We start from the raw sequence: 115,343 nt of genomic DNA on the forward strand, positions 1-115,343 counted from the left end.
AATATCTTTTCAACCACTTCAATTACTGACTGGTTGAGGTAAATCTCGCTCCCCTTAGTAAAACCAAGAAGTGCAATGCGGGGAACCAGCGTCAGTGCATAACGGGTATCCTCACCGGACGTGGATATCCGGCGAAATGACTCCACCACCCCGAATACCGTCCTGACCGGCAGGGCCGGTGTTCCGTCAAACATCGGGGTCTGGAAAGTGAATGACGCCGGTTTCAGCAGTAACGTGTCGCAGGCGATATCCGCCGAGGAGCAGGTGACCGCCACGTCATAGCGCCAGGGCTGGCTGAGAGACTCCACCGCGCTGTAACGCAACACATCCAGAAATTCGGTGCACCCATGCACATCAACACGGTAGCGTGACTGGCCTAAAAGCTGTTGCACCACGCTTGTAGCCTTGTTGATCATGACGGCTCTCCTTCTGCCTGCCTGTCAAATGTCAGCACAATCCCCTCTTCCTCATCCCAGGTAAGCCGGACGGAAGACGGTTTTTGTTTTGCCGCCATATGGATTAACAACTGCTGGCTCAGCACCGGCAGGATCTGCTGGTTCAGCAGGCTGTCCACGTTACGGGCGCCGGTATCCGGCAGCAGGCAGGCAGCGGTCAGCGCGTCGTACAGGGATTCATCGAGAGTGGTTTTCATTCCGTAGTGACGGTTGAGACGTTTACTCACCTGATTTAGCTTCATTTCCACAATCGTGCGCATCGCCGTCTGTGTGAGCGGGCGATAAATCACCGTCTGGAAGCGCGCCAGCAACGCGGGCTGGAAGTGGTCGCGCAGCAGCGGGCGCAGCAGTTCATGCAGGTCAGACTCTGTGGCGTCCGGCTGTTCCTCCAGCAGTTGCATGATGGGGTCGCTGCCAAGATTTGAGGTCATCAGAATCACGGTATTACGGAAATCAATCTCACGCCCTTCCCCGTCCCGCATAAAGCCACGGTCAAACACCTGGTAGAACAGGTTCATCACGTCCCGGTGCGCCTTCTCCACTTCGTCGAGCAGCACCACGCTGTACGGGCGCTTTCTGACGGCTTCAGTGAGGATGCCGCCCTGGCCGTAGCCGACGTAGCCCGGCGGGGAGCCTTTGAGCTGGGAAACGGTGTGCGGCTCCTGGTACTCGGAGAGGTTGATGGTGATAAGCGATTTTTCCCCGCCGAACAGCGCATCCGCCAGTGTGAGCGCGGTTTCGGTCTTGCCGGTGCCGCTCGGCCCCACCAGTAAAAACACGCCCTGCGGGCCGTTCTCCGGCGTCAGGCCGGTTTTGGAGGCCCGGAGGCGCTGTGCAATGGCGTTCAGCGCCGCGTCCTGACCAACAACGCGTTTTGACAGGTTGTGCTCAAGACTCAGTAATTCCGTCTGCTCATCCTTCATTAATGAGGAGAGCGGCACACCGGTCCAGTCGGCAATTACCGTGGCGACGGTGCGAGTGTCCACGTCCAGCCCCAGCAACGGGTTAGTCCGCTGCACGGCGGTAAGCTGGTTTTGCAAATCAGCAATTTCCGCCTGGCGGGAGATATCGCTGCGGCAGGCCAGCAGTTCTTCCGTCAGCTTCAGCTCCTGGCCGTACTGGGTTTCCAGCATGTCGAGTTCCAGGATGATGCGGATTTCGTCCTGTTCAATAACGGCCAGACGTTCGCCGTGCGTCTGACTGCCGACCGCGATATCTTCCAGCAGCGCCTGCTTTTCCATTTCAAGGGCCGTCATCTGCGCCTTCAGCCGGGTCAGCGGCTCCGGCACGGTGTCGAGGCTCATACGGACACGGGCGGAGGCGGTATCCAGCAGGTCCACGGCTTTATCCGGCAACTGGCGGCCGGTGAGATAGCGTCGTGAAAGCGTGACGGCGGCTTTCACCGCTTCATCGGTAATGTGCACCCCGTGGTGCTGTGCGTAGCGGGATTTGAGTCCGCGCAGCATCAGGCAGGCGGTGTCGTCGTCCGGCTCATCCACTTTGACCATCTGGAAGCGGCGCTCCAGCGCAGCGTCGCGCTCGAAGTACTGTTTGTACTCGCTCCAGGTGGTGGCGGCGATGGTTCTGAGTTCGCCACGCGCCAGCGCCGGTTTCAGCAGGTTTGCCGCATCCGCGCCGCCCGCCTGATTACCCGCGCCGATAATGGTATGCGCCTCATCGATAAACAGCAGCACCGGCAGTGGCGACTGCTGCACCGCGTCGATGATGTTTTTCAGCCGCTGCTCGAATTCGCCCTTCACGCCCGCGCCCGCCTGCAGCAGGCCAAGGTCAAGAGTGCGAACAGAGACCGATTTCAGCGCGTCCGGGACGTTGCCTTCGGCGATTCGCAGCGCCAGTCCCTCGACCAGCGCGGTTTTGCCGACCCCCGGCTCACCCACCAGTATCGGGTTGTTCTTGCGGCGTCTTGAGAGAATATCCACCATCTGGCGGATTTCGTTGTCGCGGCCAAACACCGGGTCGATGTTACCCTCCCGGGCGCGGGCGGTGACGTCAAGGGTGAATTTATCCAGCGCGTTCTGTAACGCCGGGTTCAGTTCGCCTTCTTTAACCTCCGCATTCACCGGACGGCCGACAAATTCCACCTCCCCGCCGTGCGTCAGTTCCTCGTCCTGCTGCACCTCCGGGCGCTCGTCCGACTGCGCATCAAGCAGCGGACGCAGACGCTCAAGCTGGCTCTGCGCCAGCGTTAACAGCGGCCACAGGCCGTCGCAGCGCACCAGCGTTGGTTTCTCCACCATAGCCATCAGCAGATGAATACTGCGGATATGCGCTTCGCCCGCCAGTGAGGCGCGCAGCCAGGCGTCCTGCATCAGGGTCTGAATGCTGTCCGATAACTGCGGGCGGCTGCGCACCGAGCGGGGCAGCGTGTCGAGAAATGCCAGCAAATCCTGCCAGATGGCGTCCATATCCCATTCGTAGCGCCGCGCCAGCACCGTCAGGTCGCCCTCGCCCTGCTCCAGCAGTTTCAGCAGCCAGTGCTCGGGCAGAATTTCCGCATGGGCCCGGGTCTGGCACAGGGAGGCGGCGCCTTCCATCGCGCGGGCGCAGTAAGGATTCAGACGGCGTAACAGGATGGCGGGATTTTCCATTTTTCTCTCTCTTGTTGGCTTCCGGGCACGCTACCGCCCGTCGCTTTTCCTGTGGTTCAGGAACCCAAAGCGCATCAGGTCAGGCAGGCAGATTGTTTTTTTGCTCAACGCCCGTTCTCAGGCGCTCAGCAAAAACGGCGGACAGCAGAACTGCCCGCACAGGATTTACGCGGTGGTACGTTCGTTCCAGGAGTCGGAATGAATGATGTTGCCGTCCTTGTAGGTCCAGGTGATTTTTTCGTAGCGCAGCTCAATCTGCTCAAGGTGGTTATGCTTCTCGAAAGCCGGGTCCTTGATGTCGTGCATCTTCGGATTGACCTTCACCAGCTTCACGTTTTCAAGCTTCGTGTTGAAGTACTCCACTTCCTGGCCGGCGTCGTTGATTTTGTACCACTTAAATTCAGCAGACTTCAGGGTCTGGCCGGTGGTCACCGCCTTGTACAGGTACGGGCTGGAAGAGTCGATTTCCTTGGTGAACAGGAACGGCGTGTGGATACGCGTGCCGGTCAGCTTGCCGGTGTTGTTGTCGGTCGGGATGTACAGGTTATGCTCCTGCGCAACAACTTCGATGCTTCCCTCGCGGTCCTTCACGTCCACGGAACCTTTAATGTCCGCGCCGCCATCGTCTTTCAGCCACAGATAAACTGGAATTGCCATGTTTACTTCTCCATTTCTTGAGTTAAAACGTCACGTTCATCCTGTGACGCGGGTTTTATGCCTGGCAGACGACAGGCATCAGCCTGCGGTACCAGACTGATCTCGACACGCCGGTTTTGCGCACGGCCATCAGGCGTATCGTTTGAAGCAATCGGTCGGCTGTCGCCGTAGCCCTGAACGGCAAAACAACTTTCCGGGACATCTCCGGTATCACGCATCCAGTTACGGACAGCCTCTGCCCTTTGCAGGGACAGGGTCTGATTGAGCTGCACACTGCCGGTATTGTCAGTGTGGCCGCTGACCACGATCAGCCAGCCCGGTCGGGCTTTAATCCCTACCAGAGCATTGACAAGCACTTTGGTTGAACCGTCTTTGAGCGCCGCCTGGCCGGAATTAAACAGCGACATGCTGTCAAGACGCACAATTTTCGGCACAGGCTTCGGTTTCGGAGCGGGTGGAGGAACCCAGGTATCAATGGCCTGTTGCAACGCCAGCCACAAACGTTGTCCCGGGTAATAGCCCAGGCTATAACGAACGGGTTCTCCTTGCCTCTGCCAGCGTTCCAGCAGGAGCGCATCCTGCTTCAGTGCAGCCAGCGCTTCTGCTTTCGGCGCGTAATTGTTCATTGGGATCGCGTTCCAGCGCTGTAAACTGGCGCTAACATGACGGATTAGATCCCGATTGTTGAGCGCAGACATGCCCAGTGCTGTCAGGGCACAGAGCCACATCAGCAGAACAAGACGGCGGGTACGCTGTCCACCCTGTACGGGGAAGGCAAAAGGTGCCAGCAGAGGCAGAATTGCATCCGGGAAGTGGCCGACAGGAGCCGACTGTTCGTTCCGTCGGGAGAACTGCAAACAGGTGCGGGAACTCAGCCAGTCTGCCCATACTGACTGCGCTTCAGGATTAACAGCACCCAGACGCAAAACCACGGCAAATACGCTTACAGGCGACGTTAACCGGTCTGTTTTTTCCAGCTCATCAAGCAGGATCGCGCGGATAAATGAAAATGCCTGGCTGAGTGCCGGTAGCGCCAGGATATTCTGACTTTCCTGCTGCCAGTCGATGCATGCCTGCGGTGAACCGTTTTCCGGACACACTATCGGTTTGTCACCCCGAACGATCACCCATGGCGTTTCAGGCCCGGAAAACTCTGCACTCACCACAACCGGCAACGCAAAACCCGCCAGCGAATTTAGCTGTTTACTCTGCTGCCGAAGCGTTTTTAGCGTTGCCCGCAGAACCGCTTCATCCTGATGACTGTCAGGCTGACAGATGTACATCACCGAGAGTTGACCAACCTGCCGTGGGAACTGAACCTGGATATTGCGAACAATATCCGTCAGACGACTGACGTCCCCCGTATTCAGCCACCATCCCTGCGCTGTTTTACGCAAAGACTGTCCCTGAAACAGCGCATCCAGACGATCACCGCACACGAGAACCACGGGACCTGTGTTGTCCAGTAAAGGCAATTCAACCGTAGCTGCCGTGATGTCGTGCTCAGTCTTTCCGCGTTGGTAGCTTCGTAACACAATCCAGCAGGCCAGAGTTGCAATAAGCAATGTGGCCAGACCCTTAAACACGTTTCCGGCCGGGATGAAATACCAGAGCAACCCTAACAGCGCGATAACACCCGCAAGAGCATGCAAGGCAACCGGGAAAATGACGGATTTACGCATTAGCCACGCAGCTCCGGAAGTTGCGCTGAAAGGAGCGACTGAAGCCACAGGTGGCCTCCCCACCAGACTACGCCCGTGATGATCACTGCCAGTACAATCCAGAACCAGACAGAACGCATCAGACTCCAGCGGCGTTTACCCAACCGGTGCACCACCAGAGACAGTCCGGCATCGGGAGGGGATACCCGCTCAGAAAGTGCTTTGGCAACCTCATCCCGCTGCGTCTGACTGACAGCGTTAAGGCTGTACAGTCCCTGGAACCCAAGGGCAATCACGCGGTGATAGCAGGTCATAACCGCCATATTCGGCGCAGGCTGACGCAAAACTTCCGCAATGCGATCCCAGAGCGCCTCACCGGCACGAAGTGATCCAAAAAAGCGGGCCTGTAGCGGTGCTTTGCGCCAGGCCACCTGCCCTTCATCAAGGGTAATCTCTCCACCGTCTTCGGGTTTTTCAGGTTTACGACTCATCACCGTCTCGTCCAGTAACGCACACTGGGCATATGAAATGTGCTCCACACTGGCGTCGTCGTAACCGGCTCGAACCAGCGCTTCACGCACTCGTTCGACCTGCTTCACGCATTTGTCGTAAAGTGCGCTGCCATTGTGAGCTACGGCCCCTTTCTTCAGCAGGGTGACGGTAAGCCATGTTTCCGCCATCAGTTGGTCGATATCGATTTCCTGTCTCATGAGCGCAGCACCGCAAACAGTTCAAGTTCCAGGGCGCCAAGTAACTCGGGCACATAGAACATACACACCCCCTGTTCCTGCATTTCACGCGCAGCAGCGCTTTCCATATCAAGTGCGAAATACTGGTTTTCCATACGTACCGGCAATGCCGCAGGGACCCTGCTTACCGGGATCAACGGAATACCCCTGAGCGCCGCGCCATAAATGGTATTGACGTCATCAGGGGACCCAGCCTGACAGAGAGAAGGGAATTGCTCGGCGACCTGCCAGGCAGGGACACTTGAACGTACAGAGAGATAAAGGTCGGCCTCTTCACGCAGACGGGTATCGTGAAGGTTTGCCTTCCAGGTCTGCCCGTCTGGTCGGGACATCTCCAGCGCAATAACACGCGATGGCAGACTGGCTTCCAGCAGCTCTGTGACCAGGTCAAAGAGCGGAGGAAAAGCGTTGACCGGTTCCGCATGGTCATAGCCCGGGATAGCATCAAGGTCGTGCTCCAGTGAGAATGTCAGCATGCTACCTGCCAGACGGGCGAGTTCAGCCCATACCTGTTCAGGTGGCCGTGCCGGGAAGCGTTCGTATTCCGTCAGCACTCTGGCGTGTGAATTCAGCGCATTCAGCAACCAAAAAAGAGAAACATCGGCAACCGCAAAATCGGCAAGTCTTTCGTTACTTTCACGGCGCATTGTCATCAGGCGCTGGCGTCGGGAGCGTAACTGGCGATTAAGCAGCACCAGACGTTCCCGGAGGACTGGGCTTGCCGCAAATGACGCAACAGGAGGAATAAAAGACGGATCCAGACGCCACGCATTTTGTCCATCCCGTATCAGTCTCGCTACCGGGCAGACTTTCCAGGCGTCATTACTTTCATGGGCAAACCGGATGGTGTAATTGAAACGAGCCACGGCCATGGACTCTTCTTCAGCACCAAAAGAATCCTGTACGTTTACCCACTCTTCCCGGTAACGGAGCGGCCGGTCAGCTGCTACGCCTGCCTGCTCAACATTGATCACCCCCGGGTGCAAATGTGGAAGCGCGATAACGACCGTTACTGCATCCAGGCCAGCCAGAAGCCCCGCATCTAACTCACGAGGAGGGGGAGGCAAATCGCTTCTTTGAGCATCTATCAGCGAACCATCTTCCAGCCAGAGACGCAGTTGGGATACCTGGATCAGACCCGATGAAAGAAGGCTTTCATTGAACCCGATTTTTTCCACTCCCCATGGGAAAGGAGATGCCAGTGCCGAGACACCAGCACTACGAAAAGACTCCCACTCAGCCTGCTGCTGGAACTGCTGAGGGGACAGCAAAGCCCCCTCGTTCCACAGTGGACGATAAATTTTCATCCCTGCTCCCGCCTTACGCTTTCGCTTTCGGCATCTGCGAAACCAGAGACAGGTTCACGTCCATGCCTTCCACCTGGAAGTGCGGCACCGCATACAGCCTCACGCGGAAGAAGCCCGGGTTGTCCTCGATATCTTCCACCACCACCTTCGCATCGCGTAGCGGATGAGACGCCTGCAGTTCGTCGCCCGGATCGGTCATTTCAGTGACCAGGCCGCGAACCCAGGTGTTGAGTTCCAGCTCCAGCAGACGGCGGTCTTTCGTCGTACCGATGTTTTCACGCTGAATCAGCTTCAGGTAGTGGGCAATGCGCGACAGCAGGAAGATATACGGCAGGCGCGCGTTGATGCGGCTGTTGGCCGTCGCATCGGCGGTGTCATACAGCGCCGGTTTCTGCGCCGAGTTCGCAGAGAAGAAGCAGGCGTAGTCGCGGTTTTTGTAGTACGACAGCGGGATAAAGCCGAGATTCGCGAACTCAAACTCGCGGGTTTCCGGGATCATCACTTCCGACGGGATTTTCACCTGGTTGCCGGTGCCGAGGTCATACAGATGAATGGGCAGATCTTTCACCGCTCCGCCCGCCTGCGGACCGCGAATTTGCACGCACCAGCCGTTGTTAATGAAGCTCTTCACCATGTTGGAGGCGAAGGCAAATGACGCGCTGGTCCACAGGTATTTCTCGTGATCCGGGCCTTTAACCTGCTCCACGTAGTTGAAACTGCGTACCGGCACAGTGTCCGGGCCGTATGGCAGACGGCCCAGCACGCGCGGCATCACCAGGCCGATATAGCGCGAGTCGTCGGTGTCACGGAACGATTTCCACTTGATGTACTCGGCGCGGTCGAAGTAGTTGCCGATATCCTTAATGGCCGCCACCTCCTCCATCGTCTCTTTCAGGAAGAATGTCGGGCCGACGGCGCCGATAAACGGCATGTGCGCGGCGGCGGAGACTTTCGAGATATTGCGCAGCAGCGCCACGTCCTGCGGGCTGGCGTCAAATTCGTAAGCAGAAATGACCGAGCCAATCGGCTCACCGCCCGGGGTGTCGTATTCGGCAGTGTAAGTGTGCCAGTAGAGGCCGCTCTGAATAAGCTCCGGCGCGTCCTCAAAGTCCTGGCGCAGGTCGTCTTTGGAGACGTCCAGGATTTCGGTTTTCACGTTCTGGCGGTAGTCGGTGTTGTCCACCAGTTGCTTCAGACCGCGCCACAGGGATTCCACTTTCTGGAATTCCTGATGGTGCATTACCGCGTCCAGCTGGCGGCTGATTTGATAATCCAGCTCCGCGATATGGTGGTCGATTAAGGTCTTGTCGAGTTTCTCCACCTGCTGACCGGATTTGCGGATACAGTCCATAAACACCTGCATCGCCGCCGTCAGGCGCTCGCCCGCCGGCGCGTCGGAGAGCGCGGCATCGTCCATAAACGCGTTAATGTCACCCAGGCTGGAGGCCGGGGTCAGGTTGATTTTTTCAAACAGGGAGGCGTAAACGCCTTCTTTTTCCAGTACGGTGGTCTGCCCCTGGGCAGAGGCGGTTTCAGTATTTACAGACATCAGCATATTCCCGGTTAATCCATTAAAAGACGCACGCCGTTATTTCGGGGCCAGTGCACTCATTTCGTCGCGTAATTCCTGAGACAGCGCCGGGTCTTTGAGAATTTTCTCAAGTTCTTTTCTGAAAGTGGCGTTATCAAGAAGATTGGACTTGAGGTCGCGTAATAAATTACGCATTGCCAGCATGGCGCGAAGCTGGGGGATTTGGCGGGCAACCTGTTCCGGTTCGAAATCTTTAATATCGGAAAAGCTCAGCTTCACATTATCTTCAGAGCCATCGCCCGCCAGCGTATTCTCGACAGTGAGGTTTACTTCCGGGTTAAATTCTGAAAGTACGCTATTGAAGTTATTTTTATTGACGTTGATTTTTTCTCTTTCAGATAATGGGCGGGTTTCTTTGCCATTGCTGAAATCACCGACGGTGAGCAGTTTTAGCGGTAGTTCGACTTTCTTCTGCGCGCCACCTGTATGCAGCGCCAGCCTGAGATTTATACGTGCCTTCGGCACTTCATTCTGGAATGAATCAGCCATAGTAGTCCCTTTCCTTAAGGAATGATTGTTAATGAAACGGCATTTCTTTACAAAAGCATGTTAGTACAAAACACCATCCAAGATCAATTAATCAGATCTTAAGTCCATATTTAGACTATACTTAAGAATTTTCCTCCAAATCAAAACAACAGAGATCGCTACTCAACCACCTTCATTACAAAATTTTGACCGATAATTCACATGAAAGACAGGGGAAATCCCTGCCCACCAGCTAAATAGCAGAGATATGCTTGAATTTTTGTTATTTATTGACTTAGATCATTATTCACAGGGAGTCAGGATTTGCTTTTTCATAACAATATGAGTTTCAGCAAAAAAAAAGCAGCAGTGCTGCTTCGCAAATGAGAGACGACGGGAGGGATTATCTAAGATAATTCCTTATGCATAACTTTAATAATTCGAATAGCAAGCATTTATAAAACGAATAACCGAACAGAAAATAAGGCAAACCCACCTGTATTCGCCCCGACATCAGGTCAAAAATCTTTTTTTCAGTTCACCTGTTGTGAAATGAACTATAAATGCGCTGTCCGCACTGTCTTTTTCTGAAAATCATGCCCGGCCTGCGACAGGCAATGAAAATTCCTGGAGAATACGCTTAGCCTTCCGCAATAAAAAGATCTGCTCCGCGATAAACACAACGCGTGGAACCAACAGGCGGGATATAACTTTACGCTATCGGCAGAATTCCCGCAGGACTTCAGGGCGGGTCCCGCGCCATCATGTTTTCGACAAACCGCAGGCAGGATGCGTAACAGGCTCAGGACAAAACCCGCAGATGTACGCGAGGGGAGGTTAATGCGGTTTGTCAGCACACTTTTGCCGGTCAAAGGCATTTCAGACTCGGGCAGCGGTAGAAAATAATGTTACACTTCCGCCTTTGCATAACCGACTTCTTTGATAATGTGGCATTACTTTATTAAGTACACATCCGTAGGCGTGATCAACACCTTGATCCACTGGCTGGTTTTCACGGTCTGCGTTTACGCCTTTCATATCCACCAGGCGCTGGCCAATTTTCTTAGCTTCAGCCTCGCGGTGAGCTTCTCCTTTTATGCCAACGCCCGGTTTACCTTCCGGCAAACCACTACGCCACGGCGCTATTTCCTTTACGTCGGTTTTATGGGGTTGCTGAGTTTCCTGACCGGCTGGGCGGCCGAACGGTGCGGCCTGCCCCCTCTCGTTACGCTGGTCGCTTTCTCAGCAATTAGCCTCATCTGCGGGTTTATCTATTCCAGACTGATTGTGTTTAAGGACGTTCAATGAAAATCTCGCTGGTCGTTCCGGTTTTCAACGAAGAAGAGACCATCGGCATCTTTTACAAAACGGTGCGCGAATATGACGCGCTAAAAGCGTATGACGTCGAAATTGTCTTTATCAACGATGGCAGTACCGATGCAACGGAGTCGATCGTTACTGCGCTGGCGGTTGCCGACCCGCTGGTTGTCGCGTTGTCGTTAACAAGAAATTTCGGTAAGGAACCCGCCCTGTTCGCCGGACTTGATAACGCGACGGGCGATGCGGTGATCCCTATCGATGTCGATCTTCAGGATCCGGTAGAAGTGATACCGCACCTCATCCGTAAGTGGCAGGACGGTGCGGACATCGTGCTGGCAAAACGTTCAGACCGCTCGGTGGACGGTCGACTGAAGCGCAAAACCGCCGCATGGTTTTATGCGCTGCACAATAAAATCAGCACGCCGCACATCGAAGAAAACGTTGGCGATTTTCGGCTGATGAGTCGGGAAGTGGTGGAAAACATCAAGCAGATGCCGGAACGTAACCTGTTTATGAAAGGCATTTTATCCTGGGTAGGCGGCAAAACGGAGGTGGTGCTTTACGCCCGGGCGAATCGCTGTGCCGGAAAAAGCAAATTCAACGGCTGGAAGCTCTGGAACCTCGCGCTGGAGGGAATCACCTCATTCTCGACGTTCCCCCTGCGTATCTGGACCTATATTGGCCTCGCCGTTGCGCTTATCTCATTCACCTACGGCGCGGGAATGCTTATTGACACTCTCCTGTGGGGGAATCCGGTTCGCGGCTATGCCTCGCTGATTGTATCGATCCTGTTTTTAGGCGGCGTCCAGTTGATTGGCATTGGCGTACTGGGGGAATACATAGGGCGGATTTACATTGAGACCAAGCAACGTCCTCGTTACTTGCTCAAAAAACGACACACTGTGGAACAGAATTCAGGAAAGGATAGCTGATGGTTAAGTATGTGAATAAAAGCATCATTCTTATCGCTTTTTTTGCCGTTTTCATCCTTGAATGGTATACCCCAATTCATTCTGATGATTATCGCTACGCCTTAATTGGCCTCTCATTTGATGCCCATCTGCATCACTATTTAACCTGGAGCGGACGCCTGGTCGCTGACTACACCAGCGCGCTTTTGCTGGCCTCGGAATCACGTATTTTTATCTCGATGATGACAGGACTCGCCGTGGTCGCATTCTGCTATTTGATTGTCAAAACGCCCGACGGCACGCTGAAGTGGAAGAAATATGACGCGGTAACCTTCACCCTTATTTTTCTGACTTTCTGGGTCGCCAATCCCAATATAGGACAGACCGTATTCTGGGTTGTCGGCAGCGCCAATTATCTGTGGACCAATCTGTTTGTCGCCGCCTGGCTGTGGAACCTGTACCGCATCCAGATGCGGCGGGAAAAAAACACGCGTGTCGTTATGCTACTGCTGGGGGTGCTGGCAGGCTGCTCTAACGAGAGCGTTGCGCCGTTTGTGGTTGGCCTGGCGCTGCTGGCCATCATTTACGATCTCTGGCAGGACAAGCGTCTGTACGGCAACAAAGTCGCCTATTTTTTATCTGCCCTGGCGGGCGCGGCTATTCTGATCTTTTCACCGGGTAATTTTATTCGCGCACAGGGGGCGCATAAAGTCTGGTATGAGAAATCGATTATTGAGCGCCTCGTCATTCACCTGAGCGATCGTTTCTTCAGCCATTTAGCGCTGGTTTGGATCGCCTACGTCGTGCTGGTTCTGCTGGCGGCGATTCTGTATTTCGCCAGACGCAACGGCCCGCGCGTTAAAAGCGGCAATCTCGCCATGGTTGTGTTGATGCTGCTGGTCGGGCTGGGCACCTCTTTTATTATGGTGGCCTCCCCGTCTTATCCGGACCGGGTAATGATGTCGACATTCCTGTTTTTCCTGTTAGCGCTCTCTTTTCTGCTTAAAGAGTTGGTTATTTACACCAGTAAAGGCGTCAGGATTGGCGTTTACGCCATCACGGGACTCATGGCAGGCGTATTCGTCTGGTCGTTCTCGCTGATGTATGCGGCTTATACCCGCGTTTACCAGCAGGATCAGGTACGGGTGAATATCATCCACACACAGTTGAGCCGCCACCAGCGTGACTTTACTGTCCCGGACTTTCATTTCCTCAAAATGCAAAACAGCGGCGGCCATTTCGGTTTCTTCCACGATCCGCAAATCTATGGCCGCTATTTCGGCGCCGGAAGTGTCGAAAAGAAAAAAGTTCATTTCGATTACTCCGTACTGGCATCCGGCAAAATGATGTCGTTACCTGGAGGGGTGGTGGCGCACTACAATCGCGATGGCGACGTGATGCTGGTCAGCTCTCGTCCCGTAACCGGCACGCTGCATATCTCGGTGAACGCAAAAGAGAGAGACCTGCCGTTAAGCGGCTTTGCGTCTGCGCAGATCAATGACGAATATTGGTACTATACCGCCATTCCTGCAGGCGAGGTCACGACTCTCTCGCTGCACCCCTGAGCTTTCGCCTCCCGCATCTGTGGGAGGCAGACCTTATTTCCCCACGGTTTTACTACTTACCCATGCGTAAATTGGGGTAAAATTACCCTGCTTTTCGACGCGATGAATCTGGACGATTTATGCGCTAATAACAATAATGATGCTAAGAAAATCTCGGGAGATAACTATGCCTGAAGCAACGCCTTTTCAGGTGCTGGTTGTAGACGACCACCCCCTTATGCGGCGCGGTATTCGTCAATTACTGGAACTGGACCCCGCATTTGACGTGGTTGCCGAAGCGGGCGATGGCGCAACGGCGATTGATCTGGCGAACCGTCTCGACCTGGATTTGATCCTGCTCGATCTGAATATGAAAGGTCTGAGCGGTCTGGATACCCTTAACGCCCTGCGTCGGGACGGCGTAACGGCGCAAATTATTATTCTCACCGTGTCGGATTCCGCCAGCGATGTGTATGCACTGATCGATGCAGGCGCAGACGGCTATCTGCTGAAGGACAGCGATCCGGAAGTCTTACTGGAAGCCATTCGCAAGGGCGCTAACGGCGGTCAGGTCTTCAGTGAACGGGTAAGCGAATACCTGCGCGAACGGGAACTGTTCGGCGAGCAGGACGATCCCTTTAGCGTACTGACCGAGCGGGAACTGGACGTTCTGCACGAACTGGCGCAGGGGCTGTCGAATAAACAGATCGCCTCGGCGCTGAACATTTCCGAACAAACGGTAAAAGTGCATATCCGCAATCTGCTGCGTAAGCTCAACGTGCGTTCGCGCGTTGCGGCCACCATCCTTTTCCTGCAAACGCGCGGGATGCAATAAAGTCACACAGCTATCTGCTACCGGATAACAACGCAACGCGTCTTATCCGGACCACCGCTCACAGGCATTCAGGCCCGATAAGCGTAACGCCATCGGGCAGCCGTAAGGTTACTCCTTCGGCGGCGAAAGCTGCTGTAAGGTTACTCCTTCGGCGGCGAAAGCTGCTGTAACGCCTGCGCAATACTGCGTTCGATAACCGCGCGGCGGGTATCGTTGGCGGGCAACAGTTTCAGCATCATTTCCCAGGCCGCCACCGCTTCGCCAAAGCGCTGCTGCTCGAAGGCGTTAAAGGCATACATGCTCAGTACCCGAACATTGGCATGATCGCTGCGCACCAGCTGTCGAAGCAGTTCCCCGCCGCGCAGATTATCGTCAGGATCGGAAGAACGAGTCAGCGCCTCGGCGTAGCCAAGCGCGGCATCGCTGTTCTTCGGATCCAGCCGATACGCGTTGGCATAGGCCTCGGTCGCGGTGCTGGCGTTGCCTAACACCATGCCAATCCGCCCCAGCATGATCCAGCCTTCCACATTTGCCCCATCATCCTGCAGGCGGGTTCTCAGGCCCAGCGCCAGGCGGGTCATCTCCTCTTCATTCAGAGGCTGGGCGTTCGGATCCAGCGCACGTTCCAGCAGTGCCGGCGTTTGCGCCGTCGCCTGCTGCCAGATTTGTACCTGACGAAAGTTTCCGGTGTGATAATAGCTAACGCCGCCAACCGCCAGGGCAATCACTATGCCCGGCAGATACGCGCCAAACCCGGCGCGCTTACCCGCCAGTGCAGGCTGCTCGTCAGGAAAAGCGTCCTGTTTCACCCTTACCCGGCGACGCGAGCGCGCGTAAATTATCCAGCCTCCGGCGCCGATCGCCGCGACAGGAAGCACCCACAGCAGGATGGTCAGCGGCGTCAGCGGCGGATCGTAAGTCACAAAATTGCCGTAGCGCGCCACCATGTAGTCGACGATCTCTTTCTGGCTTTTTCCTTCCTGCATCAGCTCATATACCTTCTGGCGCAGATCGGTCGCGATCATCGAGTTGGAATCGGCAATGCTGTTATTCTGGCATTTTGGACAGCGAAGCTGCTCGGTGAGCTGGCGAAACTGTTGTTCCTGCGCCTCGTCCTTAAACTGCATGACATCAATAGTGGCCAGCGCGTTCGCTGAAAGCAGCAGCATCAACGCGCCTAACAGAGTCCTCATTGCGCGGCCTCCTTGCTGTACTTCTCCCACAGCGGCTTGATCTCACTTTCCCATACCCGGGCGTTCAAATCACCGGCGTGGCGATAGCGAATAATGCCGGTACCGTCGATGAGGAAGGTTTCCGGCGCGCCATACACGCCCAGATCCAGTCCCAGCATCCCGTCGCCGTCAAACAGGCTCAGGGCAAAAGGATTTCCTAATTCTTTCAGCCAGGCGATCGCTTTCTGCCGGTCGTCTTTATAGTTCATACCCACCACGCGAATACCCTGCGCTGACAACTGATTCAGATACTGATGCTCGGCGCGACAAGTCGGACACCATGTTGCCCAGACGTTAAGCAACACCGGTTTGCCCTGGGTCAGGACATCCGCTTCATAGTGCTTGCCGGGGTTCTCCAGCGACTCAAGGCGGAACGTGGGCACCGGTTTACCCACCAGCGCCGACTCAAGGTTGGTTGGCGTATCCCCTTCGGCGTTACGCGCCAGCTGCCACAGCAACGCCGCCGCAATCAGCAGAAAAATTATCAATGGGATCAAAAGTACGTTGCGCTTCATACTGCCTCCGGCGCCGTGTTTTGCGGTTGCTTGCGCTTGCGGTAGCGCGGATCGAACAGGCAGAACAGCCCGCCCAGCGCCATCAGCAGCCCGCCCGCCCAAATCCAGCGGATAAACGGTTTGTAATACAGGCGTACCGCCCATGCGCCGTTTTCCAGCTCTTCACCCAGCGCTGCGTAAAGATCGCGGGTGATCCCGCCGTCAATTGCCGCTTCCGTCATCATCGAACGGGTGCTGTTGTAAAAACGTTTTTCCGCATGCAGCGTCGCTTCCGCCTTCCCGTTCCGCGTAACGCCGATAATCGCTACGCCGCCCCGGTAGTTTGGTCCGGTGATCTCTTTCACTTCGCGGAAGGTAAAGCGATATTCATGAATATCAACGCTATCGCCCGCCTTCATGCGTACATCGCGCTCAACGCTGTAGTTCTGGCTAAACGCGATACCCACGATAGTCACCGCCAGGCCAACGTGCCCTAATACCATCCCCCAGTAGCCCGGCGTCATTTTCGTGCCGCGGGTAACGCGCTGCGCCACCTCGGCGATCGCCAGCACGAACACCCAGCAGGCCATCACCAGCCCGACCACCGTCATCGCGACGATGTTATCCTCAAACAGCCACGGCAGCAGGAAAGAGAGCGCCAACGTACTGACAAGGGCGACGACCAACAGGCGTTGCAGCTTACGCGGGCGATCCCGCCCCCAGCGCACCAGTGGTCCAATGCCCAGCAGCAGCGCAAACGGCGCCATCAGCCAGGTAAACATGGTATTAAAGAACGGCTCGCCGATGGAAATACTGCCCAGCCCCAGTTGCTTGTGCACCAGCGGCAGCAGCGTTCCTAACAGCACCACTAACATCGCGGCAATCAGCAGCACGTTGTTACCGAGCAGCAGCGACTCACGCGACCAGAGCGCATTGTTCACCCGTGAACGAACCTTGTGCCCCCGGGTAGCAAACAGCAGCAGCGATCCGCCAATCACCAGCACCATAAAGGCGAGGATAAACATACCGCGTGACGGATCGGAGGCAAAGGCGTGTACCGATACCAGCACCCCGGAGCGCACAAGGAAGGTGCCGAGCAAACAGAGCGAAAAGGCGCTGATGGAAAGCAGCAGCGTCCACGCTTTAAAGCTGGCGCGCTGTTCAGTCACCGCCAGCGAGTGCATCAGCGCCGTTCCCACCAGCCACGGCATAAACGACGCATTTTCTACCGGGTCCCAGAACCACCAGCCGCCCCAGCCAAGTTCGTAGTAAGCCCAGGCCGAACCGAGCACAATGCCGAGCGTCAGGAACACCCACGCCGCGAGCGTCCACGGGCGCGAGAAGCGGGCGAAAGTGCTGTCCAGACGGCCACTCAACAACGCGGCAATGGCAAAAGCAAAGGCCACCGAGAAGCCGACGTAGCCCATATACAACAGCGGCGGATGGAAAATAAGCCCCGGATCCTGCAGCAGCGGGTTCAGGTCGCGCCCTTCAATGGGGAAATCGGGCAGCGTGCGGGCAAACGGGTTGGAGGTGAAGAGTATAAACAACAGGAAGCCAACGCTGACCATCCCCATTACCGCCAGTACGCGGGCGACGATATCCAGCGGCATCCGTTGCGAAAACAGCGCCACGGCGAAGGTCCAGCCGCTCATCAGCAGCACCCACAGCAGCAGAGAGCCTTCGTGGGCGCCCCAGGTTGCGGCAACCCGGTACCACACCGGCAGTTGGGTATTCGAGTTGCTGGCAACGTAAATCACGGTGAAATCATTGACCACGAAAGCGTTGACCAGCACCAAAAATGCGCCCATTACCAGAATAAACAGCAGCCAGGCAAAGGGTCTCGCCGAGGCCATCATCCGCGCGTCGCCACGCGCCACGCCCCATAACGGATATATGGAAAGCAGGAGCGCGACACCCAGCGCCAGGCAGAGCAGCGCATTGCCGATTTCAGGCATCATGACGACGCATCCTTATACACGCTTTCCGGGCGGCGATGGTTTTCCTGCATCGCTTTCTCCACTTCCGGCGGCGTGTAGTTTTCGTCATGTTTCGCCAGCACCTCTTTCGCCTGGATATGGTTTTTCTCGCCGAGTTCCCCCTGCACCACAACGCCCTGCCCTTCACGGAACAGATCCGGAAGTATGCCTTCGTAGCTCACATCCACCACGCCTTCAGCGTCATAAATACTGAAATTAACCTTCAGGGTGTCCGGATCGCGCTTCACGCTGCCGGGCATCACCATGCCGCCGACGCGCAGGCGCTGACCAACTTCCGGCATCTCCTGGGTTTCTCGCTTGCCATAAAGGATCTCGCCGGGGGTATAAAACAGATCGATATTGGAACGCAGCGCATACAGCACCAGCGTAATGGTCAGCGCCAGCCCTGCCAGCACACCGCAGGCTATCCATAAGCGGTTTCGACGTCGAATATTCACGCGGCCTCCTGCTGAGTCTGGGCGGCGCGCATCCGCGCTTCGCGCGCCCGCTGTTGGGCAACCTCGCGCAAAATGGCTCGCTGCCGGGTAGCGGTATGCGCAACCAATACTGCCAGCGGAATCACGCTCATCGCCACGGCCAGCCAGACATAAAAGGCGTAGCCGCCCATGGCGAAAAATTCACTCCAGGATGCAAATGCAGTGGTCATTGGCGGCCCCTTTTTAAAATCAGTTCGCTCACCCACGGGCGGCGTTTTTCCATCATCAGAATCAGGTTACGCATGCGCATCAGCGTCAGCGTGATAAATAGCAGCAGATAGCCGACAATTGCCAGGCGCAGCGGCGTACGCATCGCCGGGTCAATGCTTTGCTGCATCCGGGTCGAGCCCTGGTGTAAGGTATTCCACCACTCCACGGAGTAATGGATGATGGGCAGGTTAACGACGCCGATCAGCACCAGGATCCCCGCCGCGCGCCCGGCCATCTTGCGATCGTCAAAAGCGTGCCAGAGCGCAATGGCGCCGACATAGAGAAACAGCAGCACCAGTTCAGAGGTCAGCCGCGCGTCCCACACCCACCAGGTGCCCCACATGGGTTTGCCCCACGCGGAGCCAGTCACCAAGGCGATAAAGGTGAACACCGCGCCAATCGGCGCCATCGCGGCCAGCGCCAGGTTTGCCATTTTCAACTGCCAGACCAGACCGATAAACGCCGCTACCGCCATGGCGGCGTATATCCCCATCGACCAGATCGCCGCCGGAACGTGCAGATAAATAATGCGGTAGCTCTGCCCCTGTTGATAATCCGCAGGGGCAAAGCCGAATCCCCAAATCCAGCCGGTCGCCAGGACGATGACGCTGGCGACGGCCAGCCACGGGACGAACCAGCCGCAGATCTGATACAGCCGTGGGGGCATAGCCAGTTGATGAAGTGTTTTCCACATATAAGTCACCAGACCTCTCTAAACCAATGAAATTCCGTGGCGCCGGGGGGCGGCTTCGCCTTCTCCGGCCTACAGCCTGTACCGGTCTACTGCACGCTGATACGTAACGCCGCCGCTGTCGCAAACGGACTCAACGTCGCGCTTCCCGCCAGTAGCGCGCCTAAAATCGCCATGTAACCGTCGACCGGTAAATGCATTGACGCCGCGTCCATAGCGGCGGTCGCAAAAATCAGTAGGGGAATGGTCAAGGGCAGCACCAGCACGCTCAGCAACACGCCGCCGCGCTTCAGCCCGACCGTGAGCCCCACCCCCGGCGCACCGAGAAAGCTCAGCGTCGGCGTTCCCAGCAAGAGCGTCAGCGCCATAATTTTCCAGCCGTAAATGTCCATGCCCAGCAGCAGCGCCACTAACGGAGAAAGGATCAACAGCGGTAAGCCCGTCACCACCCAGTGGGCCAGCACTTTCGCCAACACCACCACTGGCAGGGGGATCGGCAGCAACATCAGTTGTTCAAGGCTGCCGTCCTGCAGATCGTCGCGAAACAGTCGCTCCAGCGCCAGCAGTGAGGCCAGCAGTGCGGCGACCCAGATAATGCCAGGGGCAATACGCGCCAGCAGCTGTGGCTCGGGGCCGATGCTCAGGGGAAACAGCGTAATAACGATCAGGAAGAACCACAGCGGGTTGGCGATTTCCGCGCTATGGCGAAACGCGACGCGCAGCTCTTGCCGGAAAATACGCCACATCATGACGCTTCCCTCACAGCGTTAAGCGCGATGCGACGAATGCGATCTGCGGCGACGTTCAGCGGCTGGTGAGTGGTGAGGAGAACCATCCCCCCCTGGTCGGTATGTTGCGCCATGCGCTGCGTCAGGCGTTCAACGCCGTTCACATCGATCGCGGTAAAAGGTTCGTCGAGGATCCACAGCCGGGCGTGGGTCAACCACAAGCGCGCTAACGCCACCCGGCGCTGCTGACCGGCAGAAAGTTGATTAACGGGAAGATCTTCGTATCCGGCAAGACCAGCCTGCGCCAATGCCGCCAGGCACTGCGCGGTGTCGCCGTCCTGATGGAAAAAGCGCAGGTTCTCCAACGCCGTCAGCCGGGTTTTTATGCCCGGCTGATGTCCAATCCACAACAAATTTTGATGGTAGCTGTCCCGCACACGATGCAGCGGTTGCCCTTGCCAGCACACCTCCCCGGCGTCGGGGCGAGCAAGCCCCGTCAGCAACCGCAGCAGGGTTGTTTTCCCCGCGCCGTTGCGCCCGGTGATTTGTATCCACTCACCCGCGTTGACCCGGAATGACAAATCGCTGAATAAGATCCGCTCATCCCGTTCGCAGAGCAACTTTCTGGCTTCAAGCATACTACCCACTCATTACCATCCCGTCAGAAGCCCGGCTTAACGTCGCGCATATCGGGAAGCTTGTGGGCAATCCCTTTATGGCAGTCAATACAGGTTTGGCCGTCTTTCACCGCCTGGTCGTGCATTTTCGCCGCGACGCCTTTTTGGGCAGTTAAGTCCATGAATTCGAAGTTGTGACAATTGCGACACTCCTGCGAATTATTGTCTTTCATTCTTCGCCATTCGTTTTGCGCCATAGTGAGACGATGATCTTCGAATTTCTGCGGCGTATCGATCAGGCCGAGCGCTTTGGCATACAGTTCTTTGCTGGCCTTGATCTTGCGGATCATCTTCGGTCCCCATTCGTGCGGCACATGGCAGTCCGGACAGGTTGCGCGCACACCGCTGCGGTTGTTGTAGTGCACGGTTTCCATGTATTCCTGGTACACTGTGTTACGCATTTCGTGGCAGCTGATGCAGAACGCTTCGGTGTTGGCTTTTTCCATCCCGGTGTTGAATCCACCCCAGAAAATAATGCCGCCAACGAACCCGATTAACAGCAGCGTGCCCAGCGCCAGGCGACTGGGGCGACGCCACCATTGCCAGAGGCGCTTAATCCGGCCAGGTTTACGGTTAGCATTTTCCATAACGACCTCTTATTTTCCGTAACCTTTGGATGGCGTAAAGCTGTTGCCAACAATCGGCGCGGCATCGGCCTGCGGGACGTGACACTGCAAGCAGAAATAACGACGCGGCGCCACTTCCGCCAGCACTTTACCGTCGCTGTCCATAAAGTGCGTCGGGCTGATGCGCGGCGCGCCAGTGGTGCGATAGCTTTCTACGCCGTGGCATTGCAGACAGCGGTTAGTGTTAGTGGTCACCTGATAACCCTCGACGCTATGGGGAATCATCGGCGGCTGGTTGACATAATTCAGCGGCATACGCTCCTGCTCTTTCGGCATGCGAATCGCCCCTTCCTGCGTACCGGACACTTCCGGCGACTGGCTAAAATCCACTCCGTTTGCCGCCCAGACCGCGCCGCTGACTACCAGGGCAAGCAGGGCCGTCCATTGACACAGCGCTTTCTTCAGGTCATGGCTTTTCATGATTTCGCTCCCGAACTCCATCGTGTAGTTATTGTAAATACATCCTCAGAACAGACATCCACGCAGCGACCGCAGGTCATGCAATCGCGACTGGTGACCTGCACCGGGCTTTGCTCATCCAGCACCGGGGCACGTAGCACATGCGGTTCCGGGCAAACATGAAAACAGTCCATACAGCGGTTACATTTCTGTCGGTCAGTCGCCGCAACGGTTAATGCGCCTTTGCTACCCAGCACGCCATACAGCGCGCCTAAAGGACAGAGATGTCCGCACCAGCCGTGTTCAACGACCAGTAAATCAAACAAAAACAGAGCGATAATCAGCAGTGCGCCGCTACCAAAGCCCATCACCAGGCTACGCCCCATCAGGGAGACGGGGTTGATCCATTCCCACAGCAGCGTTCCGGTCAGGGCCGATCCGACCAGGACCACAACCAGCAGCACGTACCGTATATGACGCGGCAGCGTTGCGGACTGATTCAGGTCAAATCTTCTGCGCAGCCAGGCCGCAAAATCGGTCACGGGATTCAGCGGACAGACCCAACTGCAAAACAATCGCTTTCCTGCCAGGGCGTACAGCAGAGCAATAATCACCGCCCCGGTCAGCGCCAGCGCTGCGGGCAGATGACCGCTCGCCAGGCTTTGCAGGGTCATCAGCGGATCGGTCAGCGGGATGGTGTCCAGCAACAGGCTACCGGAGTAGTTGCCATGCAGGATCCACACCCCAAACCACGGTCCGCTAAGAAACATGCCCAGCACCGCAAACTGGCTGAGGCGGCGAAGCGCCAGCCAACGGTGACTGCGCCACCAGCCTTTTTTCGCCAGCGCTTCGCGCCCGGCGTCACGTTTACGATTTGCCATCGTTCCCCTCCAGCCAACCGAAGCGGTAATGGTGGCCTAACTCCCCTTTCGCCAACGACAGCGGCAGCACCTTGATGGCGGGCTGTTCCAGGACGCAGACTTTTTCGCACTTACCGCAGCCGGTACAGGCGTCGCTGTGAACGGTGGGAAGAAATCGCGCATGCTTGCCGGTACGCATATTGCGATCCAGCTCCAGCGTGATGGCCTCGTCGATTTTCGGGCACTCGCGATAACAGACGTCGCAACGCAGTCCCTGAAAGTTCAGGCAGTTTTCCTGATCCAACAGCACCGCCAGCCCCATGCGCGAGTCATCAATGGATTCGATGTCTTTATCCAGCGCTCCACTGGGGCAGACCCTGGCGCACGGAATGTCTTCGCACATTTCGCAGGGAATATCGCGGGCAACAAAATAGGGTGTTCCCGCCGACAAACCCGACGCCAGCGTCGCCAGCTTTAAGGTGTCGTACGGACACGCCTGTACGCACTGCCCGCAGCGCACGCAGGCGCTGGCGAACGCGTTTTCGCTCAGCGCGCCGGGCGGGCGCAGCCGCACGCCTGTGGCTTGCGCGGTCTGCTGTTGCAGCCCCAGCGCCACGCCTACAGCTGCCAGCCCGCCCGCTGTGCGAACCACGTCGCGCAGAAAGCGGCGGCGGCCATTTTGCGGTTTCGCTGACCGGGACATGATGGCTTACACCTTCGCCAGTTTCACGGCGCACTTCTTGAAATCCGTCTCTTTAGAGAGCGGATCCGTCGCATCCAGCGTCAGGTTGTTCACCAGCTGCGCGGCGTCGAAGAACGGCATGTACACCAGCCCCTGCGGCGGACGGTTACGTCCACGGGTTTCGACAATCGAAACAACCTCGCCACGACGGGAGATCACCTTCACTTTGTCGCCACGACGCAGATCGCGGGCTTTCGCATCCAACGGATGGATAAACAGCACCGCTTCCGGGAACGCGCGGTGCAATTCCGGCACGCGGCGGGTCATACTGCCGGTATGCCAGTGCTCCAGTACGCGGCCGGTTGAGAGCCACAGGTCATACTCTTTGTCAGGCGATTCGGCGGCTGGCTCAAACGGCAGCGCGAAGATCACCGCTTTGCCGTCTGGCTTGCCATAGAATTTGTAGCCCTCGCCCGCCTTCACGTACGGGTCATGACCTTCGCTGTAGCGCCACTGCGTCTCTTTGCCGTCCACTACCGGCCAGCGCAGCCCCCGCGCCTTGTGATAATCGTCGAACGGGGCCAGATCGTGACCGTGACCGCGTCCAAACCACGCGTATTCTTCGAACAGCCCTTTTTGCAGATAGAAGCCCAGCTCGCGGGACTCATCGTTAAGCTGATCCTCTTTCAGCTCCGCCACCGGGAACTTCGTGACCGCCGGGGTGGCAAACAGCACGTCGTACAGCGTTTTACCGCGCAGTTCCGGTTTCTTCGCCAGCAGTTCTTCCGGCCACACCTCCTCGGTTTTGAAACGGCGCGAGAACTGCACCAGTTGCCACAGGTCGGATTTAGCCTCACCCGGCGCTTTAATTTGCTGACGCCAGAACTGGGTGCGACGCTCGGCGTTGCCGTAAGCCCCCTCTTTTTCCACCCACATCGCAGTGGGCAGGATCAGGTCGGCGGCCAGCGCACTGACGGTCGGATACGGATCGGAGACAATGATAAAGTTGCGCGGATCGCGCCAGCCAGGCATACGCTCTTCATTGATGTTCGGACCGGCCTGCATATTGTTGGTACACATTGTCCAGTAGACGTTAAGCTTACCGTCTTTCAACGCCCGGTCCTGAGCGACAGCGTGAAGCCCCACCTTCGCCGGAATCGTCCCCGCCGGGATATTCCAGTGCTTCTCACAGATATCGCGGTGTTTTTCGTTGGTCACCACCATGTCCGCCGGCAGACGGTGAGAGAACGTCCCCACTTCACGCGCGGTGCCGCAGGCGGAAGGCTGACCGGTCAGCGAGAACGGTCCGCAACCCGGCTGGGCGATTTTGCCGGTCAACAGGTGAATGTTGTACACCAGGTTGTTGGCCCACACGCCGCGGGTATGCTGGTTGAAGCCCATCGTCCAGTAGGAGATCACTTTTTTATTCGGATCGGCGTACAGCTGCGCCAGTTTTTCCAGCTGATCTTTGGGCACGCCGGTCATTTCGGCGGTCTTGTCCAGTGTGTATTCCGCAACAAAGGCTTTGTAATCTTCAAAGCTCATCGGTTCGGAGGCGTCGGAGCCGGGGTTCTTCGCCGCTTTCTCCAGCGGATGGGTCGGACGCAGGCCGTAACCAATATCGGTCACCCCTTTGCGCACGTTGACGTGTTTACTGAAGAAATCCTGGTTAATCGCGTTGTTCTGAATGATGTAGTTCGCGATGTAGTTGAGGATCACCAGGTCAGTCTGCGGGGTGAAGATCATGCCGTTGTCCGCCAGCTCAAAGCTACGATGCTGGAAGGTGGACAGTACGGCGACGGTCACGTTCGGATCGGACAGACGACGGTTGGTGATGCGTGACCAGAGGATCGGGTGCATCTCCGCCATGTTGGCGCCCCACAGCACGAAAGCGTCGGTGTGCTCAATATCGTCATAGCAGCCCATCGGTTCATCCATCCCGAAGGTGCGCATAAAACCAACCACCGCCGACGCCATACAATGGCGGGCGTTTGGATCGATGTTGTTTGAACGAAAACCGGCTTTAAACAGTTTCGCCGCGGCGTAGCCTTCCCAGATGGTCCACTGACCGGAACCAAACATACCGATAGATTCCGGGCCTTTCTCTTTCAGTGAGGTTTTGAATTTCTCTTCCATCACGTCGAAAGCCTGATCCCAGCTGATCGGCGTAAATTCGCCGTCTTTGCTGTATTTTCCGTCTTTCATGCGCAGCAACGGCTGCGTTAAACGATCATCGCCGTACATGATTTTGGGCAGAAAGTAGCCCTTGATGCAGTTCAGACCACGGTTAACCGGCGCGTCCGGGTCGCCCTGACAGGCGACGATACGCCCCTGCTGGGTTCCCACCAGAACGCCACAGCCCGTACCGCAAAAACGGCAGGGCGCTTTATCCCATTTAATGGCTTCCTGCTGACCCACAACTGCGCGGGCGACGCCCGGCACGCTTAGCCCGGCAGCCGCCGCAGCGGCCGCAACGGCGTTAGCTTTCATAAAGCTACGACGACTGAGTTTCATGGTGTTTCCTCACCTTGCTCTTCCTGCTGGTGATAAACCAGCGACACCGCCAGCACGCCCGCAACGTTGCGTACCGACTCAATTGTTTGCATCAGCGTTTCACTGTGTTCTGCTTCGACGACCACAATCAGCTGACCGCTTTCGGTGTCACTGACCGCCACTTCGCAACCCGAAAAGGCGTTCACCCGCGCGCTGATATCCTGTAAATGTTCGCCTTTAGCCTGAACAATCAGGCTGCAGACCTGCCAGTTAGTGTGCATGGTTGTACTCCGCGGTAATGGCTGACACCGGACAGCTGGCGGCACACGCGCCGCATCCGTTACAGGCCAGATTGTCGAGCTGCGGTTGATATATGCCGGACAGCGTCGGGCGAAAGGTAATCGCCTGAGGCTCGCAGCTATCCTGACAGCGGCGGCATTCTACCGACTGGTACGCCAGACAGCCTTGCCCGAGAGTGAAAATCAGATCCCATGCCCTGGTGTGGCGCGGAAGAAAGAGAGATTCGGGGCAGGCCTGCGCGCACGCATAGCAGAAGCTGCATTCGTTTTGTTTGAAATTAACGCTCGGATAGCCGCCCGCGCCGCGTTGCAGGACGTCGTTTTCACACGCCTGGACACAGGCATCGCAGCGGGTGCAATGAGACAGAAAATGAGATTCTTCCCTGCTCCACGGCGGACGGATCCCGCTATTGGCGCTGCGCCAACTGCCTGTCAGTATGCCTCGACGGGATAGATCAACCATGGCATCGCCCTTCCATAAACGACGCTCCCCCAGGCGGGGTGAACGACAATAAAAACCGCATTACAACTACGTCATTATTATGTTGGCTAAGATATTAAAGGATGTGTCAGAGGTGCATACCCCAATCGGGGTAAAACAGGTGGTCGGATCAAAAGAGTGTTAAAGAAGCTTGTCAGAATGTGCTTCTGCGCACAAATCAAAGGGTTATATAATACTTTATACAGCAACAATTCATGTAAGCAATTTATCTTATACATATTAAATTATTCAGAATAAATCACCACTCTAAAACTCAACAAAGAGTTAATACACTTTAAAAATACGTAAAGCTGAAGTTATTGATTAAAGGAATGTGTTAGCCTGACCTTAAAACCGTTCATAAGACATAAAAGGAACACCTGTGAACTCAAAAATGAAGACAATTGTCCCTGCCGTTATGTTCGCTGCCTTCGCCAGTACCGCCACCTGGGCGGCCTCAACGGAGAGCAGCCCACAGCCACTGGAAAAAATCGCGCCGTATCCACAGGCGGAAAAAGGCATGAAGCGCCAGGTGATTCAGCTACCCCATCAGGAAGACGAATCTACCCTGAAAGTGGAACTGCTGATTGGCCAGACGCTGGAAGTCGACTGCAATCAGCACCGCCTGGGCGGCGAACTGGACAGCAAGACGCTGGAAGGCTGGGGCTATGACTATTATGTGTTTGATAAACTCACCTCGCCGGTTTCCACTATGATGGCCTGCCCGGACGGTAAGAAAGAGAAAAAATTTGTTACCGCTTATCTGGGCGACGACGGGATGCTGCGCTATAACAGCAAACTGCCGATCGTGGTCTATACCCCGGCGAACGTCGACGTGAAGTACCGTATCTGGAAAGCGGAAGAGAAAATTCAGGATGCGGTAGCGCGTTAAGGCACGGTTTATCGGCTGGCGGCACCGCCTCATCCGGCCTACGGATTTTCGTTGCAGGCCGGATGAGCGCAGCGCCAACCGCGACTCGGGATTAAAGCGCGATATCCGCCACTTCTTTACGCGCGGGCTGCGGTTGCGCCTGCGGTTTTAGCTGGGGTTTCGGCGCGGCGTCCGCGGCCTGCTGCGTATCGTATTTCAGACCAAGCACTTCGCTGGTGTACTGCAACTCCTGCTCCGTTGCCGCCACATTTCCGTTCAGTTTCGTGCCATAAGACGGAATAATCGTCTTCAGCTTCGCCTGCCATTCCGGAGTCGCCACCTTGTCTTTAAATACCGTTTCCATCAGGTGCAGCATGATCGGTGCTGCGGTGGAGGCGCCCGGCGATGCACCTAACAGCGCCGCAACGGTTCCTTCTTTATCGCTCACCACTTCTGTGCCCAGACGCAGCACGCCACCTTTGTCTTCATCACGCTTGATGATCTGCACGCGCTGGCCCGCCTGCCACAGACGCCAGTCTTCTTTTTTAGCCTGCGGATAATACGCTTTTAGTGCCTCAAAACGATCGTCGTCGCTCAGCATCACCTGGCTAATCAGGTATTTCACCAGATCGAAGTTATCCATTCCAACGTTCACCATCGGCATAAAGTTCGAGGTGGTGGTGGAGCTTAGCAGATCCCACAGCGAGCCGTTTTTCAGGAATTTTGTCGAGAAAGTGGCGAACGGCCCGAACAGCACCACGCGCTTACCGTCCAGCACGCGGGTATCGATATGCGGGACGGACATCGGCGGTGCGCCAACGGAAGCCTGACCGTATACTTTCGCCAGGTGGCGATTCACCACGTCCGGATTCTCCGCAACCAGGAACTGGCCGCCCACCGGGAAACCAGCATAGTCTTTAGCTTCAGGAATACCGGTTTCCTGCAGCAGCTTCAGCGCCGCACCGCCTGCGCCAATAAAGACAAACTTCGCTTTAATCTGATGTTCCGCTTCACCCTTTTTCAGATCCGCGACGGTAACCGTCCAGGTGTTGTCGCTGTTGCGTTTAAAGCCGCGCACTTCTGTATTCAGCTCCAGCGCAAAGTTAGGTTTTTTCTGCAGCGAGGCCACCAGCTGTCGCGTGATTTCACCATAGTTGACGTCCGTACCAATTTCGGTACGCGTGGCGGCCACTTTCTGGTTCGGGTCACGCCCTTCCATCACCAACGGCGCCCACTCTTTAATCTGCGCATGATCTTCGGAATAGCGCATTCCACGGAACAGCGTGCTCTGCTGTAGCGCGGCGTAGCGGGCACGCAGGAAGTTGACGTTCTCATCTCCCCAGACAAAGCTCATGTGCGGGACGGTGGTGATAAAGGAGCGCGGATCGTGCAGAACGTTGTTCTTCACCTGATGCGCCCAGAACTGACGGGAAATCTGGAAGGCTTCATTAATTTCGACTGCCTTTTCGGTACTGATGCTGCCGTCGGCTTTCTTAGGCGTATAGTTCAACTCCATCAGCGCCGAGTGCCCGGTGCCGGCGTTATTCCAGCCGTTCGAGCTTTCCTGCGCCACGCCGTCAAGGCGTTCCACCATGGTCATCGACCAGTCAGGTTCCAGTTCTTGCAGATAGGTTCCTAATGTGGCGCTCATGATGCCGCCGCCAATCAGCAGCACGTCCGTTTCCTGCTCTTCCGTCGCTTTCGCTTTTGCCGCCATAGAGACAGCATTCAGCCCCACGGCCATTGAGAAGAGCATGGCAGTCACTTTTTTCATATTGTAATGCCTTACTTTTAGTATCGTTTTTTTGCTTTTTGCAGGTGAAAATCGAGCGGCATCAACGTTAACATTTCAACAATAAGATTTAAATATTGTTTATAAATTATATTAAGATTTTAAAGATGTTATTAATACGTTGATTTTTTATAAGGATATTCACAAGATTTTCTGGAAACTCGCGCGCCAGGCAGGTACTATGCGACGCTTTGTTTCCATCGCACGGACGCCAGTCGGTCTGCTGTTATCAGGCCATTTCCGACCTGAGAGTATTTATGTCTGTAACCCCTTCTTCTGCCGTCGCGGCAGACAACACCGTCAGCGGTGTCATGCGCTCGCCACGCCTGCTGGCGCGCGAAACGCTGGCGGGCGTGATCACCGCGCTGGCGCTGATCCCCGAAGTGATTTCCTTTTCCGTTATCGCTGGCGTTGATCCGAAAGTCAGCCTGATCGCCTCGGTGGTGCTATGCCTGGCGATGTCGGTACTCGGCGGTCGTCCGGCGATGGTAACCGCCGCCGCAGGCTCCGTGGCGCTGGTAATTGGTCCGATGGTGCATCAGCACGGCGTAGGATACATCCTGCCAGCGGTCATTCTGGCCGGGTTGATTCAAATCCTGTTCGGCGTGACCGGTATGGCGCGTCTGATGCGCTTTATCCCCTCTGCGGTGATGACCGGCTTTGTCAACGCCCTCGGTATTTTAATTTTCTTCGCCCAGGTTCCCCATTTCTGGAGTAAAAGCCCGTTAATCTGGGGATTGTTTGCCCTGACGCTGTTGATCGTGCTGTGGGCGCCGCAGTTTATCAAAAGCGTTCCCGCGCCGCTGATCGCCATTGTGTTATTGACGGTGTTTACGGTGACCACCGGTCAGATCCTGCCGACGGTGGGCGATGAAGGCTCAATGAGCGGCGGACTCCCCGGACTGACGCAACTGCGGGTGCCGCTGAATCTGGATACGCTGATCATTATCTGGCCGTGCGCGCTGAGCATCGCGTTTGTCGGTCTAATGGAGTCGCTGCTGACCGCGAAGCTGGTCGACGACCTGACGGTCACGCCGTCAAACAAAAATCGCGAAAGCGCCGGTCTGGGCATCGCCAATATCTGCGCCGGTTTTTACGGTGGGATCGCAGGCTGCGCGATGATCGGCCAGACCATCGTCAACGTTGAGATGGGGAAAGGACGCAGCCGCGTATCGACTTTCGCCGCGGGTGTGGTGTTGCTTCTGCTGGTTACGGCTCTGAGCGAGGTGATGGCAAAAATCCCCATGTCGGTGCTGGCGGGGATCATGGTGATTGTGGCGGTAAAAACCTTTAGCTGGCACAGCATTCAGCCCAGCACGCTGTCAACTCTGCCCGTCACAGAAACGCTGGTGATGCTGGTCACCGTGGGCGCAACGGTTTCTACCGACAACCTGGCGATTGGCGTGGTTGCCGGTGTGCTGGCGATGGGCCTGTTTCCGCGCGTTATCAGAAGTAAAAAACGCGCTACAGAAGAAACAGCGTCGCCAGCCCAAGAAAAATAAAGAAGCCGCCGGTATCGGTAATCGCGGTAATCATGACGCTCGAGCCGACCGCCGGGTCGCGCCCGAGCCTGACCATCGTCATAGGGATGATGACCCCCATCAGCGCCGCCACCAGCAGGTTGAGCACCATCGCCAGGGTCATCACGCCGCCGAGCGCCATGTCGTCATACAACCACCAGGTGATGCCGCCCATAATCCCGCCCCAGACGAGACCATTCACCAGCGCGACGCCCATTTCACGCAGGATCAAAAAGCTCAGGTTACCGGGCTGAATGTTCTGCAACGCCAGCGCGCGGACGATCATGGTGATGGTCTGATTGCCGGTATTACCGCCTATCCCGGCAACGATAGGCATCAGCGAGGCCAGCGCCACCAGCTGCGAGATGGTATGTTCAAACCCATCGATGACCCGCGAGGCGATGAACGCCGTACAGAGGTTGACAGCCAACCACGCCCAGCGCGTTTTTACCGCTTTCGGCACTGGGGCAAAGACGTCTTCCTCGGCGCTCAGCCCCCCCATCCGCCGGAGATCGCTGTCGGTTTCTTCGTACACCACGTCGACGATCTCATCAATGGTTAAGCGCCCCATCAGCTTGCCAGCGGGATCCACCACCGCCGCGCTGACCAGGTTGTCACGTTCAAACGTGCGCGCCGCGTTTTCCGCGATATCTTCCGGCTCAAAGGTCAGGGGATCGTTATCCATGACCTCGCTGACCTGGCGCTGTACGTCGTTGAGTAAAATGCAGGTCAGGGACAACTCCCCAACCAGCGTTTTATCGCGACGGGTGACGAACAGTTTGTCGGTGTTCTCAGGCATCTTGCCCAGCCGGCGCAAATAACGCTGCACCGCCTGCAGAGTCACGTCGGGACGCACGGTAATGACCTCGAACTCCATGATCGCGCCGACGCGGTTCTTTTCGTAATGCATCACCTGGCGCACGCGGGCGCGCTCGTCCGCCGGTAATGACGCCAGCAGTCGTCCGGTCAGGTTTCTCGGCAGGTGCTGCACCAGATAGATCTGTTCGTCAATGTCCAGATATTGCAGGGCATCGAGCAGTTCCCTGTCGGTCATTTCGTCGATCAGGTCATCCCAGACGCTTTCCGACGCTTCGAGCAGCACGTAACCGCGCTTTGCCTTATCAACCAGGTGCCACAGCGCGTGGCGTTCCTCTGATGGCAGCGCTTCAAGGGTATCCGCCAAATCCGGCGGCGGCAGATGGGCGACCAGAGCGCCTACCTCAGCAATATCGTCGGCAAGCGTACCGACATCATATTGCTCAGCCAGGGTGAGTTTGCCCAGTAAGGTGGAAACGACCGCTTTGTCGGTCGTGAGAAGCCAGATCAGGCGCGCACGTTCTTCATCGCGCAGCCTTGCGCTGTTTTTGGTTTTTACAGACATTAATCATAAATCCATGATATGAGTTGCCATTAAGCATGGTGCGAGATGATGTAAATAACAATAAACGGCATTAGCGGACGGATAAAAAAACGGCAGGCGACAATCCGCTCACCCAACGTGCGCAGGGCCATCGGGCGAACGGTTGTCAGCTTCAGGCGGTACGCGCCACCGCATCACGCGACGCAGCGTCGCGCTCATCGCCCACCAGCTCGCTCAGTTGACCGTTACGCATTTCCAGCAGGCGGTCGGCGTGTACAAAGTAGTGATCGTCGTGGCTAATGGCGAAAATGGTTTTCCCCATCTCCTGCATCAGCGGCAGCAGCACCTGATAAAATTCGCGGCGAAAGTGCGGGTCCTGGTCAGCCGCCCATTCATCAAGCAGAATGATGTCCCGCTCTTCCGCCAGCGCCAGCAGCAGCGCCACGCGCTTTTTTTGCCCTTTTGACAGTTTAAGATTCAGGATCCGCCCGTCGCGCAGTTCCAGCTTGTGCGCCATTTTCAGGTGCGCGAGCCACTTCTCAACCAGCGCCGGATCTGCCGGTTTGCCTTCCGGACCAAGCAGTTGATCAAACAACCAGACGTCGGTAAATACCGCCGAAAACAGCTTACGGTAATCTTCCGGTTTCTCTGCGGATAGTGGCTTGCCGTCGAGCAGAATTTCGCCGGACTGCGGCTGGTACAGCCCCGTCAGCAACATCGCCAGCGTCGACTTGCCGCTGCCGTTACCGCCGATCAAAAACAGCAGTTCGCCGCGATGAAGGGTAAGGTTCACTGGCCCCACGGCAAAGGCGTTGTCCTGATAGTGAAAGGTGACGTCGCGCAGTTCAAGGGTTTTCCAGTCCGCGAACGCCTGCGGGCGGGGAAATTCCGCTCTGAACGGCGCCAGCGCGAATGTGTTCAGCTTGTTAAAGGCCACCTGAGCCGTCAGCAGCGTCGGCAATGCCCCTACCGCCGACAGCAGCGGCGTACGCAGGAACAGCAGCGTCAGCGAATACGTGGCCGCGACGTTGGTATCCGCCCAGCCAAGACTATTCGCCATCCAGAACACCAGGCCAATGGCGCCGAGCATCATAATATTCGACCAGTTCACTGCACTCAGATGGAACGTATCGGCGCGAATAATATGGTGGCGATACTCCCGCGCGTCCGGCACGTACAGATGATTAAAGATCTGTTCGGCCCGCTCGCGGTTGAGGGTCAGCTCCTTGCGCCCTTCCAGCACCGTCTGATAGTCGTTGTACAGCTTATCTTCCGTCTCACGCAGCGTCGCCATATGTCGGTAGACCCGCGCAACAAGCACGAACCCGCCCCAGATGGTGATCGCCATCCAGATTGCGGTCACCAGCAACATTTTGGTCGACAGCGTCGCCAGATATGCCGCGGACCCCACGGTGAGGATAATCCCCTGTACCAGCTCCGGCAGACGCACAAAAGCGATAGTAATGTTACGGATATCGCTGGTCAGTCCGGCCAGCAACGACGCGCTACCGAGCTGTTCGATGCGCTCGACGTGGGTATCCAGAATACGCTTGATGAACTCACTGCGCAGACGATAGACAAAGTGATGGCCGAGGGTGGTTAACGCCAGCTGCGAACCCAGCGTTACCGCCATCAGCAACAGTAATAAACCGAGGAATTCCGGTAACACCAGGAGCGACGTATCCGCCGTTTCGATCAGCCGCTGATTAATAAAGGCAATCAGCCCGATACCTAACGCGGCGCTGGCGAGGCTGAGCGCCATCACGCCGATAAATGGCCAGCGATACTGCCGCCAGACAAGAAGAAGGAGTTCCATTGAGACTACCCGGACAAGGAATAACTGCCCGCAGTTTAAACATCTCAACGCGATCGGCAATAATAATTCTTATTTTTATTCTTTTTTACCCGCCTGACGAAAGGTGAGATTGTAGCGGCAGTTTCCGGTTAACGGGTGAAGCCCGTTCTTCAGCGGTTGAATGCCATGATAAAACAGCCGCGATTCGCCCCCCCATACCACCACATCACCATGTTCCAGCATGAGGCGTTTCAGCGGATCGCTGCGCTTCAGGCCGCCGAACTGAAAAATGGCAGGCAGGCCCAGCGACACCGAGACAATCGGCGCGCGCAAATCCGGCTCGTCTTTATCCTGATGCAGCGACAGCTTCGCGCCAGGCGCGTAGCGGTTGATCAGGCAGGCGTCCGGCTGGAAATCCGTATAGCCCGCCGCCGTCGCCGCCCGCAGGCAAAGTTCGACAAACGATGCCGGAAAGGGCGGCCAGGCGTGACCAGTGAGTGGATCAATAGAGGAATAGACATAGCCGCGTCGATCGGTGGTCCAGCCCAGTTGTCCGCAGTTGGTCATCGCCACCGACATGGTGTAACCGCCGGGCGTGACCATCTGGCGAAACGGCGAACGGCTGGCCACCGCGTCGATATCCAGCATTAACCTCTGCGCCGCGCTGAAGGCAAAACGGCGCAGGATTGTCGCGCCGGGCGCCAGCGGCTCCTGCCAGGGTTGTGAATCGGCAAACAGATCGAGCATTATGACTCCTTATCTGATGACTCCCGCCGCAGCAGTTGCGCTTTGCGCGCTACCCCCCAGCGATAGCCCGAAAGCGCGCCATCGCCCCGCACCACCCGATGGCAAGGAATGACGATCGCCAGTTTGTTCGCCCCGCAGGCGCTGGCAACGGCGCGTACCGCTTTCGGTTTGCCGAGCGCGGCGGCCAGTTGCTGATAACTGACCGTTTCACCACAAGGAATGGCGCGCAGCGCCTGCCAGACCTGCTGCTGAAAAGCCGTGCCCTGAATATCCAGCGGCAGCGATAGCGGCACATCGCGCCCGTCAATACTGGCGATCACCTGACGCACACGCTGGTGAAACGCCTCATCAGCCGGTTCGCCGCGCGCCGACGGGAACAGCGCGCGCAGTTCGGCGATCAAACCTGCGTCGTCATCACCCAGCAAGATTGCACAGATCCCGCGTTCGCTTTCCGCCACCAGGCAGCGCCCCAGCGCGCAGTCTGCAAGCGTATAGCGAACCGTCAGCCGTTCACCGCCGCGGCGAAACTGCGTTGCCGTCATCCCCAGCGCCGTATCGGCGTGACGGTAATAGCTGCTACTGTCAGGGAAACCGGCGTCGAGAATCGCCTGCGTGACGCTCTCCCCTTTGCCCAGCGCGTCGCGTAACCGACGCGCGCGCCAGGCCTGCTGCCAGGCTTTCGGCGTCATGCCGGTGGCGGCCTTGAACAGGCGGTGAAAATGGTACGGGCTCATTGCCACTTGCTGTGCCAGCGCCGCCAGCGTGATGGGATTATCCTGCTCCAGCAACTGGCAGGCGCGGGTGATGTTATCCAGTCGGTGCTGCCGGGGATGGGCTTTATCCGGCTGACAGCGCTTACAGGGACGAAACCCTGCGGATAACGCGGCCTGCGCATCGGGAAAAAAGCGCACGTTTTTACGCAACGCGTGCTTAGCGCTGCAGGATGGCCGACAAAAAATGCCGGTGGTCTGTACCGCAAAGACAAACTGGCCGTCAGCGGCAGCGCTGCGTGCGAGCACAGCCTGCCAGCATTCATCAGGATTGTTCGACAGATTCGGTTTCATACGGGACTCCTTAAATAAGAGCCTAACCTAAGAGACGTCATTGTGGCAGAGTTTCAACACGGACAGCGCGGAAGAACCGGAGCGTACACGGCGTACGGGAGGATCCTGAGCACTGCCGGAGGCAAAATGCCAAATAACATCGTCTATTGGGCCAGGCTCCTGGCATAGTGCCTGCTTAACGACAGTATGTTCGAAACCCCTTTCGCAAAAACCCGCAATCTTGCTGTTTAATTTTGTTCACCGATCAGAAAGGCGGAAAACTGTGGCGACATCCAGGTTTTAAAGTCCTCGCCCTCTTTGGTGATCATGTACACCGCCAGCCCTTCGCGGCGCACGACTTCTTTCGCTTTCTCGGCGCCGAGCACCATCAACCCGGTGTCCCAGCCGTCCGCTTCCAGCGCCGTCGGGGCGATAACCGTGACCGAAACCAGATTATGTTCAATAGGGCGGCCGGTCTGCGGATCGATAACATGCGAAAGCCGCTTACCGTCCACTTCATAATAGTTGCGATAACTGCCGGAGGTGCTGATGCCATGACCATTAATGTCCACCACCGCCTGAACGGCGTTTTCGCGATCGGTCGGTTTCTGGATCGCCACCCGCCACGGACGCCCTTCGGCGTTCATACCGCGACTGTTTAACGCTCCGCCAACGGAAACCAGATAACGCGCGATGCCTTCCTGCTCCATGAGCCGCGCCAGATGATCCGCCGCATAGCCCTCCCCCACTGTGGACAAATCAACATACAGATCCGGCAGATCTTTTTGCAGGTACTGCTGATGCGCCTGATTAATCACCGTCAGGTGCTGAAGTCCGGTTTTCGCCTTCGCCGCATCGATCTGCGCCTGAGTGGGTACCTGCACCGGCTGTTTGTCCGGACCAAATCCCCAGAGATTCACCAGCGGACCGACGGTAATGTCCATCGCCCCCTGGGTTTTGTCGCCAATACGCAGCGAAGTGGTGATGATGTCCGCCATCGCCTCGCTAACTGGCCAGGGCGTGAGGCTTTTGGTGTGGTTAAAGCGCATCAACGCGGAATCATTTTTATACGTCGAGAGAAGCCGATCGTCAGCATCCAGCTGCGCCTGGATCCGGTTACGCAGTTTCTCTGCCCGCGCGGCGTCTATATCAACCACGCTCACGCGCCAGAACGTGCCCATGGTTTTACCTTCAAGCATCACCGGCGCCGATGCGGGAACCTGCGTCGCGTCAGGCGCGCTATCGCACCCGGTAAAAAAAAGCGTGGCGGCAAGGAGGGCCATCCGCGCAAAAGAAATTTCCATTGGTGATTGTCCTTCTGCGAAATTGCGCAAGGTTACACTAAAAACGCCCGACTGTACGCCGCGAAAAGTCCATAAAAAAAGGCCCCGCAGGGCCTTTTGTCGTCATGAAATGACCTTAGAACTGGTAAACCAGACCCAGTGCGACGATATCGTCAGTACCGATACCTGCAGCGCGGGTGAAGTCATTGTCGTCCAGCAGGTTGATTTTGTAATCAACATAGGTGGACATGTTTTTGTTGAAGTAGTAAGTCGCGCCCACATCAACGTATTTCAGCAGATCTTCGTCGTCGTAGTTACGGCCGTTAACAGTTCCCAGGTTTTTGCCTTTGGACTGCAGGTAAGCCACGGACGGACGCAGGCCGAAGTCGAACTGATACTGCGCAACCACTTCAAAGTTCTGCGCTTTGTTTGCCCAGCCAATGTCGCCCGCACGCGTTGCGTTGTAAGTCTGGGTGTACTGTGCCGCCAGGTAGATGTTGTTGGCGTCGTATTTCAGACCGCCGGTGTAGGTTTCAGCGCGATCGCCGTTACCAATGTAAATGCCGTTGTTCTGCTCATCCGTACGTTTGGAGCTGGTAACTGCCGCACCCAGACCGAAGCCTTCGCCCAGATCGTAAGTGACAGAACCGCCAACGCCGTCGCCGTTCTGGCGCAGGGCTTCACGACCATTGTTAGTAATGCCGGTCATACCTTCGCCGGACGGGCTGCCGTTTTTACCCTGGTACTGAACCGCAACGTTCAGGCCATCAACCAGACCGAAAAAGTCAGTGTTACGGTAGGTCGCGAAACCGTTACCACGTTGCTGCATGAAGTTGTCAGAACCGTAGGTGTCACCACCGAATTCCGGCAGTACGTCAGTCCAGGAGGTGACGTCATACGCCACGCCGTAGTTACGACCGTAGTCGAAAGAACCCGCATCGCCAAATTTAACCCCAGCGAACGCCACACGAGTCCAGGAGTTGTTTTCGCTTTCAGGCGCGTTACCCTGGATCTGATACTCCCACTGGCCGTAGCCGGTGATCTGATCGTTTACCTGCGTTTCGCCTTTGAAGCCGATACGCATGTAGGTCTGGTCGCCGTCAGCGCTGTTGTCATCGGAGAAATAGTGCAGACCGTCTACTTTACCAAACAGGTCTAATTTGTTGCCGTCTTTATTATAAATTTCAGCCGCATTTGCTGCGCCTGCTACCAGCAGAGCCGGTACCAGGAGGGACAGTACTTTAACTTTCATGTTATTAACCCTCTGTTATATGCCTTTATTTGCTTTTTTATGCCACTGCATACTGATTAACCCTCATTAACCAGTCGGCAAGTTCATTCTCCGCAAAAATGCAGAATAATCCAACACGAATATGATACTAAAACTTTTAAGATGTTTCAGATATCCACATAGATGTTTCAAAACATTAACAAGAAGGAACTTTTTATATCGCTCTGAAAGTCAAGAAATAAGCACAAATGTACAAGAAATAATAAAAACCCTTTAAATACAATAAAATACATACAAATAAAACATAGCACTGAATGACAAAACAAAATCGTCACTCACAACTAAAATAATCTCGCTATCATCATTAACTTTATTTATTACCGTCATTCATTTCTGAATGTCTGTTTACCCCTATTTCAACCGGATGCTTCGCATTCGGTTTTTTTTTACTTTTCTTTACACTCTCTTTCTGTTTATGTGCTACCGCATAAAAACAATCACCACAATCAATCATTCCGCTTCGTTTATTTCCTGAATGATATTCATAAACATTTTCTTGTTAATTAGTGCTATTTATCGCACAGCATCGGGTGATATTTGTACGACGCCTGTCGGGTTGTACACGTTTAACGCAAGCCGTTCGTTTCCCGTATATTCCGTGAATAGCGCTGTTCATCCGACGCGACGAGAGTGTGGAAATCTACGGCGTAGCCTTTATACTGCCCTATCACCTTTTGCGTTGCTTTACAGGTCATAACCACGAATGAGTCAGTCTGAAACCACGGCTACATCCCGCTTCTCCCTCCTGCCAGGAAGCATCACCCGCTTCTTTTTATTACTGATCATCGTACTGCTGGTGACGATGGGGGTAATGGTGCAGAGCGCGGTGAACGCATGGCTGAAAGATAAGAGCTATCAGATTGTCGACATTACCCATGCCATCCATAAAAGGGTGGATACCTGGCGGTACGTGACCTGGCAAATCTATGACAACATTGCCGCCTCCACCAGCCCTTCCACTGGCGAAGGATTGCAGGAAACACGGCTGAAGCAGGATGTTTACTATCTCGAGAAACCGCGCCGTAAAACGGAAGCGCTGATCTTTGGCTCGCACGACAGCGCCACGCTGGAAATGACCCAGCGCATTTCGACCTATCTCGACACCCTCTGGGGGGCGGAAACGGTGCCGTGGTCAATGTATTATCTCAATGGTCAGGATAACAGTCTGCTCCTCATCTCCACGCTGCCGCTGAAAGACCTCTCGTCCGGATTTAAAGAATCCACTATTGGCAATATCGTCGACTCCCGTCGGGCGGAGATGCTTCAGCAGGCCAACGCGCTGGACGAGCGGGAGAGCTTCTCCTCGCTGCGGCGTCTGGCATGGCAGAACGGGCACTATTTTACCCTGCGTACCACGTTCAACCAGCCGGGACATCTGGCGACCGTGGTCGCGTTTGACCTGCCGATCAACGATCTCATCCCGCCCGGTATGCCGCTGGACAGTTTCCGCCTTGAGCCGGATACCACGCCCGCGACCACGCGAAATAATGAGAAAGAGTCGCCGGACAGCGTCAGCATCAGTTTTAACAGTTCAAAAATTGAAATTTCATCTGCGCTGAATTCAACGGATATGCGCCTTGTCTGGCAGGTGCCGTTCGGTACATTGCTGCTCGACACCCTGCAAAATATTCTGTTGCCGCTGTTGCTGAATATCGGCCTGCTTGCACTGGCGCTGTTTGGCTATACCACTTTCCGTCATCAGCCGGGACGTTCAACAGAGGTTGCGCCCAACACGGCGGCGAATAATGAGTTGCGGATCCTGCGCGCCATCAATGAAGAGATCGTTTCCCTGCTGCCGCTGGGATTGCTGGTGCACGACCAGGAGGCCAACCGAACGGTGATCAGCAACAAAATTGCCGACCATCTGCTGCCGCATCTGAACCTGCAGAATATCACCAGCATGGCAGAGCAGCATCAGGGGGTGATCCAGGCGACGATCAATAACGAACTGTACGAAATCCGTCTGTTCCGCAGTCAGGTTGCGCCGCGTACCCAAATCTTCATCATCCGCGATCAGGATCGTGAAGTGCTGGTGAATAAAAAACTGAAACAGGCGCAGCGCTTGTATGAAAAAAATCAGCAGGGGCGCATCGCCTTCATGCAAAATATCAGCGATACGCTGAAAGAGCCGGTCAAAACCCTGGCCGACGAGATTGCTCAGGTCGCAGCGCCCGACTCGCAGAAGCTGGCCACTCAGGCTGACGTGCTGGTTCGCATGATTGATGAAATCCAGTTGGCGAACATGCTGGAAAACGATGCCTGGAAAAGTGAACCGACCCGATTCTCGGTGCAGACGCTGATTGATGAAGTGGTGCCGGAAGTCCTGCCGGCAATGAAGCGGAAAGGGCTGCAACTGCTGATCAACAACCGTCTGAACGCTAACGACGAGCGCCATGGCGACCGTAACGCGTTGCGCCGTATATTAATGCTGTTGATGCAGTATGCTGTCACCACCACCCAGATCGGCAAAATCACGCTTGAAGTTGATCAGGATGAATCCGTGGCGGAGCGCTTAACCTTCCGCATCCTGGACACCGGTGAAGGCGTGACGCTGAGCGAAATCGATAATCTGCATTTCCCGTTTATCAGCGAAACGCAGAAAGACCGGTATGGTAAAGCGAATCCCCTCACCTTCTGGTTGTGCGATCAACTGGCGCGCAAGCTGGGCGGACATTTGAATATCAAAGCGCGAGATACGCTGGGTACACGCTATACGGTCCATGTTAAAATGACGCCGTTGGATCAGCATGTAGAATACGAGGAGCGTCTGCTGGATGATGTCAGCGTAATGATTGACGTGACCTCTAACGAGATTCGCACCATCGTGCTTCGCCAGTTAGAAAACTGGGGAGCCACCTGCATCACGCCGGACGAAAGACTCATAAGTCAAGAATATGATCTCTTTTTAACGGATAATCCGTCTAATCTTACTGCTTCCGGCTTGCTTTTAAGCGATGATGAGTCAGGCGTGCGGAAAATAGGCCCCGGCCAGCTTCGCGTCAACTTTAATATGAGTAATGCTATGCAGGAAGCTGTACTACAACTAATAGAAGAACAGCTGGCGCAGGAAGATATTCCGGAATCCCCCTTGGGCGGCGATGAAAATGCCGAACTTCATGCCAGCGGTTATTACGCGCTATTTGTAGACACAGTACCGGATGATGTTAAGAGGTTGTATACTGAGGCGGCAACCAGCGATTTTGCTGCGCTAGCCCAAACGGCTCACCGCCTGAAAGGCGTGTTTGCCATGCTAAATCTGGTACCCGGCAAGCAGTTATGTGAAACGCTGGAACATCTTATTCGCGAGAAAGATGCTCCAGGAATAGAAAAATACATCAGCGACATTGACGCCTACGTCAAGAGCTTGCTGTAGCAAGGTAGCCTTATACATGAACAATATGAACGTAATTATTGCCGATGACCATCCGATTGTACTGTTCGGTATTCGCAAGTCACTTGAACAAATCGAGTGGGTGAATGTTGTCGGCGAATTTGAAGACTCCACAGCACTGATTAACAATCTGCCTAAACTGGATGCACACGTATTGATTACCGATCTCTCTATGCCGGGCGACAAGTACGGTGATGGGATCACGTTAATCAAATACATCAAGCGTCATTTCCCGAGCCTGTCGATTATTGTTCTTACCATGAACAACAACCCGGCGATTCTGAGCGCGGTACTGGATCTGGATATCGAAGGGATCGTCCTGAAACAGGGCGCGCCGACCGACCTGCCGAAAGCGCTCGCGGCGCTGCAGAAAGGGAAAAAATTTACGCCGGAAAGCGTTTCCCGTTTGCTGGAGAAAATCAGCGCGGGCGGTTATGGAGACAAGCGCCTCTCACCAAAAGAGAGTGAAGTGCTGCGTCTGTTTGCCGAAGGTTTCCTGGTGACCGAAATCGCCAAGAAGCTGAACCGCAGCATTAAAACCATCAGCAGCCAGAAGAAATCAGCGATGATGAAACTGGGCGTCGAGAACGATATCGCACTGCTGAACTACCTGTCTTCTGTGACCCTGAGTCCGGCTGACAAAGAGTAATTCCTTTCCTGTGCAAAATGCCGGATAGCGCTACGCTTATCCGGCATTTTTTATGTCCGCGTTTTGCGCACCCGTTCGGCATAGACCGCAAGGGTTTGTTTCAGCACGTCCAGCGTCACCGGCTTAGACAAACAGCTGTCCATGCCCGATTCCAGGCAGCGCTGCTTCTCTTCCGCCAGCGCGTTCGCCGTCACCCCAACCACCGGCAGCGTCAGGCCAAGCTGACGAATACGTTGGGTCAGACGGTAACCGTCCATATTCGGCATGTTGACGTCGCTCAGCACAATATCAATGTGGTTTTTGCTCAACACATTCAGCGCATCCACACCGTCATTGGCCGTTTTGCACTGATAGCCCAGCGATCCCAACTGATCGGCCAGCAGGCGACGGTTGATCGGATGATCGTCCACCACCAGGATCATCATATCGTCGTTGGCGATCGCCACCTTTTCTGGCGCCGGTAACGAGGCTGTCAGTTCTTCATTGTCCAGCTCGACGCTGTAGATACGGGCCAGCAGCGCGGGCAGTTCATGCGGGGAGGCCACGCTGTGCACCCATTCCCCCGGCGATCTTTCGAGCGGAATACCAATGTGACGACGGCAGAATATCACCGCCGCTCTTCCCTGCCACGGCTGCTCCAGCGCATCGTCGGTGATCAGCAGGTCGTCGGCGGCGGGCGTCTGACCTTCATAACGGATCACGTCCATCCCGCCGCGCGTCAGGCTGTTCTCAACAAAGTGGCACAGCGAGGCGTTCCGCACCGCCAGCCAGCAGCGCGTGTTGACCAACCCGTCGAGGCTCTTCTTCGCCGGATACTGCGCGCCGTAGAGCGGAATACGCACCGTAAACTGGCTCCCCATCCCCGGCTCTGAATCCACCGAGATATCGCCGTCCATCATGCTGATCAGCTTTTCACAAATCGCCAGCCCCAGCCCGGTTCCCTGGAAATTGCGCTGCACCCCGGTGCCAACCTGGAAGAACGGGTCGAACAGACGTACGACCTCTTTCGCCGGAATACCAACGCCGGTATCGCGCACCCGAATACTCAGATAGTCATGATCACGCTGCACGTGCAGCACAATGCAGCCGATATCGGTGAACTTAATCGCGTTGCTCAGAAGATTGGAGATAACCTGCTGCAACCGCATTGGATCGCCATTCATCGCTACCGGCACGTCCGGCTCGATAAAGCAATAAAGACCGAGTTGCTTGCGCACCACCAGCGGCAAATAGTTGGCGGTGATGTGGCTCATCACCTCACGCGGGGAGAACTCTCGCGGCTCGATTTTCAGCTGCTCGGACTCAATCTTCGAGAAGTCGAGAATATCACTGATAATCTTCAACAACAGGCTGGAAGAGTTATTCATCGCCGTCACCAGGCGATCAACCCCTTTCGGCAACGCCTTGGTTTGCAGGAGATCGAGGTTACCAATGATACCGTACAGCGGGGTGCGCAGTTCATGGCTGACGGTTGCGAGGAACATAGACTTCGACTGGCTTGCCTGCTCCGCCGCCTGCGCCATCTCCTGTAAGGACTCTTCCATTTTGACGCGTGCGGAGACGTCCACCAGCACGCATATCGCCACGTTCTCGTTACGATAGCGGGAATGAACGAAGCTGATTTGCAAATTGGTGTTATTGCTGGTCAACACATCGACAAAATTCACCTGCTGTCCGCAGATGATTTGCGTCAGCCGCTGCCGATCCTCATGGGTGAGCATGTTCAGATAGGTGTGCGCCAGCTCGTTACTGAGAATGTTGACGCCGTCGACGGTACGCAGGATACAGATCCCAACCGGTGCCGAAGCCACAATTTTGCGGTTGAACTGTTCGTGCTCCTCCAGCCGCTGGGCGTCGCTTTCCGCCGGGATAAAAATTCGCCGCTCATACATTCTGGCGAGGGTAAACAGCGCGGCGCCAACCAAAACGTTCAGCAGAATGGCATTCAGAATTAACATCCGAATCCCCTCCAGCACCAGATCGACCGGTACCGAATAGACGATGCTGAGCGAGGATGGCGGCAGGTTTTTCTTCAGCACCAGCTCACGAAAACCGGGCGTATAGCCAAACCAGGAGCGTTCCTGCATCCAGCGAGGTTCAGCTTTAATGGTGGTTTCCGGCCCCGTCAGTGAGATGAGCGCATGACCATTTTCATCAAGAATGGTCACGCCCATCGGCAGGCTGCCGGGGGTAAAGAAATTTTCCATCCGGATCGCCTGCTCAACGCCCAGCAGGGCCTGCAGCCGGTTAGCCAGATATACGGGCGTCAGCGCGTAAAAGTAGCCGATACCCGGACGCGGCCCCTGCCCCACCCAGTAAAGGTTATTCCCGGAATCATCCTTCGGCGCGCTGCGGTATTTCATGATCCGTTCATGCAGCGTTTTCAGCGCATTGTCGCGCTCAACCGGCATATCGCGCAGGCCAAAATTCGCCATGCACAGATTATCGCTGCCAATCAGGAACACGCGGTTAAGATCGTACGCCGCGGAGAAGTTATCCCGCCAGTAGCGCATAAACCAGGCCAGCGACTCCAGCGATCCGCGCCAGGCGTTGCCCATCGCCGCGCAGTCCGAGTCGGCAAACAAGGGCTCAAAGGTTGGCACGACGGTTTTATCATCGCGGGTGCGTGAAGAAAGTACCCCGTTCTCCGCCGTCAAACGATTCTCGGCAATGTACTTTAGCTCCTTCATCACGTCCGACGTACGCTGAATATAGCGCTGGGCCTGATCGGAACTGAGATTAAACTCCTGACGAATCTCGGACTCCCGCTGATGCAGCGCGTTGACAATGTAGAACACCGAAGCAAAGGCGATTAACAGCCATATCAACAGCGCCAGCGCTCTGAACAGGTAGCGCGAGATTTTCAGGGTTGTACGAAAGGAAGCCAGGTATTTCAAAGGGGCAAAGCTCCGCCTGAGGCGATAAATAGAGTGTGGTTAAGGTAGCGGTAAAAGTGCGATGTCGCAATCCTCACGCCCCTCTTTGCCGGAATATGATACACCGCTGAGAAACCTTTTGCGCAACTGCGGATAATTGGCGTTTACCTGAAAAGGGTAACAGGGATGCCAGAATGCGTTTTTTAAGGGGTTTCTATCCGCGACGCTTGCGCAATCAAATGATTCTGATGGCTATCCTGATGGTCATCGTGCCAACGGTGTCGATTGGTTATATCGTCGAAACCGAAGGACGTTCAGCGGTCTTAGCGGAAAAAGAGAAAAAATTGTCCGCCGTCGTTCATCTGCTCGACCAGGCGCTGGAAGAACGTTTTTTCCACTTCAGCACATTGCCGCGCGATGCACGCATCCAGGCGCTGAATGCGGAACTTGGCCCGATTACCGAGCGAATCACGCAAGCGTTTCCCGGCATCGGCGCGGGCTATTATCACAAAGCACTGGATGCGATCATTACTTATGCCCCTTCCGCGCTGTATCAGAACAATGTTGGCGTGACCATTGCTGCCGATCATCCCGGTCGTGACGTAATGCGTAGCAACACCCCTGTGGTCTTTTCCGGTCGCCAGGTTCGTGGGGATATTCTCAATTCAATGATCCCTATCCGACGAGACGGCGAAGTTCTGGGTTATATCTGGGCCAATGAGCTCACAGAAGATATCCGACGTCAGGCATGGAAGATGGACATGCGCATTATTGCGGTACTGGTGGCGGGGCTGCTTTGCAGTCTGCTGCTGATAGTCCTCTTCTCCCGACGTCTCGGCGCCAATATCGACATCATTACCGATGGTCTGTCGACGCTGGCGCATAAAACGCCCACCCAACTTCCCAATCTCCCCGGCGAACTGGGGCAAATTAGCCGCAGCGTTAACGCACTGGCGCAAACGTTACGCGAAACCAAAACGCTCAACGATCTGATTATTGAAAACGCCGCCGACGGAGTCATCGCCATTGATCGCCAGGGGGATGTCACCACAATGAACCCTGCGGCAGAAGCCATTACCGGTTATACACTCAGTGAACTTGTCGGTCGGCCCTATGCGACACTCTTCTCCGACCCGCACTTCGCCAGCCCGGTGCTTGATACTTTGGCGCACGGCACAGAACATCTGGCGCAGGAAGTGAGTTTCCCGGCGCGTGACCGTACCATTGAGCTCAGCGTCACCACCAGTCGCATTCATAATGCCAATGGTGAACTGATTGGCGCGTTAGTGATTTTTTCCGACCTGACCGCGCGCAAAGAGTCCCAGCGCCGCCTTGCACAAACCGAACGGCTGGCCACGCTGGGCGAGTTAATGGCCGGCGTGGCGCATGAGGTCCGTAACCCGCTTACCGCTATTCGTGGTTATGTACAGATTATTCGCCAGCAACTCACCCTCCCCATACACCAGGAATATTTGTCCGTTGTGCTAAAAGAGATTGATTCTATTAATAAAGTGATTCAGCAACTTCTCGATTTTTCCCGACCGAGACAAAGCCAGTGGCAGCGGGTTCAGCTCAACACGTTGATTGAAGAGACGTTAATTCTGGTCAAAACCTCCGGTGTACAGGCGCGGATTGCCTTTAATTGTGAACTTAACCGGGAACTGCCCGCCATCATTGCTGACCGTGAACTATTGAAACAGGTCATCCTCAATATTCTCATCAATGCCGTGCAGGCGATTAACGCGCGCGGTGAAATCCGGATTCGTACCTGGCAATACGCCCCTTCGCAGCAGGCAGTATCGATTGAAGATAACGGCTGCGGGATTGATATCGCGCTACAGAAAAAAATCTTTGATCCGTTCTTCACCACCAAAGCGTCAGGAACCGGTCTTGGACTTGCGCTTAGCCAGCGCATCATCAATGCCCACCAGGGAGACATTCGCATCAGCAGCATGCCGGGATGCGGCGCGACCTTTACCCTCATTTTACCGATTAATCCGCAGGGAAACTTGTTAGTATGAAAACCCGCTACCGAATCCTTATCGTGGATGATGAAGACAACGTTCGTCGTATGCTCACCACCGCGTTTTCCCTTCAGGGACATGAAACCCGCTGCGCCAGTAATGGCGAGGAAGCCTTGCAGCAATTTGCCGACGAGCCGCCGGACGTGGTGTTGATGGATATCCGCATGCCGGAAATGAACGGGCTCGACGCATTAAAGGCGATGCGCGCCCGCCAACCACGTATCCCCGTTATTTTGATGACGGCATATGCCGAAGTCGAAACCGCAGTCGAAGCGCTGCGCAGCGGCGCGTTTGACTATGTCATAAAGCCCTTCGATCTTGATGAACTGCATTTATTAATTCAGCGGGCGCTGCAGCTTCAGGCGATGAGGCAAGAGATTCGTCGTCTGCATCAGGCGCTGAGTACCAGCTGGCAATGGGGACATATTCTGACCAACAGTCCGCGAATGATGGATATCTGCAAAGACACCGCCAAAATTGCCATGTCCCAGGCCAATGTGTTGATTAGCGGAGAAAGCGGTACCGGAAAAGAATTGATAGCCCGCGCCATTCACTATAACTCGCGGCGCGCCAACGGTCCGTTTATCAAGATCAACTGTGCCGCGCTGCCAGAGTCACTGCTGGAAAGCGAGTTATTTGGTCATGAGAAAGGGGCCTTTACCGGCGCCCAGTCCCTGCGTCAGGGACTGTTTGAGCGTGCTCATACGGGAACATTGCTTCTGGACGAAATTGGCGAAATGCCGCTAGTGTTGCAGGCAAAATTGTTGCGGATTCTCCAGGAGAGAGAATTCGAACGGGTGGGCGGACATCAGACCATTCAGGTCGATATCCGTATTATTGCCGCCACCAACCGGGACCTTCCGGCAATGGTGAAGGAAGGCGCCTTCCGCGAAGATCTCTTTTACCGGCTAAACGTCATCCATTTGCAGTTGCCTCCGCTGCGCGAGCGGCGGGAGGACATTGCGCTGCTTGCCAACCATTTTCTGCAAAAATTCAGTACTGAAAATCAGCGCGACATCATTGAGATCGACCCCACGGCCATGTCGATGCTGACCGCCTGGCCGTGGCCTGGCAATATACGTGAACTCTCAAACGTTATTGAACGCGCAGTGGTGATGAATACTGGAGCGGTAATTTTTGCCGACGATCTGCCCGCCCCGCTACGCCAGCCGGTAAGCAGCATAGCGGAGGTCAAAACCGCGCAGCCCGGCGAACGAAATTTAAAAGAAGAGATTAAGCGCGAAGAGAAGCGGATCATTATGGAAGTCCTTGAACAACAAGACGGTAACCGCACCCGTGCAGCCCTGATGTTAGGCATTAGCCGCCGCGCCCTGATGTATAAACTTCAGGAGTACGGTATCGATCCGACGGATCTTTAGTCCCGGAATTTGCTATGCAGAATTTTGCACAGTGCGCAATTTTCTGCATAGCTCCGTGCCTCACAGCATACGGAGCTTTTGCTATTTTTCGTTTTTATTCAGTCAGTTAATTTCAAAACCCCTCTCCTCCCAACTCTGGCATCCTGTTTGCAATTCCCGCTTCGTACCCAAAATGGAGTATGCAAAAGGGAAACATAATGAAAACAAAACTGATTACCTTACAGGACGCCGCCGAATTCTTTCGTGACGGCATGACCATCATGGTTGGCGGTTTTATGGGGGTTGGCACGCCCCCTCGCCTTATCGACACCCTACTGGAATCCGGCGTCAGGGATTTGACCCTTATCGCCAACGATACCGCTTTTGTCGATACCGGTATCGGCCCTTTGATTATCAATGGTCGGGTGAAAAAAGTCATTGCCTCGCACATTGGCACTAACCCGGAAACCGGACGGCGAATGATTGCTAAAGAGATGGATGTTCAGTTGGTCCCGCAAGGCACCCTGATTGAACAAATTCGCTGCGGCGGTGCCGGTCTCGGCGGTTTCCTGACCCCTACCGGCGTCGGTACGGTTGTCGAAGAGGGCAAACAAACCCTGACGCTCGACGGTAAGACCTGGCTGCTTGAGCGCCCACTGCGCGCCGATTTAGCGCTGATACGCGCGCATCGGGCCGATCCCCTTGGCAACCTGACCTATCAACTCAGCGCCCGGAATTTTAACCCGCTGATCGCCCTTGCCGCTGACATCACGTTGGTGGAACCCGACGAACTGGTTGCGACAGGCGATCTGCTGCCGGACCACATCGTTACGCCCGGCGCCGTCATTGACTATATCGTCATGCCACAGGAGAGCAAATAATGGATGCGAAACAACGTATTGCGCGCCGTGTGGCGCACGAACTTCGTGATGGCGACATTGTGAACTTAGGTATAGGCCTGCCAACGATGGTCGCCAATTACTTGCCTGCAGATATTCATATCACCCTGCAATCGGAAAATGGATTTCTCGGACTCGGGCCGGTGACAACCGCGCATCCGGACCTGGTGAATGCCGGAGGCCAACCTTGCGGAATTTTACCCGGGGCGGCGATGTTCGACAGCGCAATGTCATTCGCGCTAATTCGCGGCGGGCATGTGGATGCCTGCGTACTAGGCGGCCTTCAGGTTGACGAGCAGGCCAACCTCGCGAACTGGGTGGTGCCGGGCAAAATGGTGCCCGGCATGGGAGGCGCGATGGACCTGGTCACTGGCGCGCGTAAAGTCATTATTGCAATGGAACATTGCGCGAAAGACGGATCGGCGAAAATTCTCCGCCACTGCACGATGCCGCTTACCGCACAACATGCGGTACATATGCTGGTCACCGAACTGGCGGTATTCCGTTTTACCGATGGCAAAATGTGGTTGTGTGAAATCGCTGAAGACTGCGACCTGCAAACGCTGAGATCGAAAACCGAAGCGCACTTTGACGTGGCCGCCGACTTGTTGATCCAGCGAGGTGATGCATGATTGGCCGTATCTCGCGTTTTATGACGCGCTTCGTCAGTCGCTGGCTTCCCGACCCGCTGATTTTTGCCATGCTGCTGACACTGTTAACGTTCGGCATCGCGCTGTGGCTTACGCCGCAAACGCCGGTCGCCATGGTGCGCTTTTGGGGTGACGGTTTCTGGAATCTGCTGGCGTTCGGCATGCAGATGGCGCTGATTATCGTCACAGGCCACGCGCTGGCCAGCTCGGGTCCGGTGAAAAAGCTGCTGAGGACCGCCGCGTCCGCGGCTAAAACGCCCGCTCAGGGCGTTATGCTGGTCACCTTTTTTGGCTCTGTCGCCTGCGTGATCAACTGGGGCTTCGGCCTGGTGGTAGGCGCCATGTTTGCCAGGGAAGTGGCCCGTCGCGTACCCGGCTCTGACTATCCGCTGCTGATCGCCTGCGCCTATATTGGGTTTCTGACCTGGGGAGGCGGTTTCTCCGGTTCGATGCCCCTGCTGGCGGCGACACCAGGCAATCCGGTCGAACATATTGCCGGGTTAATCCCGGTCAGCGACACCTTGTTCACCGGCTTCAACATCTTCATTACGCTTGGTCTCATTGTGGTCATGCCTTTTATTACTCGCATGATGACGCCGAAACCCTCTGATGTGGTCAGCGTTGACCCAAAACTGCTGATGGAAGAGCCTGATTTCCAGAAGACCCTGCCGGCAGATGCGCCACCGTCAGAAAAGCTGGAAGAGAGCCGGATTCTGGCGCTGATCATCGGTGCGCTGGGTATCGCCTATCTTGGGATCTACTTTGCCGAGAAAGGGTTCAACATCACCATTAACACCGTCAATCTCATGTTTATGATTGCCGGTCTGCTACTGCATAAAACACCGATGGCCTACATGCGCGCCATTAGCGCCGCAGCGCGCAGCACCGCCGGGATTCTGGTGCAGTTCCCGTTTTATGCGGGGATCCAGTTGATGATGGAACACTCCGGACTCGGTGGATTGATCACTGAGTTTTTCATCAACGTCGCCAACAAAGACACGTTCCCGATCATGACCTTTTTTAGCTCTGCACTGATCAACTTCGCGGTGCCGTCAGGGGGCGGTCACTGGGTGATCCAGGGGCCGTTTGTCATACCCGCCGCACAAGCACTGGGAGCCGACCTCGGTAAATCGGTCATGGCTATCGCCTATGGCGAGCAGTGGATGAACATGGCGCAACCGTTCTGGGCGCTGCCCGCTCTGGCTATCGCCGGGCTTGGGGTCCGCGACATCATGGGTTACTGCATCACCGCCCTGCTGTTCTCCGGAATCATTTTTGTTATTGGTTTGACGTTGTTCTGACGGCAACCCTCACGTTTAAGGAACAGAAGATGAAAAATTGTGTCATCGTCAGCGCAGCACGTACCGCTATCGGCAGCTTCAATGGCGCGCTGGCCACTACCAGCGCAATCGAACTGGGGGCGACAGTCATTAAAGCAGCCCTGGAACGCGCACAGCTTGATCCTACTCGCGTGGATGAAGTGATTATGGGGAACGTGTTGCAGGCTGGTCTCGGGCAAAACCCGGCCCGTCAGGCGCTGCTAAAAGCGGGGCTAAATGAAACGGTTTGCGGCTTTACCGTCAACAAGGTTTGCGGCTCAGGCCTAAAGAGCGTCGCGCTTGCTGCTCAGGCGATTCAGGCCGGGCAGGCTCAGGCGATTATCGCAGGGGGAATGGAAAACATGAGCCAGGCGCCGTATCTCCTGGATGCAAAGGCCCGCTGGGGTTATCGCCTCGGCGACGGCCAGCTTTCTGACGTGATCCTGCGCGATGGCTTACTTTGCGCCACGCACGGCTATCACATGGGAATTACGGCGGAAAACGTGGCCAGCGAATATGGCATCAGCCGCGAAATGCAGGACGAACTGGCGCTGTTCTCTCAGCAGAAGGCGGTTGCCGCGATTAACGCCGGCGCGTTCGAGGCTGAAATCGTCCCTGTTAGCGTCACGTCGCGTAAGAAAACGGCGGTGGTGGAACGCGACGAGTTTCCTAAAGCGGACTGTACGGCGGATGGTCTGGCCGCGCTGCGTCCCGCCTTTGACAAGGCGGGTACGGTAACGGCCGGTAATGCTTCTGGGATCAACGACGGCGCGGCGGCGCTTATCGTCATGGACGAATCGGCGGCGCTGGCGGCAGGGATTAAGCCGCTGGCGCGGATCAAAGCCTATGCCAGCGGCGGCGTCGCCCCCGCGTTAATGGGGATGGGCCCCGTTCCCGCCACCCAAAAAGCGTTACAGCAATGTGGACTAGCGCTGTCAGATATTGACTTGATTGAAGCGAATGAAGCCTTTGCCGCGCAATTTTTAGCGGTCGGTAAAACGCTGGGGTTTGATCCGCAAAAAGTCAACGTCAACGGCGGCGCGATTGCGCTGGGCCATCCTATCGGCGCCAGCGGCGCACGTATCCTGGTGACGTTACTGCACGCGCTTTCAGCGAGAGATAAAACGCTGGGACTGGCGACGCTGTGTATTGGCGGCGGGCAGGGAATTGCCATGATCGTGGAAAGGATGAACTAAATAAAAAGGGCCGGAGAATATCCGGCCCTTCGCACTCAGCGGTGAGTCAATTACTCGTCTGCGTCATCCGCCGCATCGTCGTCGGTTTCCGCTTCCGGAGCGATGTCATCATCCCCTTCCGCGACGCTGCCGTCGATAGAATCCAGCTCTTCGTCATCCACCGGTTCAGCAACACGCTGCAGGCCCACGACGTTTTCATCTTCCGCAGTACGGATGAGGATCACGCCCTGGGTGTTACGACCCACCACGCTGATTTCCGACACGCGGGTACGCACCAGCGTACCGGCATCGGTAATCATCATGATCTGGTCACAATCGTCTACCTGCACCGCGCCAACAACGGAACCGTTGCGCTCGGTCACTTTGATAGAGATAACACCCTGTGTCGCACGTGACTTGGTCGGATATTCGTCCGCCGCGGTACGCTTACCGTAACCGTTTTGCGTCACGGTCAGGATCGCGCCTTCGCCACGAGGAATAATCAGCGAAACCACCTTGTCTTCGCCCGCCAGCTTGATGCCGCGCACGCCGGTCGCGGTACGGCCCATCGCACGGACGGCGTCCTCTTTAAAGCGCACCACTTTACCGGCGGCAGAGAACAGCATGACTTCATCGGAGCCAGAGGTCAGATCGACGCCAATCAGCTCGTCGCCCTCGTTCAGGTTCACCGCAATGATACCGGCGGAACGCGGGCGGCTGAACTCGGTCAGCGCGGTTTTCTTCACCGTACCGCTGGCGGTCGCCATAAAGACGTTCACGCCCTCTTCGTACTCGCGTACCGGCAGGATAGCGGTGATACGTTCATCAGCTTCTAACGGCAGCAGGTTAACGATCGGACGACCACGCGCGCCGCGACTCGCTTCCGGCAACTGGTAAACTTTCATCCAGTACAGGCGTCCACGGCTGGAGAAGCAGAGGATGGTGTCGTGGGTGTTGGCCACCAGCAGGCGGTCGATAAAGTCTTCTTCTTTAATGCGTGCCGCTGATTTGCCTTTTCCGCCACGGCGCTGGGCTTCGTAGTCGGTCAACGGCTGATACTTCACGTAACCCTGGTGCGACAGAGTCACCACAACGTCTTCCTGGTTGATCAGGTCTTCGATGTTGATGTCCGCGCTGTTGGCGGTGATTTCGGTGCGACGCGCATCGCCGAACTGATCGCGGATCAGCTCCAGCTCCTCGCGGATCACTTCCATCAGACGATCGGCGCTGCCCAGAATATGCAGCAGTTCAGCGATCTGCTCCAGCAGCTCTTTGTACTCATCGAGCAGTTTTTCATGCTCAAGACCGGTCAGCTTCTGCAAGCGCAGATCCAGAATCGCCTGAGCCTGCTGTTCAGTCAGATAGTACTGACCATCACGCACACCGAATTCCGGTTCCAGCCATTCCGGACGCGCAGCGTCATCGCCCGCACGCTCCAGCATCGCCGCCACGTTGCCCAGATCCCACGGACGCGCGATCAGCGCGGCTTTCGCTTCTGCCGGGGTCGGCGCGCGGCGGATCAGTTCAATGATCGGATCGATGTTCGCCAGCGCAATCGCCAACGCTTCAAGGATATGCGCGCGATCGCGGGCTTTACGCAGTTCGAAAATGGTACGGCGAGTCACCACTTCACGGCGATGGCGCACGAACGCGGAAATGATATCTTTCAGGTTCATGATCTTCGGCTGGCCGTGGTGCAACGCCACCATGTTAATACCGAAGGAGACCTGCAGCTGCGTCTGGGAATAGAGGTTGTTCAGAACCACTTCCCCAACCGCATCGCGTTTCACTTCAATCACAATGCGCATACCGTCTTTATCGGACTCGTCACGCAGTGCGCTGATGCCTTCAACGCGCTTATCTTTTACCAGCTCAGCGATTTTCTCGATCAGGCGCGCTTTGTTCACCTGGTACGGGATTTCATGAACGATAATGGTTTCGCGACCGGTTTTCGCGTCCGCTTCCACTTCGGCGCGCGCGCGAATGTACACTTTGCCGCGACCGGTACGGTAGGCTTCTTCAATGCCGCGACGACCATTAATGATCGCCGCAGTCGGGAAGTCCGGACCCGGGATGTGTTCCATCAGCCCTTCAATGCTGATGTCTTCATCGTCGATATAGGCCAGGCAACCGTTGATCACTTCCGTCAGGTTGTGCGGCGGGATGTTGGTCGCCATACCTACCGCGATACCGGACGAACCGTTTACCAGCAGGTTCGGGATCTTCGTTGGCATAACGTCAGGGATTTTCTCCGTGCCGTCATAGTTATCAACGAAATCTACCGTCTCTTTTTCCAGATCGGCCATCAGTTCATGGGCAATCTTCGCCAGACGGATTTCCGTATAACGCATCGCCGCAGCAGAGTCGCCGTCGATAGAACCGAAGTTACCCTGGCCATCCACCAGCATATAGCGCAGCGAAAACGGCTGCGCCATACGAACAATGGTGTCATACACCGCGGAATCGCCGTGAGGATGGTATTTACCGATTACGTCACCAACGACACGGGCAGATTTTTTATAGGCTTTATTCCAGTCATTGCCCAATACGTTCATGGCGTAAAGTACGCGACGGTGTACCGGCTTCAGGCCATCTCGGACATCCGGCAGCGCACGGCCAACAATGACCGACATCGCGTAATCCAGATAAGAGCTTTTCAGCTCCTCCTCAATGTTGACCGGTGTAATTTCTCTCGCAAGGTCGCTCATCTAACCGCTATCCCTCTACTGTATCCCGGATTCAAAGGTCGCAAATTATAACACAACCGCGCTGATTGAGGTAAACCTATCCCCTAAATACTTAAGCTGGCCGCGACCTGCTGTATGACCGGGATCTGCGCTTTATTCAGCGTGAATGCCTGATATACTCATTCGTCATGCCAAACAAGGAGTAATAACCCCGATGAATGCCGAAAAACAGCCGGTAAACCAGAACGTTGACCACGAAGAAATTGCCAAATTTGAAGCAGTCGCGTCGCGCTGGTGGGATCTGGAAGGCGAATTTAAGCCGCTGCACCGCATTAACCCGCTGCGCCTCGGTTACATCGCGGAGCGTTCCGGGGGTCTGTTTGGGAAAAAGGTGCTCGACGTCGGCTGCGGCGGCGGCATTCTGGCTGAAAGTATGGCCCGCGAAGGCGCCAGCGTTACCGGGCTGGATATGGGCTTCGAGCCGCTGCAGGTGGCAAAACTGCATGCGCTGGAAAGCGGTATTCACGTCGATTACGTGCAGGAAACCGTGGAGGAACACGCGGCGAAGCATGCCGGACAGTATGATGTGGTGACCTGCATGGAGATGCTGGAGCATGTCCCGGATCCGCAGTCGGTGGTTCGCGCCTGCGCACAGTTAGTCAAACCCGGCGGCGAAGTCTTTTTCTCGACGATTAACCGTAACGGTAAATCCTGGCTGATGGCGGTCGTCGGCGCAGAATACATTCTGCGAATGGTGCCCAAGGGCACGCATGATGTGAAAAAATTTATCAAGCCCGCCGAGCTGTTAGGCTGGGTGGACGAGACGGCACTGAAAGAACGCCATATCACCGGCCTGCACTATAACCCGCTCACCAACAGCTTCAAGCTGGGCCCAGGCGTTGACGTCAACTACATGGTGCACACCACGGCTAAAGCTGAGTAATCCCGTCGCCGGATGAGACGCTACGGCGTCCTGTCCGGCCTGCGGAAAAAATAAAAATCTGAAAAAATTGTGCCAGGTCATAAGAACTTTCTTCACCTTCGTTGAAGAAATCAGCACTCGATCAAATTATCTATTTTTTTTATGAATTATTGACATCCCCGCCAGGCCTTATAAGACGCGCACTTAGCCTTTCTTACCCTTTTGCAACCTCAATTTAACCTTAAAATCAACTCTTGTACTGAAAAGATTCCCTACTAGAATACTCACCATATAGCGTTTACTTTAACACCCACCCCCTACATATAGTATTTATCCACAGAGTTAGTCACAAGGTGGCGCTGTGGATAATGCGGGGGATATTTTTTCTTTCACGGACAGGTAAAAACCACATGAATCAGAGTCTGCTGGTGACAAAGCGTGATGGTAGTACAGAGCGCATCAATCTCGACAAAATCCATCGGGTTCTGGATTGGGCGGCAGAAGGACTGAACAACGTCTCGATTTCTCAGGTCGAACTGCGCTCCCACATCCAGTTTTATGACGGTATCAAGACATCCGATATCCATGAAACGATCATCAAAGCCGCCGCCGATCTGATCTCCCGCGACGCGCCGGACTACCAGTACCTGGCCGCTCGCCTGGCGATTTTCCATCTGCGTAAAAAAGCCTACGGCGAGTTCGAGCCGCCCGCGCTGTACGACCATGTGGTAAAAATGGTTGAGATGGGCAAATACGACAATCATCTGCTGGAAGACTACACGGAAGAAGAGTTCAAGCAGATGGATTCGTTCATCGTGCACGATCGCGATATGACCTTCTCCTATGCTGCCGTGAAACAGTTGGAAGGCAAATACCTGGTGCAGAACCGCGTCACCGGCGAGATCTACGAGAGCGCCCAGTTCCTGTATATTCTGGTGGCCGCCTGCCTGTTCTCGAACTATCCGCGTGAAACCCGTCTCGATTACGTTAAGCGTTTTTACGATGCCGTTTCTACGTTCAAGATTTCCCTGCCGACGCCAATTATGTCCGGCGTGCGCACCCCGACGCGCCAGTTCAGCTCTTGCGTGCTGATCGAGTGCGGCGACAGCCTGGACTCGATTAACGCGACCTCCAGCGCCATTGTGAAATACGTCTCCCAGCGCGCCGGTATCGGCATCAACGCCGGTCGCATCCGCGCGCTGGGCAGCCCGATTCGCGGCGGCGAAGCGTTCCACACCGGCTGCATCCCGTTCTACAAACACTTCCAGACGGCGGTGAAATCCTGCTCGCAGGGCGGCGTGCGCGGCGGCGCAGCAACCTTGTTCTACCCGATGTGGCATCTGGAAGTCGAAAGCCTGCTGGTGCTGAAAAACAACCGCGGCGTGGAAGGCAACCGCGTGCGTCACATGGACTATGGCGTACAGATCAACAAACTGATGTACACCCGCCTGCTGAAAGGGGAAGACATCACCCTGTTCAGCCCGTCTGACGTCCCGGGCCTGTATGACGCGTTCTTCGCCGATCAGGATGAGTTCGAACGTCTGTATACCAAATACGAAAAAGACGACAGTATCCGTAAACAGCGCGTAAAAGCGGTAGATCTGTTCTCTCTGATGATGCAGGAACGTGCGTCCACGGGCCGTATCTACATTCAGAACGTTGACCATTGCAACACCCATAGCCCGTTCGACCCGCAGGTCGCGCCGGTACGTCAGTCCAACCTGTGCCTGGAAATCGCCCTGCCGACCAAGCCGCTGATGGACGTTAACGACGAAAACGGCGAAATCGCGCTGTGTACGCTGTCTGCGTTTAACCTCGGCGCGATCAACAGCCTTGACGAACTGGAAGAGCTGGCGGTGCTGGCGGTTCGCGCCCTCGACGCGCTGCTGGATTACCAGGACTACCCTATCCCGGCCGCGAAACGTGGCGCCATGGGTCGCCGTACGCTGGGTATCGGCGTCATTAACTTCGCCTACTATCTGGCGAAACACGGCGTTCGCTACTCCGACGGCAGCGCCAACAACCTGACGCACAAAACGTTTGAAGCGATCCAGTACTATCTGCTGAAAGCCTCTAACGAACTGGCGATCGAGCAAGGCGCCTGCCCGTGGTTTAACGAGACCACCTATGCGCAGGGCATTCTGCCGATCGATACTTATAAGAAAGATCTCGACGCGATTGCCAACGAGCCGCTGCATCACGACTGGGAAGCGTTGCGTGAATCCATCAAGACCCACGGCCTGCGTAACTCCACGCTCTCTGCGCTGATGCCGTCCGAGACCTCTTCGCAGATCTCGAACGCGACCAACGGTATTGAGCCGCCGCGCGGTTACGTCAGCATTAAAGCGTCGAAGGACGGCATTCTGCGTCAGGTGGTACCGGACTATGAGCATCTGGGCAAGGCCTACGAACTGCTGTGGGAAATGCCGGGTAACGATGGGTATCTGCAGTTAGTTGGCATCATGCAGAAATTTATCGATCAGTCGATTTCGGCTAACACCAACTATGACCCGACACGCTTCCCGTCAGGAAAAGTGCCGATGCAGCAGTTGCTGAAAGACCTGCTCACCGCCTATAAATTCGGCGTCAAGACGCTGTATTATCAGAACACCCGCGATGGTGCGGAAGATGCCCAGGACGATCTGGTGCCATCCATTCAGGACGATGGCTGCGAAAGCGGCGCATGTAAGATCTGATGAAAGATGCCGGGTGGCGCTACGCTTACCCGGCCTACGATTGCACGGTTTGTAGGCCGGATACGGTGCTTGCCCCTATCCGGCGCTCATCCCACAAAGGACTCACTTCAATGGCATACACCACTTTTTCACAGACGAAAAATGACCAGTTGCTGGAACCGATGTTTTTCGGCCAGCCGGTGAACGTTGCGCGTTACGATCAGCAAAAATATGACATCTTCGAAAAGCTGATTGAAAAACAGCTCTCCTTCTTCTGGCGTCCGGAAGAAGTGGACGTTTCCCGCGACCGCATCGACTACCAGGCGCTGCCGGAGCATGAAAAACACATTTTTATCAGCAATCTGAAGTATCAGACGCTACTGGACTCCATTCAGGGACGCAGCCCGAACGTGGCGCTGCTGCCGCTGATCTCCATTCCGGAGCTGGAGACCTGGGTCGAAACCTGGGCGTTTTCAGAAACAATTCACTCCCGCTCTTACACCCATATCATTCGTAATATCGTCAACGATCCGGCGGTGGTGTTTGATGATATCGTGACCAACGAGCAAATTCAGAAACGCGCTGAAGGCATCGCCAGCTATTATGACGAACTGATTGAGATGACCAGCTACTGGCATCTGCTGGGCGAAGGCACGCACACGGTAAATGGCAAAACCGTCACCGTGAACCTGCGTGAACTGAAGAAAAAGCTGTACCTGTGCCTGATGAGCGTTAACGCGCTGGAAGCCATTCGCTTCTACGTCAGCTTTGCCTGCTCGTTCGCCTTCGCCGAGCGCGAACTGATGGAAGGCAACGCCAAAATCATTCGCCTGATTGCCCGCGACGAAGCGCTGCACCTGACCGGCACTCAGCACATGCTGAACCTGCTGCGTTCCGGCAGCGACGATCCGGAAATGGCGGAGATTGCCGAAGAGTGCAAGCAAGAGTGCTATGACCTGTTTGTCCAGGCGGCGCAGCAGGAAAAAGAGTGGGCAGATTATCTGTTCCGCGACGGCTCAATGATCGGTCTGAACAAAGACATTCTTTGCCAGTACGTGGAATATATCACCAACATCCGCATGCAGGCGGTTGGCCTTGATCTCCCCTTCCAGACGCGCTCCAACCCGATCCCGTGGATCAACACCTGGCTGGTGTCGGACAACGTGCAGGTCGCGCCGCAGGAAGTGGAAGTCAGTTCTTACCTGGTCGGTCAGATCGACTCTGAAGTCGATACCGACGATCTGAGCAATTTCCAGCTCTGATGGGACGCGTTACGCTGCGCATCACTGGCACACAGTTGCTGTGCCAGGATGAGCACCCTTCCCTGCTCGCCGCGCTTGAATCGCATAACGTGGAAGTGGAATATCAGTGCCGCGAAGGCTACTGCGGCTCGTGTCGCATCCGTCTGGTCGCCGGTCAGGTTGACTGGCTCACCGAACCGCTGGCCTTTGTGCAGCCTGACGAAATTTTACCCTGCTGTTGCAGGGCAAAAGGCGATATTGAGATTGAGATGTAACGCGTATTACAGCGCGGCATAATACGCTTTAACCGCCTCCCAGTCCGCTTGCGGAATCGGATGCAGGTTTTTCTCTAACTGGGAAAAGTCGTGCTGCGCGGCTTTACGCCGACGAAAGCGGCGACGGCTTTTTTCCAGATCGAGAAATCCGGCTTCCACTTCACCTTCCGTTTTTACGTAGATGTGACGTACATAGCAACAACCGTGCTGACGGTTCACGGCATGCATCTTTTTGAAGGCCAGCGCCACGGCTTTGAGCATGTCCTGCCGCAGATCATCAGGATAGGGCGTTAGCGCGTGCTGGTGATACCAGTCGGCAATGCTGACAAAGCCGCTCATGTCCTCAGTAACAAGTAACGCGCGCCACTCGCCGTTAACTTTCATCGCGTCGCCATATACGATTTTCGGTACGATAACGCCAGCTCGCGCCAGTTCTTTGATCACTGCGATTTCACGCACAATCGTCGGGCGCCCCCACGGATAACGCAGCGAGTAAAATAGATGTTGCGTCATCCGCTTCACGTACAGCCGGGTTCCGTCCCGCTCAATACACTGTACTCCGCTCATGCCTTTGCGTCGGGAGTTAGGTTCTTCCACCCAATCCCCTTCCGTGGCCCACCAGTCATAAAAGGTTGACTGTAGAACGTCCTGCACCATCTTTCACCATCCGTTATAGTCACGTGGAAAACGATTTAGACAGGAAATATAGATCGCTTACATAAGAAATACTTGAGAAGGTGATGTTCGGTTGCGGACTTCACGCTCGGCTGCGCGGCCAGGAGGGTATAAATAAAAACTGCACCCGGGTGCGCGAAAAACCGCTTTTGGGTGCAGTAGTAAGGTTGATACGGCGCGGTTTACTCTTTACGCAGGAACACTACCGCTTTATCGGGGAAATCAGTAAACAGCCCGTCAACACCCGCCTGGTTGTAAAGAATGTCATAAAGCTGGTCGACATTCGCGGCGTAGTCCGGCAGTTGATCCGCGCGTACCGTATAAGGATGAACCGTCATCTTATTCTGGTGCGCGTCTTTCACCATGTCAGTCAGGATGATGTTGTCTTTTTTCGACGTCTCATCAATCAGCATATGATAGTCAGGGCCAATGCCATCGGCGTATTCGGCAATCTGCTTCATCGCCCCGGGCTTGAACATCCAGTCATAGCTGTAGTTCACCCATTTTCCGTCCGGCTGTTTTTCCTGAGTCTCATTCCAGTCGGTATACGCAATGAGCTGCACCAGGTTGAGATCCATCCCCATCTTTGGCTCCAGCTCGTTTTTGATGCGCTTGAGTTCCGCGACGTCAAAACTTTGCAGATAAACCTTATCCTGCTTGTCGCTGTAGCCGTACTTTTTCAGCACGTCCAGCGTGGTTGCCGCAATGTCCTTTCCTTCCTGATGGTGGAACCACGGCGCTTTAATTTCCGGATAGATGCCGATGTTCTTGCCGGTAGAGTGATTCAGCCCCTGCACAAACTCGATCTCTTCTTCAAAAGTATGCACGCGGAAATCCGATTTTCCCATCGGGAAACGGCCCGGATAGGTTTGCACCTTCTTGCCGTTTTCCAGGTCGAACCCTTCGGTAAACTTCAGGGATTTGATCTCCTCAAGGGTGAAGTCGATAGCGTAATAGCGTCCGTCTTTCCGGGCGCGATCCGGGAAGCGCTCAGCGACATCAGTGACGCGATCAAGATAGTGGTCATGGAGGACGACCAGCCGGTCGTCCTTCGTCATCACCAGATCCTGCTCCAGGTAATCCGCTCCCTGGGCGTAGGCCATCGCCTTCGCAGGCAGCGTATGCTCCGGCAGATAGCCGCTTGCGCCGCGGTGCGCAATCACCACTTTGTCGTTATCGCTGGCAGCCAGCGCGCTGCTTCCCAGCACCATCCCGCTCATCATCAGCGCCAGGCTCAGGTTCTTAAACGTCGTTTTCATTACATTAGCCTCCGTTGCGTTTCAGCATCATCTCCTGGTGATGGCGTTTCTCGCCGAACATGACGATAACCAGCAGGATCACCGCCAGAATGCTGCCGCCAATCATCACCATGAAGCCGCCGTCCCAGCCGAAGAAGTCAACGGTGTAACCCACTATCGCGCTCGCCGCCACAGAACCGCCGAGGTAGCCAAACAGACCGGTAAAGCCTGCCGCAGTCCCTGCCGCTTTTTTCGGCGCCAGTTCCAGCGCATGCAGACCAATCAACATAACCGGACCGTAAATCAGGAAGCCGATGACGATCATGCAAATCATGTCGACAGTCGGGTTGCCCGCCGGGTTCATCCAGTAGACGATGGTCGCAATGGTCACCAGGGTCATAAAGAATACGCCGGTGGCGCCACGGTTGCCGCGGAACACTTTATCCGACATCCAACCGCACAGCAGGGTGCCCGGAATGCCTGCATATTCATACAAGAAATAAGCCCAGGACGATTTATCCAGCGCAAAATGCTTCACTTCCTTCAGATAGGTCGGCGACCAGTCGAGGATGCCGTAGCGCAGCAGATAAACAAAGACGTTAGCGATAGCGATGTACCACAACAGTTTGTTCGGCAACACGTACTGCATGAAAATCTGCTTCGCGGTCAGCTCTTCTTCCGCTTTTTCGTTGTAGTCGTCCGGATAATCGTTTTTGTACTCTTCGATCGGCGGCAGGCCGCAGGACTGCGGCGTGTCGCGCATCATGGCGAAAGCAAAGAGCGCAACGATGATTGCGCCAAACGCAGGCATATACAGCGCGGCTTTCCAGTCGTTAAACCATGCCATACCAAGCAGGAACAGCAGTGGAGGGATCCCGCCGCCGACGTTATGCGCGCAGTTCCATACCGACACGATACCGCCGCGCTCTTTCTGCGACCACCAGTGCACCATAGTACGACCACACGGCGGCCACCCCATCCCCTGGAACCAGCCACACAGGAACAACAGGACAAACATAATGGCAATGCTCGATGTCGCCCACGGCACAAAACCCATGAACAGCATAACCGCCGCCGCGAGAATCAGACCGGCGGGAAGGAAAACGCGCGGATTCGAGCGGTCGGACACCGACCCCATGATGAATTTCGAAAATCCGTAAGCGATGGAAATCCCTGACAGCGCAAAACCGAGATCGCCGCGCGAAAACCCTTGCTCCACCAGATACGGCATGGCCAGCGCGAAGTTCTTGCGCACCAGGTAATACGCGGCATAGCCAAAGAATATCCCCAGGAAAATCTGCCAACGGAGCCGACGATAGGTCGGATCAATCTCCGCTTGCGGCAAGCGCGCTTTATGCGCGGCTGGTTTAAAAATACTCAACATAATGTAGCCTCCGTGGCCCGTCTCTTTATAAGTGGTCAACACCGCAGTTCGTACAAACAACCCCGCTGCTTCCAGTGTGGCCGCGATGTTAAGTAAAGATACATGCGGTTAATGTGAATTACAGCACATATTGTTACAGTTTTATGACAAATGTTCAGAAAGGCGCACGAAATCACGTTTCATTTTCGAATCATGAGCGAATATGCGCGAAATCAAACAAACCATGCGTTTTATGTGGCTAAATGATAAAAAACGAACTGTGAGGGAAAACAATGAAAACTCGCGACTCGCAAACTGCTGACGTGATTATCATTGGTGGAGGCGCCACGGGGGCCGGTATTGCCCGTGACTGCGCGCTACGCGGCCTGCGCGTTATGTTAGTTGAACGCCACGACATCGCCACCGGCGCGACCGGGCGCAACCACGGTCTGCTGCACAGCGGCGCGCGCTATGCGGTCACTGACGCAGAGTCCGCCCGCGAGTGCATCAGCGAAAACCAGATTTTAAAACGTATCGCCCGTCACTGCGTTGAACCGACGGACGGTCTGTTTATTACCCTGCCCGAAGACGACCTCGCATTCCAGGCCACGTTTATTCGCGCCTGCGAAGAGGCCGGGATCCGCGCAGAGGCGATCGATCCGCAGCAGGCGCGCATAATTGAACCCTCAGTCAATCCACGACTGACTGGCGCGGTAAAAGTCCCTGACGGCACGGTCGATCCGTTCCGCCTCACGGCGGCGAATATGCTTGATGCGAAGGAGCATGGCGCAGTGATTCTGACCGCTCATGAAGTGACCGGCCTGATCCGCGAAGGGGCAACGGTCAGCGGCGTGCATGTACGCAATGCGCTGACTGGCGAAACGCAAACGCTGCATGCGCCAGTGGTGGTCAATGCCGCCGGGATCTGGGGGCAACGAATCGCGGAATACGCCGACCTGAGCATCCGCATGTTCCCGGCGAAAGGATCGCTGCTGATTCTGGATCACCGTATTAATCAGCATGTGATAAACCGCTGCCGTAAGCCGTCCGATGCCGATATTCTGGTGCCGGGCGACACCATTTCACTCATTGGCACCACCTCAACCCACATTGATTACAACGATATCGACAGCAACCGCGTCACCGCCGAGGAAGTGGATATTCTGCTGCGTGAAGGGGAAAAACTGGCGCCCGTGATGGCGAAGACCCGTATCCTGCGCGCATACTCCGGAGTAAGGCCGCTGGTCGCCAGCGACGACGATCCGAGCGGACGCAACGTCAGCCGCGGTATTGTGCTGTTCGACCATGCGGAACGCGATGGTCTGGACGGATTTATCACCATTACCGGCGGCAAACTGATGACCTACCGCCTGATGGCGGAGTGGGCCACCGATGCGGTCTGTCGCAAACTGGGTAATACTCGCCCCTGCATGACCGCCGACACGCCGCTGCCTGGTTCGCACGAACCGACAGAAACCACCCTTAAGCGCGTGATCTCCCTGCCCGCGCCGCTGCGCGGCTCCGCCGTTTATCGCCACGGCGATCGCACGCCGGCGTGGTTAAGCCAGGGACGTCAGCATCGCAGCGTGGTTTGCGAATGTGAAGCCGTCACCGCTGGCGAAGTCCAGTACGCGGTGGAAAATTTAAACGTGAACAGCCTGCTTGACCTGCGCCGCCGTACCCGCGTAGGCATGGGCACCTGCCAGGGTGAACTGTGCGCCTGCCGTGCCGCCGGATTGCTGCAACGTTTTAATATCACTACCGCCACACAATCCATCAGCCAACTCTCTGATTTCTTAAATGAACGCTGGAAAGGCGTGCAGCCTATCGCCTGGGGCGACGCGCTGCGCGAAAGCGAATTCACCCGCTGGGTATACCAAGGCTTATGTGGTCTGGAAAAGGAGCCGCGCGATGAGATTTGATACAGTCATTATGGGCGGCGGTCTGGCCGGACTTCTCTGCGGTTTGCAGTTGCAAAAACATGGCCAGCGCTGTGCGATCGTCACCCGCGGGCAGAGCGCGCTGCACTTCTCCTCCGGTTCGCTGGATCTGCTCAGCGCATTACCGGATGGACAACCGGTAACGGATATCGCTGCCGGTCTGGACGCACTGCAAAAACAGGCGCCTGCCCACCCTTATTCACAACTGGGAACAGAACATGTGCTACAGCTTGCACAGCAAGCACAGGCAGTGCTGCAGGCATCCGGCGCGCAGATGCAGGGCGACGTAAGGCAATCGCATCAGCGCGTCACCCCGCTGGGCACGCTGCGGACGACCTGGCTTAGCGCGCCGGAAATTCCGGTCTGGCCGCTTACCGCAAAACACTTGTGCGTGGTCGGCATCACCGGTCTGCTCGATTTTCAGGCGCATCTTGCCGCCGCCTCTCTGCAGCAGGCCGGTTTGACGGTCGACACGGCGGAGATCGACCTGCCCGAACTGGACGTGCTACGCGACAACGCCACGGAGTTTCGCGCGGTGAACATTGCGCGTTTTCTTGACAACGAAGACAAATGGCCGCTGCTGTTCGACGCGCTGTTACCCGTGGCGAAAAGCTGCGAGATGGTGATGATGCCCGCCTGCTTTGGCCTCGCGGATGAGCGCCTCTGGCGCTGGCTCAACGCGCGCCTGCCGTGTCCGCTGACGCTGCTGCCGACCCTGCCGCCGTCTGTGCTGGGCATTCGTCTGCATAATCAGCTTCAGCACCAGTTTGTACGTCAGGGCGGGATCTGGATGCCAGGCGATGAAGTGAAGAAAGTGACCTGCAAAAACGGCGCGGTGAGCGAAATCTGGACCCGCAATCATGCTGATATTCCACTCCGTCCGCGCTTCGCGGTACTGGCCAGCGGCAGCTTCTTTAGCAGTGGGCTGGTGGCTGACCGTCAGGGCATTCGCGAACCGATTCTTGGACTGGATGTTCAGCAAACGGCCAACCGTGCCGGGTGGTACCGACAAGATTTCTTTGACGCCCAACCCTGGCAGCAGTTTGGCGTCACCACCGACGCAGCGTTACGTCCATCGCTGGCCGGGCAAACGGTAGAAAACCTGTTTGCCATTGGTTCGGTGCTCGGCGGATTCGACCCGATAACCCAGGGATGCGGCGGCGGCGTCTGCGCCGTCACCGCCTTACACGCCGCCCATGAGATCGCAAAACGTGCAGGAGGTGAGCAATGAGCGATACCCGTTTTGAAAGTTGCATCAAGTGCACAGTGTGCACCACCGCCTGTCCGGTCAGCCGCGTCAATCCCGGTTATCCCGGCCCCAAACAGGCCGGACCCGACGGCGAGCGTCTGCGTCTGAAAGACGGTGCGCTATACGATGAGGCGCTGAAATATTGCATTAACTGCAAGCGCTGCGAAGTGGCGTGTCCGTCTGATGTGAAGATTGGCGATATCATTCAGCGCGCGCGGGCAAAATATGACACTTCGCGCCCGTCGCTACGCAATTTCATCCTCAGCCATACGGATCTGATGGGAAGCGTCTCCACGCCGTTCGCCCCGGTGGTGAATACCGCAACATCGCTAAAACCGGTGCGCCAGTTGCTTGATTACGCGCTAAAAATCGACCATCGTCGCACCCTGCCCAAATACTCGTTTGGCACCTTCCGTCGCTGGTATCGCAGCGTGGCGCAGCAGCAGACGCAGTATAAGGATCAGGTCGCCTTCTTTCATGGTTGTTTTGTCAATTACAACCATCCGCAACTCGGAAAGGACTTAATTAAGGTGCTGAACGCCATGGGCACCGGCGTTCAGTTGTTGAGCAAAGAGAAGTGTTGCGGGGTACCGCTTATCGCCAACGGTTTCACCGACAAAGCGCGTAAGCAGGCGGTGACGAACGTCGAATCGCTGCGCGAAGCGATTGCGGTAAAAGGCATCCCCGTTATCGCCACCTCCTCCACCTGTACCTTCGCCCTGCGCGACGAGTATCCGGAAGTGCTGGATGTCGACAACCGCGGTCTGCGAGAGCACATCGAACTGGCGACCCGCTGGCTGTGGCGCAGGCTTGATGAAGGCAAAACGTTGCCGTTGAAAACGCTGCCGCTGAAAGTGGTTTATCACACGCCGTGCCACATGGAAAAAATGGGCTGGACGCTGTATACCCTTGAACTGCTGCGCCGGATACCGGGTCTGGAGCTAACGGTGCTGGACTCTCAGTGCTGCGGAATCGCCGGAACCTATGGCTTTAAGAAAGAGAACTACCCCACCTCGCAGTCCATTGGCGCGCCGCTGTTTAAGCAGATTGAAGAGAGCGGCGCCGATATCGTGGTCACCGACTGCGAAACCTGTAAATGGCAAATTGAGATGTCCACCAGCAAACGCTGCGAACATCCGATAACGCTGTTAGCGCAGGCGCTCGGCTAACGCACTTACCTGACGGCGCAAAACGCAGAGCCTGAACATCACATCCATGCCGGATTGCATCCGGCATTTTTGCGTGATTCTTTCCATAAAACTGTATACGTTGCAACCGCAAGCAACTTTCCCTCGTCCCGCCGCGCAAAGCCTGTATTCAACTAATGCAACCCGCGCCATCAGCCTGTAACGTCACGACAACACAATGTTAAGGTGACGGACTACCATGACGCATTCAACCACATCCACTCCGCACGATGCGGTGTTTAAAAAGCTGATTTCCAGTCCTGAAGTGGCACGGGACTTTCTCACTATCCACCTTCCCGCGCCATTGCGCGAAATGTGCGATTTAACAACGCTCAGGCTGGAAGCCACCACGTTTATCGAACAGGATCTCCGCGCATATTATTCTGACGTCGTGTGGTCGCTGAAAACAAAAGAAGGCGAAGGCTATATCTATTGCGTCATTGAACATCAGAGCACTGCCGTGCCGCATATGGCCTTTCGGCTCATGCGCTATGCCACCGCCGCCATGCAACATCATCTGGATGCCGGGCATAAAACGCTGCCGCTGGTGATCCCGATGCTGTTTTACCACGGCGTGCAAAGTCCGTATCCCTGGTCGCTAAACTGGTTGGACGAATTTGATAATCCGCAGCTGGCACGGCAGCTCTATACGGAGGCCTTTCCGCTGGTGGACATAACGGTGGTGCCTGACGATGAAATCATGCAACACCAGCGCGTTGCCCTGCTTGAGCTTATGCAAAAACATATCCGGGATCGCGATCTGATGGGTCTGGTTGACCGGCTGGTGACGCTGCTAGTTACCGGTATTGCTAATGACAGCCAGCTGCAAACGCTGTTTAATTATCTGGTGCAGTACGGCGATGCGACGCGCTTTAGCGAGTTTATCCGCGAGGTCGCCGAACGTTCCCCCCATCATAAGGAGAGACTGATGACAATTGCAGAACGACTGCGGCAGGAAGGCCACCGTCATGGATTGCAGGAGGGGCTGCAAAAAGGCCTGCAGCAAGGATTACACGAAGGTAAGCAAAAAGGCACCAGAGAAGAGGCGCTGCGCATTGCGCGAATGATGATCGAGAAAGGGATCGAACGTGATTTGGTGCTGACCATTACCGGTATCTCTGTTGATGAGGTCATAGCCAGCCACCACTGATGCCATAAGCAGGCCGGATAAGCGAAGCGTCGCCATCCGGCACGTTTACTCAGTAGCTACTTTTTACCGGGGTCGCTGAACCGACAGCTTTAAACATCGCCAGTCGGCGATCCAGCGCCTCGGTATAAAGCATGGTATCGACGCCCACGGCGACGAAGTTAGCCCCCCACTGCAGGCATTTTTTCGCCATGGCCGGGTCAACCGCGAGGAACCCTGCCGCTTTACCGGCGGCGCGTATGCGAGCAATGCTTTCCTGAATGATGCGCTGCACGTCCGGGTGTCCGGCGTTATCCGGATAACCCAGCGACGCAGAGAGATCCGCCGGGCCAATAAACACGCCGTCAATGCCGTCCACATCGAGAATAGCGTCGAGATTGTCGAGCGCCGTTTTGCTTTCGACCTGTACCAGCAGGCACAGTGATTCGTTGGCCTGCGCCATGTAGTTGTCGATACGTCCCCAGCGTGCCGCCCGCGCGACGCTGGCCCCGACGCCGCGCTCGCCAAGCGGTGGGTAACGGGTGGCGGCAACCACCTGACGCGCCTGTTCGGCGGTATCGACCATCGGGATTAGCAGCGTTTGCGCACCGATATCCAGCACCTGTTTAATCAGCGCTTTGCTTCCCTCAACCGGCCGGATCACCGGCTGGCTGGCATACGGCGCGATAGCCTGTAATTGATGATACAGATCCTGCACCGTATTCGGTGCGTGTTCACCGTCGATCAGCAGCCAGTCATAACCGGAGGTCGCGGCAATTTCCGCCATATAAGACGTGGTCGAACTCAGCCACAGCCCAATTTGCACTTCCCCTTTTTGTAAACCTTCCTTAAAAGGGTTTGCTAACAATGCGTTCATAATGATCCTTACAACGTGGATAAAATTATTGATGCGCAGCACCCGGTTGCGACGCGGCACGGTTCACGCTCAGAGTGAAGATGATTAACGCGCCAATGATGGCGACCCCGGCCAGAGTCAGCAGACCCGCCGCGTCGCTGGCGAACATCGTTTCCGCCTTCACGCGCAGGATCGGCGCGATAAATCCCCCTACCGCGCCAAACAGGTTAACAAAGCCGATCCCCGCCGCCAGCGCCGTACCCGAAAGCAGCTGCGTCGGCATGGTCCAGAACACCGGTTGTACCGCAATAAAGCCCACCGCCGCGACGCAAAGCGCCAGTATCGCCAGCACCGGAGAAACCAGCCCGGAAAGCCCAATACCAATGCCAGCCGCTAACAGCGTCAGCGCGGCGACATTTCGGCGATCGCCGGTGCGGTCGGAATAGCGCGGGATGAGCCAGGTGCCAAACAGCGCGGCGACCCACGGAATAGCGGTGACCACCGACGCGGTGAACCCCACTTTGGTGCCCAACAACGCCGCCACCTGCGTCGGCAGAAAGAAGATCAGCCCGTACACCGCTACCTGGATCGTCAGGTAAATGATCGCCAGTTGCCAGACGCGTCCGTTACGCAGGGCATCGGTGAGTTTTGACGTGACCTTCTTCTCTTCTTCGCTCGCCAGTTGGCTTATCAGCGCGGCCTTTTCTTCTGCGCTCAGGAAACGTGCCTGTTGCGGCGTGTCGTCCAGCCAGAAAAACGTGAACACGCCTGCGCCAACCGCCAGTAAACCTTCGATAACGAACATCCAGAACCATCCCGGATGCCCCATGAAGCCGTGCATTTCCAGCAGCGCGCCGGAAAGCGGCGACCCCAGCGTCAGCGCCAGCGGCGCGCCCATATAGAACAGCCCCATAATGCTTGCGCGGGTGCGCTGCGGGAACCACTGCGAGGTCAGATAGATCATGCCGGGGAAGAAACCGGCTTCCGCCGCCCCCAGCAGGGTACGAATAATCAGGAATTTCGCCTCTGTATCCGCCCACGCCATCGCCGCGGAGAGAAAGCCCCACAGCAGCGTGGTGGTGCCGATCCAGGTTCTCGCCCCCAGTTTGCGCATCAGCAGGTTGGCAGGCACCCCGAGAAAGGCGTAGACCACGAAGAAAATCCCCGCCCCCAGCGCATAGGCTTCATTGCTTAGCCCGGTATCAATTTGATAGGTCTCTTTGGCGAAGCCTATATTCGAACGATCCAGAAACGCCAGTACGTACAGCGTGAGCATGAACGGGATCAAACGCGCGCGGTTTTTCTTTACGACGCGGTCAAGCAAAGTGGTACTCATAGCAAGATCCTCAACAGGGAGGGCGTTGCCGGATAAACGGCAACGCACAGGTCATTAGTGGCTATAAGGGCGTTTCAGGTTGCAGTCGCGGTTAAGCTCGACGCCAAATCCAGGCTTATCCAGTACAGATTTATGAATGCGTCCGTTCACCGGCACCGGCTCATCGAGCAGGATCGGGTCAAACTGCGGGCGCATCGTTGAACAGTCCGGACTGGTCATCAGGAATTCGCTGAATGGCGTATTCGTGAAGGTAATGACCGCGTGATGCGAATAGACCGAGGAACCGTGTGGCACCACCAGCTGTCCGCGCGCTTTGGCGATAGCGGCGATCTCGACCAGCGTGGTCAGGCCGCCGCACCAGCCCACATCCGGCTGCATAATGTCGATGCCGGTTTCCGACAAGGTGCGGAAAGACTGGAGGGTGCCGTGATGCTCACCGCTGGTGACCATCATCCCCGCCGGCACATTGCGCTTCAGTTCGCGGTAGCCTTCGTACTGCTGCGGCGGCAGACACTCTTCAATCCATTTCAGATTGTAAGGCGCACAGGCGTGGGCCAGTTTGGTGGCATAGTTCACGTCCTGGCTCATCCAGCAGTCGAGCATCAGCCAGAAGTCCGGGCCGCATTTCTCGCGCATATCGGCGACTATTGCCGCGTCTTTACGGATCCCCGCATCGCCGTCATGCGGCCCCCAGTGGGTCGGCATTTTCCCGCCGATAAAGCCCATCCCTTTCGCCAGATCCGGACGGGCGCCAGTGGCATAGAACTGAATTTCGTCCCGCACTGCGCCGCCAAGCAGTTTGTAAACCGGCAGGCCAACGACTTTACCGAACAGATCCCACAACGCCAGATCGACGCAGGAAATCGTGTTCATGACCAGACCGCCGGAACCGGAATAGTACATGGTCGCGCCAAGCATTTGATCGTGTATCAGTTTGATGTCGCTGACACATTTCCCTTCGATAAACCGATTGAGATGCTTTTCAACGATAAAACAGCCCATCTCGCCCGCCGTGGAGACGGCAAAGCCTGTCTGGCCGTTATCGGCTTCGACTTCCACAATCAGCGTGCCCAGTACGTTGATCCCGAAAGACTGACGCGACTGTTCGTACTCGCGATATTTACTCATCGGCGTGGCGATGTGATCGTCAATCCAGTGATTGGCCCCCTGATCGTGATAGTCACCGCCGCCAGCGCCTTTTTCAGCCGTAGCGCCGCCGGTAAACCAGGCGCGAACATGTTTAATTTTAGGTAGGGTCATGATGTTCTCCATTTATGATGCGAGTGAATCGAAGGGACTTTTCCATCCCAGAAGGCGTGAAATATCCTTCGCGCAGGCAATCGCCTTCCCGGCCAGATAATCACGGTTCTCATCGTTGATTTGTAATCGGGTGCCGACCACCGAAATGGCGGCGGCGGGTTCATTGTTGGCATTAAAAACTGGCGCGGCGACGCAACGCACGTCCGGGTAATCTTCACCGTTGTCAAAGCTCCATCCACGCTGGCGGATGCGCTCCAGTTCGTCGCTAAGCTGTTGCGGATCGGTAATGGTCGTCGGCGTCGCCTTTTCCCATACCAGTTGCGCAATGATGGCTTTGCGCACCGGCGCCGGTTGCCAGGCCAGCAGACATTTGCCGATACCGGAACGATAAAGCGAAAGGCTTTTACCTTCGTGGGAGCGAACGCTGATGGTGGAGGAAGATTCCACTTTCAGGATGTAGTAAGCACTCTCGTGATCGATGATCCCCAAATGGCAGAGCATGCCGGTTTCATCCATCAACTGTGTCAGGCGCGGGCGTGCTAGTTCACGCAGATCCATTTTGCTAAGCGCATGTCCGGAAAGCTCCACCAGTTTGGTCCACAGGCAAAAATTCTCCTGATGGTCGACGCTGATAAACCGCTGGCGCTTCAGTTCGTTGAGCAGCAGATACGCGGTGCTCTTGGGAATGCCCAGCGTCTCAATGATCGTCGCCGCGCTGCACGGGCCAATCCTCGCGATCAGATTAAGGATGTCGATGGCGCGGGTAAGCGCCGGCACTTTACTTGATTCCAACATACTGGACTCCAGTCTGAGATACTGGAATCAGTGTGATCGGTACGCGGGGGGAAATTTGTGAAGCACATCAAATCGCGCCTCACTTCCAGCAGAATGGAAAAAAAATGAGGAAAAATGTGAATAAACGCACGGATTTTTTCGGCGGAAGTACAGCAGGTTGGACAAGCATGACGGCTTATTGCCGGATGGCGACTGACGCCACAGTGGGCATCTTAAAAAGCGCTATCGCCCAGGCCCGGTATGCCGTAACGCAACCGGGCAGTGTGCCGGATACTTTTTACAAGCGAGTCAGCGCGATCACAGCGTAAACGACTCGACCACCTCAATCCAGCCGTGCTCTGTCGCGACCTCCTGATGGTTAAGCCAGCGGCGCAGCATATTCAGCGCCATCATCGCGCAGACTTCCTGACGCACCTGCAGGCTATGTCGTGTGACGCTAAAATGAACCCGTAGCGCCCAGGTGCCGTCTGGCGTGGCCAGGGCAAAATTAAGATGCTCGTTTTCCAGGCCGGATACCGCCAGCGCCAGACCGGCATAATGGTTACCGCGACGCTCGTTCGTCCAGTGCGCGGTTTGCGCCAGCGTTTCTTCCTGAGAAGGCACCACTTCACTGGCCAGAAGCGGCGCGCCCGCCCTTGAAAGCTGCAACGCCACCAGCCCTGCGGTGTACTGCTCGCTGAGCGTCAGGCTAAGCTGCCTTTTCTGCAGTTCACGGGCAATTTGCGCAGGCAGGCCTTCCGTGCCTTCAAAGATCAGGCTTTGTCCGGCAACGCGCTTCACCTCCTGCCACAGGGTTTGCATCGCTTCACGCTGGGCGTATGGGCCAGTGAGCTTCAGCTCGATGATCGGCATTGACGAACGGTAACCCAGCGTCACACCTTCCGGCAGCGTCAGCGAGTCGAGGCTTTGGGCAAGATCGCTTTCCGAACGTCCAAAGGTCGTCAGACGCAGACACAGCGGTGCTTCGCTCAGCGCGAAGCGTTCACGCAGGCGCGGCAGGATCTCGTGCTCAATCATCACCTTAAATTCAGACGGCACGCCCGGCGTGAAAAACATCAGGCAGCGATTCAACTGAACCGCAAAGCCACAGGCGGTCCCGACCGGATTGTTGATAAACTCGGCGCTGGCTGGCAGCTCCGCCTGTTTGCGGTTGCTGGGCGCCATCACCCGACCGCGCTCGCGGAAAAAACGCGCCATTTCAGCAAGCCAGGGTTCATGTAACACCAGCCCCTCTCCCTTTGCCGTCGCCGCCGCCAGGGCGCTCAGATCATCGCTGGTGGGGCCCAGCCCGCCATTGACGATCAGAACATCTGCGTGCTGGCTGCGCTCGCGCAAAACGGCGACCAGGTCGTCAAGATTGTCGCCCACCGTGTTGCGACGCGTTAAGGGTAATCCCTGATTAAAGAAAAAATCGGCCAGCCAGGCGGCGTTAGTGTCGACAATTTGCCCATGCAACACTTCATCCCCGGTGGATAGCATCTCCACGTGTAACATCGTGTTCTCCTGCTTTTATGATGCAAACACTATAACGCATGAAGAAGGAGGAGGAGAAAAAAACAGGCGCGGCAGGACGCCGCGCCGAAGCGATTAGAAGCTGGCGTTAACCCCAACATACGGACCGTCAGCAATTGCGTTGTCGCGGTTGCCGTCTTTGCCCGCCAGATTCAGATAGCGATAGCCCGCTTCAATGCTCAGCGGACGCAGAAGGGTCCAGCGTGCGCCAGCGTTAGCTTCTTCATAGCTGTCAATACCGCTGGACAGCGAGTCCGGTGAGTAATAGTACTCGCCAAACAGACGGAAGCTGTCGCCAATCGGCCACTGCAGCCCGCCGCCGACCGCCGCCGCGTAACCTTCTTCACCATCCTTGGGATTGGTATAAATGCCTTTACCGCCGACCGTTGCCAGCATGGGTCCAAGAGGAATATTTAACCCCAGACCCAGACCTGCGGCGTCGCCGTCGTCATCGTTGTGCATCCAGTTACCGCTTAGCGCCAGGCCGCTGGACTCCGTACCAAATCCAACACCGAGATTGGTGTAATCTTCCCCCGCCTGGCCGCTGATACTCATCGCATTCACGGTCGCGGACACGAACAGCATTCCAGCCAGTCCAACTATTACGCTTTTTTTCATTTTTACCCTTTCCAGCAAGCAATTGCGTAAAACGTCCCAAAACCGCCGGATTGTACTGTCATTAACGCAGGAATCAAGGTGTTAAAAAATGGTTAGTTCAGGGTTTTGTAACTAAATAAGATCGGTCTGGTAAGGGGAAGCGGTAACGAAATTCGTATAGCCAATAGGGGCTTGCCCAGGATCAATTTTTTATTGTTCAATCTTCCTTACATTAATTCCCGGTTTTGTCTGGAAAAGAGACGTTTTTTACTCGTGTTGTCAGGCGATATGCTTTTCGCTGGCACATTTACCTCTGCTTTAAGGAACATTATCGTGCGTCAAAGGACTATTGTTTGCCCCTTAATACAGAATAATGGCAGTTACCTGTTGTGCCAGATGGCCGACGATCGCGGTGTTTTTCCGGGTCAATGGGCCTTATCAGGCGGTGGCGTGGAGCCGGGGGAGCTAATTGAAGACGCCCTGCGTCGTGAGATCCGCGAAGAGCTCGGAGATGAATTGATACTGAGTGATATTAACCCCTGGACGTTCAGCGATGATATCCGTACTAAAACCTATCCGGACGGTAGTCAGGAAGAGATCTACATGATTTACCTGATCTTTGACTGCATTGCCGCTAACCGTGAAGTGCATATTAACGAAGAGTTTCAGGCCTTCGCCTGGGTCAAACCGGAAGATTTACCGAAATATGATCTGAATATCGCCACGCGAAAAACGTTGGGGCTGAAAGGATTACTTTAACAGAACATGACAGCCTTTATGGCTGTCATTGAGACGCTGATGAGATAAGCTTTTATTATTGAATCATCAGTTGACCATCTAAATAAAGCTTACCGTGATCGGCATGCATCACTAAAGCGTCCAGATATCCCGGATCGTATTTAACGCCGCGCATATTTTCCGCCAGCCACGTCAGACAATGATTATGCGTAAAAATAACCGTATTTTTACCCTGTGACTGTTTGGCGAGGCGTAGAATAGCCCGTTGCGTTCCGCCTCCACATGTACGCATCGCGTTATCCACGGTGAGTTTCTTACCGCCGGAAAACCACGTCGCCGACTGAATAGTGCGTACGGCAGGACTGGCAAATAATGAATAATCGTTAATTTGTGCGGCGAACGTCTCTCCACGCGCCCTGGCCTGATGCGCGCCGTATGCGGTAATACCGGTTTTGTCTGACAGACAGGGATGTTCGGAACGATCGCAGCGCTCAGCATGGCGAAACAGAACGATGACGGGGTGCTGCTTTGCCAGCAAGGCGAGCGTCGGGGTATTGATGCGCGGCAAACCGTTACTGCTCCACGCCACCTTGCCGCTAACACCAATCAGAACAACCAGACTGACGATCAAAATAGCGGCATATTTTCGGGAATGAGAAAAATACTGGAAAAAAGCTGACACGTCACTTTCCACGCAATAAAAATAAATAAAATACGGTCTACCTTTCGGTATACCAGTCGAAAATTCGTGTCGTGAAAATGCCTTAAAACCTGAATAAAAGCAAAAGTTATTCAGGCGAATAATCCCTTTTTCGTCTTTATTTTATTTCTTAAGGTTAAATTAATATTCACCTGCTAATATTGCATTACCCGCTATTTAATAATTATTTCCCGAAGAGTTTAATGACGTTTTTCGGGGAAATTGCTCCCCCCGCGTATTCATTATCGATCTGCGTAAATCTGTCGCACCCAGTCGGTCAACGCCCGGCGTGAAATTTTGATGCCGCCGTTTTTAAGCGTATCCGGCAGGATCAACCACCCCACCGGCTGCTGGAAACGCGCCAGCTTGTCTTTCACCCATTCGCGAAGGTCCGGAACCGCTTCGCTGGCGTCATATTCCACGACCGCAACGGGGCGTTGGCCGAACTCGGCATCCGCCACGGGAACAATAAAGACCTGTTGCACCTGCGGATGGGCGGCAATCACCCGCTCAACCTCTTCCGGTTGGATCCCTTCGCCACCGCTAAAAAAGAGATTATCCAGCCGCCCGAGAAGGGTTAATTTATTATTAGACAGCACACCGCGATCGCGTGTAGCAAACCATCCTTCGTCGTTAACCAGCGGCGCCAGTCTGCCGTTTCGCCAGTAACCTGCCGCCATGCTCGCCGCACGCAGCCACACTTCGTCATTAACAACGTTGACTTCGCGTCCCGGTAACGGCTCCCCGACGTCCGCCTGCCCATTGGCCTCTTTGGCGCATACCGTCGAGGCAAATTCGGTCAGTCCGTAGCCGCACCAACAGCGAATGCCCTGCGCGCGCGCCTGCTCCGTTAACGCAACCGGGATCGCCGCGCCGCCGAGCAGCACCGCCTTCAGCGAAACGGGCGTCTGGTTCATCAGCAACCGCCACAGTTGCGTTGGCACCAGCGACGCATGGGTGCATCCGGCCAGCATCTGCTCCAGCGGCTGTTTTTCCCGTACGGTCATCCGCGCGCCGGCAAACAGCCAGCGCCATAAGATGCCCTGACCGGAGACGTGAAACAGCGGCAGGGAAAGCAGCCAGTCGTCGTCTTTGCCGAAGGGTATCAGCGAGAGGACGCCTTCGGCGCTGGCGAGATGCGCCTGGCAGGTATGCACGGCGGCCTTAGGCAAACCGGTAGAGCCGGACGTCAGCGTCATTGAACTCAGACGCTGTGGTTGCCAGGCCACGCCATGATCGCCCGCCTCTTCCCGCATCGTCAGCGTCGTCAAAAAAGCAAAGGGATTGTCGCCTTCGCGATCCAGCGCAAACTGTAACGTCAGATCCGGCAGCAGCGTGGACAGAAGCGACTGCGGAAGCTGCGGGTTGATCGGCAGAACACGCGCGCCGCACTGCAATAGCGCCAGCCACGCCAACAGCGTCTGAGGATGGTTCCAGGCGCGCAGCATTACCCCACTGCCTTCCACCACGCCCTGCGCGGCAAAACCGCTCGCCAGCGCGTTAATGCGCTGGCAGAGCGCTTGCCAGGTGAGTACCTCATCATTCAGGCGCAGAGCGGGCGCATCCCCTCTTACCTGCCGCCAGTGACGCCACGGCCAGTCAGAAAAGCTCATTGCACCCGTTCCAGCGCATCAAGTTCTGTACACGGTAGTGTGCTGCCCGGCCAGCGGCGAAGCTGCTGCGTCTGCATCAGGTTCAGGGTGTCGAGACCGGGAATGGTCTGCGGCGTCAGCCACGCGGCAATACGCGCCAACTGCGTTAAACCCAGGCTCGATTCAATGGACGAACTGATCACCGCCGTCAGCCCCAGCGCATGTGCGGACTCAACCTGTTGACGAACCTTGTCCAGCGAGCCGGTCAGCGTCGGCTTGATCACCACCGCGCGGACGCCCTCTTCCGCCTCGAAGGCGAAGTCGGCATCGCGCAGGCTTTCATCCCAGGCGATGGCAATACCGGTCTCACGGGCAAATGCCCGGGAATCGTCGCGGGTTTTACACGGTTCTTCCAGGAAAGCGATGCGATGGCGATAGTCCGGGTTGACGTACTTCGCAAATTGTTGCGCTTTCAGCGGTGTCCAGGCACGGTTGGCATCCAGACGCAGATGCAGCTCCGGTATCGCCTCCAGCAGCAGGTTAACCACCATGCCGTCGCGTACCGCTTCGTACAGGCCGACTTTTATCTTCGCCACTTTTTCACCAGGCATGTCGGCCAGTTGCAGCACCAGATCGTCCGGATCGCCGGTACACAGCGGCGCGGCGCGATAGTCCGCCGCCGTGGGCAGCATTCCCGTCAGTTCCGCCTGCGCGCAGCTGACGCCAAACGCCACCGACGGCATATCCGGCAGTAACTCGCCGCCCAGCAGCCAGTCGTTAACCCAGGCCAGCAGAGCCACCTGCGCATCTTCAACGGTTTCGAGGCTAAAGCCTGGCAGCGGGGAGATCTCTCCCCACCCTTCCCGTTCGCCGTCACGCAGACAGACATACAGCCCGTCGCGGGTTTTTAACCGCCTGTCACGCAGAACCACCCCCGCGTCCATGGGGATCTGCCAGCGGTATACCTGCGCGCTACGCATTACGGATTCCGTTTGAATTTGCTGAAATCAGGCTGACGTTTCTGGTTGAAGGCGTTACGGCCTTCCTGACCTTCTTCCGTCATATAGAACAGCATGGTGGCATTTCCCGCCAGTTCCTGCAGACCCGCCTGCCCGTCACAGTCGGCGTTCAGCGCGGCTTTCAGGCAGCGCAGCGCCATCGGGCTGTTTTGCAGCATTTCGCGACACCAACGCACGGTCTCTTTTTCCAGATCCGCCAGCGGAACTACGGTGTTAACCAGCCCCATATCCAGCGCCTGCTGCGCATCATACTGACGGCACAGGAACCAAATTTCACGCGCTTTCTTTTGTCCAACGATCCGCGCCATGTAAGATGCGCCCCAGCCGCCGTCAAACGAACCGACTTTCGGGCCGGTCTGACCGAAAATAGCATTTTCCGCTGCGATGGTCAGATCGCACATCATATGCAGCACGTGGCCGCCGCCGATGGAATAACCGGCCACCATCGCCACTACCGGCTTCGGACAGGTGCGGATCTGGCGCTGGAAATCCAGCACGTTCAGGTGATGTACGCCGGAGTCGTCCTGGTAACCGCCGTAGTCGCCGCGCACTTTCTGGTCGCCACCCGCGCAAAAGGCTTTGTCACCTTCGCCAGTGAGGATAATCACCCCCACGTTGTCGTCATAACGGGCATCCGCCAGCGCCTGGATCATCTCTTTAACGGTCAAAGGACGGAAAGCGTTGCGCACCTGTGGACGGTTAATGGTGATTTTTGCAATACCGTCGCTGGACTTCTCATAGCGAATATCGGTGTAGCCTTCAGAGCAGTCGTGCCATTCAACCGGTGCGTAAAGCATTGTTTCATCAGGATAGATCATAGTGTGTCCTTTAGTCAGAGACGCAGAATCTGCGCCAGACATGCCACCACGCCAGCGGGATTTTCCCGGTGCGCGTTGTGTCCGGCGTTACGAATCACATGGCTTTCCGCCGCTAATTCCGCCGCTAGCGCGCGAAATTTGCTGTCACGTTCACCACATAAATAATAAAACGGAAATGTCCGCGCGGTGAGCGCCGCGCGTAAATCGGGCTGCGCCGCAAGCGAGGTGGCTTCGAGCATCGCCGCCAGCGTGCCGCCGTTATTGTCGCTTCGCAGGGCAACCAGTTCGGCCCTATGCCCGGCATTTAACGAGGCAAAAACGGGTTGTTGATACCAGTCGCTGAAAACGTCTCGCAGCGCTTCCTGGCGAAAACGCTGCGCCCAGTGAGCATCGGAACGACGGCGCGCGTCGCGCGCCGCCTCACTTTGTAGCCCCGGATGACCGCCTTCAACCACCAGGCCACACAGTCCGGTCATCCCCTGACAGGCTGCCGTCATCGCCACTCTGCCGCCGAGCGAGTAACCCACCAGCCAGTAGTTCAGTATGTTGTAACTAATTAAAGTACTGCGCAGTAATTCGATCACCTGCGCAAATCCGCTTACGCGAATTTCAGCGGAACCGCCGTGGCCGGGCAGATCGACATACAGACGGGAAAACGCCGTCAACTGCTCGCCGACCGCCTGCCATTCCCGGCAGTCGCCGGAAAAACCGTGCAGAAAAACCAGCCAGGGCGCGCCGGGCTGAGCGGGTTTCGCCTGCGCGTGCAGGTTCATAGATGGCTTACCTGCGCCAGCAGTTGCTGCAACGTCCGGGTGCCGTCGGTATCGTTAACCACCAGTTCAATCACCGTCGTCGCGGGTGTTCGCCACGCGCCGGCTATCGCCGCGTCCAGTTCATCCCAGGTTTCCGGACGATAATATTTCAGCTCGAACATCGCGGCAGCGTGTTCAAAATGGACATTTTGCGGCATCAGATAAAATCGCTCGCGTTCGCTCTGCGGCGTCGGCAGTAGTGAGAAAATCTGTCCACCGTTATTGTTGACGACAATCAGTACGAACGGCGCGGATACCTGGCGCAGCAGCGCCAGCGCATTAAGATCGTAGAGCGCCGAAAGATCGCCGACAATCGCCAGCGTTGATTTGGCGCTGGCGCGCTGTACGCCCGCGGCGGTTGACAATAAGCCGTCAATGCCGCTCGCCCCACGGTTGCTGTATACCGGATATCCCGCGGGTAACTGTGAAAACGCATCGATCAGGCGCACCACCAGGCTGTTACCGACGAACAACTGTCCCTGTTCGGGCAAATAGTCGCGGATGCGGTGCGCCAGTTGCGCTTCGCCAAACGCGTCACGACGCGCCGCCACCGCCTGCCAGGCCTGCTCAGCCAGACGCGGGATCGCCACGCACCAGGGCTTGCGTTTTTCCGCCGGATGCAATGCCAGCCAGTCGCCAATTTTCGCCACCAGACGGCGACCGCGATGATGGGCCGGATCCAGCCGACCTTCGATATTATCGACAATCCAGTATTCGTCCGGCGTGCAGGTTGCCTGCCACTGCAGCAACCGTTTCCCGGTCAGGCTGCTGCCCAACTGTACGACGATCTGCGCCTGTTCCAGTTCGGTGACCGCCTTCGCGTTCCCGAGCCACAGATCGGCACAGGGCAGCGGTTGTCCGGTTTGCGACAGCACATCGCCAATCAGCGGCCAGCCCAGCGTTTGCGCCCACTCGGCAACCTTTTTACCCTCTTCCGCGCTCATGCGCCCGGCAACGACCACCCCTCGCTTCTGGCGCCAGAAAAACCAGTCGCGCTGCTTTTCACTTTCCAGCCGACGCGCTTCGCGCAGCCAGGGCTTGTCATCCTGCCACCAGTCGCCGAGGCGCTGCTGCCAGGCCAGTCCCGTGTCGTCCATATCGCCATACAACGGTTCGGCAAAGGGACAGTTGATGTGCACGGCGCCAGCATGCAGCGACGCCAGCGCGTTATCGAGGGTCGAAACCAGCCAGCTTGCCGGAATATCCTGCGTCGGACGCGGCAGCGAGATCGTTTGCGACGGATGGGACGCAAACATCCCTGCCTGGCGAATGGCCTGATTCGCACCGCAGTCGATCAGTTCAGGGGGGCGATCGGCCGTCAGCAGAATCAGCTTTTCACCGGTCAGCCCCGCTTCAATCAGCGCCGGATAGAGGTTAGCCACCGCCGTACCGGACGTGACGATTACCGCCACCGGTTGTTTGCTCGCCTTTGCCAGTCCCAGCGCCAGATGACCAAGTCCACGCTCATCAAAATGCGTGTGGTGAATAAATGCCGCGTTTTCCGCCGCCGCCAGCGTGAGGGGCGTGGAACGCGAGCCAGGGGCAATGCAGACATGCCTGACACCGTGGCGAGTTAATGCTTCCAGAATGACCGCCGCCCAGCGTCGGTTAAATGCGCTTACTGACATGAGTTTGTCCGGTATCAATATTGCGACTCAGTATAAAGAATGGAAAAAATGGATTATTGATATGAATCGGAATTAAGTGACTCATTATCCGTCCATCTGTAACAAAGTTCGCAGACCTGCGGCTTTATTGTTGATTTCCTGCCATTCCTGTTCGGGATCGGAACCGCGAACAATGCCCGCTCCGGCATACAGTCTGACCACGTTGTCGGTGATTTTCGCTGAGCGCAGCGACACGCAAAACTCGCTTTGCTGTAACGACAGATAACCTGCCGACCCGGCGTACCATTCGCGTTCGAACGGTTCATGTTGATGAATGAACATCCGCGCGCGATCCCGGGGGATCCCCGCCACCGCCGCCGTCGGCTGGAGTTGCAGTAAGCACAGCGTATCGTCAGGCTGATTCAGCGCCGTCCAGATGCAGCGGCGCAAATGCTGCACCTTTCTCAGCCTCAGCACTTTTGGCGGCAGCACGTCCAGCGAGTGGGTATGTTGTTGTAATCGCTGGCAGATATCTTCGACCACCAGCATGTTTTCGCGCTGATTTTTATCGTCCTTCATTAACCACTCGCCCAGTTGCCAGGCTTTGTAGTCATCAGGATCGTTAGCGACTGTACCCGCCAGCGCCTCGGTCCGGAGCGCGGTATCCCGCCGCCGCCAGAGTCGCTCCGGGGATGAGCCAAGAAAAGCGCTGTTCGCGCAAAAGGCCATATAGAAATGATAGCAGTTCAGATTCAGACGACGGCTTGCCGCCATCATCGCGGCCGCATTCACCGGACGAGAAAATTGCAGGTCGCTGGCGCGCGCCAGCACCACTTTTTCCAGTTGGTCTTCGGCAATCGTGCGCGTTGCCTGCTGAATCAGCGTCACCCAGCCTGCTTTTTCCGGCCAGTGCTGCTCGCCAACCAGGGTGAGCCGCAACGCCGCCAGCGGTTTGACGCTCGCCAGTGAAGCGAGAAACGACAGCGCCCGGTCGGCATCCTCACGCAGCGATCTGTCGCTCCAGACATGCAACCGCAGCACCGCCACGCCCGCACAGCGCCGCCATTCCAGACGGGGCAAAAAGAGTTCGCCCGTTTTCGGGTCGAAGGCGTTCAGTCCCCAGACTCGCAGGTCGCTTTGCTGTGGGTGGTCGCGAAGAAAATGCTGCGCGGCATCAAGCGAGGAAAAGCGGGAAACCGAACCGAGCACGGCGGCTTCTTCATCGCCGTTGCGCTGCTGCCAGTAAAATTGTGGGTAAACAGGCTGGCTCGCAAGCCAGCTTAACGCGTCGAAAGCGTCATTGAGGGGGAAAGGGACATCGAAAACCCGCATGCCCGGCGCGGCGGGTAATTCCTGCGATAAAAGGCGCGTCAGGCTTTCCAGCGCAGTAGTGAGTGAATTCACGCGGACCTCTCCCTGTTAAAAACCTCACATTATACGGGGTACTACAGAAAAAATGCAGTACCCCAGTTTAGGGAGTCGATGCGTTTCCGGTGAGGGTTAACGCCGTGCGAGCAGCAAGCCCAGTACCATACCTACCGCTGCGCCCACGCCGATCCCCTGCCACGGTTTTTCATGCACATAGTCATCAGCGCGATATACCGCCTGTTTTGCGCGATAGTAATAGCTGTCGGACGCATGGCTGACGCGATTTTTTACATCTTCCAGCGCTTGTTCTGCGCGCGCTTTGAGTTCGATATACTTTTGATCGGCAGGGTCACCCGAAGAGCGCAGCACCTCTTCCAGCGTCTCGCTCAGCAACGTCAGGTCGTCATCAATACGCGAATCACCAAACTGATAAGACATTCTCGTTCTCCATTTTAGTAAAACCTGTTCCTAACTATAGACAACGACGCGGATTTACGCCTGAATTGCCTCACGGGCCATACCGATATGGGCAATGCCGTCTTCATCATAGACATCGGTCACGGGCGCAAAACCGAATCGCGCGTAGAAGTTTTGCAGATGCGCCTGCGCGCCGAGATACAGCGCTTTTTGCGGCCAGTGCTGCTGGCAGGCGGCGAGCGTCCGGGACATCAGATGTTGGCCAAGCTTTTCGCCACGCAGGGCTTCGCTGACGATCACCCGGCCAATGACCACCGGCTCCAGCGCGTTGTCACTTTTCAGAATCCTCGCATACGCCACCAGCTCATCGTTATGCCAGCCGAGGATATGGCGGTTTTCACCCACCAGATCGTCGCCGTCAATATCCAGATAAGGGCAGCGCTGTTCGACGACAAACACCGCGCAGCGCAGTTTAAGTAGCGCGTACAACGCGGGAACCGTTAATTGTGAATGATGCAGATCTTGCCAGGTAATCATCGCGCCCTCCTTTTGCTCAAACGTTTTATACTAGCCAGAATAAGTTGAAAAAGTGTAATGAAATAATGGAATTTATCTTTTTAGGTACCTCGGCGGGCGTCCCTACCCGCGCGCGCAACGTCACGGCGATATTGTTGCATCTGCACCATCCCACTCAGCCCGCGCTGTGGCTGTTTGACTGCGGGGAAGGCACGCAGCAGCAGATGCTGGAGACGGCGTTTCATCCCGGCAAGATTGAACGCATTTTTATCAGCCACCTGCATGGCGATCATCTGTTTGGTTTACCGGGTCTGTTGTGTAGCCGCTCGATGGCAGGCAATCCGCATCCGTTGACCCTTTATGGACCCAAAGGGCTTCGTGAATTCACCGAAACCAGCCTGCGCCTGAGCGGTTCGTGGACTGACTATCCGCTGGATATCATCGAGATTACCGCCGGTGAAATCCTTGACGACGGCTTGCGCAAGGTGACCGCCTACCCGCTTGAACACCCGCTGGAATGCTACGGCTACCGCGTTGAAGAACACGACAAACCGGGTGCGCTTGACGCCAACGCGCTGAAAGCCGCGGGGGTTACGCCGGGTCCCTGGTTTCAGGACTTGAAAGCCGGAAAGACAATTACCCTTGATGATGGCCGCACCATCAACGGCGCGGACTACCTTGCTCCGGCAACCCCGGGCAAAGCGGTGGCCATTTTTGGCGACACGGCGCCCTGCGTCGGCGCCCTTGCGCTGGCGAAAGGGGTTGACGTGATGATTCACGAAACCACCCTGGATGCCTCGATGGAAGAGAAGGCCAACAGCCGGGGTCACAGCTCCACCCGTCAGGCGGCGATGCTGGCGAAAAAGGCAGGAGTCGGCAAGCTCATCATGACGCATATCAGTTCACGCTACGATGAAACCGGCTGCCAGCGCCTTCTGGCGGAGTGTCGGGCCATTTTCCCGCACACGGAACTGGCTGCGGATTTCGCCGTTTTCACGGTTTAACGCTCCACTTTTTGTCCCCGGTGCCGATAACAGTAAAAAGGCAGTATTCACACTGAGGACAGAATGGACAATTTCCAGAAAGATATCGATGACAGGGCGAATCTCACCCTGTCCAACCGCTTTGAGCTGCTGCTGTTTCGTTTGGGAACCTCCCTGCACGAGCAAAAGTCTGAGCTGTTTGGCATTAACGTCTTTAAGTTGCGTGAAATTGTGCCAATGCCGACGTTTACGCGTCCGGCAGGCATGAAGGCGCCGCTGCTGGGGATGGTGAATATTCGCGATCAGGTGATCCCGGTGATCGACCTCCCCGCCGTCGCCGGGTGTCAACCGGAAAACGGGTTGAATATCCTGCTGATCACCGAATACGCCCGCAGCGTCCAGGCCTTCGCCGTCGAGTCAGTGGAAAACATCATGCGTCTGGACTGGCAGCAGGTGCATACCGCCGAGAAAGCGGTAAACGGACGTTACATCACCAGTATCGCCTGCCTGGACGAGGACAAAGAGACCAACAACCTGGCGCTGGTGCTGGACGTTGAGCAGATCCTGTATGACATCGTGCCCGCAAACCATGACCTACGCGCCACGGAACTGAAAACCAGTAAATTCAACATTACCCCCGGAGCGGTGGCCATTGTCGCCGAAGACTCTCGCGTGGCCCGGGCGATGCTGGAAAAAGGCTTGAACGCAATGGACATTCCGCACCAGATGCACGTTACCGGGAAAGACGCATGGGAGAAAATCCAGCACCTGGCGAAAGAGGCCGAAGCGGAAGGCAAAGCCATCAGCGAAAAAATCGCCCTGGTGCTTACCGACCTGGAAATGCCAGAGATGGACGGATTCACCCTTACCCGTAAGATTAAAACCGACGAACGCCTGAAGCACATTCCAGTGGTGATCCACTCCTCTTTGTCTGGCAGCGCCAACGAAGATCACGTACGCAAAGTGAAAGCTGACGGCTATGTGGCGAAGTTTGAAATCAACGAGCTGTCGTCAGTTATTCAGGAAGTGATGACGCGCGCGGTGAACAGAATTGACGGCCCGCTGGTGAGCAGACAGCTGTTAAGCGGATCCTAATAACGCCAGAGAGGCTGGCCGGTATGTCAGCCCACAAAAAAACCCGCCGAAGCGGGTTTTTTTAGGTCTGCGTTTCGCTTACATCAGCGGCATCGCTAACTGCACAATGCTGATCAGCGGCTGCGGCCAGACGCCGAGCACCAGCACCAGCAACGCGGAGATCAGCACCACAATGCCGCCCGCGCTGTACTGCCAGTTCGACGGCGCATCGCGGTTAAGCTGCTGCGGCGCGCTCAGGTACAGGCTGACCGCAACGCGCAGGTAGTAGTACAAACCAATCGCGGAACCGACCACCACGGCGGCAACCAGCCACCACAGGCTGGCCTGCACGCCGACCGCCAGCACGTAGAACTTGCCGATAAAGCCGAGCGTCATCGGGATACCCGCCAGCGACAGCATCATTACCGTCATGACCGCGGCGAGAACAGGACGATGCCAGAACAGACCGCGATAGGAGAACAGTGAGTCAGCATCCGGCCCACGGTACGGGCTGGACATCAGACTGACCACACCAAACGCGCCAAGGCTGCTAAAGAGATAGCCGGCCAGGTAGACGCCCACCGCTTCCATCGACATCTCGCCGCTCTGCAGGGCAATCAGCGCCACCAGCAGATAGCCGAGGTGAGAGATGGAGGAGTAACCGAGCAGACGCTTAATGTTGGTCTGGCTCAGCGCCATCAGGTTACCGAAGATGATGGAGGCAAAGGCGATAATGCCCAGCACCACGCGTACCGCTTCGCTGTCGCCTACTGGCGCATAGAGGAACAAACGCATCACCACACCGAAGATAGCGATTTTGCTCGCCGTCGCCAGGAAGGTCGATACCGGCGCAGGCGCGCCCTGGTAGACGTCAGGGGTCCACAGGTGGAACGGCACCAGCGACAGTTTAAAGCCGAGGCCGACAATCATCATCCCGAAGCCCGCCAGCAACAGCGGTTCGCTCAGCATACCGTCGCCAAGGCTCTTGCCGAGGGCCACGAACGACAGGTTGCCGGACTGTGCGTACACCAGCGCCATACCAAACAGCAGGAAGGAAGACGCGGCGGCGGACAGGATAGTGTATTTGATACTGGCTTCCAGCGAGCGCTTCTGACGGAAGGCATAGCCTACCAGACCAAACAGCGGCAGGGAGATCAGTTCAATACCGAGGAACAGCGCGGCCAGATGGTTAGCGTTCGCCAGCAGGATCCCGCCCAGAGCGGCAATCAGCACCAGCAGGTAGAACTCTTCCCGGTTGTCGTCATAGCCTTCCAGCCACGGGTAGGCAAACGTACAGGTCGCCAGGCTCGCCAGCAGAACCAGCCCGGTGTAGAGCATGGCGAAACCGTCAACCCGCATCAGCGGCGTGACGTCCATGGCGCCCGCCTGGCCAACAAACCAGAGCGAAACCAGCGCAGCGTTAAGCCCAATGACCGACAGCGTGGCATTGAGAAAGTGATTGCGTCGCCACGCAATGGAGAGCATCACAACCACCACCGTCAAGCCGACGATCAGCAGCGGTAGCAGCGCAATCAGGTGTTGTGGAGTTATTGTCATGGCGATTTACGGCCTTGTAGTAGAAACGGAATTAACAAACCACTGCTGGATGTTGCTCATCGCGGAATGCGACGTATCCAGAATCGGCTGCGGATAGAAGCCAAGCAGTACCAGAAGCACGACCAGCAACAGGATGATAAACAGCTCGCGCAGCGACATCCCTGCCAGTTCCTGATTCGCAATCTGGCTTTTGGCTTTACCGAAGTAAGCACGGTGCAGCATCGCCAGCGAATAAACAGAGGCAAACACCAGACCAAAGGTGGAGATGACGGTGATCACCGGAACAACCTGGTAGCTGCCGAACAGGATCATAAATTCACCGACGAAGTTACCGGTGCCAGGCATACCCAGCGTTGCCACTGCGAAGAACATCGACAGCGCAGGCAGCCACTTCATTTTGCCCCACAGGCCGCCCATCATGCGCATATCACGCGTATGCAGACGTTCGTACAGCTGGCCGCAAAGGATAAACAGCCCCGCCGCGGACAGACCGTGCGCGATCATCTGGATCACCGCCCCCTGGTACGCCAGCTGACTGCCGGTGTAGATAGCAATCAGCACGAAGCCCATATGGGAGACGGAGGTGTAGGCAATCAGACGCTTGATGTCGTACTGGGTAAACGCCATCCACGCACCGTAGAAGATGCCGATCACACCCAGCCACATGGCAATCGGCGCGAACTCCGCAGAGGCGTTCGGAAACAGCGGCAGAGAGAAACGCAGCAAACCGTAGGCCGCGGTTTTCAGCAGAATCCCCGCAAGGTCAACGGAACCGGCGGTCGGCGCCTGAGAGTGCGCATCCGGCAGCCAGCCGTGCAGCGGAACCACCGGCATTTTCACCGCGAAGGCGATGAAGAAGCCCAGCATCAGCAAGTATTCGACGCCGTGGGACATCGGGGTATTCAGCAACGCTTCATAGTTGAAGGTCCAGACGCCGGTTGCATTGTAATGCACGAACACCAGCGCCAGGATCGCAATCAGCATCACCAGACCGCTCGCCTGGGTGTAAATGAAGAACTTGGTTGCCGCCGTGATACGCGTTTTACCGTCGGACGCCTTATGGCCCCACAGCGCGATCAGGAAGTACATCGGCACCAGCATCATTTCCCAGAAGAAGAAGAACAGGAACATGTCGATGGCGAGGAACACGCCGATCACACCGCCCAGGATCCACATCAGGTTCAGGTGGAAGAAGCCCTGGTATTTTTCGATTTCTCGCCAGGAGCAAAGTACCGCCAGAACGCCGAGCAGGCCGGTCAGCACCACCATCAGCAGCGACAGACCGTCGATAGCCAGATGAATAGAGATGCCAAAGCGCGGGATCCACGGCAGGACAAATTCAGACTGCCACTGCGGAATGCCAGCGGATTGCGTCAGTGAATAGCCGCCCTGCAACCACAGCTGCAGGCCAAGCGCAAGCGTCAGTCCCATGGTGATCAGCGCGATCCAGCGCGGCACCTTCACGCCAAAGCGTTCGGTCTGCCAGCACAGAAACCCACCAATGAAGGGAATAAGTATTAGCCAGGGTAATAACATGGCAGTATTTGTTCCTTGTTTAAGTCCGGTTCAGGCTATCTTGCTCGTCATAACGACCCCGGCTGTGCTCGCAATCCTCACGTACTTAAGTACGCTTCGGTTGCTGTGCGCAGGCGGTGTCCACTCTGACTTCGCCGATAACGCCTGTCCTGTCGGACCTGATTTTCAACGAATTTCAACAAATTCACGTTTGAGTGCGGTTTGTTGTGTCGGGTGGCGCTTTGCTTACCCGACCTACGGTCTTGTAGGCCCGGTAAGCGCAGCGCCACCGGGCAAAACCGCGATCTCAAATCAACGTAAAACCATCAACAACGCCAGCACCACAACCGCACCGATGCTCATGGATGCCACATACCAGCGCAGATAGCCGTTCTCGCTGAAAAGCAGGCCTTTACCTGCAAAGCGGGAAAGGATTGCCGGTACGTTCATCAGCGCATTCAGCGGATCGCGCTTCAGCAGCCAGGCCACGCCAAGGAACGGCTTCACGAACACTTTGTCGTACAGCCAGTCAAAGCCCCAGGCGTTGTACCACCAGGTGCCCAGCAGACGGCCCGGCGCACTGTTGGCGATGGACGTCACCAGCGTGCGTTTGCCCAGCCACAGCCATGCGGCAATCAGGATGCCCGCGATCGCCACGACACCAGAGGTAATTTCCAGCGTCATTACGCGGCCATGTTCAAGTTCGGTAGTCTGCGGCAGAACCCCCTGCAGCGGCGGCACAATCAGCGCGCCGACAAAGGTGGACAGCACCATCAGGACAATCAGCGGCAGATGGTGGGTAATCCCCTTCCCTGCATGTGCGTGAATTTGTTCTTTACCGTGGAATACGATGAAAATCATTCGGAAGGTATACAGAGAGGTCATGAATGCACCGACCAGACCTGCCACCATCAGATTGATATGACCGTTCGCCATCGCGCCAGCCAGAATCTCATCCTTACTGAAGAAGCCTGCGGTCACCAGCGGCAGCGCCGACAGCGCCGCGCCGCCCACCAGGAAGCAGAGATACACCAGCGGAATGGACTTACGCAGGCCGCCCATCTTGAAGATGTTCTGTTCATGATGGCAGGCCAGGATAACGGAGCCAGACGCCAGGAACAGCAGCGCTTTAAAGAAGGCGTGCGTCATCAGGTGGAAAATCGCCGCATCCCACGCCTGCACGCCGAGCGCCAGGAACATGTAGCCAATCTGACTCATGGTGGAGTAGGCCAGCACACGTTTGATGTCGGTTTGCACCAGCGCGGCGAAACCGGCCATCACCAGCGTGATTGCGCCCACAATCCCAACCAGATGCAGGATTTCCGGGGTCATCAGGAACAGGCCGTGCGTACGTGCGATCAGATACACGCCGGCGGTAACCATGGTCGCGGCGTGGATCAGCGCGGAGACAGGCGTCGGACCAGCCATCGCGTCGGCAAGCCAGGTCTGCAACGGCAGCTGTGCGGATTTCCCTACCGCTCCCCCCAGCAACATCAGCGTCGCCCAGGTCAGCATATTGTTGCCCGCGTCGAAATGCGCTGGCGCCAGTTCAACCATTTCGCGGAAGTTCAGGGTACCCAGCTCGTTGTAGAGGATGAACAGCGCGAAGGCGAGGAATACGTCACCCACGCGGGTCACGACGAACGCTTTCATCGCCGCGGCGCCATTCTTCGGATCGCTGTAATAGAAGCCGATCAGTAAGTAAGAGCACAGGCCCACGCCTTCCCAGCCGAGGTACATCAACAACAGGTTATCGGACAGCACCAGAACAACCATGCTGGCGATAAACAGGTTGGTGTAGGCGAAGAAGCGAGAGTAACCCTCTTCGCCGCGCATGTACCAGGAAGCGAACATGTGGATCAGGAAACCCACGCCGGTAACCACGGAAAGCATGGTCAGCGACAGGCCGTCCAGCACCAGGTTGAAGCCGATATTGAAATCACCGACCGACATCCACGTCCACAGCGGCTGGCTGTACGCCTGCTTGCCGTTCGCGAAGAAGTCCATACCGACAAACGCGGTTACCAGCGCCGCCAGACCGATGGAGCCAACGCCCACGGTCGCGGAGAGATTTTCCGACCAGCGTCCGCGAGAGAACGCCAGCAGTACAAAGCCAATCAATGGCAGAATAATGGTTAAGGCAAGCATGTTCATCCACGCATCTCACTTACTGAATCGATGTTCAGGTTCTGGCGACGGCGATGAAGTTGCAGCAGCAGCGCAAGGCCGATGCTCGCTTCAGCCGCCGCAAGGCTGATGGCGAGAATGTACATCACCTGACCATCGGTCTGGCCCCAGTAGCTTCCGGCGACTACAAAAGCCAGCGCGGAAGCGTTGATCATGATCTCCAGCCCAATCAGCATAAACAGCAGATTGCGGCGGATAACCAGACCGGTTAAGCCCAGAACAAATAAGATTGCCGCGAGGATCAGTCCGTGTTGTAAGGGGATCATGCGTGCTCCTCCGTTTTTCTTTTCGCGCTGTCGTCCTTACGGTTGCTCAGCACTTCCCCGGCGCGTTCTTCACGCCCCACGTGGAAAGCGACAACCAGACCGGCCAGCAGCAGCATAGACGCCAGCTCCACCGCCAGAACGTAAGGTCCGAACAGGGTGATACCGACGGCTTTCGCGCTAATCGGCTCACCGTCAATGCCCTGGTCATTAACGCCAAGAATGGCGTAAACAATCACCACCAGCATGATGGCCGACAGAACCGCCGGGCCAATCCACACCTGCGGCTTCAGCCATTGGCGTTCCTGTTCAATTTCAGACCCGCCCAGGTTGAGCATCATCACCACGAACACGAACAGCACCATGATGGCGCCCGCGTAGACGATGATTTCCAGCGCACCGGCGAAGTAAGCGCCCAGCGAGAAGAACACCCCGGAAATCGCCAGCAGCGAAATAATCAGGTACAGCAGCGCATGCACCGGATTGGTATGGGTGATCACTCGCAAGGTTGCGAGAATGGCTATCAGGCCACAGATATAAAAAGCGAACTCCATTGCCCCTCTCCTTACGGTAACAGGCTCTTGACGTCGATAGGCTTAGCTTCGTTTTCCGCTTCGCCCTTATCTTTGCCGTCGATTGCCATACCTGCCATCCGGTAGAAGTTATATTCCGGATATTTACCCGGACCGGAGATCAGCAGATCCTCTTTCTCGAAAACCAGATCCTGGCGCTTATACTCACCCAGTTCAAAGTCCGGGGTAAGCTGGATCGCCGTTGTCGGACAGGCTTCCTCGCACAGACCGCAGAAGATGCAGCGTGAGAAGTTGATGCGGAAAAACTCCGGATACCAGCGACCGTCTTTGGTCTCCGCTTTTTGCAGAGAAATACAGCCTACCGGGCACGCTACCGCACACAGGTTACAGGCAACGCAGCGCTCTTCGCCGTCCGGGTCGCGCGTCAGGACGATACGACCACGAAAACGGGGCGGCAGGTAGACCGGCTCTTCCGGATACATCTTTGTTTCGCGTTTTGCGAACGCATGCAGGCCGATCATCCAGATACTGCGTACCTGGGTGCCGAAACCTACTAACAACTCTTTTAAGGTCATGGTCTTAGTGCCCCTTATTGCGCCTGCCAGAGAATGACAGCCGCCGTTACCAGCAAGTTGATGAGCGTCAGCGGCAGGCAGATTTTCCAGCCGAAGGACATTACCTGGTCATAACGCGGACGCGGCAACGACGCACGAATCAAAATGAACATCATCATGAAGAACGCGGTTTTCAGCGCGAACCAGATGAATGGCGGTAAGAACGGGCCTTGCCAGCCGCCGAAGAACAGGGTAACCATCAGCGCGGAAATGGTGACGATACCGATGTACTCCCCCACAAAGAACAGACCGAATTTCATACCGGAATATTCAATGTGGTAACCGTCGGCCAGTTCCTGTTCGGCTTCCGGTTGGTCAAACGGGTGACGGTGACACACTGCCACGCCCGCGATAGCGAAGGTGACAAAACCAAAGAACTGCGGGATAACGTTCCAGATGTCAGCCTGGTTGTTCACAATGTCGGTCATGTTGAACGATCCGGCCTGCGCCACCACGCCCATCAGGGACAGTCCAAGGAACACTTCATAGCTCAGCGTTTGCGCAGAGGCGCGCATCGCGCCGAGCAGCGAGTATTTGTTATTGCTCGACCAACCGGCGAACAACACCGCATACACCGCCAGACCCGCCATCATCAGGAAAAACAGGATGCCGATGTTCAGGTCCGCAACCACCCAACCCGGGCTAACCGGCACAATCGCAAAGGCCAGCAGCAGCGAGGTAAAGGCGATCATTGGCGCCAGCGTAAAGATGACGCGATCCGAGAATTTCGGGATCCAGTCCTCTTTAAAGAACATCTTGATCATGTCCGCCACCAGCTGGAGCGAACCGCCCCAGCCGACGCGGTTTGGTCCATAACGGTTCTGGAACAGACCCAACAGGCGACGTTCGCCAAAGCTCATGAAGGCCCCGCAGGTCACCACGACCAGCAGGATCACCACCGCTTTGAGGATAGTCAGCAGGATATCGATCAGATCCGGTGTAATCCAACTCATTGTTGTGCCTCCTGCAGATCCTCAAGATGCGCACCGGCCAGCACTGGCGCAATGCCTGGCATACCCATCGGCAGACCGACCTGCCCTGCCGTTAACCCTTCCGCGATTTCAACCGGCAGCGTTACCGTGTTGCCATCGTAGCTAAAGGAGACGCGGGCACCGGCATTGACGCCCAGCTTCGCGGCATCGGCCGGGTTGAGCTTGATGTACGGCTGCGGCATCCGGCTCTGGAACACCGGCGCACGCTGGGACAGCTCGTCGCTACCAAACAGATGGTAGTACGGCGCGATACGCCACTGACCGTCCTGCGGCTGGAAGCTCGCCGGAACGGTGGTGAAATAATCCAGCCCCCCTTCGGACGCTTCAATCAAACGCACGCCCGGATCGCCGTGACGCAGTTTACCGCCCACTTCATCCTGGAACTTGTTCCACGCCTGTGGCGAGTTCCAGCCTGGCGCCCAGGCAAACGGAATCTGTGAACGCGGCGCCGACGGCTGGTTGTTCCCCTCCATTGAGAAGGCGAACATGGTGTCTTTGTCCTGCGGCTGACGTGGCTCATGCACGCTGATATTGGCGCGCATCGCGGTACGACCGCTATAGCGGTGCGGTTCACGGGCCAGTTTCTGACCGCGAATGCGGAAAGAAGCATCCGGCGCGGCGTCTTTAATACCGGCCAGCTCTGGCATCGCGGCCACGACGGCGTCAATGACGTGGTCAAGCTGCGTCCAGTCGACCTGGCGGTTCTGCACGGTGCTGTGCAGCGAGTGTAGCCAGCGCCAGCTTTCCAGCATCACGGCGTTGCTGTCATAGTACGCCGGGTCATAAACCTGGAAGAAACGCTGTGCGCGGCCTTCGTTGTTAATGACCGTACCGTCGCTTTCAGCAAAGCTGGCGGCGGAAAGGACCAGATGGGCGTTTTCCATGATCGCGGTGCGTTGATGGTCAACCACCAGCACCAGCGGCGCTTTTGCCAGCGCAGCGTTAACGCGGGTGGCGGAAGCATGACGATGCAGATCGTTTTCCAGCACCACGACAGCGTCAGCACGCCCGGTTTCCAGCTCGGTCAGCGCGTCGTCAAGCGCCCCCCCGCCCATAATGCCGAGACCCATACTGTTTACGGAACGGGCAATCATGGTGATACCGACATCCGCGCCGCGACCTTTCAGCGCTTTCGCGACGTTAGCCGCCGCCTGGATCACGTCACTGCTCCCGGCGTTGGTGCCAGAGATAATCAGGGGTTTTTTCGCGCCAGCCAGAGCCTGAACAATCACGTCGATTTTGCTTTTCAGGTCGCTGCTCAGACCGTCCACCGCTGGCGCGGCGGCGTCGAGCGCATGGGCGATGGCAAAGCCCAAACGCGCCTGGTCTTCTACCGGCGCGCGGTAGGTCCATGCGGCAATATCGTCCAGACGGGTGTTGTCGACGTTGGTGACGAACAGCGGATGTTTAGCGCGCTGGCCAATGTTAAGGATTGCCGCAATCTGCCAGTCAGCCACTTTCTGCGCCGCCGCCATTTCGCGCGCTTTCCCTTTCACCGCCTGACGAACCGCCAGCGCAACGCGCGCGCCGGTCTGGGTGATGTCTTCACCGAGCACCAGCACGGCGTCGTAAGATTCGATATCGCGCAGCGCAGGGGTATGAACGCCGCTTTCACGCAGCACTTTTAGCGCCAGTTGCAGACGTTCTTGTTCCGACTGCGCGATTCCGGTGTAGAAGTTTTCCGCACCAACCAACTCACGCAGCGCAAAGTTGCTTTCCACGCTGGCGCGCGGAGACCCGATCCCAATGACTTTCTTCGACTGACGTAGAATATCCGCCGCGCCCTGCATGGCCTGTTCGGCATTGAGGGTAATCAGATCGTTTCCACGACGCTGTACCGGCTGACGCGGACGATCTTTCAGATTGACGTAGCCATAGCCGAAACGACCGCGGTCGCAGAGGAAATAGTGGTTCACGGTACCGTTGTAACGGTTTTCGATACGGCGGAGTTCGCCGTAGCGTTCACCCGGGCTGGTGTTACAACCAATAGAGCACTGCTGGCAGATGCTCGGGGCAAACTGCATATCCCATTTACGGTTATAACGCTCGGAGTGCGTTTTATCGGTAAAGACGCCGGTCGGACAGATTTCCACCAGGTTACCGGAGAACTCGCTTTCCAGTACGCCATCTTCCGGGCGACCAAAGTAGACGTTGTCGTGCGCGCCATACACGCCCAGATCCGTACCGTCCGCATAGTCTTTGTAGTAACGAACACAGCGATAGCAGGCGATGCAGCGGTTCATTTCGTGAGAGATGAACGGCCCCAGATCCTGGTTACGGTGCGTACGTTTAGTGAAACGGTAACGACGGAAGCTGTGGCCGGTCATCACGGTCATATCCTGAAGGTGGCAGTTCCCCCCTTCCTCACAGACCGGACAGTCGTGCGGGTGGTTGGTCATTAACCACTCCACCACGCTTTCGCGGAACTGTTTCGCTTCTTCGTCGTCAATAGAAATAAAGGTGCCGTCGGAGGCCGGTGTCATACAGGACATGACCAGGCGACCACGCGTGTCTTCCGCGTTCTGGTATTGCTTCACCGCACACTGGCGGCAAGCACCGACGCTTCCCAGCGCCGGGTGCCAGCAAAAGTACGGAATATCAAGGCCGAGGGACAGACACGCTTCAAGCAGGTTGTCCGCTCCGTTCACCTCATATTCTTTGCCGTCTACATGAATCGTAGCCATTAGCATGCTTCCAAATTAAAAAATTTAACTCACCAGCGCTCTTTCAGCAGGTTCGGCTGAATACCACCAATTCCGTGGGTATTGCTGAACGGCTGCTTGATGCCAGCTTCGAATTCTTCGCGGAAATATTTAATTGCGCTCTGCAGCGGTTCCACCGCGCCCGGTGCGTGTGCACAGAAGGTTTTACCCGGGCCCAGGAACCGACACAGTTGCTCAAGCGTCTCGATATCCCCCGGCTGGCCTTCGCCACGCTCCAGTGCGCGCAGAATTTTTACGCTCCACGGTAACCCATCGCGACACGGCGTACACCAGCCGCAGGACTCACGGGCAAAGAACTCTTCCAGGTTGCGCACCAGCGACACCATGCCAATTTCATGGTCCACCGCCATCGCCAGCGCCGTCCCCAGACGGCTGCCTGCTTTACCGATACTTTCGAACTCCATCGGCAGGTCGAGATGCGCTTCGGTCAGGAAGTCAGTTCCCGCGCCGCCAGGCTGCCAGGCTTTGAATTTCAGGCCATCGCGCATACCGCCCGCATAATCCTCAAGGATTTCACGCGCGGTAGTGCCAAACGGCAGTTCCCACAGGCCTGGATTTTTCACGCGACCGGAAAAGCCCATCAGCTTGGTGCCAGCGTCTTTGCTCTTCGAAATGTTCTGATACCACTCGACGCCGTTAGCGAGAATCGCCGGGACGTTACACAGCGTTTCAACGTTGTTCACGCAGGTCGGCTTGCCCCAGACGCCAGAGGTCGCCGGGAATGGCGGCTTGGAACGCGGGTTCGCGCGGCGGCCTTCGAGGGAGTTAATCAGCGCGGTCTCTTCACCGCAGATGTAGCGCCCTGCCCCGGTGTGCACAAACAGTTCGAAGTCAAAACCGGTGCCCATGATATTTTTGCCGAGCAGACCGGCTTCGGTTGCTTCGGCAATGGCGCGACGCAGGTGAACCGCCGCTTCAATATATTCACCGCGCAGAAAGATGTAGCCACGGTACGCTTTCAGCGCAAACGCGGAGATCAGCATGCCTTCCACCAACAGGTGCGGCAGTTGTTCCATCAGCAGACGGTCTTTATAGGTGCCCGGCTCCATTTCGTCAGCGTTACACAGCAGGTAACGGATGTTCATGGATTCGTCTTTCGGCATCAGGCTCCATTTCAGGCCGGTAGAAAAGCCCGCGCCGCCGCGCCCCTTCAGGCCAGCGTCTTTCACCTGGTTGACGATCTCGTCAGGAGACAGACCGGTCAGCGCCTTACGCGCGCCTTCGTAACCGTTTTTGCTACGGTATTCGTCCAGCCAAACCGGCTGTTTATCATCACGCAGACGCCAGGTCAGCGGATGCGTTTCGGGAGTACGGATAATGTTTTTCATTTATACCGCTCCAGCAGTTCTGGAATCGCTTCCGGGGTCAGATGGCTGTGAGTGTCCTCATCAATCATCATGTTCGGCCCTTTATCGCAGTTCCCCAGGCAACAGGTCGGCAGCAGGGTGAAGCGACCATCGAACGTGGTTTGCCCCGGCTTGATATTGAGTTTTTTCTCCAGCGCCGCCTGGATCCCCTGGTAACCGGTAATGTGGCATACCACGCTGTCGCAATAGCGGATCACGTGTCGGCCAACCGGCTGGCGGAAGATCTGGCTGTAAAACGTCGCCACGCCTTCGACATCGCTCGCCGGGATCCCCAGTACGTCGGCGATCGCGTAGATCGCGCCGTCCGGCACCCAGCCACGCTGTTTCTGGACGATTTTCAGCGCTTCAATGGACGCCGCACGCGGGTCTTCGTAGTGGTGCTTTTCGTGCTCAATCGCCTCACGCTCTGCCGCACTCAGCTCAAAAGCCTCGGTTTGTGGTTGTTGATTCTCGTGCATAATTAGCGGTCCACATCTGACATAACAAAATCGATACTACCCAGATGGACGATCAGGTCGGACACCAGGCTGCCGCGTACCGCCACCGGGATCTGCTGCAGGTGCGCATAGCTCGGGGTACGGATACGGGTACGATAGCTCATGGTGCTGCCATCGCTGGTCAGGTAATAACTGTTAATACCTTTGGTCGCTTCGATCATCTGGAAAGATTCATTCGCTGGCATGACCGGCCCCCAGGACACCTGCAGGAAGTGGGTGATCAGGGTTTCGATATGCTGCAGCGTGCGCTCTTTCGGCGGCGGCGTTGTCAGCGGATGATCCGCTTTGAACGGGCCTTCCGGCATGTTATTGAGACACTGCTCAAGGATACGCAGGCTCTGGCGCAACTCTTCCACTTTCAGCATTACGCGGGTATAGCAGTCGGAGACCCCGCCGCCCACCGGCACTTCAAAGTCGAAGTTTTCATAGCCAGAGTACGGACGCGCTTTACGCACATCGAAATCGATACCGGTGGCGCGCAGGGCAGCGCCCGTACAGCCCCAGTCCAGCGCCTCTTTCGCCCCATAGGCGGCAACGCCCTGGGAACGGCCTTTCAGAATGGTGTTACGCAGCGCGGCTTTTTCGTACGAGGCCAGGCGCTTCGGCATCCAGTCAAGGAATTCACGCAGCAGTTTTTCCCACCCGCGCGGCAGATCGTGCGCAACGCCGCCGATGCGGAACCACGCCGGATGCATGCGGTAACCGGTGATCGCTTCAACCACGTCATAGATTTTCTGACGATCGGTAAAGGCAAAGAAGACCGGCGTCATTGCGCCGACGTCCTGAATAAACGTCGAGATATACAGCAGATGGCTGTTAATGCGGAACAGCTCTGAGAGCATCACACGGATCACATTGACGCGATCCGGCACGGTGATGCCCGCCAGTTTTTCTACCGCCAGCACGTAAGGCATTTCGTTGACGCAGCCGCCGAGGTATTCGATACGGTCGGTATACGGAATGTAGCTGTGCCAGGACTGGCGTTCGCCCATTTTTTCAGCGCCACGGTGGTGGTAGCCGATGTCCGGCACGCAGTCGACAATCTCTTCACCGTCGAGTTGCAGAACGATACGGAAAGCACCGTGAGAAGACGGGTGGTTTGGACCGAGGTTGAGGAACATGAAGTCCTCGTTTTCGGTACCACGCTGCATGCCCCAGTCTTCCGGTTTGAAGGTCAGCGCTTCCATCTCCAGATCCTGTTTCGCTTTGGTCAGCTCAAACGGATCGAATTCGGTGGCGCGCGCCGGGTAATCTTTACGCAGCGGGTGCCCTTGCCAGGTCGGCGGCATCAGCAGACGTGTCAGGTGTGGGTGACCGTCAAACTCAATACCAAACATGTCCCAGGTTTCACGCTCGTACCAGTTCGCGTTCGGGAACACTTTGGTAAATGTCGGCACGTGCAGGTCGTTTTCAGACAAGGCCACCTTGAGCATGATGTCGCGGTTGCGTTCAATGGAAATCAGGTGGTAGAAAACGGAAAAATCCGCGGCGGGTAACCCTTCGCGGTGCGTGCGCAGACGTTCGTCCATGCCGTGTAAGTCAAACAGCATGACGTAAGGTTTCGGCAGTTTCTTTAAGAAATCGCCCACTTCCAGTAATTGTTCACGCTTGATCCAAACAACGGGTACCCCGGTGCGAGTCGCCTGAACGGTAAAGGCATCCGGCCCAAAACGGTTGCGCAGTTCGCCAATGACCGGGTCATCAAGGTGGTCCCGGGTCTGCCATACGGCGTCTTGCGCGGTTAAGTCGGTCATATTGTTCACCATTGCAAATGGTCCGTGGTGACTGTCGACAGAGCTTCGCGCGATTTATCCACTCATCTTTCAGACCTGAACGATTTTGTGTCTATCTAATAATTAGCGAAGTCATACGCTGCTGCCGACAGGCGCAAATTAAATCTCGTCTGGTGTACGCAGATTGGTTACTGCAATGCGTTCGCCGCGCTTACGCTCGCGCTCTGACTGCATGTTGGCGCGATAAACGCCCTGATCGCCCACCACCCAGGAGAGCGGACGGCGCTCTTTGCCGATCGAATCCTGTAACAGCATTAACGCCTGCATGTACGCTTCCGGACGAGGCGGGCAACCCGGGATGTAAACATCCACAGGGATAAATTTGTCGACCCCCTGCACAACCGAATAAATATCGTACATACCGCCGGAGTTAGCGCATGCGCCCATGGAGATCACCCATTTCGGCTCCAGCATCTGGTCATAAAGGCGCTGAATCACCGGCGCCATTTTGGTAAAGCAGGTGCCTGCCACTACCATCAGGTCAGCCTGACGCGGCGACGCACGCAATACTTCCGCGCCAAAACGCGCCACGTCATGCACGGCGGTAAACGAGGTCACCATTTCAACGTAGCAGCAGGAAAGGCCGAAGTTGTACGGCCAAATAGAGTTTTTACGCCCCCAGTTAACCATGTCATGCAGTTTGCCCATGAACACGTTTTTGTTGACTTCTTGCTCCAGGGGGTCGGTTACGATCTCCTGTTTTTGCAGGGGGTAACGGTCATTCTCACCGTTAGGATCTATGCGGGTGAGCGTATAATCCATCTTAATGCCTCGCGGTTAGCGTTGACGATTAGCGATACTGTTCGTTTCCGGGTTCATACGCTCGCGGCGTGAACGCGCGGGCGTCCAGTCCAGCGCGCCAATACGCACCAGATAAACCAGACCTGCCAGTAACACAAAAATAAAAATTGCAGCTTCCACAAAGCCAACCCAGCCGCTTTCGCGAATAGAAGTTGACCATGCGAACAGATACAGCGCTTCAACGTCGAAGATAACGAAGAACATGGCCACCAGATAAAACTTGGCGGACAGGCGTAAGCGGGCGGTGCCGACCGAGTCGATACCTGATTCAAACGGGGTGTTTTTTGACCTCGCGCGTGCGCGACCGCCTAAAAACCAACCGCCGATGAGCATCAGGCAGCACAGGCCAATGGCAATAATAAGAAAGATAGCGAATGCCCAGTGATGAGCGATGACTTCAGTGGATGTTGACATACTCATTGCTTACTCATCAAAAGTAGCGCCAAATTCTCTGCTCTTATCGGCAGATGAACGCCACATCGATTCATGGGGAGGAATAAAAAAAACCTTACAATCACTGTAGAAAATCGTTTTACACAGCCAATTGATGGGGTTTTTTACTCCTTTCTATAACCTTTTGTCAACTTTAACAAAAGTTTCCTCACATTAATTTACATGACAACAACAACCTTAACATTTAATGCGTTTTAGCGCCGTGTCGATCGACTCACTGCCTAAAATCGCGGTTGTTGAATCGTGTCCGTAGTGAGGTAAAGGAAAAAAGCGCGCCTATTTTGACAGGAATTAGGGCAAATGCCTTCCCCTAAAAGGGAGTATTTTCTTGATCTGTGACACGCTTTTGTTAATTCACCATAAAAAACAGCAACAATTTCTCGCTTTTTTTAACATGCAAAAACAGCGGTTCGGTTTTAGCGTGTTTTTTGCGCAATGGTTAAGCGTGATTTCTACTCGCTGATTTTTGAGGAATTTTGCCCTTTTTCTCCTGCCCGTTAACGATATTAGTACAAAAAAAGAACCACTGGATGTTTTTTCATCATCAGTGGCTCTTTTTTACAAACACAATTTTTAACCGATGAACGCAAAGCGTTACTCGAAATCCCCTTCGACCAGCACCGAGTCATCTCCCCCTTCCGGGGTAATCGAACTGTATTGCCAGGGATTTTGCCAGGAATCCATCGCCTGAAAGATAACCTGCGCCAGCTCATTCTGACTGGCCGGATCGCGACAGAGCAGATACTCGGTGTCGGGCAGCGGCGGTAAACCGTCCACGGCGCCAAGTACACGCAGATCCGGGCTCATCATTTCAACCGGACGCGCCGTTACGCCAAGACCGGCCTTCACCGCCGCGCGAACCGCCGGCAGCGTAGAGGCCACATAAGCCAGACGCCAGGGAATGTTCGCGGCGTTCAGGGTCTTTAGCACCACGTCGCGAAAAGGGCTGGGATCGTCCAGTAGCACCAGCGGTACCGGTTCGCCTTTTTGCAACACATATTCCGCCGCGCAATACCAGTGGGTAGGTGAAGTGCGTAACGTCAGAAAGTCCACAGAAGTGGGACGATTGGTGGTCACGATCAGATCGACTTCCTGCGATTGCAGCATGTCGACGACATAGGCATTACGCTTCACCCTGACATCCAGCGCTAATTTCGGATAAACCGAACTAATGCGATTCAGAAGAAAAGGCAGAATGGTGTCGGCAGATTCATCAGAGGCGCCGATTGTTAATACCCCCTGAAGATTGCTGAACATCAAAGATGAGCACGCCTCATCGTTGAAACGTAAGATTTTCCGGGCATAGCCCAGAAGCTGAATGCCGTGTTCCGTCAACAGTTTGTTACGACCGTGACGAGCGAAAAGTTCTTTCCCTACGAGTTGCTCAAGACGCTGCATCTGCTGGCTCACCGCCGACTGCGTACGACACACCGCAGCTGCTGCTGCTGCAAAAGTGTTCAGATCGGCAACAGCAACAAATGTTCTCAGCAGATCGAGGTCGAGGTTAATTATCGGACGATTTGCGTTTATCATAATTTTTCACTTACTGGCGGCTCATTTTGAGCTCGTTAATGCTGTGCATACAAAAACAAGCAATTCCGTTTGTAATGCGCTTCCTTAGCAGGATATCCCGATGTAACAGGGTGAAAGTAAATATGTATATCATGTGACGGGTGAAATGCTACTCCCTTTCTTCAGTAATAATACCTGACGCAATTTCTCAGGATATTTCATCAAGAACGGCCTCACCTATTAAGTGAACGCGGATTTCTACCCGAGCTGATGCCAAAATGGTAAGAACAAGAAAAGAGCCGAGCATACATCAACGAGAAATAAGCATATATGGCAGTAAGTTAGCCACATTTATCCGTCCTGAATATTAGCAAATAATGCGGACCGCACGTCATTCGTCCCTTGTATCTTAACCTAAAACCACTTTATTTATAAGCCTTAATGCGAATAATCTGATGCAAAGATTTGTTAGGTTCGGCAAACTACCTCATTAATAATAACGCGTTACGTAAAGCCTTTTTAAATATTAAATAATAATTAATATGAATTGGAGGCAATCATAAACCTTGCTTAACATTAGTTTTACAGCTAACGGTATCACCCGCTGGCCATAAACACGCTTCAGGATTAATCGTTCACTATTTACGAATTATGCAAATAACAGAGACGCAACGTTTTTCCTCTTCACGCCGTCGCGTTATTTTTCAAACAACAGAATCAGCCCCATTAACACCAACAATTTAGGTTACAAAACCATTTTCAAATAAAAATTCAGAATATAAAACCACAAAAGTAGACAATCACAGTCATTAACAGCAGATTCTCACTTCACAATTTTGCAAAATCTTCTTCTGCAAAGCCTTCAAAACGCACCGCTGGGGGAGTACATTGTTTCAAGCTGACTTCCACGGCAGGGAGTGGCGATAACAGCTTAAAGGTCAAGATTCATGTCCCCCATAGAAAAATCCAGCAAATTAGATAATGTCTGTTACGACATCCGCGGTCCGGTTCTGAAAGAAGCGAAACGTCTTGAAGAAGAAGGCAATAAGGTTCTTAAACTGAACATTGGTAACCCCGCCCCTTTTGGTTTTGACGCGCCCGATGAAATACTGGTCGACGTGATCCGCAATTTGCCTACCGCACAGGGCTATTCCGACTCGAAAGGCCTTTACTCCGCGCGTAAAGCCATCATGCAGCATTATCAGGCGCGCGGGATGCGTGACGTTACTGTTGAAGATATCTACATCGGTAACGGCGTCTCTGAATTGATTGTTCAGGCGATGCAGGCGCTGCTGAATAGCGGGGATGAAATGCTGGTGCCCGCGCCGGATTATCCGCTGTGGACGGCGGCGGTCGCGCTCTCCGGCGGTAACGCCGTGCATTATCTTTGTGATGAATCTTCTGACTGGTTCCCGGATCTTGACGACATCCGCGCGAAAATCACCCCGCGCACCCGAGGCATCGTCATCATTAACCCAAACAACCCCACCGGCGCTGTCTATTCCAAAGCGTTGTTGATGGAGATCGTCGAGATCGCCCGCCAGAACAACCTGATCATTTTTGCCGATGAGATCTACGACAAAATTCTCTATGACGATGCAGAGCATCACTCCATTGCCGCCATGGCGCCGGATCTGCTGACTGTCACCTTTAACGGCCTGTCCAAAACCTACCGCGTTGCCGGTTTCCGTCAGGGCTGGATGGTGCTCAACGGGCCGAAAAAGCACGCTAAAGGGTACATTGAAGGACTGGAAATGCTGGCCTCGATGCGTCTTTGCGCCAACGTTCCGGCCCAGCACGCCATTCAAACCGCGCTGGGCGGTTATCAGAGCATCAGCGAATTTATCATGCCCGGTGGTCGTCTTTATGAGCAGCGCAACCGCGCATGGGAACTGATCAACGACATCCCAGGCGTCTCCTGCGTGAAGCCGCGCGGCGCGCTGTATATGTTCCCGAAAATCGACGCAAAACGTTTCAATATTCATGACGACCAAAAAATGGTGCTCGATTTCCTGCTGCAGGAAAAAGTGCTGCTGGTGCAGGGGACCGCATTTAACTGGCCGTGGCCGGATCACGTGCGTATTGTCACCCTGCCGCGCATCGATGACATCGAAATGTCGCTAAATAAATTTGCCCGCTTCCTGTCAGGTTATCACCAGCTGTAATCTGCCCCGGGCCGGATGCAATGCCTCGTTGAAGAGTATTTGCATCCGCCCCCTTTCTCTGCACACAATGACGTTCAGGTTGTTAACTCGAAAAGGTCGCTATGAAGCAGAGTCATTTTTTTGCCCACCTCTCCCGCCTCAAACTTATTAACCGCTGGCCTTTGATGCGCAATGTGCGTACGGAAAACGTCTCTGAGCACAGTCTACAGGTCGCGATGGTGGCGCATGCGCTGGCGGCGATCAAAAATCGCAAATTTGCCGGTCAGGTGAATGCCGAACGTATTGCGCTGCTGGCGATGTACCATGATGCGTCAGAGGTACTCACCGGCGATCTGCCGACGCCGGTTAAATATTTCAACTCGCAGATTGCGCAGGAATATAAAGCCATTGAAAAAATTGCCCAGCAGAAACTGGTGGATATGGTGCCCGACGAATTGCGGGATATCTTCGCGCCGCTGATTGACGAACACGCTTACAGCGATGAAGAAAAATCGATAGTTAAGCAGGCCGACGCCCTTTGCGCCTACCTGAAATGTCTGGAAGAACTGTCGGCGGGAAATAATGAGTTTCTGCTGGCGAAAACGCGGCTGGAAAAAACGCTTGCGTCCCGTCGCAGCCCGGAAATGGATTATTTTATGGCGGTCTTCGTGCCGAGTTTCCATTTGTCGCTGGATGAGATCAGTCAGGATTCACCGTTGTAAGGTTTGCCGGATGGCGGACAATAACCGCGCCATCCGGCATGACGGGCTTGCGGTTAAAACGGGAACAGCATGGGGATCATCACCACGCACACCGCCATAACGATAACGGTAAACGGTACGCCAAGCTTCACGAAATCGCTGAAGCTATAGTTCCCCGGTCCTAACACCAGCGTGTTGACCGGCGAAGAGACCGGCGTCATAAATGCCGCGGATGCCGCCATCGCCACCACCATCGCAAACGGATAGGGTGATACGCCCATTGATTTCGCCGCTGCCAGCGCGATAGGCGCCATCAGCACCGCAGTTGCCGTATTCGAGATAAACAGGCCAATGGTGGCGCACAGCACAAACAAGCAGCCCAACATCATATACGGCCCGTAGCCGCCGCCCACGTCCATCAGTCCTTTCACCACCAGATCGACACCGCCGGTTTTTTGCAGCGCCAGCGCGAAAGGCATCATGCCGACAATCAGGATAATGCTTGGCCAGTGAATCGCTTTATAGGCGCTTTCGGCGTCAATACAGCGAAATTTGCCCATCAGCAGACAGGCGATAATCGCCGCGATGGGGTTCGGGATTTCATCGGTCAGCATCAGTGCGACCATCAGCACCAGACAGAAAATGGCGTGCGGCGCCTGGCTGTGCGCGGGCGATGCTTCGCTCACCTCTTCCGGCAGGTTCAGCGCCACAAAGTCTCGTCCCTGCTTTGCCAGCATCCCGATCAGTTTCCAGTTACCGACCACCAGAATAATGTCGCCCATCAGCAGCGGTTCGTCGACCAACGATCCTTCGATTGCCACGCCGTCACGCTTCAGGCCAACCACGTTCAGCCCATAGCGAGTACGAAAGCCGATCTCTCGTACCGACTTGCCGATTAGCTCCGATTCTGGAATCAGCGAGATCTCCGCCATGCCAACGTCCAGCGCCTGATCGGAGAAATATTCGCCGCGCAGCACCATCGGCTCCAGAAGTTGTTCACTACAGAACTCCCGCAGATCGACATCGGCGGCGGACATATCAATTAACAACACGTCACGCGCACGAAATTCAGATACCCCATTGACGTTGACGATCACCCGGCGAAAACGCCGCCAACGCTCGACGCCAATCACGTTAGCGCCGTAGCGTTCGCGCAGTTTGAGATCGTCAAGGCGCTGACCAATCATCGGCGACCCGGGGCGGATCGCCAGCCGGCGCGCTCGCCCGGTCAGACGGTACTCTTTGATCAGATCGCGGAAGGTGCGGCGTTTCCAGCCATCACGCTGCTGCGCCTGTGGATCGCCTTTCAGCATGAAGCGCATCAGCAGCATATAGAAAATACCCAGTACCAGGACCACCAGCCCGATGGGGGTGACGCTGAAAAAACTGAATCCGCTAAACCCTTCACGCAGGAGTTCGCTGTTCACCACCAGGTTTGGCGGCGTCGCCACCAGCGTCATCATGCCGCTGATAAGCCCGGCAAAACTGAGCGGCATCATCAGGCGCGACGGCGAGGTTTGCATACGCATGGAGACGCTTAACACCACCGGGATAAAAATGGCAACCACTCCGGTGGAACTCATAAAGGCGCCCAGCCCGGCCACGGTCAGCATCAATAGCACCAGCATTTTGATTTCGCTGCTGCCAGCCATTTTAACCAGCCAGGTGCCCATAACAGTGGCGACGCCGGTACGCACCAGCCCGTCGCCGATAATAAACAGCGCGGCAATCAACACCACGTTCGGATCGCTAAAGCCAGAAAAGGCTTCGCTGAGGGTCAGCGTTCCACTCAGAACAAACGCCACGATGACCAGCAAAGCAACCGCGTCCATACGCACTCTGCCCGTCGCAAATAACACTACGGCAATAGCCAGTAATGAAAGAACCCAAATCAATTCACCGTTCACAACCTATCCTTGTCAGATGAGAAGATGGCATGATTCTGCCATAAAAAAGCCCCGACAAGCCGGGGCGAAATCATGATCAGGTATTGCTGAGTACAACCACATTCCCCTTCGGCTGTTTCGTCACCGAAAGCTGCTCGAGGCTGGTCAGCGCAAAATCGACGTCCGCCAGACGTGGGGTGTCTGCCGGAGCATTAACGGCGATAACATGGCAGCCAGCCGCTAAGCCCGATAACACGCCCGCAGGCGCGTCTTCCACCACCGCACATTCATGGGGCGCCAGGCCCAACAGCTGCGCGCCCAGCAGATAGGCGTCCGGTTCCGGCTTGCCGCGTTTGACACGCTCGGCGGTCACAAAAACCTCCGGTGCGGGGAGCCCTGCCACCTGATGGCGGGCGCGGGCAACGGGCATAGAGCCAGAGGTGACAATCGCCCACGGGATCCCGGATTTATTCAGATGGTTGAGCAAGGCAATCGCCCCCGGCAGCGCAGTGATGCCGGCCGTTTCCGTGGCTTCAATTTGCTCAAGACGCGTAAACTCAGCGGCGATTTCCGCTTCAGGCTTACCTGCCATAAAATGACGCAGCGAGGTAATCGCCTGCTTGCCATGAATAAAACCGAGTACCTCATCGTGCGCCAGGCCAAAACGATCGGCCCAGTTACACCATGCTCGCTCGACGGCGGGGAGTGAATCGACCAGCGTTCCATCCAGATCAAACAGAAAGCCTTTACACTGCACGTGTACCTCCTCAGGCGTTGATAATTTGGTTAATTTCGTTGGCGCTCAGGTGGTATTGACGCGGGCAGGCGTGCCATGCGCTCAGCATGCGCTGGTACTTCTCCCACATGGGGGTTTGCGCGTTGAAGCCGTGCGTGCCGGCGTCAAAATGGGTATAGCGTCCTTCGACATTGACCATAAAACGAACATAGCCGAGGTAACGCGCCTCTGTGGCGGCGTCGAAGCCGAGGAAGGTCACGCGACGTTCGTCGATGCTTTGCGCATCTTTCAGGTTAGCCCAGGAAACATGCAGCGCGTGGTACATCTCCATGATGTCGATCACCGTGCGGCAGGTCTCTTCTTTAAGCTCGCCAAACTCGCGATCCAGTTCGCGCATTTGCAGGCCATAGCCGCGTTCAATAATGGTTTGCAGGCGACGATAACGCTCGGCGTTGGTCGGGTCGAGCATGGTCATCATTTTGTACTGGTTAGACAAAATAAGACGTTGAGCGTTGGTCATTTCCATTTGGGACTCCTGTATCACTCTACTGCGGTGAAAAAAGTGAAAAAAAAGAAGGCATCAATATGCCTTCTTTTATATGCGTAATCCGGGGTCAATTACAAATCATCAAGGAAAGTTTTATCCAGTTGTTTGAAGGCGCGCTTAAGCGTGTCAGCCAGCGCCTGGTAGTCCGGCTTGCCTTCAACCGGGGCCAGCGCCTGTCCGGCTTCCTGTAATTTGCCCCTGACTTCGTAAAACCAGTTCAAAATTGTAGGCGGTAGCGGCGTAACCGAACGTTTACCCAGCCACCACAGCCCCTGCATGGGTAAACTGAGCGCGAACAGCGCGGTGGCGACGGCCGGTCCCAATTGACCGCCGAGGGCGATTTGCCAGCACAGGGTAAAAACGGCAATCGGCGGCATAAAGCGGATGGCGTAGCGGGTCATCCGAATAACGCGATTCTCCACAAAGACGGGCGCAAGGCGCTTTTCCATCGGCCACGTCTTCGAGTAGTGCTGCCCCCGGCGAAAAAGGCTGAAAAAATTTACGGAGCGGTGATCCGGCGTCGACATGGCTTACCTCAACTTCACATATAAAAATTCAAAAAATTGTGCAAAACAACAACTATGAGGGACAACGTTCAAAACATTTTGTCATTGCTACCCACTATCAGGTATCCTGTAGCGGCCTGTCATTGGCCTGTAGTCCAAAAGTATTGAGTCGTCAAATTGACATATAGTATGCCATTGGCTGAAAAATACGCAAAATGGCATAGACTCATAGGTATTTCTTCCATCATGCCAAAAAAGACAACTGCGCATGATGTTAATCATAAATGTCAGCGTCACACTGCGCTACGCTCTATGGCTCCCTGACGTTTTTTTAGCCACGTATCAATAATAGGTACTTCCATGTCGAGTAAGTTAGTACTGGTTCTGAACTGCGGTAGCTCCTCACTGAAATTTGCAATCATCGATGCAGTTAATGGTGAAGAATACCTTTCTGGTTTAGCCGAATGTTTCCATCTTCCAGAAGCCCGTATCAAATGGAAAATGGACGGCAGTAAACAAGAAGCGGCTTTAGGCGCAGGCGCCGCTCACAGTGAAGCGCTGAACTTTATCGTTAATACTATTCTGGCACAAAAACCAGAACTGTCTGCGCAGTTGACTGCAATCGGTCACCGTATCGTACACGGCGGCGAGAAGTACACCAGCTCCGTCGTTATTGATGACTCCGTGATTCAGGGTATCAAAGATTCCGCCTCTTTTGCACCGCTGCATAACCCGGCCCACCTGATCGGTATCGCCGAAGCACTGAAATCCTTCCCGCAGCTGAAAGACAAGAACGTCGCCGTGTTTGACACCGCGTTCCACCAAACGATGCCGGAAGAATCTTACCTGTATGCCCTGCCGTACAGCCTGTACAAAGAACACGGCGTTCGTCGTTATGGCGCACACGGCACCAGTCACTTCTTCGTGACTCAGGAAGCGGCAAAAATGCTGAACAAGCCGGTTGAAGAACTGAACATCATCACCTGCCACCTGGGCAACGGCGGTTCCGTTTCCGCTATCCGTAACGGCAAGTGCGTTGATACCTCTATGGGTCTGACTCCGCTGGAAGGTCTGGTGATGGGTACCCGTTCCGGCGATATCGATCCGGCGATTATCTTCCACCTGCACGACACCCTGGGCATGAGCGTTGACCAGATCAACAAGATGCTGACCAAAGAGTCCGGCCTGCTGGGTCTGACCGAAGTGACCAGCGATTGCCGTTATGTCGAAGACAACTACGCGACCAAAGAAGACGCTAAGCGCGCGATGGACGTTTACTGCCACCGCCTGGCGAAATACATCGGCTCCTACACTGCGCTGATGGAAGGTCGTCTGGACGCTGTCGTGTTCACCGGGGGCATTGGTGAAAACGCCGCGATGGTTCGCGAACTGTCTCTGGGCAAACTGGGCGTGCTGGGCTTTGAAGTCGATCACGAACGTAACCTGGCCGCACGCTTCGGTAAATCTGGCTTCATCAACAAAGAAGGCACCCGTCCTGCAGTGGTGATCCCAACCAACGAAGAACTGGTTATCGCGCAAGACGCGAGCCGTCTGACTGCCTGATACCACACCGCCAGCCACCATGCTGGCGGTGCTGTTTTGTCACCCGCCGATGTCGGCGGTAACGAAAGAGGATAAATCGTGTCCCGAATTATTATGCTGATCCCTACCGGAACCAGCGTCGGCCTGACCAGCGTCAGCCTCGGCGTCATCCGTGCTATGGAACGCAAAGGCGTTCGTCTGAGCGTCTTTAAGCCCATCGCTCAGCCGCGTGCTGGCGGCGATGCGCCAGACCAGACCACAACTATCGTTCGCGCGAACTCCAATCTGCCAGCGGCTGAACCGTTGAAGATGAGCCACGTTGAATCTCTGCTTTCCAGCAATCAGAAAGATGTGCTGATGGAAGAGATCATCGCGAACTACCACGCGAACACCAAAGACGCGGAAGTTGTGCTGGTTGAAGGTCTGGTTCCGACCCGTAAACACCAGTTCGCGCAGTCTCTGAACTACGAAATCGCAAAAACGCTGAACGCGGAAATCGTTTTCGTCATGTCTCAGGGTACCGACACCCCGGAACAGCTGAACGAGCGTATCGAACTGACGCGCAGCAGCTTCGGCGGCGCTAAAAACACCAACATCACAGGCGTTATCGTTAATAAACTGAACGCGCCGGTGGATGAACAGGGCCGTACCCGTCCGGACCTGTCCGAGATTTTTGACGACTCGTCAAAAGCGCAGGTGATCAAAGTTGATCCGGCTAAACTGCAAGAATCCAGCCCGCTGCCGGTTCTGGGCGCGGTGCCGTGGAGCTTTGATCTGATCGCCACCCGTGCGATCGACATGGCGCGTCACCTGAACGCGACAATCGTCAACGAAGGCGATATCAACACCCGTCGCGTGAAATCTGTGACCTTCTGCGCGCGCAGCATTCCGCACATGCTGGAGCACTTCCGCGCCGGTTCTCTGCTGGTCACATCCGCAGACCGTCCTGACGTGCTGGTTGCCGCCTGCCTGGCCGCGATGAACGGCGTGGAAATCGGCGCCCTGCTGCTGACCGGCGGCTACGAAATGGACGCGCGCATTTCTAAACTGTGCGAGCGCGCTTTTGCGACCGGCCTGCCGGTATTCATGGTGAACACCAACACCTGGCAGACCTCCCTAAGCCTGCAGAGCTTCAACCTGGAAGTGCCGGTTGACGATCACGAGCGCATCGAGAAAGTTCAGGAATACGTGGCTAACTACATCAACGCTGACTGGATTGACTCTCTGACCGCGACTTCCGAGCGTAGCCGCCGTCTGTCTCCGCCGGCGTTCCGCTATCAGCTGACCGAACTGGCGCGTAAAGCCGGTAAGCGTGTGGTCCTGCCGGAAGGCGACGAGCCGCGTACCGTGAAAGCGGCGGCGATCTGCGCTGAACGCGGTATCGCAACCTGCGTACTGTTAGGTAACCCGGATGAAATCAACCGCGTTGCCGCTTCTCAGGGCGTTGAGCTGGGTGCCGGCATTGAAATCGTTGACCCGGAAGTGGTTCGCGAAAGCTATGTCGCTCGTCTGGTCGAACTGCGTAAGAGCAAAGGCATGACCGAAACCGTTGCCCGCGAACAGCTGGAAGACAACGTGGTGCTCGGTACGCTGATGCTGGAGCAGGATGAAGTTGACGGTCTGGTGTCCGGTGCGGTTCACACCACCGCGAACACTATCCGTCCGCCTCTGCAGCTGATCAAAACCGCACCGGGTAGCTCCCTGGTTTCTTCCGTGTTCTTTATGCTGCTGCCGGAACAGGTATATGTTTACGGCGACTGCGCGATCAACCCGGATCCGACCGCTGAGCAACTGGCTGAGATCGCCATTCAGTCCGCTGAATCGGCAATTGCTTTCGGTATCGAACCGCGCGTGGCGATGCTCTCCTACTCTACCGGTACCTCTGGTGCAGGTAGCGACGTAGAGAAAGTCCGTGAAGCGACCCGCATTGCGCAGGAAAAACGTCCTGACCTGATGATCGACGGTCCGCTGCAGTACGACGCGGCGGTAATGGCTGACGTGGCGAAATCCAAAGCGCCGAACTCCCCGGTTGCCGGTCGCGCTACCGTGTTTATCTTCCCGGATCTGAACACGGGTAACACCACCTACAAAGCGGTACAGCGTTCAGCCGACCTGATCTCCATCGGGCCGATGCTGCAGGGTATGCGCAAGCCGGTGAACGACCTGTCTCGTGGCGCGCTGGTAGACGATATCGTCTACACTATCGCACTGACCGCGATTCAGTCTTCCCAGCAGGGCTAATCATTTTCCCCCTCTCGCCTCTTAAGCGAGTAAGGGGGCTTATACCGTCCGGATGTGCAAGCATCCGGATTTTTTTTGCCTAAAAATCCCCCACTCTACGGTAGCAAATTCTGAAACCGGTATAAAAAGCGCGCTTACAAATTGCATTTATATTCACCAAAATGCATACTTATTCCATTAAAACGCTACATGGAAGGTATGCTATGTCCTCGGTTTCATCCTCTCAACCCACGCAACGCAGAAAATTCGCTATGCCCGATACGCTGGTGATCATTTTTTTCGTGGCGATTTTTACCAGCCTCCTGACTTGGCTGATCCCAGCCGGGCAATTTGACACGCAGAAAATTCACTATCAGGTGGAAGGCGTTGAGAAAAGCCGCCAGGTTGTCGATCCTGCGTCGTTTCGCATCGTGACCGACGCGTCAGGTGAAGCGCAGTATAACCGGGTGCAGTTCTTCTCGACCGGCGACGCCGGAGCGGGACTCATGAACTTTCCCTTTGAAGGGCTCACGGCAGGCGATAAATACGGTTCCGCCATAGGTATTATCATGTTTATGCTGGTGATTGGCGGCGCTTTTGGCATCGTCATGCGCACAGGCACCATCGATAACGGTATCCTCGCGCTAATTAACCGGACCAAAGGCAATGAAATCCTGTTCATACCGGTGCTGTTTATGCTCTTTTCCCTCGGTGGCGCAGTGTTCGGTATGGGAGAAGAGGCGGTCGCCTTCGCTATTATCATCGCTCCGCTGATGGTTTGCTTAGGGTATGACAGTATTACCACGGTACTGGTGACCTATGTCGCAACCCAGGTCGGCTTCGCCACGTCATGGATGAACCCGTTCAGCGTAGTCATTGCGCAGGGGATTGCCGGTGTTCCCGTACTTTCCGGCTCAGGGCTGCGCATTATCATCTGGCTGCTGGCGACACTGCTGGCGATGGCCTTCACGCTGCTTTACGCGTCACGGATCCGTAAATCGCCGGAGCGCTCTGCCTGCTGGCAGTCTGACCGTTTTTTCCGCGAACAGCAGCAGCAGATTACACAGCGCAAGCTGGGCGCGGGAGACTGGCTGGTATTAGCGATCCTAACCGCCGCTATCGGCTGGGTGATATGGGGCGTTATCGTCCACGCCTGGTTTATTCCTGAAATCGCCAGT

Annotated in this window: 99 protein-coding genes (1 of these 99 running past the window's edge); 31 read left to right on the forward strand and 68 right to left on the reverse strand. The window is 55.9% G+C overall.

The window, feature by feature from the left end; all coding sequences use genetic code 11:
• From CSE01S_RS15795 to tssB, 8 genes are all read right to left on the reverse strand, one after another.
• A partial coding sequence (locus tag CSE01S_RS15795) for a contractile injection system protein, VgrG/Pvc8 family (RefSeq protein ID WP_042290488.1) occupies nucleotides 1-416 on the reverse strand: 416 nt, incomplete at its 3' end.
• A complete protein-coding gene (tssH, locus tag CSE01S_RS15800) occupies nucleotides 413-3,064 on the reverse strand; it encodes a type VI secretion system ATPase TssH (RefSeq protein ID WP_042290490.1) in 2,652 nt (883 codons plus the stop codon). The genes CSE01S_RS15795 and tssH, both read right to left, overlap by 4 nt.
• 165 nt (nucleotides 3,065-3,229) lie before the next feature.
• A complete protein-coding gene (gene hcp, locus CSE01S_RS15805) occupies nucleotides 3,230-3,721 on the reverse strand; it encodes a type VI secretion system effector Hcp (RefSeq protein ID WP_029883904.1) in 492 nt (163 codons plus the stop codon).
• A gap of 2 nt (nucleotides 3,722-3,723) precedes the next feature.
• Nucleotides 3,724-5,403, reverse strand: a complete 1,680-nt coding sequence (locus CSE01S_RS15810) for an OmpA family protein (protein WP_042290491.1) — start codon at nucleotides 5,401-5,403, stop codon at nucleotides 3,724-3,726.
• On the reverse strand, nucleotides 5,403-6,092 hold the full coding sequence (gene tssL / locus CSE01S_RS15815) for a type VI secretion system protein TssL, short form (protein WP_042290492.1): 690 nt from the start codon (nucleotides 6,090-6,092) through the stop codon (nucleotides 5,403-5,405). The genes CSE01S_RS15810 and tssL overlap by 1 nt, the downstream gene beginning before the upstream one ends.
• Complete coding sequence (gene tssK, locus CSE01S_RS15820) at nucleotides 6,089-7,438, reverse strand: type VI secretion system baseplate subunit TssK (protein ID WP_042290494.1); 1,350 nt, start codon at nucleotides 7,436-7,438, stop codon at nucleotides 6,089-6,091. Before tssK ends, tssL begins: the two co-directional genes overlap by 4 nt.
• Before the next feature lie 13 nt (nucleotides 7,439-7,451).
• Entirely contained in the window at nucleotides 7,452-8,987 is a 1,536-nt protein-coding gene (tssC, locus tag CSE01S_RS15825; protein ID WP_042290941.1) for a type VI secretion system contractile sheath large subunit, read from the reverse strand.
• Nucleotides 8,988-9,026: 39 nt separating this feature from the next.
• The gene (gene tssB, locus CSE01S_RS15830) at nucleotides 9,027-9,518 is read right to left on the reverse strand and encodes a type VI secretion system contractile sheath small subunit (protein WP_042290496.1); all 492 of its coding nucleotides are present in this window, start codon (nucleotides 9,516-9,518) and stop codon (nucleotides 9,027-9,029) included.
• Between the two features lie 924 nt (nucleotides 9,519-10,442).
• On the opposite strand from tssB, the gene CSE01S_RS15835 reads away from it, so the two are divergent.
• The 4 genes from CSE01S_RS15835 (at nucleotide 10,443) to narP (ending at nucleotide 14,107) form a co-directional block, all read left to right on the forward strand.
• Nucleotides 10,443-10,805 carry a GtrA family protein gene (locus CSE01S_RS15835; protein WP_042290498.1) on the forward strand — a complete coding sequence of 121 codons (363 nt, stop codon included), beginning with the start codon at nucleotides 10,443-10,445 and terminating at the stop codon, nucleotides 10,803-10,805.
• Nucleotides 10,802-11,749 (forward strand): glycosyltransferase family 2 protein, encoded by a 948-nt coding sequence (locus CSE01S_RS15840; protein WP_042290502.1) that lies wholly within the window; start codon nucleotides 10,802-10,804, stop codon nucleotides 11,747-11,749. Before CSE01S_RS15835 ends, CSE01S_RS15840 begins: the two co-directional genes overlap by 4 nt.
• Nucleotides 11,749-13,293, forward strand: a complete 1,545-nt coding sequence (locus tag CSE01S_RS15845) for a DUF6056 family protein (protein WP_042290504.1) — start codon at nucleotides 11,749-11,751, stop codon at nucleotides 13,291-13,293. The genes CSE01S_RS15840 and CSE01S_RS15845 overlap by 1 nt, the downstream gene beginning before the upstream one ends.
• A 166-nt stretch (nucleotides 13,294-13,459) precedes the next feature.
• Nucleotides 13,460-14,107: a nitrate/nitrite response regulator protein NarP gene (gene narP / locus CSE01S_RS15850; protein WP_042290506.1), complete on the forward strand. Its 648-nt coding sequence runs from the start codon at nucleotides 13,460-13,462 to the stop codon at nucleotides 14,105-14,107.
• Between the two features lie 140 nt (nucleotides 14,108-14,247).
• Here the strand turns inward: narP and CSE01S_RS15855 are convergent, their stop codons facing one another.
• The 15 genes from CSE01S_RS15855 to napF form a co-directional block, all read right to left on the reverse strand.
• On the reverse strand, nucleotides 14,248-15,300 hold the full coding sequence (locus CSE01S_RS15855) for a cytochrome c-type biogenesis protein CcmH (protein ID WP_042290509.1): 1,053 nt from the start codon (nucleotides 15,298-15,300) through the stop codon (nucleotides 14,248-14,250).
• On the reverse strand, nucleotides 15,297-15,854 hold the full coding sequence (gene dsbE, locus CSE01S_RS15860) for a thiol:disulfide interchange protein DsbE (protein ID WP_042290513.1): 558 nt from the start codon (nucleotides 15,852-15,854) through the stop codon (nucleotides 15,297-15,299). Before dsbE ends, CSE01S_RS15855 begins: the two co-directional genes overlap by 4 nt.
• Nucleotides 15,851-17,794 (reverse strand): heme lyase CcmF/NrfE family subunit, encoded by a 1,944-nt coding sequence (locus CSE01S_RS15865; RefSeq protein ID WP_042290515.1) that lies wholly within the window; start codon nucleotides 17,792-17,794, stop codon nucleotides 15,851-15,853. The genes dsbE and CSE01S_RS15865 overlap by 4 nt, the downstream gene beginning before the upstream one ends.
• A complete protein-coding gene (gene ccmE, locus CSE01S_RS15870; protein ID WP_042290518.1) occupies nucleotides 17,791-18,270 on the reverse strand; it encodes a cytochrome c maturation protein CcmE in 480 nt (159 codons plus the stop codon). The genes CSE01S_RS15865 and ccmE overlap by 4 nt, the downstream gene beginning before the upstream one ends.
• Nucleotides 18,267-18,479 carry a heme exporter protein CcmD gene (ccmD, locus tag CSE01S_RS15875; RefSeq protein WP_042290520.1) on the reverse strand — a complete coding sequence of 71 codons (213 nt, stop codon included), beginning with the start codon at nucleotides 18,477-18,479 and terminating at the stop codon, nucleotides 18,267-18,269. Before ccmD ends, ccmE begins: the two co-directional genes overlap by 4 nt.
• A complete protein-coding gene (locus CSE01S_RS15880) occupies nucleotides 18,476-19,213 on the reverse strand; it encodes a heme ABC transporter permease (protein ID WP_042290523.1) in 738 nt (245 codons plus the stop codon). The genes ccmD and CSE01S_RS15880 overlap by 4 nt, the downstream gene beginning before the upstream one ends.
• A gap of 86 nt (nucleotides 19,214-19,299) precedes the next feature.
• Nucleotides 19,300-19,959, reverse strand: a complete 660-nt coding sequence (ccmB, locus tag CSE01S_RS15885; protein ID WP_042290527.1) for a heme exporter protein CcmB — start codon at nucleotides 19,957-19,959, stop codon at nucleotides 19,300-19,302.
• The gene (ccmA, locus tag CSE01S_RS15890) at nucleotides 19,956-20,576 is read right to left on the reverse strand and encodes a cytochrome c biogenesis heme-transporting ATPase CcmA (protein ID WP_042290530.1); all 621 of its coding nucleotides are present in this window, start codon (nucleotides 20,574-20,576) and stop codon (nucleotides 19,956-19,958) included. Before ccmA ends, ccmB begins: the two co-directional genes overlap by 4 nt.
• Before the next feature lie 23 nt (nucleotides 20,577-20,599).
• Entirely contained in the window at nucleotides 20,600-21,202 is a 603-nt protein-coding gene (gene napC / locus CSE01S_RS15895; RefSeq protein ID WP_042290532.1) for a cytochrome c-type protein NapC, read from the reverse strand.
• Nucleotides 21,203-21,211: 9 nt separating this feature from the next.
• Nucleotides 21,212-21,661: a nitrate reductase cytochrome c-type subunit gene (gene napB, locus CSE01S_RS15900; RefSeq protein ID WP_042290535.1), complete on the reverse strand. Its 450-nt coding sequence runs from the start codon at nucleotides 21,659-21,661 to the stop codon at nucleotides 21,212-21,214.
• Nucleotides 21,658-22,521 carry a quinol dehydrogenase ferredoxin subunit NapH gene (gene napH, locus CSE01S_RS15905; protein ID WP_042290537.1) on the reverse strand — a complete coding sequence of 288 codons (864 nt, stop codon included), beginning with the start codon at nucleotides 22,519-22,521 and terminating at the stop codon, nucleotides 21,658-21,660. Before napH ends, napB begins: the two co-directional genes overlap by 4 nt.
• Nucleotides 22,508-23,203, reverse strand: a complete 696-nt coding sequence (gene napG, locus CSE01S_RS15910; RefSeq protein ID WP_042290539.1) for a ferredoxin-type protein NapG — start codon at nucleotides 23,201-23,203, stop codon at nucleotides 22,508-22,510. Before napG ends, napH begins: the two co-directional genes overlap by 14 nt.
• Before the next feature lie 6 nt (nucleotides 23,204-23,209).
• Nucleotides 23,210-25,696, reverse strand: coding sequence for a nitrate reductase catalytic subunit NapA (gene napA, locus CSE01S_RS15915; RefSeq protein ID WP_042290541.1), 2,487 nt, complete (start codon nucleotides 25,694-25,696; stop codon nucleotides 23,210-23,212).
• Nucleotides 25,693-25,956, reverse strand: coding sequence for a chaperone NapD (napD, locus tag CSE01S_RS15920; RefSeq protein WP_042290545.1), 264 nt, complete (start codon nucleotides 25,954-25,956; stop codon nucleotides 25,693-25,695). The genes napA and napD overlap by 4 nt, the downstream gene beginning before the upstream one ends.
• On the reverse strand, nucleotides 25,946-26,437 hold the full coding sequence (gene napF, locus CSE01S_RS15925; protein WP_042290548.1) for a ferredoxin-type protein NapF: 492 nt from the start codon (nucleotides 26,435-26,437) through the stop codon (nucleotides 25,946-25,948). The genes napD and napF overlap by 11 nt, the downstream gene beginning before the upstream one ends.
• Before the next feature lie 412 nt (nucleotides 26,438-26,849).
• Between napF and eco the strand changes: the two genes are divergently transcribed.
• Entirely contained in the window at nucleotides 26,850-27,347 is a 498-nt protein-coding gene (eco, locus tag CSE01S_RS15930) for a serine protease inhibitor ecotin (protein WP_042290942.1), read from the forward strand.
• A gap of 91 nt (nucleotides 27,348-27,438) precedes the next feature.
• Here eco and mqo read toward each other — a convergent pair whose 3' ends face one another.
• A complete protein-coding gene (mqo, locus tag CSE01S_RS15935; RefSeq protein WP_042290551.1) occupies nucleotides 27,439-29,100 on the reverse strand; it encodes a malate dehydrogenase (quinone) in 1,662 nt (553 codons plus the stop codon).
• Between the two features lie 275 nt (nucleotides 29,101-29,375).
• Here mqo and CSE01S_RS15940 point away from each other — a divergent pair, with 275 nt between their 5' ends.
• The gene (locus CSE01S_RS15940; RefSeq protein WP_042290553.1) at nucleotides 29,376-30,620 is read left to right on the forward strand and encodes a SulP family inorganic anion transporter; all 1,245 of its coding nucleotides are present in this window, start codon (nucleotides 29,376-29,378) and stop codon (nucleotides 30,618-30,620) included.
• Here CSE01S_RS15940 and mgtE read toward each other — a convergent pair.
• The 6 genes from mgtE to CSE01S_RS15970 all read right to left on the reverse strand — a co-directional run bounded on the left by mgtE (nucleotide 30,583) and on the right by CSE01S_RS15970 (nucleotide 38,118).
• Nucleotides 30,583-32,019: a magnesium transporter gene (gene mgtE / locus CSE01S_RS15945; protein ID WP_042290555.1), complete on the reverse strand. Its 1,437-nt coding sequence runs from the start codon at nucleotides 32,017-32,019 to the stop codon at nucleotides 30,583-30,585. The two genes, CSE01S_RS15940 and mgtE, sit on opposite strands and share 38 nt — an antisense overlap.
• A gap of 151 nt (nucleotides 32,020-32,170) precedes the next feature.
• The gene (locus tag CSE01S_RS15950; RefSeq protein ID WP_042290557.1) at nucleotides 32,171-33,814 is read right to left on the reverse strand and encodes a multidrug ABC transporter permease/ATP-binding protein; all 1,644 of its coding nucleotides are present in this window, start codon (nucleotides 33,812-33,814) and stop codon (nucleotides 32,171-32,173) included.
• 75 nt (nucleotides 33,815-33,889) lie between these two features.
• The gene (gene alkB, locus CSE01S_RS15955) at nucleotides 33,890-34,540 is read right to left on the reverse strand and encodes a DNA oxidative demethylase AlkB (RefSeq protein WP_042290559.1); all 651 of its coding nucleotides are present in this window, start codon (nucleotides 34,538-34,540) and stop codon (nucleotides 33,890-33,892) included.
• Complete coding sequence (gene ada, locus CSE01S_RS15960; protein WP_042290563.1) at nucleotides 34,540-35,604, reverse strand: bifunctional DNA-binding transcriptional regulator/O6-methylguanine-DNA methyltransferase Ada; 1,065 nt, start codon at nucleotides 35,602-35,604, stop codon at nucleotides 34,540-34,542. Before ada ends, alkB begins: the two co-directional genes overlap by 1 nt.
• Before the next feature lie 227 nt (nucleotides 35,605-35,831).
• Nucleotides 35,832-36,887, reverse strand: a complete 1,056-nt coding sequence (gene apbE / locus CSE01S_RS15965; RefSeq protein WP_042290567.1) for an FAD:protein FMN transferase ApbE — start codon at nucleotides 36,885-36,887, stop codon at nucleotides 35,832-35,834.
• A gap of 115 nt (nucleotides 36,888-37,002) precedes the next feature.
• Nucleotides 37,003-38,118 carry a porin OmpC gene (locus CSE01S_RS15970; RefSeq protein WP_042290569.1) on the reverse strand — a complete coding sequence of 372 codons (1,116 nt, stop codon included), beginning with the start codon at nucleotides 38,116-38,118 and terminating at the stop codon, nucleotides 37,003-37,005.
• 742 nt (nucleotides 38,119-38,860) lie between these two features.
• On the opposite strand from CSE01S_RS15970, the gene rcsD reads away from it, so the two are divergent.
• Together rcsD and rcsB are read left to right on the forward strand one after the other, a co-directional pair.
• Complete coding sequence (gene rcsD, locus CSE01S_RS15975) at nucleotides 38,861-41,530, forward strand: phosphotransferase RcsD (RefSeq protein ID WP_042290571.1); 2,670 nt, start codon at nucleotides 38,861-38,863, stop codon at nucleotides 41,528-41,530.
• 16 nt (nucleotides 41,531-41,546) lie between these two features.
• Nucleotides 41,547-42,197 (forward strand): response regulator transcription factor RcsB, encoded by a 651-nt coding sequence (rcsB, locus tag CSE01S_RS15980; protein ID WP_042290573.1) that lies wholly within the window; start codon nucleotides 41,547-41,549, stop codon nucleotides 42,195-42,197.
• A gap of 50 nt (nucleotides 42,198-42,247) precedes the next feature.
• Here rcsB and rcsC read toward each other — a convergent pair whose 3' ends face one another.
• Nucleotides 42,248-45,094 (reverse strand): two-component system sensor histidine kinase RcsC, encoded by a 2,847-nt coding sequence (rcsC, locus tag CSE01S_RS15985; RefSeq protein ID WP_042290576.1) that lies wholly within the window; start codon nucleotides 45,092-45,094, stop codon nucleotides 42,248-42,250.
• A gap of 173 nt (nucleotides 45,095-45,267) precedes the next feature.
• Here rcsC and atoS point away from each other — a divergent pair, with 173 nt between their 5' ends.
• The 6 genes from atoS to CSE01S_RS16015 all read left to right on the forward strand — a co-directional run bounded on the left by atoS (nucleotide 45,268) and on the right by CSE01S_RS16015 (nucleotide 52,519).
• The gene (atoS, locus tag CSE01S_RS15990) at nucleotides 45,268-47,094 is read left to right on the forward strand and encodes a two-component system sensor histidine kinase AtoS (RefSeq protein WP_042290577.1); all 1,827 of its coding nucleotides are present in this window, start codon (nucleotides 45,268-45,270) and stop codon (nucleotides 47,092-47,094) included.
• Nucleotides 47,091-48,476 carry an acetoacetate metabolism transcriptional regulator AtoC gene (atoC, locus tag CSE01S_RS15995; RefSeq protein WP_042290580.1) on the forward strand — a complete coding sequence of 462 codons (1,386 nt, stop codon included), beginning with the start codon at nucleotides 47,091-47,093 and terminating at the stop codon, nucleotides 48,474-48,476. The genes atoS and atoC overlap by 4 nt, the downstream gene beginning before the upstream one ends.
• A gap of 197 nt (nucleotides 48,477-48,673) precedes the next feature.
• Nucleotides 48,674-49,336, forward strand: coding sequence for an acetate CoA-transferase subunit alpha (gene atoD / locus CSE01S_RS16000; protein ID WP_042290582.1), 663 nt, complete (start codon nucleotides 48,674-48,676; stop codon nucleotides 49,334-49,336).
• Nucleotides 49,336-49,986: a 3-oxoacid CoA-transferase subunit B gene (locus CSE01S_RS16005; RefSeq protein ID WP_042290586.1), complete on the forward strand. Its 651-nt coding sequence runs from the start codon at nucleotides 49,336-49,338 to the stop codon at nucleotides 49,984-49,986. The genes atoD and CSE01S_RS16005 overlap by 1 nt, the downstream gene beginning before the upstream one ends.
• Nucleotides 49,983-51,305, forward strand: coding sequence for a TIGR00366 family protein (locus CSE01S_RS16010; RefSeq protein ID WP_042290590.1), 1,323 nt, complete (start codon nucleotides 49,983-49,985; stop codon nucleotides 51,303-51,305). Before CSE01S_RS16005 ends, CSE01S_RS16010 begins: the two co-directional genes overlap by 4 nt.
• Before the next feature lie 29 nt (nucleotides 51,306-51,334).
• Entirely contained in the window at nucleotides 51,335-52,519 is a 1,185-nt protein-coding gene (locus CSE01S_RS16015; RefSeq protein ID WP_042290593.1) for an acetyl-CoA C-acetyltransferase, read from the forward strand.
• Between the two features lie 50 nt (nucleotides 52,520-52,569).
• On the opposite strand, the gene gyrA is transcribed toward CSE01S_RS16015, so the two are convergent.
• Nucleotides 52,570-55,206: a DNA topoisomerase (ATP-hydrolyzing) subunit A gene (gene gyrA, locus CSE01S_RS16020; RefSeq protein WP_042290596.1), complete on the reverse strand. Its 2,637-nt coding sequence runs from the start codon at nucleotides 55,204-55,206 to the stop codon at nucleotides 52,570-52,572.
• 193 nt (nucleotides 55,207-55,399) lie between these two features.
• Here gyrA and ubiG point away from each other — a divergent pair, with 193 nt between their 5' ends.
• From ubiG to yfaE, 4 genes are all read left to right on the forward strand, one after another.
• Nucleotides 55,400-56,128, forward strand: coding sequence for a bifunctional 2-polyprenyl-6-hydroxyphenol methylase/3-demethylubiquinol 3-O-methyltransferase UbiG (gene ubiG, locus CSE01S_RS16025; RefSeq protein WP_042290598.1), 729 nt, complete (start codon nucleotides 55,400-55,402; stop codon nucleotides 56,126-56,128).
• A 389-nt stretch (nucleotides 56,129-56,517) separates the two neighbouring features.
• Nucleotides 56,518-58,803, forward strand: coding sequence for a class 1a ribonucleoside-diphosphate reductase subunit alpha (nrdA, locus tag CSE01S_RS16030; protein ID WP_042290600.1), 2,286 nt, complete (start codon nucleotides 56,518-56,520; stop codon nucleotides 58,801-58,803).
• Between the two features lie 110 nt (nucleotides 58,804-58,913).
• The gene (nrdB, locus tag CSE01S_RS16035) at nucleotides 58,914-60,044 is read left to right on the forward strand and encodes a class Ia ribonucleoside-diphosphate reductase subunit beta (RefSeq protein ID WP_042290603.1); all 1,131 of its coding nucleotides are present in this window, start codon (nucleotides 58,914-58,916) and stop codon (nucleotides 60,042-60,044) included.
• A complete protein-coding gene (gene yfaE / locus CSE01S_RS16040; RefSeq protein ID WP_042290605.1) occupies nucleotides 60,044-60,298 on the forward strand; it encodes a class I ribonucleotide reductase maintenance protein YfaE in 255 nt (84 codons plus the stop codon). Before nrdB ends, yfaE begins: the two co-directional genes overlap by 1 nt.
• Nucleotides 60,299-60,304: 6 nt before the next feature.
• Here the strand turns inward: yfaE and inaA are convergent, their stop codons facing one another.
• The 3 genes from inaA to glpT all read right to left on the reverse strand — a co-directional run bounded on the left by inaA (nucleotide 60,305) and on the right by glpT (nucleotide 63,595).
• Nucleotides 60,305-60,955, reverse strand: a complete 651-nt coding sequence (gene inaA / locus CSE01S_RS16045) for a lipopolysaccharide kinase InaA (RefSeq protein WP_042290607.1) — start codon at nucleotides 60,953-60,955, stop codon at nucleotides 60,305-60,307.
• A gap of 200 nt (nucleotides 60,956-61,155) precedes the next feature.
• Nucleotides 61,156-62,232: a glycerophosphodiester phosphodiesterase gene (gene glpQ, locus CSE01S_RS16050; protein WP_042290610.1), complete on the reverse strand. Its 1,077-nt coding sequence runs from the start codon at nucleotides 62,230-62,232 to the stop codon at nucleotides 61,156-61,158.
• 4 nt (nucleotides 62,233-62,236) lie between these two features.
• Nucleotides 62,237-63,595 carry a glycerol-3-phosphate transporter gene (gene glpT / locus CSE01S_RS16055; protein ID WP_042290613.1) on the reverse strand — a complete coding sequence of 453 codons (1,359 nt, stop codon included), beginning with the start codon at nucleotides 63,593-63,595 and terminating at the stop codon, nucleotides 62,237-62,239.
• Between the two features lie 272 nt (nucleotides 63,596-63,867).
• On the opposite strand from glpT, the gene glpA reads away from it, so the two are divergent.
• The 4 genes from glpA to CSE01S_RS16075 all read left to right on the forward strand — a co-directional run bounded on the left by glpA (nucleotide 63,868) and on the right by CSE01S_RS16075 (nucleotide 69,100).
• Entirely contained in the window at nucleotides 63,868-65,496 is a 1,629-nt protein-coding gene (gene glpA / locus CSE01S_RS16060; RefSeq protein ID WP_042290615.1) for an anaerobic glycerol-3-phosphate dehydrogenase subunit A, read from the forward strand.
• Nucleotides 65,486-66,745 carry a glycerol-3-phosphate dehydrogenase subunit GlpB gene (gene glpB / locus CSE01S_RS16065; protein ID WP_042290616.1) on the forward strand — a complete coding sequence of 420 codons (1,260 nt, stop codon included), beginning with the start codon at nucleotides 65,486-65,488 and terminating at the stop codon, nucleotides 66,743-66,745. Before glpA ends, glpB begins: the two co-directional genes overlap by 11 nt.
• Nucleotides 66,742-67,932, forward strand: coding sequence for an anaerobic glycerol-3-phosphate dehydrogenase subunit GlpC (gene glpC, locus CSE01S_RS16070; protein WP_042290617.1), 1,191 nt, complete (start codon nucleotides 66,742-66,744; stop codon nucleotides 67,930-67,932). The genes glpB and glpC overlap by 4 nt, the downstream gene beginning before the upstream one ends.
• A gap of 217 nt (nucleotides 67,933-68,149) precedes the next feature.
• A complete protein-coding gene (locus CSE01S_RS16075) occupies nucleotides 68,150-69,100 on the forward strand; it encodes an Rpn family recombination-promoting nuclease/putative transposase (RefSeq protein ID WP_042290619.1) in 951 nt (316 codons plus the stop codon).
• A 49-nt stretch (nucleotides 69,101-69,149) separates the two neighbouring features.
• Here the strand turns inward: CSE01S_RS16075 and yfaU are convergent, their stop codons facing one another.
• From yfaU to CSE01S_RS16095, 4 genes are read right to left on the reverse strand one after another with little or no spacing between them, the layout of a single operon-like run.
• A complete protein-coding gene (yfaU, locus tag CSE01S_RS16080; RefSeq protein ID WP_042290620.1) occupies nucleotides 69,150-69,953 on the reverse strand; it encodes a 2-keto-3-deoxy-L-rhamnonate aldolase in 804 nt (267 codons plus the stop codon).
• A 25-nt stretch (nucleotides 69,954-69,978) separates the two neighbouring features.
• Nucleotides 69,979-71,268 (reverse strand): MFS transporter, encoded by a 1,290-nt coding sequence (locus tag CSE01S_RS16085; RefSeq protein WP_042290623.1) that lies wholly within the window; start codon nucleotides 71,266-71,268, stop codon nucleotides 69,979-69,981.
• Between the two features lie 54 nt (nucleotides 71,269-71,322).
• Nucleotides 71,323-72,528, reverse strand: a complete 1,206-nt coding sequence (rhmD, locus tag CSE01S_RS16090) for an L-rhamnonate dehydratase (RefSeq protein ID WP_042290944.1) — start codon at nucleotides 72,526-72,528, stop codon at nucleotides 71,323-71,325.
• A 12-nt stretch (nucleotides 72,529-72,540) separates the two neighbouring features.
• Nucleotides 72,541-73,323 carry an IclR family transcriptional regulator gene (locus CSE01S_RS16095; protein WP_042290625.1) on the reverse strand — a complete coding sequence of 261 codons (783 nt, stop codon included), beginning with the start codon at nucleotides 73,321-73,323 and terminating at the stop codon, nucleotides 72,541-72,543.
• A 32-nt stretch (nucleotides 73,324-73,355) separates the two neighbouring features.
• Between CSE01S_RS16095 and CSE01S_RS16100 the strand changes: the two genes are divergently transcribed.
• A complete protein-coding gene (locus CSE01S_RS16100) occupies nucleotides 73,356-73,631 on the forward strand; it encodes a hypothetical protein (protein WP_042290628.1) in 276 nt (91 codons plus the stop codon).
• On the opposite strand, the gene CSE01S_RS16105 is transcribed toward CSE01S_RS16100, so the two are convergent.
• Together CSE01S_RS16105 and CSE01S_RS16110 are read right to left on the reverse strand one after the other, a co-directional pair.
• The gene (locus CSE01S_RS16105) at nucleotides 73,621-74,817 is read right to left on the reverse strand and encodes a nicotinamide mononucleotide deamidase-related protein YfaY (RefSeq protein WP_042290631.1); all 1,197 of its coding nucleotides are present in this window, start codon (nucleotides 74,815-74,817) and stop codon (nucleotides 73,621-73,623) included. The genes CSE01S_RS16100 and CSE01S_RS16105 overlap by 11 nt on opposite strands.
• 93 nt (nucleotides 74,818-74,910) lie before the next feature.
• Nucleotides 74,911-75,453: a YfaZ family protein gene (locus CSE01S_RS16110; protein WP_042290635.1), complete on the reverse strand. Its 543-nt coding sequence runs from the start codon at nucleotides 75,451-75,453 to the stop codon at nucleotides 74,911-74,913.
• 312 nt (nucleotides 75,454-75,765) lie between these two features.
• Here CSE01S_RS16110 and nudI point away from each other — a divergent pair, with 312 nt between their 5' ends.
• Nucleotides 75,766-76,191: a nucleoside triphosphatase NudI gene (nudI, locus tag CSE01S_RS16115; RefSeq protein WP_042290638.1), complete on the forward strand. Its 426-nt coding sequence runs from the start codon at nucleotides 75,766-75,768 to the stop codon at nucleotides 76,189-76,191.
• A 55-nt stretch (nucleotides 76,192-76,246) separates the two neighbouring features.
• On the opposite strand, the gene CSE01S_RS16120 is transcribed toward nudI, so the two are convergent.
• From CSE01S_RS16120 to CSE01S_RS16160, 9 genes are all read right to left on the reverse strand, one after another.
• Nucleotides 76,247-76,852, reverse strand: a complete 606-nt coding sequence (locus CSE01S_RS16120) for a histidine phosphatase family protein (RefSeq protein ID WP_042290640.1) — start codon at nucleotides 76,850-76,852, stop codon at nucleotides 76,247-76,249.
• A gap of 260 nt (nucleotides 76,853-77,112) precedes the next feature.
• Nucleotides 77,113-78,483, reverse strand: a complete 1,371-nt coding sequence (gene menE / locus CSE01S_RS16125; protein ID WP_042290642.1) for an o-succinylbenzoate--CoA ligase — start codon at nucleotides 78,481-78,483, stop codon at nucleotides 77,113-77,115.
• Nucleotides 78,480-79,442 carry an o-succinylbenzoate synthase gene (gene menC, locus CSE01S_RS16130; protein ID WP_042290644.1) on the reverse strand — a complete coding sequence of 321 codons (963 nt, stop codon included), beginning with the start codon at nucleotides 79,440-79,442 and terminating at the stop codon, nucleotides 78,480-78,482. The genes menE and menC overlap by 4 nt, the downstream gene beginning before the upstream one ends.
• The gene (menB, locus tag CSE01S_RS16135) at nucleotides 79,442-80,299 is read right to left on the reverse strand and encodes a 1,4-dihydroxy-2-naphthoyl-CoA synthase (RefSeq protein ID WP_042290647.1); all 858 of its coding nucleotides are present in this window, start codon (nucleotides 80,297-80,299) and stop codon (nucleotides 79,442-79,444) included. Before menB ends, menC begins: the two co-directional genes overlap by 1 nt.
• Before the next feature lie 14 nt (nucleotides 80,300-80,313).
• Nucleotides 80,314-81,072, reverse strand: coding sequence for a 2-succinyl-6-hydroxy-2,4-cyclohexadiene-1-carboxylate synthase (gene menH, locus CSE01S_RS16140; RefSeq protein WP_042290650.1), 759 nt, complete (start codon nucleotides 81,070-81,072; stop codon nucleotides 80,314-80,316).
• A complete protein-coding gene (menD, locus tag CSE01S_RS16145; RefSeq protein WP_042290652.1) occupies nucleotides 81,069-82,739 on the reverse strand; it encodes a 2-succinyl-5-enolpyruvyl-6-hydroxy-3-cyclohexene-1-carboxylic-acid synthase in 1,671 nt (556 codons plus the stop codon). Before menD ends, menH begins: the two co-directional genes overlap by 4 nt.
• 84 nt (nucleotides 82,740-82,823) lie before the next feature.
• Nucleotides 82,824-84,122, reverse strand: a complete 1,299-nt coding sequence (gene menF / locus CSE01S_RS16150; protein WP_042290654.1) for an isochorismate synthase MenF — start codon at nucleotides 84,120-84,122, stop codon at nucleotides 82,824-82,826.
• A gap of 96 nt (nucleotides 84,123-84,218) precedes the next feature.
• Complete coding sequence (gene elaB / locus CSE01S_RS16155; RefSeq protein ID WP_042290656.1) at nucleotides 84,219-84,524, reverse strand: stress response protein ElaB; 306 nt, start codon at nucleotides 84,522-84,524, stop codon at nucleotides 84,219-84,221.
• Nucleotides 84,525-84,578: 54 nt separating this feature from the next.
• On the reverse strand, nucleotides 84,579-85,040 hold the full coding sequence (locus CSE01S_RS16160; RefSeq protein ID WP_042290659.1) for a GNAT family N-acetyltransferase: 462 nt from the start codon (nucleotides 85,038-85,040) through the stop codon (nucleotides 84,579-84,581).
• Between the two features lie 65 nt (nucleotides 85,041-85,105).
• On the opposite strand from CSE01S_RS16160, the gene rbn reads away from it, so the two are divergent.
• Both rbn and CSE01S_RS16170 read left to right on the forward strand, forming a co-directional pair.
• Nucleotides 85,106-86,023 carry a ribonuclease BN gene (gene rbn / locus CSE01S_RS16165; RefSeq protein ID WP_042290661.1) on the forward strand — a complete coding sequence of 306 codons (918 nt, stop codon included), beginning with the start codon at nucleotides 85,106-85,108 and terminating at the stop codon, nucleotides 86,021-86,023.
• Nucleotides 86,024-86,086: 63 nt separating this feature from the next.
• Nucleotides 86,087-87,097, forward strand: coding sequence for a chemotaxis protein (locus CSE01S_RS16170; RefSeq protein WP_042290664.1), 1,011 nt, complete (start codon nucleotides 86,087-86,089; stop codon nucleotides 87,095-87,097).
• Nucleotides 87,098-87,175: 78 nt separating this feature from the next.
• Here CSE01S_RS16170 and nuoN read toward each other — a convergent pair whose 3' ends face one another.
• The 14 genes from nuoN to lrhA all read right to left on the reverse strand — a co-directional run bounded on the left by nuoN (nucleotide 87,176) and on the right by lrhA (nucleotide 103,904).
• Entirely contained in the window at nucleotides 87,176-88,633 is a 1,458-nt protein-coding gene (gene nuoN / locus CSE01S_RS16175) for an NADH-quinone oxidoreductase subunit NuoN (RefSeq protein ID WP_042290665.1), read from the reverse strand.
• 6 nt (nucleotides 88,634-88,639) lie between these two features.
• Entirely contained in the window at nucleotides 88,640-90,169 is a 1,530-nt protein-coding gene (gene nuoM, locus CSE01S_RS16180) for an NADH-quinone oxidoreductase subunit M (protein WP_042290666.1), read from the reverse strand.
• A gap of 291 nt (nucleotides 90,170-90,460) precedes the next feature.
• Entirely contained in the window at nucleotides 90,461-92,302 is a 1,842-nt protein-coding gene (nuoL, locus tag CSE01S_RS16185) for an NADH-quinone oxidoreductase subunit L (protein ID WP_042290669.1), read from the reverse strand.
• Nucleotides 92,299-92,601 carry an NADH-quinone oxidoreductase subunit NuoK gene (nuoK, locus tag CSE01S_RS16190; RefSeq protein ID WP_000612644.1) on the reverse strand — a complete coding sequence of 101 codons (303 nt, stop codon included), beginning with the start codon at nucleotides 92,599-92,601 and terminating at the stop codon, nucleotides 92,299-92,301. Before nuoK ends, nuoL begins: the two co-directional genes overlap by 4 nt.
• Nucleotides 92,598-93,152 (reverse strand): NADH-quinone oxidoreductase subunit J, encoded by a 555-nt coding sequence (gene nuoJ, locus CSE01S_RS16195; protein ID WP_042290671.1) that lies wholly within the window; start codon nucleotides 93,150-93,152, stop codon nucleotides 92,598-92,600. Before nuoJ ends, nuoK begins: the two co-directional genes overlap by 4 nt.
• Nucleotides 93,153-93,163: 11 nt before the next feature.
• Nucleotides 93,164-93,706: an NADH-quinone oxidoreductase subunit NuoI gene (nuoI, locus tag CSE01S_RS16200; RefSeq protein WP_042290673.1), complete on the reverse strand. Its 543-nt coding sequence runs from the start codon at nucleotides 93,704-93,706 to the stop codon at nucleotides 93,164-93,166.
• A gap of 14 nt (nucleotides 93,707-93,720) precedes the next feature.
• Nucleotides 93,721-94,698, reverse strand: coding sequence for an NADH-quinone oxidoreductase subunit NuoH (nuoH, locus tag CSE01S_RS16205; RefSeq protein ID WP_042290675.1), 978 nt, complete (start codon nucleotides 94,696-94,698; stop codon nucleotides 93,721-93,723).
• A complete protein-coding gene (gene nuoG / locus CSE01S_RS16210) occupies nucleotides 94,695-97,421 on the reverse strand; it encodes an NADH-quinone oxidoreductase subunit NuoG (RefSeq protein WP_042290678.1) in 2,727 nt (908 codons plus the stop codon). The genes nuoH and nuoG overlap by 4 nt, the downstream gene beginning before the upstream one ends.
• 29 nt (nucleotides 97,422-97,450) lie before the next feature.
• Nucleotides 97,451-98,788 carry an NADH-quinone oxidoreductase subunit NuoF gene (nuoF, locus tag CSE01S_RS16215; protein WP_042290680.1) on the reverse strand — a complete coding sequence of 446 codons (1,338 nt, stop codon included), beginning with the start codon at nucleotides 98,786-98,788 and terminating at the stop codon, nucleotides 97,451-97,453.
• Nucleotides 98,785-99,285 carry an NADH-quinone oxidoreductase subunit NuoE gene (gene nuoE / locus CSE01S_RS16220; protein WP_012131493.1) on the reverse strand — a complete coding sequence of 167 codons (501 nt, stop codon included), beginning with the start codon at nucleotides 99,283-99,285 and terminating at the stop codon, nucleotides 98,785-98,787. The genes nuoF and nuoE overlap by 4 nt, the downstream gene beginning before the upstream one ends.
• A 2-nt stretch (nucleotides 99,286-99,287) precedes the next feature.
• Nucleotides 99,288-101,090 carry an NADH-quinone oxidoreductase subunit C/D gene (gene nuoC, locus CSE01S_RS16225; protein WP_082636826.1) on the reverse strand — a complete coding sequence of 601 codons (1,803 nt, stop codon included), beginning with the start codon at nucleotides 101,088-101,090 and terminating at the stop codon, nucleotides 99,288-99,290.
• 126 nt (nucleotides 101,091-101,216) lie between these two features.
• Entirely contained in the window at nucleotides 101,217-101,879 is a 663-nt protein-coding gene (gene nuoB, locus CSE01S_RS16230; protein ID WP_003028075.1) for an NADH-quinone oxidoreductase subunit NuoB, read from the reverse strand.
• Nucleotides 101,880-101,894: 15 nt separating this feature from the next.
• Entirely contained in the window at nucleotides 101,895-102,338 is a 444-nt protein-coding gene (gene nuoA, locus CSE01S_RS16235) for an NADH-quinone oxidoreductase subunit NuoA (protein ID WP_042290683.1), read from the reverse strand.
• A gap of 627 nt (nucleotides 102,339-102,965) precedes the next feature.
• Nucleotides 102,966-103,904, reverse strand: a complete 939-nt coding sequence (gene lrhA, locus CSE01S_RS16240; RefSeq protein ID WP_042290686.1) for a transcriptional regulator LrhA — start codon at nucleotides 103,902-103,904, stop codon at nucleotides 102,966-102,968.
• 926 nt (nucleotides 103,905-104,830) lie between these two features.
• Between lrhA and alaA the strand changes: the two genes are divergently transcribed.
• Nucleotides 104,831-106,048 (forward strand): alanine transaminase AlaA, encoded by a 1,218-nt coding sequence (alaA, locus tag CSE01S_RS16245; protein ID WP_042290688.1) that lies wholly within the window; start codon nucleotides 104,831-104,833, stop codon nucleotides 106,046-106,048.
• 101 nt (nucleotides 106,049-106,149) lie between these two features.
• Nucleotides 106,150-106,749 carry a 5'-deoxynucleotidase gene (yfbR, locus tag CSE01S_RS16250; protein ID WP_042290691.1) on the forward strand — a complete coding sequence of 200 codons (600 nt, stop codon included), beginning with the start codon at nucleotides 106,150-106,152 and terminating at the stop codon, nucleotides 106,747-106,749.
• Between the two features lie 53 nt (nucleotides 106,750-106,802).
• On the opposite strand, the gene CSE01S_RS16255 is transcribed toward yfbR, so the two are convergent.
• From CSE01S_RS16255 to yfbV, 4 genes are all read right to left on the reverse strand, one after another.
• Entirely contained in the window at nucleotides 106,803-108,635 is a 1,833-nt protein-coding gene (locus CSE01S_RS16255) for an SLC13 family permease (RefSeq protein WP_042290694.1), read from the reverse strand.
• 76 nt (nucleotides 108,636-108,711) lie between these two features.
• A complete protein-coding gene (locus tag CSE01S_RS16260; RefSeq protein ID WP_042290696.1) occupies nucleotides 108,712-109,371 on the reverse strand; it encodes a sugar phosphatase in 660 nt (219 codons plus the stop codon).
• Nucleotides 109,372-109,381: 10 nt separating this feature from the next.
• Entirely contained in the window at nucleotides 109,382-109,876 is a 495-nt protein-coding gene (locus tag CSE01S_RS16265; RefSeq protein ID WP_042290698.1) for a YfbU family protein, read from the reverse strand.
• A gap of 92 nt (nucleotides 109,877-109,968) precedes the next feature.
• Complete coding sequence (gene yfbV / locus CSE01S_RS16270; protein ID WP_042290699.1) at nucleotides 109,969-110,424, reverse strand: terminus macrodomain insulation protein YfbV; 456 nt, start codon at nucleotides 110,422-110,424, stop codon at nucleotides 109,969-109,971.
• Nucleotides 110,425-110,763: 339 nt separating this feature from the next.
• On the opposite strand from yfbV, the gene ackA reads away from it, so the two are divergent.
• From ackA to yfcC, 3 genes are all read left to right on the forward strand, one after another.
• Nucleotides 110,764-111,966, forward strand: coding sequence for an acetate kinase (gene ackA, locus CSE01S_RS16275; RefSeq protein WP_042290701.1), 1,203 nt, complete (start codon nucleotides 110,764-110,766; stop codon nucleotides 111,964-111,966).
• A 78-nt stretch (nucleotides 111,967-112,044) separates the two neighbouring features.
• Nucleotides 112,045-114,186, forward strand: a complete 2,142-nt coding sequence (pta, locus tag CSE01S_RS16280; protein ID WP_042290703.1) for a phosphate acetyltransferase — start codon at nucleotides 112,045-112,047, stop codon at nucleotides 114,184-114,186.
• A gap of 203 nt (nucleotides 114,187-114,389) precedes the next feature.
• A protein-coding gene (gene yfcC / locus CSE01S_RS16285) for a putative basic amino acid antiporter YfcC (protein ID WP_042290704.1) crosses the window boundary here: on the forward strand, nucleotides 114,390-115,343 show its 5' portion. It continues 573 nt past the right edge of the window; only the first 954 of its 1,527 coding nucleotides appear in the window; the start codon lies at nucleotides 114,390-114,392; its stop codon lies off the right edge, out of view.

Source organism: Citrobacter sedlakii NBRC 105722 (genome assembly GCF_000759835.1).
In the GTDB taxonomy this organism is placed as follows: Bacteria; Pseudomonadota; Gammaproteobacteria; order Enterobacterales; family Enterobacteriaceae; genus Citrobacter_A; species Citrobacter_A sedlakii.

What these genes read in the sequence shown, in the direction of transcription:
- nuoC (WP_082636826.1), bottom strand. Translation starts at nt 101,090, where the DNA reads ATGGTGAACAATATGACCGACTTAACCGCGCAAGACGCCGTATGGCAG.
- glpB (WP_042290616.1), top strand. Translation starts at nt 65,486, where the DNA reads ATGAGATTTGATACAGTCATTATGGGCGGCGGTCTGGCCGGACTTCTC.
- tssC (WP_042290941.1), bottom strand. Translation starts at nt 8,987, where the DNA reads ATGTCTGTAAATACTGAAACCGCCTCTGCCCAGGGGCAGACCACCGTA.
- ccmB (WP_042290527.1), bottom strand. Translation starts at nt 19,959, where the DNA reads ATGATGTGGCGTATTTTCCGGCAAGAGCTGCGCGTCGCGTTTCGCCAT.
- nrdA (WP_042290600.1), top strand. Translation starts at nt 56,518, where the DNA reads ATGAATCAGAGTCTGCTGGTGACAAAGCGTGATGGTAGTACAGAGCGC.
- CSE01S_RS16095 (WP_042290625.1), bottom strand. Translation starts at nt 73,323, where the DNA reads ATGTTGGAATCAAGTAAAGTGCCGGCGCTTACCCGCGCCATCGACATC.
- menH (WP_042290650.1), bottom strand. Translation starts at nt 81,072, where the DNA reads ATGAACCTGCACGCGCAGGCGAAACCCGCTCAGCCCGGCGCGCCCTGG.
- dsbE (WP_042290513.1), bottom strand. Translation starts at nt 15,854, where the DNA reads ATGAAGCGCAACGTACTTTTGATCCCATTGATAATTTTTCTGCTGATT.
- CSE01S_RS15845 (WP_042290504.1), top strand. Translation starts at nt 11,749, where the DNA reads ATGGTTAAGTATGTGAATAAAAGCATCATTCTTATCGCTTTTTTTGCC.
- atoC (WP_042290580.1), top strand. Translation starts at nt 47,091, where the DNA reads ATGAAAACCCGCTACCGAATCCTTATCGTGGATGATGAAGACAACGTT.
- glpQ (WP_042290610.1), bottom strand. Translation starts at nt 62,232, where the DNA reads ATGAAAACGACGTTTAAGAACCTGAGCCTGGCGCTGATGATGAGCGGG.
- inaA (WP_042290607.1), bottom strand. Translation starts at nt 60,955, where the DNA reads ATGGTGCAGGACGTTCTACAGTCAACCTTTTATGACTGGTGGGCCACG.
- napF (WP_042290548.1), bottom strand. Translation starts at nt 26,437, where the DNA reads ATGGTTGATCTATCCCGTCGAGGCATACTGACAGGCAGTTGGCGCAGC.
- nuoK (WP_000612644.1), bottom strand. Translation starts at nt 92,601, where the DNA reads ATGATCCCCTTACAACACGGACTGATCCTCGCGGCAATCTTATTTGTT.
- yfbR (WP_042290691.1), top strand. Translation starts at nt 106,150, where the DNA reads ATGAAGCAGAGTCATTTTTTTGCCCACCTCTCCCGCCTCAAACTTATT.
- CSE01S_RS16170 (WP_042290664.1), top strand. Translation starts at nt 86,087, where the DNA reads ATGGACAATTTCCAGAAAGATATCGATGACAGGGCGAATCTCACCCTG.
- tssB (WP_042290496.1), bottom strand. Translation starts at nt 9,518, where the DNA reads ATGGCTGATTCATTCCAGAATGAAGTGCCGAAGGCACGTATAAATCTC.
- elaB (WP_042290656.1), bottom strand. Translation starts at nt 84,524, where the DNA reads ATGTCTTATCAGTTTGGTGATTCGCGTATTGATGACGACCTGACGTTG.
- napD (WP_042290545.1), bottom strand. Translation starts at nt 25,956, where the DNA reads ATGCACACTAACTGGCAGGTCTGCAGCCTGATTGTTCAGGCTAAAGGC.
- atoD (WP_042290582.1), top strand. Translation starts at nt 48,674, where the DNA reads ATGAAAACAAAACTGATTACCTTACAGGACGCCGCCGAATTCTTTCGT.
- nuoM (WP_042290666.1), bottom strand. Translation starts at nt 90,169, where the DNA reads ATGTTATTACCCTGGCTAATACTTATTCCCTTCATTGGTGGGTTTCTG.
- napG (WP_042290539.1), bottom strand. Translation starts at nt 23,203, where the DNA reads ATGTCCCGGTCAGCGAAACCGCAAAATGGCCGCCGCCGCTTTCTGCGC.
- CSE01S_RS15855 (WP_042290509.1), bottom strand. Translation starts at nt 15,300, where the DNA reads ATGAGGACTCTGTTAGGCGCGTTGATGCTGCTGCTTTCAGCGAACGCG.
- ackA (WP_042290701.1), top strand. Translation starts at nt 110,764, where the DNA reads ATGTCGAGTAAGTTAGTACTGGTTCTGAACTGCGGTAGCTCCTCACTG.
- napA (WP_042290541.1), bottom strand. Translation starts at nt 25,696, where the DNA reads ATGAAACTCAGTCGTCGTAGCTTTATGAAAGCTAACGCCGTTGCGGCC.
- nuoJ (WP_042290671.1), bottom strand. Translation starts at nt 93,152, where the DNA reads ATGGAGTTCGCTTTTTATATCTGTGGCCTGATAGCCATTCTCGCAACC.
- menE (WP_042290642.1), bottom strand. Translation starts at nt 78,483, where the DNA reads ATGAGCTTTTCTGACTGGCCGTGGCGTCACTGGCGGCAGGTAAGAGGG.
- CSE01S_RS15810 (WP_042290491.1), bottom strand. Translation starts at nt 5,403, where the DNA reads ATGCGTAAATCCGTCATTTTCCCGGTTGCCTTGCATGCTCTTGCGGGT.
- napC (WP_042290532.1), bottom strand. Translation starts at nt 21,202, where the DNA reads ATGGAAAATGCTAACCGTAAACCTGGCCGGATTAAGCGCCTCTGGCAA.
- CSE01S_RS15865 (WP_042290515.1), bottom strand. Translation starts at nt 17,794, where the DNA reads ATGATGCCTGAAATCGGCAATGCGCTGCTCTGCCTGGCGCTGGGTGTC.
- apbE (WP_042290567.1), bottom strand. Translation starts at nt 36,887, where the DNA reads ATGGAAATTTCTTTTGCGCGGATGGCCCTCCTTGCCGCCACGCTTTTT.
- ada (WP_042290563.1), bottom strand. Translation starts at nt 35,604, where the DNA reads ATGAAACCGAATCTGTCGAACAATCCTGATGAATGCTGGCAGGCTGTG.
- CSE01S_RS16110 (WP_042290635.1), bottom strand. Translation starts at nt 75,453, where the DNA reads ATGAAAAAAAGCGTAATAGTTGGACTGGCTGGAATGCTGTTCGTGTCC.
- nuoE (WP_012131493.1), bottom strand. Translation starts at nt 99,285, where the DNA reads ATGCACGAGAATCAACAACCACAAACCGAGGCTTTTGAGCTGAGTGCG.
- napB (WP_042290535.1), bottom strand. Translation starts at nt 21,661, where the DNA reads ATGAAAAGCCATGACCTGAAGAAAGCGCTGTGTCAATGGACGGCCCTG.
- menB (WP_042290647.1), bottom strand. Translation starts at nt 80,299, where the DNA reads ATGATCTATCCTGATGAAACAATGCTTTACGCACCGGTTGAATGGCAC.
- ubiG (WP_042290598.1), top strand. Translation starts at nt 55,400, where the DNA reads ATGAATGCCGAAAAACAGCCGGTAAACCAGAACGTTGACCACGAAGAA.
- CSE01S_RS15880 (WP_042290523.1), bottom strand. Translation starts at nt 19,213, where the DNA reads ATGTGGAAAACACTTCATCAACTGGCTATGCCCCCACGGCTGTATCAG.
- alaA (WP_042290688.1), top strand. Translation starts at nt 104,831, where the DNA reads ATGTCCCCCATAGAAAAATCCAGCAAATTAGATAATGTCTGTTACGAC.
- CSE01S_RS16015 (WP_042290593.1), top strand. Translation starts at nt 51,335, where the DNA reads ATGAAAAATTGTGTCATCGTCAGCGCAGCACGTACCGCTATCGGCAGC.
- ccmD (WP_042290520.1), bottom strand. Translation starts at nt 18,479, where the DNA reads ATGACCACTGCATTTGCATCCTGGAGTGAATTTTTCGCCATGGGCGGC.
- menD (WP_042290652.1), bottom strand. Translation starts at nt 82,739, where the DNA reads ATGTCAGTAAGCGCATTTAACCGACGCTGGGCGGCGGTCATTCTGGAA.
- tssH (WP_042290490.1), bottom strand. Translation starts at nt 3,064, where the DNA reads ATGGAAAATCCCGCCATCCTGTTACGCCGTCTGAATCCTTACTGCGCC.
- yfaU (WP_042290620.1), bottom strand. Translation starts at nt 69,953, where the DNA reads ATGAACGCATTGTTAGCAAACCCTTTTAAGGAAGGTTTACAAAAAGGG.
- glpA (WP_042290615.1), top strand. Translation starts at nt 63,868, where the DNA reads ATGAAAACTCGCGACTCGCAAACTGCTGACGTGATTATCATTGGTGGA.
- CSE01S_RS16085 (WP_042290623.1), bottom strand. Translation starts at nt 71,268, where the DNA reads ATGAGTACCACTTTGCTTGACCGCGTCGTAAAGAAAAACCGCGCGCGT.
- nuoG (WP_042290678.1), bottom strand. Translation starts at nt 97,421, where the DNA reads ATGGCTACGATTCATGTAGACGGCAAAGAATATGAGGTGAACGGAGCG.
- menC (WP_042290644.1), bottom strand. Translation starts at nt 79,442, where the DNA reads ATGCGTAGCGCGCAGGTATACCGCTGGCAGATCCCCATGGACGCGGGG.
- rcsD (WP_042290571.1), top strand. Translation starts at nt 38,861, where the DNA reads ATGAGTCAGTCTGAAACCACGGCTACATCCCGCTTCTCCCTCCTGCCA.
- CSE01S_RS16010 (WP_042290590.1), top strand. Translation starts at nt 49,983, where the DNA reads ATGATTGGCCGTATCTCGCGTTTTATGACGCGCTTCGTCAGTCGCTGG.
- CSE01S_RS16005 (WP_042290586.1), top strand. Translation starts at nt 49,336, where the DNA reads ATGGATGCGAAACAACGTATTGCGCGCCGTGTGGCGCACGAACTTCGT.
- CSE01S_RS16265 (WP_042290698.1), bottom strand. Translation starts at nt 109,876, where the DNA reads ATGGAAATGACCAACGCTCAACGTCTTATTTTGTCTAACCAGTACAAA.
- CSE01S_RS15970 (WP_042290569.1), bottom strand. Translation starts at nt 38,118, where the DNA reads ATGAAAGTTAAAGTACTGTCCCTCCTGGTACCGGCTCTGCTGGTAGCA.
- narP (WP_042290506.1), top strand. Translation starts at nt 13,460, where the DNA reads ATGCCTGAAGCAACGCCTTTTCAGGTGCTGGTTGTAGACGACCACCCC.
- mgtE (WP_042290555.1), bottom strand. Translation starts at nt 32,019, where the DNA reads ATGTCTGTAAAAACCAAAAACAGCGCAAGGCTGCGCGATGAAGAACGT.
- CSE01S_RS15835 (WP_042290498.1), top strand. Translation starts at nt 10,443, where the DNA reads ATGTGGCATTACTTTATTAAGTACACATCCGTAGGCGTGATCAACACC.
- nuoA (WP_042290683.1), bottom strand. Translation starts at nt 102,338, where the DNA reads ATGAGTATGTCAACATCCACTGAAGTCATCGCTCATCACTGGGCATTC.
- CSE01S_RS15940 (WP_042290553.1), top strand. Translation starts at nt 29,376, where the DNA reads ATGTCTGTAACCCCTTCTTCTGCCGTCGCGGCAGACAACACCGTCAGC.
- nuoL (WP_042290669.1), bottom strand. Translation starts at nt 92,302, where the DNA reads ATGAACATGCTTGCCTTAACCATTATTCTGCCATTGATTGGCTTTGTA.
- nuoN (WP_042290665.1), bottom strand. Translation starts at nt 88,633, where the DNA reads ATGACAATAACTCCACAACACCTGATTGCGCTGCTACCGCTGCTGATC.
- atoS (WP_042290577.1), top strand. Translation starts at nt 45,268, where the DNA reads ATGCGTTTTTTAAGGGGTTTCTATCCGCGACGCTTGCGCAATCAAATG.
- gyrA (WP_042290596.1), bottom strand. Translation starts at nt 55,206, where the DNA reads ATGAGCGACCTTGCGAGAGAAATTACACCGGTCAACATTGAGGAGGAG.
- nuoB (WP_003028075.1), bottom strand. Translation starts at nt 101,879, where the DNA reads ATGGATTATACGCTCACCCGCATAGATCCTAACGGTGAGAATGACCGT.
- napH (WP_042290537.1), bottom strand. Translation starts at nt 22,521, where the DNA reads ATGGCAAATCGTAAACGTGACGCCGGGCGCGAAGCGCTGGCGAAAAAA.
- CSE01S_RS16160 (WP_042290659.1), bottom strand. Translation starts at nt 85,040, where the DNA reads ATGATTACCTGGCAAGATCTGCATCATTCACAATTAACGGTTCCCGCG.
- nuoF (WP_042290680.1), bottom strand. Translation starts at nt 98,788, where the DNA reads ATGAAAAACATTATCCGTACTCCCGAAACGCATCCGCTGACCTGGCGT.
- nrdB (WP_042290603.1), top strand. Translation starts at nt 58,914, where the DNA reads ATGGCATACACCACTTTTTCACAGACGAAAAATGACCAGTTGCTGGAA.
- nuoI (WP_042290673.1), bottom strand. Translation starts at nt 93,706, where the DNA reads ATGACCTTAAAAGAGTTGTTAGTAGGTTTCGGCACCCAGGTACGCAGT.
- ccmA (WP_042290530.1), bottom strand. Translation starts at nt 20,576, where the DNA reads ATGCTTGAAGCCAGAAAGTTGCTCTGCGAACGGGATGAGCGGATCTTA.
- hcp (WP_029883904.1), bottom strand. Translation starts at nt 3,721, where the DNA reads ATGGCAATTCCAGTTTATCTGTGGCTGAAAGACGATGGCGGCGCGGAC.
- CSE01S_RS16075 (WP_042290619.1), top strand. Translation starts at nt 68,150, where the DNA reads ATGACGCATTCAACCACATCCACTCCGCACGATGCGGTGTTTAAAAAG.
- CSE01S_RS15950 (WP_042290557.1), bottom strand. Translation starts at nt 33,814, where the DNA reads ATGGAACTCCTTCTTCTTGTCTGGCGGCAGTATCGCTGGCCATTTATC.
- CSE01S_RS15840 (WP_042290502.1), top strand. Translation starts at nt 10,802, where the DNA reads ATGAAAATCTCGCTGGTCGTTCCGGTTTTCAACGAAGAAGAGACCATC.
- tssL (WP_042290492.1), bottom strand. Translation starts at nt 6,092, where the DNA reads ATGAGACAGGAAATCGATATCGACCAACTGATGGCGGAAACATGGCTT.
- yfaE (WP_042290605.1), top strand. Translation starts at nt 60,044, where the DNA reads ATGGGACGCGTTACGCTGCGCATCACTGGCACACAGTTGCTGTGCCAG.
- lrhA (WP_042290686.1), bottom strand. Translation starts at nt 103,904, where the DNA reads ATGATAAACGCAAATCGTCCGATAATTAACCTCGACCTCGATCTGCTG.
- rhmD (WP_042290944.1), bottom strand. Translation starts at nt 72,528, where the DNA reads ATGACCCTACCTAAAATTAAACATGTTCGCGCCTGGTTTACCGGCGGC.
- glpC (WP_042290617.1), top strand. Translation starts at nt 66,742, where the DNA reads ATGAGCGATACCCGTTTTGAAAGTTGCATCAAGTGCACAGTGTGCACC.
- tssK (WP_042290494.1), bottom strand. Translation starts at nt 7,438, where the DNA reads ATGAAAATTTATCGTCCACTGTGGAACGAGGGGGCTTTGCTGTCCCCT.
- rcsB (WP_042290573.1), top strand. Translation starts at nt 41,547, where the DNA reads ATGAACAATATGAACGTAATTATTGCCGATGACCATCCGATTGTACTG.
- yfbV (WP_042290699.1), bottom strand. Translation starts at nt 110,424, where the DNA reads ATGTCGACGCCGGATCACCGCTCCGTAAATTTTTTCAGCCTTTTTCGC.
- nuoH (WP_042290675.1), bottom strand. Translation starts at nt 94,698, where the DNA reads ATGAGTTGGATTACACCGGATCTGATCGATATCCTGCTGACTATCCTC.
- eco (WP_042290942.1), top strand. Translation starts at nt 26,850, where the DNA reads ATGAAGACAATTGTCCCTGCCGTTATGTTCGCTGCCTTCGCCAGTACC.
- glpT (WP_042290613.1), bottom strand. Translation starts at nt 63,595, where the DNA reads ATGTTGAGTATTTTTAAACCAGCCGCGCATAAAGCGCGCTTGCCGCAA.
- CSE01S_RS16105 (WP_042290631.1), bottom strand. Translation starts at nt 74,817, where the DNA reads ATGTTACACGTGGAGATGCTATCCACCGGGGATGAAGTGTTGCATGGG.
- mqo (WP_042290551.1), bottom strand. Translation starts at nt 29,100, where the DNA reads ATGAAAAAAGTGACTGCCATGCTCTTCTCAATGGCCGTGGGGCTGAAT.
- rbn (WP_042290661.1), top strand. Translation starts at nt 85,106, where the DNA reads ATGGAATTTATCTTTTTAGGTACCTCGGCGGGCGTCCCTACCCGCGCG.
- alkB (WP_042290559.1), bottom strand. Translation starts at nt 34,540, where the DNA reads ATGCTCGATCTGTTTGCCGATTCACAACCCTGGCAGGAGCCGCTGGCG.